Source organism: Synechocystis sp. PCC 7339, from assembly GCF_019924095.1.
GTDB lineage: Bacteria > Cyanobacteriota > Cyanobacteriia > Cyanobacteriales > Microcystaceae > Synechocystis.
Window position 1 is genome coordinate 805473 of sequence record NZ_CP063659.1, and the last position, 115343, is coordinate 920815.

The 115343-nt window shown below is 48.4% G+C and carries 121 protein-coding genes, 1 tRNA gene and 1 pseudogene (1 of these 123 only partly in view); 76 read left to right on the top strand and 47 right to left on the bottom strand.

Annotated elements, in window-relative coordinates; all coding sequences use genetic code 11:
* The 8 genes and pseudogenes from IQE94_RS03680 to IQE94_RS03715 all read left to right on the top strand — a co-directional run.
* Positions 1–431, top strand: the end of a protein-coding gene (locus tag IQE94_RS03680; protein ID WP_212716225.1) for an anthranilate phosphoribosyltransferase family protein. The gene continues 619 nt to the left of window position 1, outside the view; 431 of the gene's 1050 nt are visible here — the last part of the coding sequence; its start codon lies beyond the left edge, outside the window; its stop codon occupies positions 429–431.
* 135 nt (positions 432–566) lie between these two features.
* Positions 567–1901, top strand: a complete 1335-nt coding sequence (locus IQE94_RS03685) for a CmpA/NrtA family ABC transporter substrate-binding protein (protein ID WP_212716227.1) — start codon at positions 567–569, stop codon at positions 1899–1901.
* Positions 1902–1994: 93 nt separating this feature from the next.
* Positions 1995–2822, top strand: a complete 828-nt coding sequence (ntrB, locus tag IQE94_RS03690; protein WP_212716229.1) for a nitrate ABC transporter permease — start codon at positions 1995–1997, stop codon at positions 2820–2822.
* A 73-nt stretch (positions 2823–2895) separates the two neighbouring features.
* Complete coding sequence (locus IQE94_RS03695) at positions 2896–4908, top strand: nitrate ABC transporter ATP-binding protein (protein WP_212716232.1); 2013 nt, start codon at positions 2896–2898, stop codon at positions 4906–4908.
* A 79-nt stretch (positions 4909–4987) separates the two neighbouring features.
* Positions 4988–5815 (top strand): annotated as a pseudogene (locus IQE94_RS03700) (nitrate ABC transporter ATP-binding protein); the annotation flags it as partial.
* A 261-nt stretch (positions 5816–6076) separates the two neighbouring features.
* A complete protein-coding gene (locus tag IQE94_RS03705) occupies positions 6077–6346 on the top strand; it encodes a DUF1830 domain-containing protein (RefSeq protein ID WP_223342748.1) in 270 nt (89 codons plus the stop codon).
* 216 nt (positions 6347–6562) lie between these two features.
* A complete protein-coding gene (locus IQE94_RS03710; protein WP_212716238.1) occupies positions 6563–8707 on the top strand; it encodes a molybdopterin oxidoreductase family protein in 2145 nt (714 codons plus the stop codon).
* A gap of 12 nt (positions 8708–8719) precedes the next feature.
* Positions 8720–9187: a nitrate reductase associated protein gene (locus IQE94_RS03715; RefSeq protein ID WP_212722214.1), complete on the top strand. Its 468-nt coding sequence runs from the start codon at positions 8720–8722 to the stop codon at positions 9185–9187.
* A gap of 72 nt (positions 9188–9259) precedes the next feature.
* Here the strand turns inward: IQE94_RS03715 and IQE94_RS03720 are convergent, their stop codons facing one another.
* Complete coding sequence (locus tag IQE94_RS03720) at positions 9260–11740, bottom strand: hypothetical protein (protein ID WP_223342749.1); 2481 nt, start codon at positions 11738–11740, stop codon at positions 9260–9262.
* Between the two features lie 164 nt (positions 11741–11904).
* Here IQE94_RS03720 and IQE94_RS03725 point away from each other — a divergent pair, with 164 nt between their 5' ends.
* Both IQE94_RS03725 and IQE94_RS03730 read left to right on the top strand, forming a co-directional pair.
* A complete protein-coding gene (locus tag IQE94_RS03725) occupies positions 11905–12813 on the top strand; it encodes an FkbM family methyltransferase (protein ID WP_223342750.1) in 909 nt (302 codons plus the stop codon).
* Between the two features lie 203 nt (positions 12814–13016).
* A complete protein-coding gene (locus IQE94_RS03730; protein WP_212716244.1) occupies positions 13017–13973 on the top strand; it encodes a glycosyltransferase family 2 protein in 957 nt (318 codons plus the stop codon).
* Positions 13974–14031: 58 nt separating this feature from the next.
* Here IQE94_RS03730 and lysS read toward each other — a convergent pair whose 3' ends face one another.
* From lysS to def, 3 genes are all read right to left on the bottom strand, one after another.
* Positions 14032–15564, bottom strand: a complete 1533-nt coding sequence (gene lysS / locus IQE94_RS03735; protein WP_223342751.1) for a lysine--tRNA ligase — start codon at positions 15562–15564, stop codon at positions 14032–14034.
* Between the two features lie 53 nt (positions 15565–15617).
* Positions 15618–15815, bottom strand: coding sequence for a hypothetical protein (locus tag IQE94_RS03740; RefSeq protein WP_223342752.1), 198 nt, complete (start codon positions 15813–15815; stop codon positions 15618–15620).
* 205 nt (positions 15816–16020) lie between these two features.
* Positions 16021–16584, bottom strand: a complete 564-nt coding sequence (gene def / locus IQE94_RS03745) for a peptide deformylase (protein WP_223342753.1) — start codon at positions 16582–16584, stop codon at positions 16021–16023.
* Between the two features lie 129 nt (positions 16585–16713).
* Here def and surE point away from each other — a divergent pair, with 129 nt between their 5' ends.
* From surE to ftsH4, 4 genes are all read left to right on the top strand, one after another.
* The gene (gene surE / locus IQE94_RS03750) at positions 16714–17391 is read left to right on the top strand and encodes a 5'/3'-nucleotidase SurE (RefSeq protein WP_223342754.1); all 678 of its coding nucleotides are present in this window, start codon (positions 16714–16716) and stop codon (positions 17389–17391) included.
* A gap of 240 nt (positions 17392–17631) precedes the next feature.
* Complete coding sequence (locus IQE94_RS03755) at positions 17632–18294, top strand: Uma2 family endonuclease (RefSeq protein ID WP_194072724.1); 663 nt, start codon at positions 17632–17634, stop codon at positions 18292–18294.
* A gap of 44 nt (positions 18295–18338) precedes the next feature.
* Complete coding sequence (hypE, locus tag IQE94_RS03760; protein WP_212716254.1) at positions 18339–19376, top strand: hydrogenase expression/formation protein HypE; 1038 nt, start codon at positions 18339–18341, stop codon at positions 19374–19376.
* A 130-nt stretch (positions 19377–19506) separates the two neighbouring features.
* Positions 19507–21393: an ATP-dependent zinc metalloprotease FtsH4 gene (gene ftsH4, locus IQE94_RS03765; RefSeq protein ID WP_223342755.1), complete on the top strand. Its 1887-nt coding sequence runs from the start codon at positions 19507–19509 to the stop codon at positions 21391–21393.
* 32 nt (positions 21394–21425) lie between these two features.
* Here the strand turns inward: ftsH4 and IQE94_RS03770 are convergent, their stop codons facing one another.
* The 5 genes from IQE94_RS03770 to IQE94_RS03790 form a co-directional block, all read right to left on the bottom strand.
* Positions 21426–22406 carry an ATP-binding cassette domain-containing protein gene (locus IQE94_RS03770; RefSeq protein ID WP_212722215.1) on the bottom strand — a complete coding sequence of 327 codons (981 nt, stop codon included), beginning with the start codon at positions 22404–22406 and terminating at the stop codon, positions 21426–21428.
* A 59-nt stretch (positions 22407–22465) separates the two neighbouring features.
* A complete protein-coding gene (locus IQE94_RS03775; protein WP_212716259.1) occupies positions 22466–23107 on the bottom strand; it encodes a DUF3386 domain-containing protein in 642 nt (213 codons plus the stop codon).
* A 296-nt stretch (positions 23108–23403) separates the two neighbouring features.
* Entirely contained in the window at positions 23404–24057 is a 654-nt protein-coding gene (locus tag IQE94_RS03780; protein ID WP_212722217.1) for an urease accessory protein UreF, read from the bottom strand.
* Between the two features lie 128 nt (positions 24058–24185).
* Complete coding sequence (argB, locus tag IQE94_RS03785) at positions 24186–25079, bottom strand: acetylglutamate kinase (RefSeq protein WP_212716260.1); 894 nt, start codon at positions 25077–25079, stop codon at positions 24186–24188.
* Positions 25080–25339: 260 nt separating this feature from the next.
* Positions 25340–26641, bottom strand: a complete 1302-nt coding sequence (locus tag IQE94_RS03790) for a sugar ABC transporter substrate-binding protein (protein WP_212716262.1) — start codon at positions 26639–26641, stop codon at positions 25340–25342.
* A 180-nt stretch (positions 26642–26821) separates the two neighbouring features.
* On the opposite strand from IQE94_RS03790, the gene IQE94_RS03795 reads away from it, so the two are divergent.
* Positions 26822–27184: a c-type cytochrome gene (locus tag IQE94_RS03795; RefSeq protein ID WP_212716264.1), complete on the top strand. Its 363-nt coding sequence runs from the start codon at positions 26822–26824 to the stop codon at positions 27182–27184.
* 79 nt (positions 27185–27263) lie between these two features.
* On the opposite strand, the gene IQE94_RS03800 is transcribed toward IQE94_RS03795, so the two are convergent.
* From IQE94_RS03800 to IQE94_RS03810, 3 genes are all read right to left on the bottom strand, one after another.
* Positions 27264–27656, bottom strand: a complete 393-nt coding sequence (locus IQE94_RS03800; protein WP_212716266.1) for a DUF1823 family protein — start codon at positions 27654–27656, stop codon at positions 27264–27266.
* A 91-nt stretch (positions 27657–27747) separates the two neighbouring features.
* Positions 27748–28719 carry a metallophosphoesterase gene (locus tag IQE94_RS03805; RefSeq protein WP_223342756.1) on the bottom strand — a complete coding sequence of 324 codons (972 nt, stop codon included), beginning with the start codon at positions 28717–28719 and terminating at the stop codon, positions 27748–27750.
* Complete coding sequence (locus IQE94_RS03810) at positions 28716–28907, bottom strand: hypothetical protein (RefSeq protein WP_223342757.1); 192 nt, start codon at positions 28905–28907, stop codon at positions 28716–28718. Before IQE94_RS03810 ends, IQE94_RS03805 begins: the two co-directional genes overlap by 4 nt.
* A 12-nt stretch (positions 28908–28919) precedes the next feature.
* On the opposite strand from IQE94_RS03810, the gene IQE94_RS03815 reads away from it, so the two are divergent.
* Positions 28920–29525 carry a chorismate lyase gene (locus IQE94_RS03815; protein WP_212716271.1) on the top strand — a complete coding sequence of 202 codons (606 nt, stop codon included), beginning with the start codon at positions 28920–28922 and terminating at the stop codon, positions 29523–29525.
* A 34-nt stretch (positions 29526–29559) separates the two neighbouring features.
* Here IQE94_RS03815 and IQE94_RS03820 read toward each other — a convergent pair whose 3' ends face one another.
* Positions 29560–30030: a Dps family protein gene (locus IQE94_RS03820; protein WP_194015433.1), complete on the bottom strand. Its 471-nt coding sequence runs from the start codon at positions 30028–30030 to the stop codon at positions 29560–29562.
* 497 nt (positions 30031–30527) lie between these two features.
* On the opposite strand from IQE94_RS03820, the gene rplC reads away from it, so the two are divergent.
* The 31 genes from rplC (at position 30528) to IQE94_RS03975 (ending at position 47093) form a co-directional block, all read left to right on the top strand.
* A complete protein-coding gene (gene rplC / locus IQE94_RS03825; RefSeq protein WP_212716273.1) occupies positions 30528–31169 on the top strand; it encodes a 50S ribosomal protein L3 in 642 nt (213 codons plus the stop codon).
* Between the two features lie 39 nt (positions 31170–31208).
* Positions 31209–31841, top strand: a complete 633-nt coding sequence (rplD, locus tag IQE94_RS03830; protein ID WP_212716274.1) for a 50S ribosomal protein L4 — start codon at positions 31209–31211, stop codon at positions 31839–31841.
* Positions 31834–32139, top strand: coding sequence for a 50S ribosomal protein L23 (locus tag IQE94_RS03835; protein WP_028947551.1), 306 nt, complete (start codon positions 31834–31836; stop codon positions 32137–32139). The genes rplD and IQE94_RS03835 overlap by 8 nt, the downstream gene beginning before the upstream one ends.
* A gap of 42 nt (positions 32140–32181) precedes the next feature.
* A complete protein-coding gene (gene rplB / locus IQE94_RS03840) occupies positions 32182–33012 on the top strand; it encodes a 50S ribosomal protein L2 (protein WP_212716275.1) in 831 nt (276 codons plus the stop codon).
* Between the two features lie 32 nt (positions 33013–33044).
* The gene (gene rpsS / locus IQE94_RS03845; protein ID WP_010871975.1) at positions 33045–33323 is read left to right on the top strand and encodes a 30S ribosomal protein S19; all 279 of its coding nucleotides are present in this window, start codon (positions 33045–33047) and stop codon (positions 33321–33323) included.
* 15 nt (positions 33324–33338) lie between these two features.
* Positions 33339–33704 carry a 50S ribosomal protein L22 gene (rplV, locus tag IQE94_RS03850; protein WP_010871974.1) on the top strand — a complete coding sequence of 122 codons (366 nt, stop codon included), beginning with the start codon at positions 33339–33341 and terminating at the stop codon, positions 33702–33704.
* Between the two features lie 29 nt (positions 33705–33733).
* Complete coding sequence (rpsC, locus tag IQE94_RS03855) at positions 33734–34456, top strand: 30S ribosomal protein S3 (protein WP_028947554.1); 723 nt, start codon at positions 33734–33736, stop codon at positions 34454–34456.
* Between the two features lie 52 nt (positions 34457–34508).
* The gene (rplP, locus tag IQE94_RS03860) at positions 34509–34928 is read left to right on the top strand and encodes a 50S ribosomal protein L16 (protein WP_212716276.1); all 420 of its coding nucleotides are present in this window, start codon (positions 34509–34511) and stop codon (positions 34926–34928) included.
* Between the two features lies 1 nt (position 34929).
* Positions 34930–35151, top strand: coding sequence for a 50S ribosomal protein L29 (rpmC, locus tag IQE94_RS03865; RefSeq protein WP_194015440.1), 222 nt, complete (start codon positions 34930–34932; stop codon positions 35149–35151).
* 7 nt (positions 35152–35158) lie between these two features.
* Positions 35159–35404: a 30S ribosomal protein S17 gene (gene rpsQ / locus IQE94_RS03870; protein WP_010871970.1), complete on the top strand. Its 246-nt coding sequence runs from the start codon at positions 35159–35161 to the stop codon at positions 35402–35404.
* Between the two features lie 23 nt (positions 35405–35427).
* Positions 35428–35796, top strand: coding sequence for a 50S ribosomal protein L14 (gene rplN / locus IQE94_RS03875; RefSeq protein WP_010871969.1), 369 nt, complete (start codon positions 35428–35430; stop codon positions 35794–35796).
* Positions 35797–36144 carry a 50S ribosomal protein L24 gene (rplX, locus tag IQE94_RS03880; protein ID WP_190596115.1) on the top strand — a complete coding sequence of 116 codons (348 nt, stop codon included), beginning with the start codon at positions 35797–35799 and terminating at the stop codon, positions 36142–36144.
* Positions 36145–36240: 96 nt separating this feature from the next.
* Positions 36241–36783 (top strand): 50S ribosomal protein L5, encoded by a 543-nt coding sequence (gene rplE / locus IQE94_RS03885; RefSeq protein ID WP_212716277.1) that lies wholly within the window; start codon positions 36241–36243, stop codon positions 36781–36783.
* Positions 36784–36874: 91 nt separating this feature from the next.
* Positions 36875–37276, top strand: coding sequence for a 30S ribosomal protein S8 (rpsH, locus tag IQE94_RS03890; protein WP_194015442.1), 402 nt, complete (start codon positions 36875–36877; stop codon positions 37274–37276).
* Between the two features lie 59 nt (positions 37277–37335).
* Entirely contained in the window at positions 37336–37875 is a 540-nt protein-coding gene (gene rplF, locus IQE94_RS03895; protein WP_194015444.1) for a 50S ribosomal protein L6, read from the top strand.
* A gap of 3 nt (positions 37876–37878) precedes the next feature.
* On the top strand, positions 37879–38241 hold the full coding sequence (gene rplR / locus IQE94_RS03900) for a 50S ribosomal protein L18 (protein ID WP_212716278.1): 363 nt from the start codon (positions 37879–37881) through the stop codon (positions 38239–38241).
* A 39-nt stretch (positions 38242–38280) separates the two neighbouring features.
* Complete coding sequence (gene rpsE, locus IQE94_RS03905) at positions 38281–38802, top strand: 30S ribosomal protein S5 (RefSeq protein ID WP_190596106.1); 522 nt, start codon at positions 38281–38283, stop codon at positions 38800–38802.
* 68 nt (positions 38803–38870) lie between these two features.
* Positions 38871–39314, top strand: coding sequence for a 50S ribosomal protein L15 (gene rplO, locus IQE94_RS03910; protein WP_212716279.1), 444 nt, complete (start codon positions 38871–38873; stop codon positions 39312–39314).
* A gap of 101 nt (positions 39315–39415) precedes the next feature.
* A complete protein-coding gene (gene secY, locus IQE94_RS03915) occupies positions 39416–40744 on the top strand; it encodes a preprotein translocase subunit SecY (protein ID WP_212716280.1) in 1329 nt (442 codons plus the stop codon).
* 165 nt (positions 40745–40909) lie between these two features.
* Positions 40910–41473: an adenylate kinase gene (locus tag IQE94_RS03920; protein ID WP_370630504.1), complete on the top strand. Its 564-nt coding sequence runs from the start codon at positions 40910–40912 to the stop codon at positions 41471–41473.
* Positions 41474–41592: 119 nt separating this feature from the next.
* Entirely contained in the window at positions 41593–41820 is a 228-nt protein-coding gene (gene infA, locus IQE94_RS03925) for a translation initiation factor IF-1 (protein ID WP_010871959.1), read from the top strand.
* 138 nt (positions 41821–41958) lie between these two features.
* Complete coding sequence (gene rpmJ / locus IQE94_RS03930) at positions 41959–42075, top strand: 50S ribosomal protein L36 (RefSeq protein ID WP_010871958.1); 117 nt, start codon at positions 41959–41961, stop codon at positions 42073–42075.
* An 82-nt stretch (positions 42076–42157) separates the two neighbouring features.
* Complete coding sequence (gene rpsM, locus IQE94_RS03935; protein WP_010871957.1) at positions 42158–42541, top strand: 30S ribosomal protein S13; 384 nt, start codon at positions 42158–42160, stop codon at positions 42539–42541.
* Between the two features lie 48 nt (positions 42542–42589).
* The gene (rpsK, locus tag IQE94_RS03940; protein ID WP_010871956.1) at positions 42590–42982 is read left to right on the top strand and encodes a 30S ribosomal protein S11; all 393 of its coding nucleotides are present in this window, start codon (positions 42590–42592) and stop codon (positions 42980–42982) included.
* Positions 42983–43090: 108 nt separating this feature from the next.
* Positions 43091–44035, top strand: coding sequence for a DNA-directed RNA polymerase subunit alpha (locus tag IQE94_RS03945; RefSeq protein ID WP_190596096.1), 945 nt, complete (start codon positions 43091–43093; stop codon positions 44033–44035).
* Positions 44036–44112: 77 nt separating this feature from the next.
* Positions 44113–44463, top strand: coding sequence for a 50S ribosomal protein L17 (rplQ, locus tag IQE94_RS03950; RefSeq protein WP_010871954.1), 351 nt, complete (start codon positions 44113–44115; stop codon positions 44461–44463).
* 17 nt (positions 44464–44480) lie between these two features.
* Positions 44481–45308: a tRNA pseudouridine(38-40) synthase TruA gene (gene truA, locus IQE94_RS03955; protein WP_212716283.1), complete on the top strand. Its 828-nt coding sequence runs from the start codon at positions 44481–44483 to the stop codon at positions 45306–45308.
* A gap of 64 nt (positions 45309–45372) precedes the next feature.
* Positions 45373–45828 carry a 50S ribosomal protein L13 gene (gene rplM, locus IQE94_RS03960; protein WP_194015453.1) on the top strand — a complete coding sequence of 152 codons (456 nt, stop codon included), beginning with the start codon at positions 45373–45375 and terminating at the stop codon, positions 45826–45828.
* Positions 45828–46241: a 30S ribosomal protein S9 gene (rpsI, locus tag IQE94_RS03965; RefSeq protein ID WP_212716286.1), complete on the top strand. Its 414-nt coding sequence runs from the start codon at positions 45828–45830 to the stop codon at positions 46239–46241. Before rplM ends, rpsI begins: the two co-directional genes overlap by 1 nt.
* Positions 46242–46287: 46 nt before the next feature.
* Positions 46288–46533: a 50S ribosomal protein L31 gene (gene rpmE / locus IQE94_RS03970; protein ID WP_190596091.1), complete on the top strand. Its 246-nt coding sequence runs from the start codon at positions 46288–46290 to the stop codon at positions 46531–46533.
* A 380-nt stretch (positions 46534–46913) separates the two neighbouring features.
* Complete coding sequence (locus tag IQE94_RS03975) at positions 46914–47093, top strand: DUF2949 domain-containing protein (RefSeq protein WP_194015455.1); 180 nt, start codon at positions 46914–46916, stop codon at positions 47091–47093.
* 453 nt (positions 47094–47546) lie between these two features.
* Here the strand turns inward: IQE94_RS03975 and IQE94_RS03980 are convergent, their stop codons facing one another.
* The 4 genes from IQE94_RS03980 to IQE94_RS03995 all read right to left on the bottom strand — a co-directional run bounded on the left by IQE94_RS03980 (position 47547) and on the right by IQE94_RS03995 (position 52329).
* Entirely contained in the window at positions 47547–48284 is a 738-nt protein-coding gene (locus IQE94_RS03980) for an EAL domain-containing protein (protein WP_212722219.1), read from the bottom strand.
* Between the two features lie 6 nt (positions 48285–48290).
* Complete coding sequence (locus IQE94_RS03985) at positions 48291–48818, bottom strand: GAF domain-containing protein (protein WP_212716288.1); 528 nt, start codon at positions 48816–48818, stop codon at positions 48291–48293.
* 419 nt (positions 48819–49237) lie between these two features.
* The gene (locus IQE94_RS03990) at positions 49238–50941 is read right to left on the bottom strand and encodes an AarF/ABC1/UbiB kinase family protein (protein WP_212716290.1); all 1704 of its coding nucleotides are present in this window, start codon (positions 50939–50941) and stop codon (positions 49238–49240) included.
* 14 nt (positions 50942–50955) lie between these two features.
* Entirely contained in the window at positions 50956–52329 is a 1374-nt protein-coding gene (locus tag IQE94_RS03995; protein ID WP_223342758.1) for a sensor histidine kinase KdpD, read from the bottom strand.
* Positions 52330–52485: 156 nt separating this feature from the next.
* Between IQE94_RS03995 and IQE94_RS04000 the strand changes: the two genes are divergently transcribed.
* The 10 genes from IQE94_RS04000 to IQE94_RS04045 all read left to right on the top strand — a co-directional run bounded on the left by IQE94_RS04000 (position 52486) and on the right by IQE94_RS04045 (position 60082).
* Positions 52486–53121, top strand: a complete 636-nt coding sequence (locus tag IQE94_RS04000) for a ParA family protein (RefSeq protein WP_212716294.1) — start codon at positions 52486–52488, stop codon at positions 53119–53121.
* 99 nt (positions 53122–53220) lie between these two features.
* The gene (locus tag IQE94_RS04005) at positions 53221–53763 is read left to right on the top strand and encodes a hypothetical protein (protein ID WP_212716296.1); all 543 of its coding nucleotides are present in this window, start codon (positions 53221–53223) and stop codon (positions 53761–53763) included.
* 172 nt (positions 53764–53935) lie between these two features.
* Positions 53936–54493, top strand: a complete 558-nt coding sequence (locus tag IQE94_RS04010; protein WP_223342760.1) for a hypothetical protein — start codon at positions 53936–53938, stop codon at positions 54491–54493.
* 230 nt (positions 54494–54723) lie between these two features.
* A complete protein-coding gene (gene rpaA / locus IQE94_RS04015) occupies positions 54724–55449 on the top strand; it encodes a two component system response regulator RpaA (RefSeq protein WP_010873880.1) in 726 nt (241 codons plus the stop codon).
* Positions 55450–55510: 61 nt separating this feature from the next.
* Positions 55511–56257, top strand: a complete 747-nt coding sequence (locus IQE94_RS04020; protein ID WP_212716300.1) for a phycocyanobilin:ferredoxin oxidoreductase — start codon at positions 55511–55513, stop codon at positions 56255–56257.
* Between the two features lie 210 nt (positions 56258–56467).
* Positions 56468–56893: an EVE domain-containing protein gene (locus IQE94_RS04025; RefSeq protein ID WP_212716302.1), complete on the top strand. Its 426-nt coding sequence runs from the start codon at positions 56468–56470 to the stop codon at positions 56891–56893.
* 146 nt (positions 56894–57039) lie between these two features.
* On the top strand, positions 57040–57981 hold the full coding sequence (locus tag IQE94_RS04030) for a heme A synthase (protein WP_249213870.1): 942 nt from the start codon (positions 57040–57042) through the stop codon (positions 57979–57981).
* Positions 57982–58131: 150 nt separating this feature from the next.
* A complete protein-coding gene (locus IQE94_RS04035; RefSeq protein ID WP_212716305.1) occupies positions 58132–59082 on the top strand; it encodes a heme o synthase in 951 nt (316 codons plus the stop codon).
* An 81-nt stretch (positions 59083–59163) separates the two neighbouring features.
* The gene (locus tag IQE94_RS04040) at positions 59164–59394 is read left to right on the top strand and encodes a HypC/HybG/HupF family hydrogenase formation chaperone (RefSeq protein ID WP_194015477.1); all 231 of its coding nucleotides are present in this window, start codon (positions 59164–59166) and stop codon (positions 59392–59394) included.
* Positions 59395–59449: 55 nt separating this feature from the next.
* Entirely contained in the window at positions 59450–60082 is a 633-nt protein-coding gene (locus tag IQE94_RS04045) for a Vat family streptogramin A O-acetyltransferase (RefSeq protein WP_370630505.1), read from the top strand.
* A gap of 92 nt (positions 60083–60174) precedes the next feature.
* Here the strand turns inward: IQE94_RS04045 and IQE94_RS04050 are convergent, their stop codons facing one another.
* The 3 genes from IQE94_RS04050 to IQE94_RS04060 all read right to left on the bottom strand — a co-directional run bounded on the left by IQE94_RS04050 (position 60175) and on the right by IQE94_RS04060 (position 62393).
* Positions 60175–60777, bottom strand: coding sequence for a GUN4 domain-containing protein (locus IQE94_RS04050; protein ID WP_212716307.1), 603 nt, complete (start codon positions 60775–60777; stop codon positions 60175–60177).
* Positions 60778–60845: 68 nt separating this feature from the next.
* Positions 60846–61166 (bottom strand): hypothetical protein, encoded by a 321-nt coding sequence (locus tag IQE94_RS04055; protein ID WP_212716309.1) that lies wholly within the window; start codon positions 61164–61166, stop codon positions 60846–60848.
* A 714-nt stretch (positions 61167–61880) separates the two neighbouring features.
* Positions 61881–62393, bottom strand: a complete 513-nt coding sequence (locus IQE94_RS04060; RefSeq protein WP_212716311.1) for a tetratricopeptide repeat protein — start codon at positions 62391–62393, stop codon at positions 61881–61883.
* Positions 62394–62526: 133 nt separating this feature from the next.
* On the opposite strand from IQE94_RS04060, the gene IQE94_RS04065 reads away from it, so the two are divergent.
* Positions 62527–64128, top strand: coding sequence for a B12-binding domain-containing radical SAM protein (locus tag IQE94_RS04065; protein ID WP_223342761.1), 1602 nt, complete (start codon positions 62527–62529; stop codon positions 64126–64128).
* An 88-nt stretch (positions 64129–64216) separates the two neighbouring features.
* Here the strand turns inward: IQE94_RS04065 and IQE94_RS04070 are convergent, their stop codons facing one another.
* Entirely contained in the window at positions 64217–65098 is an 882-nt protein-coding gene (locus tag IQE94_RS04070) for a hypothetical protein (protein ID WP_212722223.1), read from the bottom strand.
* A gap of 181 nt (positions 65099–65279) precedes the next feature.
* Between IQE94_RS04070 and rplI the strand changes: the two genes are divergently transcribed.
* Both rplI and IQE94_RS04080 read left to right on the top strand, forming a co-directional pair.
* Positions 65280–65738: a 50S ribosomal protein L9 gene (gene rplI / locus IQE94_RS04075; protein WP_010872796.1), complete on the top strand. Its 459-nt coding sequence runs from the start codon at positions 65280–65282 to the stop codon at positions 65736–65738.
* A 232-nt stretch (positions 65739–65970) separates the two neighbouring features.
* Positions 65971–66357, top strand: a complete 387-nt coding sequence (locus tag IQE94_RS04080; protein WP_212716315.1) for a cytochrome c — start codon at positions 65971–65973, stop codon at positions 66355–66357.
* Positions 66358–66506: 149 nt separating this feature from the next.
* Here the strand turns inward: IQE94_RS04080 and murF are convergent, their stop codons facing one another.
* Complete coding sequence (gene murF / locus IQE94_RS04085) at positions 66507–67871, bottom strand: UDP-N-acetylmuramoyl-tripeptide--D-alanyl-D-alanine ligase (RefSeq protein ID WP_212716317.1); 1365 nt, start codon at positions 67869–67871, stop codon at positions 66507–66509.
* Positions 67872–68126: 255 nt separating this feature from the next.
* On the opposite strand from murF, the gene IQE94_RS04090 reads away from it, so the two are divergent.
* Positions 68127–69497: a hypothetical protein gene (locus IQE94_RS04090; protein ID WP_212716319.1), complete on the top strand. Its 1371-nt coding sequence runs from the start codon at positions 68127–68129 to the stop codon at positions 69495–69497.
* Between the two features lie 162 nt (positions 69498–69659).
* Here IQE94_RS04090 and IQE94_RS04095 read toward each other — a convergent pair whose 3' ends face one another.
* The 4 genes from IQE94_RS04095 to IQE94_RS04110 all read right to left on the bottom strand — a co-directional run bounded on the left by IQE94_RS04095 (position 69660) and on the right by IQE94_RS04110 (position 74362).
* Positions 69660–70715: a fatty acid desaturase gene (locus IQE94_RS04095; RefSeq protein ID WP_212716321.1), complete on the bottom strand. Its 1056-nt coding sequence runs from the start codon at positions 70713–70715 to the stop codon at positions 69660–69662.
* A 215-nt stretch (positions 70716–70930) separates the two neighbouring features.
* Entirely contained in the window at positions 70931–72526 is a 1596-nt protein-coding gene (locus IQE94_RS04100; protein ID WP_212716323.1) for a glucose-6-phosphate isomerase, read from the bottom strand.
* Positions 72527–72690: 164 nt separating this feature from the next.
* Positions 72691–73440, bottom strand: a complete 750-nt coding sequence (cysE, locus tag IQE94_RS04105; RefSeq protein ID WP_194013717.1) for a serine O-acetyltransferase — start codon at positions 73438–73440, stop codon at positions 72691–72693.
* A 97-nt stretch (positions 73441–73537) separates the two neighbouring features.
* The gene (locus IQE94_RS04110) at positions 73538–74362 is read right to left on the bottom strand and encodes a carbonic anhydrase (RefSeq protein ID WP_212722224.1); all 825 of its coding nucleotides are present in this window, start codon (positions 74360–74362) and stop codon (positions 73538–73540) included.
* A 170-nt stretch (positions 74363–74532) separates the two neighbouring features.
* On the opposite strand from IQE94_RS04110, the gene IQE94_RS04115 reads away from it, so the two are divergent.
* The 4 genes from IQE94_RS04115 (at position 74533) to IQE94_RS04130 (ending at position 79358) form a co-directional block, all read left to right on the top strand.
* The gene (locus IQE94_RS04115) at positions 74533–76068 is read left to right on the top strand and encodes a bifunctional pantoate--beta-alanine ligase/(d)CMP kinase (RefSeq protein ID WP_223342762.1); all 1536 of its coding nucleotides are present in this window, start codon (positions 74533–74535) and stop codon (positions 76066–76068) included.
* Between the two features lie 90 nt (positions 76069–76158).
* Entirely contained in the window at positions 76159–76479 is a 321-nt protein-coding gene (locus IQE94_RS18810) for a Uma2 family endonuclease (RefSeq protein ID WP_212716326.1), read from the top strand.
* Between the two features lie 415 nt (positions 76480–76894).
* Entirely contained in the window at positions 76895–77785 is an 891-nt protein-coding gene (locus tag IQE94_RS04125) for a tetratricopeptide repeat protein (RefSeq protein WP_212716327.1), read from the top strand.
* A gap of 226 nt (positions 77786–78011) precedes the next feature.
* Entirely contained in the window at positions 78012–79358 is a 1347-nt protein-coding gene (locus tag IQE94_RS04130; RefSeq protein WP_212716328.1) for a CIA30 family protein, read from the top strand.
* 58 nt (positions 79359–79416) lie between these two features.
* Here the strand turns inward: IQE94_RS04130 and IQE94_RS04135 are convergent, their stop codons facing one another.
* From IQE94_RS04135 to IQE94_RS04145, 3 genes are all read right to left on the bottom strand, one after another.
* The gene (locus IQE94_RS04135; protein WP_212716329.1) at positions 79417–80376 is read right to left on the bottom strand and encodes a mechanosensitive ion channel family protein; all 960 of its coding nucleotides are present in this window, start codon (positions 80374–80376) and stop codon (positions 79417–79419) included.
* Positions 80373–81620, bottom strand: coding sequence for an AsnC family protein (locus tag IQE94_RS04140; protein WP_212716330.1), 1248 nt, complete (start codon positions 81618–81620; stop codon positions 80373–80375). The genes IQE94_RS04135 and IQE94_RS04140 overlap by 4 nt, the downstream gene beginning before the upstream one ends.
* Before the next feature lie 39 nt (positions 81621–81659).
* A tRNA-Gly gene (locus IQE94_RS04145) sits at positions 81660–81731 on the bottom strand.
* A 125-nt stretch (positions 81732–81856) separates the two neighbouring features.
* Between IQE94_RS04145 and rlmN the strand changes: the two genes are divergently transcribed.
* From rlmN to IQE94_RS04185, 8 genes are all read left to right on the top strand, one after another.
* On the top strand, positions 81857–82909 hold the full coding sequence (gene rlmN / locus IQE94_RS04150) for a 23S rRNA (adenine(2503)-C(2))-methyltransferase RlmN (RefSeq protein ID WP_212716331.1): 1053 nt from the start codon (positions 81857–81859) through the stop codon (positions 82907–82909).
* Between the two features lie 128 nt (positions 82910–83037).
* A complete protein-coding gene (cbiE, locus tag IQE94_RS04155) occupies positions 83038–84336 on the top strand; it encodes a precorrin-6y C5,15-methyltransferase (decarboxylating) subunit CbiE (RefSeq protein WP_223342763.1) in 1299 nt (432 codons plus the stop codon).
* Between the two features lie 147 nt (positions 84337–84483).
* A complete protein-coding gene (locus IQE94_RS04160) occupies positions 84484–85668 on the top strand; it encodes a M20 family metallopeptidase (protein WP_223343193.1) in 1185 nt (394 codons plus the stop codon).
* 188 nt (positions 85669–85856) lie between these two features.
* Entirely contained in the window at positions 85857–86732 is an 876-nt protein-coding gene (locus tag IQE94_RS04165) for a hypothetical protein (RefSeq protein ID WP_223342764.1), read from the top strand.
* 63 nt (positions 86733–86795) lie between these two features.
* The gene (locus tag IQE94_RS04170; RefSeq protein ID WP_223342765.1) at positions 86796–88985 is read left to right on the top strand and encodes a hypothetical protein; all 2190 of its coding nucleotides are present in this window, start codon (positions 86796–86798) and stop codon (positions 88983–88985) included.
* Positions 88986–89089: 104 nt separating this feature from the next.
* Positions 89090–90166: a RuBisCO accumulation factor 1 gene (locus IQE94_RS04175; protein WP_223342766.1), complete on the top strand. Its 1077-nt coding sequence runs from the start codon at positions 89090–89092 to the stop codon at positions 90164–90166.
* An 82-nt stretch (positions 90167–90248) separates the two neighbouring features.
* Positions 90249–91511: a VWA domain-containing protein gene (locus tag IQE94_RS04180; protein WP_212716341.1), complete on the top strand. Its 1263-nt coding sequence runs from the start codon at positions 90249–90251 to the stop codon at positions 91509–91511.
* A 31-nt stretch (positions 91512–91542) separates the two neighbouring features.
* Complete coding sequence (locus tag IQE94_RS04185; RefSeq protein ID WP_223342767.1) at positions 91543–94311, top strand: CHAT domain-containing protein; 2769 nt, start codon at positions 91543–91545, stop codon at positions 94309–94311.
* 173 nt (positions 94312–94484) lie between these two features.
* Here the strand turns inward: IQE94_RS04185 and IQE94_RS04190 are convergent, their stop codons facing one another.
* From IQE94_RS04190 to ndhC, 7 genes are all read right to left on the bottom strand, one after another.
* Positions 94485–96116: an MFS transporter gene (locus IQE94_RS04190; RefSeq protein ID WP_223342768.1), complete on the bottom strand. Its 1632-nt coding sequence runs from the start codon at positions 96114–96116 to the stop codon at positions 94485–94487.
* 30 nt (positions 96117–96146) lie between these two features.
* Positions 96147–96287, bottom strand: coding sequence for a hypothetical protein (locus IQE94_RS04195; RefSeq protein WP_020862346.1), 141 nt, complete (start codon positions 96285–96287; stop codon positions 96147–96149).
* A 140-nt stretch (positions 96288–96427) separates the two neighbouring features.
* Positions 96428–97225, bottom strand: a complete 798-nt coding sequence (locus IQE94_RS04200; protein WP_212716347.1) for a DUF2232 domain-containing protein — start codon at positions 97223–97225, stop codon at positions 96428–96430.
* 129 nt (positions 97226–97354) lie between these two features.
* On the bottom strand, positions 97355–98053 hold the full coding sequence (locus IQE94_RS04205) for a Crp/Fnr family transcriptional regulator (RefSeq protein ID WP_212716349.1): 699 nt from the start codon (positions 98051–98053) through the stop codon (positions 97355–97357).
* Positions 98054–98381: 328 nt separating this feature from the next.
* Positions 98382–98921 carry an NAD(P)H-quinone oxidoreductase subunit J gene (locus tag IQE94_RS04210; RefSeq protein ID WP_194013691.1) on the bottom strand — a complete coding sequence of 180 codons (540 nt, stop codon included), beginning with the start codon at positions 98919–98921 and terminating at the stop codon, positions 98382–98384.
* Complete coding sequence (gene ndhK / locus IQE94_RS04215) at positions 98914–99660, bottom strand: photosynthetic/respiratory NAD(P)H-quinone oxidoreductase subunit K (RefSeq protein ID WP_223342769.1); 747 nt, start codon at positions 99658–99660, stop codon at positions 98914–98916. The genes IQE94_RS04210 and ndhK overlap by 8 nt, the downstream gene beginning before the upstream one ends.
* A gap of 71 nt (positions 99661–99731) precedes the next feature.
* A complete protein-coding gene (gene ndhC, locus IQE94_RS04220) occupies positions 99732–100094 on the bottom strand; it encodes a photosynthetic/respiratory NAD(P)H-quinone oxidoreductase subunit C (RefSeq protein ID WP_190596439.1) in 363 nt (120 codons plus the stop codon).
* Between the two features lie 284 nt (positions 100095–100378).
* On the opposite strand from ndhC, the gene thrC reads away from it, so the two are divergent.
* Positions 100379–101527, top strand: coding sequence for a threonine synthase (gene thrC / locus IQE94_RS04225; RefSeq protein WP_212716353.1), 1149 nt, complete (start codon positions 100379–100381; stop codon positions 101525–101527).
* A 32-nt stretch (positions 101528–101559) separates the two neighbouring features.
* On the opposite strand, the gene tilS is transcribed toward thrC, so the two are convergent.
* Positions 101560–102546, bottom strand: coding sequence for a tRNA lysidine(34) synthetase TilS (gene tilS / locus IQE94_RS04230; protein WP_223342770.1), 987 nt, complete (start codon positions 102544–102546; stop codon positions 101560–101562).
* Between the two features lie 34 nt (positions 102547–102580).
* Here tilS and IQE94_RS04235 point away from each other — a divergent pair, with 34 nt between their 5' ends.
* Together IQE94_RS04235 and IQE94_RS04240 are read left to right on the top strand one after the other, a co-directional pair.
* Positions 102581–103333 (top strand): FkbM family methyltransferase, encoded by a 753-nt coding sequence (locus IQE94_RS04235; protein WP_212716358.1) that lies wholly within the window; start codon positions 102581–102583, stop codon positions 103331–103333.
* A 19-nt stretch (positions 103334–103352) separates the two neighbouring features.
* Positions 103353–104177, top strand: coding sequence for an FkbM family methyltransferase (locus IQE94_RS04240; RefSeq protein ID WP_212716360.1), 825 nt, complete (start codon positions 103353–103355; stop codon positions 104175–104177).
* A 47-nt stretch (positions 104178–104224) separates the two neighbouring features.
* Here IQE94_RS04240 and IQE94_RS04245 read toward each other — a convergent pair whose 3' ends face one another.
* The 10 genes from IQE94_RS04245 to ggt form a co-directional block, all read right to left on the bottom strand.
* A complete protein-coding gene (locus IQE94_RS04245; protein ID WP_223342771.1) occupies positions 104225–106156 on the bottom strand; it encodes a type IV pilus secretin PilQ in 1932 nt (643 codons plus the stop codon).
* Positions 106090–106569 carry a hypothetical protein gene (locus tag IQE94_RS04250; protein WP_223342772.1) on the bottom strand — a complete coding sequence of 160 codons (480 nt, stop codon included), beginning with the start codon at positions 106567–106569 and terminating at the stop codon, positions 106090–106092. Before IQE94_RS04250 ends, IQE94_RS04245 begins: the two co-directional genes overlap by 67 nt.
* Before the next feature lie 95 nt (positions 106570–106664).
* A complete protein-coding gene (locus IQE94_RS04255; RefSeq protein ID WP_212716363.1) occupies positions 106665–107474 on the bottom strand; it encodes a pilus assembly protein in 810 nt (269 codons plus the stop codon).
* A 47-nt stretch (positions 107475–107521) separates the two neighbouring features.
* Entirely contained in the window at positions 107522–108370 is an 849-nt protein-coding gene (locus tag IQE94_RS04260) for a PilN domain-containing protein (RefSeq protein WP_212716365.1), read from the bottom strand.
* 83 nt (positions 108371–108453) lie between these two features.
* Positions 108454–109557: a type IV pilus biogenesis protein PilM gene (pilM, locus tag IQE94_RS04265; protein WP_194013674.1), complete on the bottom strand. Its 1104-nt coding sequence runs from the start codon at positions 109555–109557 to the stop codon at positions 108454–108456.
* A 185-nt stretch (positions 109558–109742) separates the two neighbouring features.
* Entirely contained in the window at positions 109743–110183 is a 441-nt protein-coding gene (locus IQE94_RS04270; protein WP_194013672.1) for a hypothetical protein, read from the bottom strand.
* 29 nt (positions 110184–110212) lie between these two features.
* A complete protein-coding gene (locus tag IQE94_RS04275; protein WP_212716367.1) occupies positions 110213–110977 on the bottom strand; it encodes an iron uptake porin in 765 nt (254 codons plus the stop codon).
* Positions 110978–111227: 250 nt separating this feature from the next.
* Positions 111228–111968, bottom strand: a complete 741-nt coding sequence (locus tag IQE94_RS04280; protein ID WP_223342773.1) for a WecB/TagA/CpsF family glycosyltransferase — start codon at positions 111966–111968, stop codon at positions 111228–111230.
* A gap of 131 nt (positions 111969–112099) precedes the next feature.
* Positions 112100–113689, bottom strand: coding sequence for a TolC family protein (locus tag IQE94_RS04285; RefSeq protein ID WP_194013668.1), 1590 nt, complete (start codon positions 113687–113689; stop codon positions 112100–112102).
* A gap of 96 nt (positions 113690–113785) precedes the next feature.
* The gene (gene ggt / locus IQE94_RS04290) at positions 113786–115342 is read right to left on the bottom strand and encodes a gamma-glutamyltransferase (RefSeq protein ID WP_223342774.1); all 1557 of its coding nucleotides are present in this window, start codon (positions 115340–115342) and stop codon (positions 113786–113788) included.
* Between the last annotated feature and the right edge of the window lies 1 nt (position 115343).

Genomic DNA, 115343 nt, shown 5'->3' on the forward strand with positions numbered 1-115343 from the left:
TTGTCCATCCCCCGACGGAAAACATGATTGCCGAGGCTCTCAGCCAGCGGGGCGTCCATGCGTTCACTACGGTTAAGGGGTTGGAAGGGAGTTGTGATTTGCCCCAGGAGCGCACTGCCATCATTGGTCTATACGACTTAACCAAGGCCGAAGATTCCCTCACCCGTTTGCGGCTCCACGCCGCCGACTTTGGTCTGGGGGGAAAAAATCCAGTCTGGACTGATTTGGCCGATTATCTTGAGTTGGCCCAGGCTACTTTGAACGGGGAACAAACCCCCCTCCGGTCAGCCTTAATTTGGAACAGTGCCTTTTACCTCTGGCAACATACAGATGCCCCCAATCTGGAAACGGCGATCGCCACAGCGGAAAAGCTCATTGATGATGGCCTCGTTAAACAACAATGGCATCGACTGCAGTTATATGCAAAATAAGCCAGCAAAAATGCATTAACCGCATGAAATTTAATTATTAGTTACAAACTATACAAATATTTACAAGGAAAAAATCCAGTCTAGGAATGTGATCGTCAGCAGTTGCCCTTTCTGGCTTTAGTTATTGCCTAAACTATGAGTAATTTTTCCCGAAGCACCCGCCGTAAGTTTATGTTCACCGCAGGGGCTGCCGCCATTGGAGGAGTGGTTCTCCATGGTTGTACTTCCCCCACCACCACATCCACAGGAACCGGTTCCGGCACGGATAAAGCCATTAGTCCCTTGGTTGAAGGGGAAAATGCCCCGGAAGTAACCACCGCCAAATTAGGCTTTATTGCCCTAACCGATGCGGCTCCTTTGATTATTGCCAAGGAAAAGGGCTTTTATGCCAAATATGGCATGCCTGACGTGGAAGTGTTGAAGCAAGCGTCCTGGGGCACCACCAGGGATAACCTCGTCTTGGGTTCCGCCAGTGGCGGTATTGATGGGGCCCATATCCTCACCCCCATGCCTTATCTAATTACCATGGGCACTGTGACCGACGGGAAGCCAACCCCGATGTACATTTTGGCCCGCTTAAATGTCAATGGCCAAGGCATTCAGTTGGGCAATAATTACAAAGATTTAAAAGTAGGTACTGATGCTTCTCCCCTGAAAGAAGCCTTTGCTAAAGTAACAGATCCCAAGGTAGCCATGACCTTTCCTGGCGGCACCCACGACATGTGGATTCGCTATTGGTTAGCCGCGGGAGGAATTGAGCCCGGCAAGGAAGTTTCTACCATTGTGGTTCCGCCGGCCCAGATGGTGGCCAACGTCAAAGTCAATGCGATGGAATCTTTTTGTGTGGGGGAACCATGGCCATTGCAAACTGTTAACCAAGGGGTAGGCTACCAGGCCTTGACCACAGGTCAACTTTGGAAAGATCACCCTGAAAAAGCTTTTGGTATGCGGGCAGACTGGGTGGATCAAAATCCCAAAGCCACCAAGGCTTTATTAATGGCGGTGATGGAAGCCCAGCAATGGTGTGACCAGCCGGAAAATACGGAAGAAATGTGCCAAATTCTCTCAAAACGGGAATGGTTTAAGGTTCCCTTTGATGACATCATTGACCGCTCTAAGGGGATTTACAATTTTGGCAATGGTCAGGAACCCTTTGAAGACCGAGATATTATGCAGAAATACTGGCGTGATAATGCTTCTTATCCCTATAAAAGCCATGACCAATGGTTCTTAACGGAAAATATTCGTTGGGGCTATTTGCCTGCAAGTACGGACACGAAAGCCATTGTGGATAAAGTCAATCGCGAGGATCTATGGCGAGAAGCGGCCCAGGCCATCGGGGTGCCAGCGGATCAAATTCCTAGCAGTCCCTCCCGGGGGGTGGAAACGTTTTTTGATGGAGTAACCTTCGATCCGGAAAATCCCCAGGCTTATCTAGACAGCTTGAAGATTAAGACCATCAAAAGTTAGTGCTTAGCTGTGGCGTTCTAGGTTAGCCCTCTGGGCTAATCTTTCCCTTGGTCTGATTACTCCAGTTCATTTCATCACTATCAGGTAAAAATTATGGCTAGTTCCACCGCTGGGCTCCGTCCCCGCCGTCAGAAAAATCCCCTCAGTTTCATCTACTCCCCTAAAGTTATTCGCCCCGCCGTGGCGATCGCCGTTTTGTTGGTGGTTTGGCAAATTCTGTGCTCCGGGGAGGGCTCTAACCTGCCTAGTCCTGTACAAGTGCTAGAACAGACCTATCCCTTGATTCTCAATCCCTTTTTTGACAATGGCGGCACCGATAAAGGTTTGGGCATCCAGATTTTTGCCAGTCTAACCAGGGTGGCCGTGGGCTTTAGTGCGGCGGCGGTGGTGGGCATTGCCCTGGGCATTTTAATTGGCAGCAGCAAATTTATGTACGATGCCCTAGACCCAATTTTTCAGGTTTTAAGAACTATCCCCCCCTTAGCTTGGTTGCCCATTGCCCTGGCCGCGTTGCAGGAAGCAGAGCCTTCAGCCATTTTCGTTATTTTTATTACAGCGATTTGGCCCATTGTCATCAACACGACCGTGGGAGCCCAGCAGGTTCCCCAGGATTATCGTAATGTTTCCCGGGTTCTAAAGCTTTCTAAAAGCCAGTATTTTTTCAATATTTTATTTCCGGCAGCAGTGCCCTATATCTTCACTGGCCTACGCATTGGTATTGGTCTTTCCTGGTTGGCGATCGTCGCTGCAGAAATGCTAATTGGTGGTGTGGGTATTGGCTTTTTTATCTGGGATGCCTATAACAGTTCCCTGATCAGTGAAATCATTATTGCCTTAATTTATGTGGGCATTGTCGGTTTATTGCTGGATCGTTTTATCGCTTTTCTGGAAAGTTTAGTAGTACCGGCAGAGCAAAAATAACCAACATCCATAGGCCGGCCATTTTTCCTAGTTATTAGTTCTCCATTTTTGATTTGTCACCCCCGGACTAACTATGATGCCCTTTATTGAAATTGATCATGTTGATCGTATTTTTCCCCTCCCCGACGGGGGACGTTACATCGCCCTCAAAAACATTGAGCTGAAAATTAATCAGGGGGAATTTATTTCCTTGATTGGTCACTCTGGTTGCGGTAAATCTACCCTGTTGAACATGATCTCTGGACTAGATAAGCCTACGTTTGGCGGGGTCATCATGGAGGGGAAAGAAATCATCGAGCCTGGTCCTGAACGGATGGTGGTTTTTCAAAATTATTCCCTGTTGCCCTGGTTGACGGTGCGGCAAAATATCGCCCTGGCCGTGAATCGAGTTCTACGGAATTTGCCCAAGCCAGAACAGGAAAAAATTATTGACGACAACATTGCCCTAGTGGGGTTGCAACGGGCGGCCCATAAACGACCAGGGGAATTGTCCGGGGGCATGAAACAGCGGGTGGCGATCGCCAGGGCCTTGGCTACTCGACCAAAAGTCCTACTGCTGGACGAACCCTTTGGGGCCTTGGATGCTTTGACCCGGGGGAATTTGCAGGAGCGGCTCATGGAAATTGTCCAGGAAAGTGGCGTGACCTGCATTATGGTGACCCATGACGTGGACGAAGCTCTGTTATTGTCAGACCGGGTGGTGATGTTAACCACGGGTCCCGAAGCCCACATTGGCCAAGTTTTGGAGGTGCCCATTCCTCGGCCTCGTCACCGTTTGGAAGTGGTCAACCATCCCAGTTACTACGCCCTGCGGGGGGAAATCGTCTATTTCCTCAATCAACAAAAACGGGCTAAAAAAGTTGGGGCCGTCAGTCAGTTTGCCGGAGCTATGAGTGGCAATGGCTTGGAAAAAATCAACCTCAATTTGGGTTTCATTGCCCTGAGTGATTGTGCTCCGTTGGTAATTGCCAAGGAAAAAGGTTTCTTCCAAAAGCATGGTTTAGAGCAGGTTAACCTGGTAAAAGAACCTAGTTGGCAGGCGATCGCCGATGGCATTCGGGAAAGACGCCTAGACGGTGCCCCCATGGTGGCCGGTATGCCCCTGGCCCTAACCCTGGGCATGGGCGGAAAAACTCCTCTACCAATGATCACCGCCCTAGTGATGGGCCGCAACGGCAATGCCATTACCCTAGGGAAAAAGTTTGCCGAAGCAGGGGTTAAAAACCTAGAAGATTTAAAAACTAAACTGACAGAAACCCCCGATCAAGTATCCACTTTGGGTATGGTTCATCCGGCTTCCATGCAAAATCTTTTACTGCGCTATTGGTTAGCCTCCGGAGGCATAGACCCCGACCAGGATGTTAATTTAATCCGCCTACCGCCCCCCCAAATGGTAGCCAATTTAAAAGCAGGAAATATTGATGGTTTTGCTGTGGGGGAACCGTGGAACTCCTATGCGGTTAAGGAAGATTTAGGCTATGTCATTGCCACCGATTTGGATATTTGGGATGGCCATCCTGAGAAGGTTTTAGGAGTGCGGGAAGAATGGGTCAATAAATATCCTGCAACCCATTTGGCCCTAGTTAAAGCCCTACTGGAAGCCTGTGAATATTGCGACGATCGCCGTCATCGTCGGGAAATAGTTGATTATCTGGCCCAGCCCCAATACCTGGGGGTATCAGCGGAATATATCAGCCCCGGCTTCATTGACGCCTATGAAAAAGGTAACGGGACTGAGCCGGAAATGTTACTGCAATTTAATCAATTTTATGTTCAACAATCCAACTATCCTTCCCGTAGTGAAGGACTCTGGATTCTAACCCAATTAGCCCGCTGGGGATACATTAATTTTCCGAAAAATTGGCTAGAAATTATCGAGCGGGTGCGGCGGCCTGATCTGTTTGGGGAAGCTTGCCGTCAATTGGGCTGGCCTGGCTTGGAGGGAGACCATCATAACGTTAATTTGTTTGATGGCATGGTTTTCACCCCCAATGATCCCATTGGTTACATCAAACGCTTTACTATCCACCGGGATATTCGAGTGACAGAAATAATGATCGATCCCGTGGACTCCCCTAGTAAATAGTTCGTTGACTAATTATTTTCAGTGATTTTTGTTTTAACGATTTACTGGTCTTTAACTATCCACTATTACCCCTATGACTATGCAAACGATGAATGCTAATGACTCTACCCTCACCCAAGAAAAAACTGCTTTTTTAGCCATTGAAAATGTTAGTAAAGTTTATCCCACTGCCCAGGGATCCTACACAGTGTTAGATGGGGTCAATTTAGAGGTCAAACAGGGAGAATTTATTTGTGTAATTGGCCATTCCGGCTGCGGTAAATCTACACTTTTGAATATGGTTTCTGGGTTTAATCAACCCACTGGCGGTACCGTTAAGCTGAAAAATCAGTTAATTACGGCCCCGGGCCCTGACCGGATGATGGTTTTCCAAAATTATTGTTTACTACCCTGGAAATCTGCTTATGATAATGTTTCTCTAGCGGTGGAATCAGTTTACCCGGACAAATCCAAAACAGAAAAAGAGGAATTGGTTGGCCACTACCTCGAAATGGTGGGTTTGACAGAAGCGGCCCAAAAGAAGCCTGGTCAAATTTCCGGGGGGATGAAGCAACGTGTGGCGATCGCCAGAGCTTTGGCCATTTCTCCAGAGGTTTTGATCTTAGATGAACCCTTTGGAGCGTTGGATGCTATTACCAAAGAAGAACTACAGGAAGAATTATTAAAAATTTGGCGAGAAAATAATCTGACTGTGTTGATGATTACCCACGACATTGATGAAGCCTTATTCCTAGCCGATCGCCTAGTGATGATGACCAATGGCCCCGCCGCCAAAATTGGTGAAATTCTGGATATTCCCTTTGACCGTCCCCGTAACCGCAGTCAGATTACCGATGATCCTAAATATTATCAACTACGTAATTATGCCCTGGATTTTCTTTACCATCGTTATGCCCACGATGATGACGATGACCTCAAAGAGGATAAACCCAATCCCGGTTTGTTGTTCAAAAAGGTTATGGCTGGAGCCCTAGGACTGGCGGCGATCGCCTTGGTGGGCATTGGTTTAGTACAAACCTTTGGTTCCAGGGGAAACAGTGGCCCCACTCCCGCAGTGGAATCTTCTGAAAACTAATTAACCCACCTAGATTATTTAATATTTTGACTATTGCCTAACGCTCACTACTCCTCTGCTTGGGCCGAAAATTTACAATTAGCCCCTAAGACAATGTCAATCATCAACGACTCCGATAACGCTCTCACTCCGGCCGTAAATATTTCTAAAGACGGCAATAATCAGCTTTGTTACTATCGTAATAGTGGCAATAAATTACAACAAATAATTATTGATGGCACCTGGAAAAAGGAAAAATTAATTTTTCCTGGAGAACAATTATTATTTTGGGCTCACCCCCAGGATCAATTAACCGTTAAGATTTTTCAATCTGATCGAGTGCTGGTCGATTCCATTACCTGCGACCGTCTTTTGGTGCACTGATGGAGAGCTGTTAAACTTAATTAGCTTCGGCTACTTCGGCAAGGTTATTGCTTAGGCCCAGATCTTCTCACTCAAACTCCGATCAGAGTGGGTAAGAACCGTCAATTTTTCTGACATCGGCCGTAAATCCAATAAAACAGGCCGGCAGGAAATTTTCGGAGCTTTTAAAATCTATTTTTAATCACATTTATTTTAAAATCAACCGTTGATACTTTAATGGATGCTTTAGCCATTCTTCCCCCCACCAGAACCATTTGTCCCTACTGTGGGGTTGGCTGTGGCTTGGAAGCCGTTGCTAGTCCTCAAAAATCAGCGGTTCAATCCAGCAATAGCTATAAAATAAGAGGCGATCGCCAACATCCTTCGAGCCAGGGAATGGTCTGTGTCAAAGGGGCTACGGTAATGGAGTCGATGGATAAACAGCGATTACTTTACCCCATGTTTCGGTCAAGTTTAGACCAGCCGCTGCAACGAATTAGCTGGGAAACAGCTCTGGAAATTATTGTTGATAAAGTCCAACAAGTTAAGCAGACTTTGGGCGTGAATGGTTTGTGTATGTACGCCTCTGGGCAAATGCAAACAGAGGATTACTATATAGCCCAAAAGCTATTTAAAGGTTGTTTGGGTACTAATAATTTTGACACAAACTCCCGTCTTTGTATGTCTTCAGCGGTTTCAGCTTATGGCTTGAGCTTTGGTTCCGATGGTCCTCCCTGTTGTTACGAAGATTTAGAACTAACCGATTGTGCTTTTTTAATTGGCACCAATACCGCCGACTGCCATCCCATTATTTTTAATCGTTTACGCAAACATCACAAACAAAATACCCACGTTAAATTAATTGTGGTAGATCCACGTTATACTGCCACGGCGGAGGTTGCTGATTTACATTTAGCGATTAATCCTGGCACTGATATTTCTTTGCTCCATGGTATTGCCTATTTACTAAAAAAGTGGAATTTAATTGACCAAAAATTCATTGATAACCATACCCAAGATTTTGAACATTATTGTCAAGTTATTAGCCATTATACTCCGGAAAAAGTTACCCAAATTTGCGGCATTAGTTTGGAACAATTAGAAACCGTTGCTCGCTATTGGGGCAATGCTAGAACAGTGCTTTCCCTTTGGTCTATGGGCCTTAATCAATCATCTCAAGGCACCGCTAAAAGTCGTTGTTTAATTAATCTTCATTTACTTACTGGTCAGATTGGTAAACCAGGGAGCGGTCCTTTTTCACTTACTGGTCAACCCAACGCCATGGGGGGTAGGGAAGCTGGGGGATTATCCCATCTACTGCCTGGTTATCGCTCTATTCAAAATGCCCAGCACCGCCAAGAAGTGGAACAACTTTGGCAAATTCCCCCCGGTCGCATCGATGCTCAGCCCGGTTTATCGGCGTGGGAAATGTTTATGGGACTGGAAACTCAACAAGTTGGTTTGCTATGGATTGTGGCCACCAATCCAGTGGTCAGTATGCCAGATTTAGAAAGAGTTAAAAATGCCCTGCGGCGATCGCCATTTACCATCCACCAGGATGCATATTTCCCCACCGAAACAGCGGCATATGCCCATTTAGTTCTGCCAGCAGCTCAATGGAGTGAAAAAACGGGTACGATGACCAATTCAGAACGGAGAGTTACCCTGTCTCCTGCGTTCCGTTCTCCTCCTGGGGAAAGCAGACCTGATTGGGAAATTTTTGCTGAAGTGGGACGCAGACTCGGTTTTGAAGCACAATTTAATTTTCCTGATGCGGCGGCTGTCCATTCGGAGTACGTACAATTAACCGCCGGTAGATTGTGTGACCAATCGGGTATAAGCTACGGCGCCTTGGAAAGATTTGGTCCCCTCCAATGGCCCTGCCCCAGTGCCGAACATGAAAAGGAAATTTCAAGTTCCAAAAGACTGTACACCGACCACAAATTTTGCACAACAACCGGTAAGGCAAACTTTTGCTTAGACCATAGTCAAGGATTAGCTGAACCGGTCGATCTCGACTATCCTTTTGTTCTCACCAACGGTCGTCTTTATGGTCATTGGCATACCCAAACCCGCACTGGCCACATTGAGAAAATCAAAAAAATGCATCCTAAGCCCATACTGGAAATGCATCCCAAAGACGCAGAAAAGTTGAGAATTAAAAGTCAAGATTTAGTCTCAGTTAAGTCTCGACGGGGTTCCGCTCAGCTAGAGGTTTTAGTTACTAGGGCCATTGCTCCTGGTACGGTTTTTATGCCCATGCACTGGGGCTTTTTATGGCAAGATAACGCAGAGGTTAATACCTTGACTCATCCCACCGCTTGCCCAATTTCTAAACAGCCAGAATTGAAAGCCTGTGCTGTTAATGTGAAGCCCCTTTAATACAAAGTGATGATGTTTTTTCAATTTGAAGCCGATTTTGTTGATTCCCTCCGCTGTATTCCTATGGTTGTGCGCTATAAACTAGACACCTGTGGCGTTAAATTGAAACTAAGTCATTGGCATCAACTAAGTTTTGCTCAAAGGCAGTATTTAACTGAAGCTAACTGCGAAACACTGGCAGAAGTTAGCCAATATGGTGAAAAGTTGCAAAACTGGGTTACGGAATTAACTGGTCAGCCAGCTTCTACACTGTCAGTACCTGATTTGCCCGAATGGTTAAATACTGATCAAATTCCAGCTCAGATATTAACGGAACTAGCCAATAAGTTACCCTCTGTGCAATCTCCCGGCATTACGTTGACCCAATGGCAATCCCTAACCCCTTTGCAAAGATTTGCTTTAATTAAACTAAGTCGTGCTAGCCACGAAAATCGTAACTTTCTACCAGCTATCAAGGAGTTTGGTCTTATGCCAAGCTAATAAAAAAGTTACAATTCGTTAATTTCCCTCCCATTGAGTTAGTTTAAGATCGACTGGTGTTTATCAAATTATTTATTTAAAAATTGCTGGCTCCGATTTGCGTGGATAAAATTTCAAGGTGATCGCTGTAATGATTAATGTTAACCAAGCAATAAAACTGATCAGGTTTGCCCAGGTTAGACCAGTGAACTTGACTTGGATTCGGTGTTTGCCCGGACTCAAATTAAGGCTGAGTAAATTAAAGTCTCGATAATTAGTAAAAAATCCTGCCGTCGATTGATTATCCACCACGACTTGTTGCATGTCAGGATAGTATAGGATCGGTAACTGCACTAGCCCTGCTTCCGTCGGTATTTCAACTTCGCAGTTAGTGACAATTCCCTTTTGGCTACACATTTCCTTAGTTTCATAGACAGGTAGAAGGGTATTTTGGGCTGAGAAATCGTCAAAATATAGATGATCCATTCTGATATAGAGAGGATTACCATCTGTGGTTTCCCCATCAATAATGAACTTTAACTCAAAGGCATTGCCAGCTAGTTTAATGTCCGTAAAAGGAATTTCTACTTTTAATTCTTCCTGGGTCAACGGAATGGAAGTTAAGGGTTGTTGATCAACAAAAATTATTAAATTAGCTTGGTTTTTAATTTTATCCATGGGAACCCTACCCTGTAAAATTAGGGTGGGTTTTTCGGTTTCTGGCCAGGCGGGATAGGGAATATCTACATCAATGGGCAAGGGGCCATTAATGAACACATCCCAGGAAAGGTAACCAGGAATCCAGTCGGGATGGAGCAGTTGCAACTCAGCTTTGCCATATATATTTTCCACTGCTGATTGGGACTTTGTACTCACAGGAACGGATTTGTTGGGCAAGCGATAGAGATAATCCAAAGCGCCAGAATAACGGAAGAGGGGATCTTGTAATAACTCTTCCACAGTCACTGTGCCCCGGGGAATGGGTAACCAAGGACGGCTAGCAATGACAATAATTAAAATTCCTAAGATTAAATGGCGACTGCGTAGTCTTTCTCGAAAAATTAGAATAATAGCCAACGTAGTTAACAAAGCTCCAGACCACATGACATGGGTCAAAAAACGAAAAGTAAATTGGGTTACCCATAACTGTCGGGGTAACAGATTCCAAATATTAACGGGACTCCAAGTTAGAAATATAGCTAGTATAAATATGCTCAGTAGAGGAGTCAGCCATGGTTGCGATCGCCATAACCGTCGAGGCAATGATTTACCAGCAAAAACAAAGTAAATTACTGTGCCAAAGCCGGCTAAAAGAATCCACCCCACAGCAGCATGAAAACCGTAGGTGGGAGCAATACCGAGTTCCGTTGGTTGATGGGGTAGGGAGTCGGGGGCTAATAAATTGGCGATCGGGGTGATATCGGTGGTGTTAAAGGGATTGATAGCTTCAATTTGCCGACGAATGGCTAGACTGCTAGATTCCAGAGCCACGGGAGCCAAAAAGTAGAGAGCTAACAACCAAGCCCAGATGTAACTTACACTAATATAAATAACTCCTTTTTGCCAATGTTTAGGTTTATTTTTTATTAGAAAAATTCCACCTAATAAAGCAATGAAAATAGTTGTGTAAACAAAGGTAATAATATGGGTTAACCCTAGGGCACACCAGGCCAAAGTTCCCAAAATTAAATAACGATAATGGGGATAATAAAAAGTTTGAATAACGTAAAATAAAACAATGGCCAAAATTCCCTGGGCGATCGCCTCGGTAAAAGCACCCCTAGCATGGACATTGTTAAGGAAGTAGGGGGCAGACATATAGGCAACTCCCCCCAAAATGGCAGCAATTTGAGAGCGGGTAAAGAAAAAACCCAGACGATAGATGAAAATCCCCCCCAACCAAAGAGCAGACCAAAGCAAAATTTTATAGGCAGTATAGGGATTTGTGGGAGTCAAAAACTTGTAAATTATAGCCCCCAGAAAATAGGGCAGTTGACTATAAAATTGAAACCCAGGATAGCGAAAACCAAAATTCTCTAAAGGAGCTACCCTCAGAGGAAATTGTCCTTCCTCTAGGGCCATTCTGCCCTGGACAATGTAACCAATGTGGGAAGTGTGGTCGTTGATGGAAAAAATTATCTTTGCCGATGCCATGGGGGCCATCCAAGCCAAGGCAATCAGAGCTAGTAAAACATAGGTGAGAATGGCAATGCGATTTTTATAATTAAAAGCGCCAATTTTTCGCCAAATTGCCATGGTAGTAACAGGCTTGATCCAATTAAGCAAATACTGATGAAAAGTTACTCCAAAAAGTAATAAACTAAGGATGATTAAGTTACGTCTTAAGGCTTGCAAATCGGCCGCACTAAGCTTCGGTTCTAGAATCCCCCAATAACCCACTAACCCTAAAGCTAAACCTGTGACAAGGCATAATAAAGCAAGGATAAAAAGGGGGTTATTTTTATGAATAATGAGGAATTTAAATTTTTTTAAAATGCCAGCTTCCTGATAGAGCAGAAAAAATCCAATCAATAAAATAACAGCTAAACCAAAACCGATTACAGGAATTAGCATTAGATTCAAGAATGACTCAGTTGGGGGCATTTCGGGCGACCGATAACGCCACATAATATCATAGGGGATTGCATTTTTTAGCTGGTTCTAGATGGGGTTGATTTTTGTGGGAGAATGTTAGCCAACCTAAGGATAAACCATCGGATTTTTTGGGACCCCCCCCTATGCAAAAATTTTTCAAACAATTACGTCGCAAGCTTTTTGGCCTAGATGAGCAGGAAGCGGCCATGATCAAAGCCATTGCCGACACCAACGATTTAATTGCCGGTTTGCAAAAATCCTTTGACCACCTCCATCTGGACTACAGTCGGGCTTTGGTGGAAGTTGTGGCTCAAGCCCAACCCCAGACTACCCTAAGCTGTGAAATCAATGGAGTCCCCCTCAGGGTACCGGTGGAAATTTTACGGGCCTATGCCCATTGTTTGGAAACGTCCCAGGAGTTTAGTTTCACCTATTGCATAGAAAGTCACTGCGTCCATTGGTTGGGGCAATATCTAGGGCCGGGGGATGTGTTTTTCGACGTGGGGGCAGCCTATGGGGTGATTAGTATTCCTTTAGCTGAAATTGTGGGTGGTACGGGTCATATTTACGCCTTTGAACCGGCTCGCCAAACCCGCCATAGCCTGGAGCAAATTATTAGGGGTAATCACCTGGAGCATATCACGGTACTTCCCCTGGCGATTGCCGATGAAACAGGGGAAGCGGAATTCATTGAGTACAGCACAGATAATCGTTTTTCCTGGGCGGCGGACACTTCCACTTTGGCCAAAGACGTGGAGCCGAGCTTGGATAACTATGCCACCTATACGGTGAAAATCACCACCATTGATAAATTTGCTAAGGAAAATAATCTCCGCCCCAAGGCGATCAAAATCGACATTGAAGGCTTTGAACTGTATGCCCTCCAGGGGGCCATGGAAACGTTAAAAACCTGCCGCCCCTATCTTTGTATTGATATCCATGCCGATGTAAAAACAAAAAAATTAGCCTTATTGGGAGTTCGACCGCTGTTGGAAGGCCTTGGTTACCGTTGTGACAGCGATGGCCATACCCTTTTTGCTAGTCCCATGTAATCTCTACTTAGGCAATTAATGATCACCATGCTTTTGGCTAGACAAACTTGCGGAGGGACAACGGGCCAGATAGAATTAGCCCCAGTTCTGAGAAGCGCCTGAGCAGGCCTTAATCAATACCCTAAATTGTCCGGGTTGGGAAAAATTGGGGCTCTGGGGTGTTTTCTCAGCCTATTTTTATCAAAATTTTAGCTAAATTAACGGTGTCAACCCCCTTTTCCAGTGCCTATCGTTTGGCGGTGCTAGTTCCTTGCCGTAATGAAGCGTTGACCATCGCCCAGGTTGTAACTGATTTTCGCCAGCAGTTGCCCAATGCCGCCATCTATGTTTACGACAATTGTTCCACCGATAACACCGCCACCGTCGCCCGCCAAGCAGGAGCCATCGTCCGCTATGAAAAACAACCAGGCAAAGGTAATGTGATCCGCCGCATGTTCGCTGATATTGAAGCGGATATTTACATTTTGGTGGATGGGGACAATACCTATGAAGCCGAAGCGGTGGGTAGATTAATTGATCGCCTGATTAATGAACAGTTGGATATGGTGGTGGGAGCCCGGCGATCAGAATTTAAGGATAAGGAAGCCTACCGTTTTGGTCACCGCAGTGGCAATCAGTTCCTCAAGGGCATTGTGGAATTACAATTTGGAGCCCGGCTGAACGATATGTTATCGGGCTACAGAATTTTTTCCCGCCGCTTCGTCAAGTGCTTTCCAGCCATTTCTAACGGCTTTGAAATTGAAACGGAATTGACCATTCATACCCTGGAGTTGCGCTTGCCTTTTGCAGAGGAACCGGTGTTATACCAATCCCGCCCTTCCGGTTCTGAAAGCAAGTTAAATACTATTAGTGATGGTTTTCGGGTTTTGGGCACTTCATTTTTACTGATGAAGGAAACCAGGCCGTTCTTGTTTTTTGGAGTTTTCTTTGCCCTTTTTTCTGGAGCGGCGATCGCCTTAATGGTGCCGGTGCTGTGGACTTATCTAGAAACGGGACAAGTGCCTCGATTTCCCACGGTAATCATTGCCGCTTCTTTGATGTCTTTGGGCTTCGTTTTCTTTACCTGTGGCTTGATTTTAGACTCCGTTGCCCGGGGGCGGCGGGAACTTAAGCGTATGGCCTATTTAAGGATTCCCAGGGTGGAAATTAAGGAAATCTAGGGGCCAATCAAATTGTCTCAGCCATTAGCCCCTAAGAAAAAATTGAGTTGGAAAGATCTCAACCCTCAGCACCAGCTTCCTGATTTTTCAACAACGGAAAAGCAATCACATCCCGAATACTGGGGGAATCCGTTAGTAACATGACCAGGCGATCGATGCCAATGCCCAAACCACCGGTGGGGGGCATGCCATATTCCAACGCAGTGAGGAAGTCTTCATCGACACTGTGGGCTTCTAAATCCCCCGCCGCTTTTTTGGCCGCTTGGGCTTCCAAGCGAGTTCTTTGATCAATGGGATCTGTCAACTCGGAAAAGCTATTAGCCAATTCTCGACCGTAAATAAAGAGTTCAAATCGTTCCACCAGCCCTGGTTTACTGCGATGGGGCTTGGCCAAGGGGGAAATTTCCACTGGAAAATCGGTGATGAAAGTTGGTTGCATTAACGTCCCTTCCACTTTTTGCTCAAAGGCCTGGTTTAACAAATGCCCCAGGGAAGGACAATCTTCGGCCACGCCAATGCCTGCCTCGGCAGCGGCCTTTTTCGCTGTTTCTAAGTCGGTAAATTGATTAAAATCTACCCCCGTTGCTAACTTCACTGCTTCGTGCATTGTTATGCGTTTCCAGGGAGGAGTCAGGTCAATTTCCTCCCCTTGGTAGGTAATTTTCAGTGTGCCTAGCACCGATTGGGCTGCGGTGGTAACGAGGGCTTCCGTCAAAGCCATCATCTCGTTATAGTCCACATAGGCTTGATAGACTTCAATGGAGGTAAATTCAGGATTATGCCTGGTGGAAACCCCTTCATTGCGGAAAATACGACCCAGTTCAAAAACTTTTTCAAAGCCTCCTACCACCAATCGTTTCAGGTGCAGTTCCGTGGCAATGCGGAGATACAGAGGCATATCCAGGGTGTTGTGGTGGGTGATAAAGGGTCTTGCCTCTGCACCGCCCGATTCTCCTTGTAAGACCGGAGTTTCAATTTCAATAAAGCCCTGTTCATCTAAGTAACGGCGGATGGCGGCGGTAATCTGGGCCCGGCGGCGGAACGTCTGACGCACGGTGGGGTTAACAATTAAATCCACGTAACGTTGGCGATAGCGCTTTTCCGTATCGGTTAAGCCGTGCCATTTATCCGGCAGGGGCAATAGGGATTTGGTGAGTACAGCATAGGTTTGCACATAAACCGACAATTCCCCCTTTTCCGTGCGCTTCAGGGTGCCCGTTACCCCCAAAATATCGCCCACGTCGGTGATTTTTTTCAGCAAATTAAAGGCGTTTTCCATCGCTGGCATGAGTTCCGTCAGCCGTTGCTTTTCCAAATAAAGCTGGATGGTGCCGCTCTCGTCCTGGAGGGTAAAAAATGCTAATTTTCCCATGACCCGCCGCGCTAAAATTCGACCGGCGATCGCCACTTTGAGATCTACTTCTTCACCGTTGGCTAAGTCTTGATAGGCTTCTTGAAGTTCCTTTGCTTGGTGGGTAACATCCCAGGTGTAGGCGTAGGGATTAAGGCCGAGTTGTCGCAATTGTTCCGCCTTTTCTAGGCGGGTAGCGCGGATTTCTTCGAGGCTGGAGTGGGAATGGGAGTCGGCCATGGTGACGCAAACAAGAAAAATTAGAAATTAAATGCTGTTGAATTATTTGTTGGTTATTTCATGTTGGCCCTGGTGTCCTGTACCGCAATCCAAAAGAAGATGGCCGTCAGGGGAATGCTACCCAGCAAAATCGCCGTGGTGATGGTACTGCCCAATTCCGGTTGCCCCGATGACAGTTCAAATACGCAGCCCACAGCGGCGATCGCCGACACACAGGAAAAGAGCAAAAGAATACCACTTTTGGGGGTCACAGAAAATCAGCCTCCGGGACGAACGAACAGTCAACAGTCCAGTTTACCGTTAAGGGGTTTTAAATTTCTTCCCTATGCAGCCGTCAAAGCTCCAGTAAGAGGGCCAATTTCCATGGGCTTCCCTCCCGATTCGGGGTTATGAAGGCCTGGAAAAATCGCCCCCCGAAAAAAATGGAGTCCATCAGATTATGCTTACAGAGCCAAGCTAGGCCATGGGCTTAACGGCCTGCATGGAAAAACCTTCTTTCTTCAAAGATTCTGCCAAAGCCAGAGGATTGTCCACCCGGTCGACAAACATAACACCATTGAGGTGATCCATTTCGTGTTGAATGACCCTAGCAGTTAGCTCAGCAAAAAGGCGTTTTTGGGGCCGACCATGCTCATCCCTATAAGTCACTTCGATCGCCCTGGGTCGAGTAACATCCATATAAACATTGGGCACACTCAGACAACCCTCTTCCACCACACAAAGTTCTTCGCTAGTGCGGGTAATCTGAGGATTGATCATAATTAAGGGCAGTTCATCGGGCTTATCCTGTTCACAATCCACCACCAATAATTGTTTGTTAACCCCTACTTGGGGAGCGGCTAAACCGATACCATTGGCACTGTACATGGTCTGCAACATCTCCTTGGCCAATTTGCGGATATTGTCATCTACCTTGGCAATGCGCTTGGCCGGTTGTCGGAGCACCTTATCCCCCAGGTAATGGAGTTCCAAAGGGGGACGATCAATTTTTTGCTTTTCAACGAGGAGGGTGGCAGTCATGGACGTTCTACGGGCCTATTTCAACAATGGGGTTTCAGACTACATCCTAACAAAATCACGGCCTGGACAATTTTCGCTATGGTTTAAAGGGCTTGTTTAGCTTTACCGGTTTGATTAGTGCTTTACCCTATGAATTTTTTGCTCACCAATGACGATGGCATTGATGCCCCTGGTATTGAAGCTCTCTATGAAGCTCTTGGTAAACGGGGTGTATGGGTGGCCCCAAAAAATCAACATTCCGGCTGTGGCCATAAGGTGACCACTGACCAGGCGATCGCCGTGGAGCAGAGGGGCAAAGACCGTTACGCAGTGGACGGCACTCCGGCGGACTGTACCCGTTTAGGGGTGGTTCATTTTTATCCAGAAGTGGACTGGGTCATTGCGGGCATCAATGCGGGGGGCAATATGGGCATCGACTCCTATCTCTCCGGCACAGTGGCGGCGGTACGGGAGGCCGCGATCCTTGGCCACAAGGCGATCGCCATTTCCCATTGGATCAACAAACCCCGCACCATTGATTGGGCCTGGGCTTCCCACTGGGCTAACAAGGTCTTGACCACCCTGTGGCAACAGGATTTACCTCCCCAACATTTTTGGAACGTTAACCTCCCCCATTGGCAAAGCGGCGATCCGGAACCGGAATTGATTTTTTGTGAACCCAGTCGAGATCCTCTCCCCGTAGCCTTCACCATAGAAGGGTCAAATTTCTTTTACCGGGGAGAATATAGCCAGCGACCGCGACAACCTGGATCCGACATTGACGTTTGCTTTTCCGGCAACATTGCCATCACCCAGCTCAAAATTTGATTGGGTCAGTCCCAATATCGAGAAAATGGTCAACGTATTTAGATGGGAACTGGTTTAGTAGGTTGTGCCCAGCCCCTTAAATTTTTGCCCTAAAGCTCTAGGCTACTCTGGGGTTATCCCCTTTGAATTAGGGGTCAGGGGGATTCTTGAAACACATTCTGGGTAAATCGCCAAACGCGGCTCCTAGGGATTTCTGAGTAAAATACAGGGGAAGTTGCCCGTTTTAGGAAACTTAAGCAAATGGTTATAGCTCCCCATCGCACCATTATTTATCCCGACAGCGACGGCCAACCCATGGCGGATAATACAGAACAGTTTCAATGGATTGTTTTACTCAAGGAAAATCTGGAATGTCTTTTTGCCCAAGATGCCAACATTTTTGTGGCGGGGGATTTACTCTGGTATCCGGTGGAAGGACATCCCGAAATTCGTGTGGCCCCTGATGCCATGGTGGCCTTAGGGCGACCCAAGGGAAAACGAGGCTCCTATCGGCAATGGGAGGAAGATAATACTGCTCCCCAGGTGGTCTTTGAAATCCTCTCTCCCGGTAATCGTGCCAAGGAAATGATTCGCAAATTACAATTTTATGAACGCTACGGAGTGAATGAGTATTACGTTTATGACCCTGATGACAACGAATTAACTGGACTGCAGCGGGGAGAAAACGGATTAGAGATGATTGAGACCATAGAAGATTGGACTAGCCCCCTCCTGGGCATTCGTTTTCTACTTACCCCCGATACCCTAGAAATTTATTATCCTGACGGCCGCAAGTTCCTGACTACGGTGGAGTTTAATCAAGAAATGGCCAAGGAAAAGCAACGGGCTAACGAGGAACAACAACGGGCCGATCGCCTGGCGGCCAAACTAAAGGAATTGGGCGTTGATCCTGAAGAAATTTAAGTTCTTGGCCGTGATTTTCCCTCCCATAAAGAGATTAACTTCTAGTGAACTTAGCCTGTCCCATCCCCCTTGAACGTTATCCCCAGGTGCTGTTGGCCCACGGTGGGGGCGGTAAGTTGAGCCAACAATTACTCAAGCAAATTTTTCTACCGGCCTTTGGCGCTTCCGAAACAGGCAGCCATGACGCGGCGGTGTTTACAGTTAACCCTGGATCCTGGGCCTTCACCACCGATTCCTACGTAATTAATCCCCTCTTTTTCCCTGGGGGCGATATTGGTTCTTTGGCAGTCCACGGTACTGTTAATGACCTGGCCATGGCCGGCGCTACTCCCCGTTACATTAGCGTTGGTTTTATCCTGGAAGAAGGATTGTCGATGGAAACCCTCTGGCGGATAGCCCAATCCCTGGGGCAAGCGGCGAAAAATTGTGGCGTGGAAATTATTACTGGCGATACCAAAGTGGTGGACCGGGGTAAGGGGGACGGCATTTTCATCAACACCAGTGGCATTGGTTCCCTTGACCATCAACAAACTATCCATCCTAGTCAGGTACAGGTGGGCGATCGCCTGATTCTTAGTGGGGATTTGGGTCGTCACGGCATGGCCATTATGGCGGTGCGTCAGGGGTTGGAATTTGAAACCACCATTGAGAGTGATTCAGCCCCGGTTCATCAAGAAGTGGAAGCTTTATTGTCGGCGGAGATACCGATCCATTGTCTACGGGATTTAACTAGGGGAGGGCTGGCCAGTGCGGTGAATGAAATTGCCCAAGCCGCCGGAGTAACCATGGCTTTGCGGGAAAATTTGATTCCGGTGGAGACAGAAGTGCAGGCCGCCTGCGAACTATTGGGTTTTGACCCCCTTTATGTAGCCAATGAAGGACGATTTTTAGCCATTGTGCCCCCAACAGCAGAGCAAAAAACCCTAGAAATTTTGCAAACTTTCCACCCCCAAGCCACGGCGATCGGTGAAGTTACAGGCAAAAGTGAGCAGAGTTTGGGGTTAGTCAGCCTGGAGAGTCGCATTGGTGCGTCCCGTTTGCTAGACATGATCAGTGGGGAACAATTGCCTCGTATTTGTTAGATTGCAAGTCACCAAACCCTAGGCTGAAAGCCATCGCCCAGAAATATTGCCTTAGGTTAGGGATATGATGAGGAAAGGCCGGTCAAGTAGATCGCCAGATTTCTTTGTTCAGTTACTCTCCTCCCCACCCATGGCCATCAAACCCCAACCCCAATGGCAACGTCGCCTTGCTAACGTTCTGCTATGGGGTGCCACCATTTACCTATTAGTCAACCTTCTTGCCCCGGCATTATTTGGCTCACAACCCCCCCAAGTGCCCTACAGTCTTTTCATTGACCAAGTGGAAGGGGACAAGGTTGCCAGCGTTTATGTGGGACAAAACGAGATTCGCTACCAACTCAAACCGGAAGCAGGGGATGAGGACAAAGATAAGGCCGCCGATGGACAAATTTTAAGAACTACTCCTATTTTTGATCTTGAGTTACCCAAGCGTTTGGAGGCGAAGGGCATTGAATTTGCCGCCGCTCCCCCAGCGAAAAATTCTTGGTTTGGCACCCTTTTAAGTTGGGTCATTCCGCCGCTGATTTTTGTTGGTATTTGGTCATTTTTCTTGAACCGTAATAACAACGGTGCCCCCGGCGGAGCTTTGGCCTTCACTAAAAGTAAAGCAAAAGTCTATGTGGAAGGAGACTCCACCAAAGTTACCTTTGATGATGTGGCCGGGGTAGAAGAGGCCAAAACAGAACTGAGCGAAGTGGTGGATTTTCTCAAATTTCCCCAACGTTACACTGCCCTAGGGGCAAAAATTCCTAAGGGTGTATTGCTGGTGGGCCCTCCCGGCACAGGTAAAACCCTACTCGCTAAGGCGGCGGCAGGGGAAGCAGGAGTGCCATTTTTTATCATTTCTGGTTCTGAATTTGTGGAACTCTTTGTGGGGGCTGGGGCCGCTCGAGTGCGGGATTTATTTGAGCAAGCAAAAAAACAAGCTCCTTGCATTGTCTTTATTGACGAATTGGATGCCATCGGTAAATCCCGGGCCAGCGGCGCTTTTATGGGGGGCAACGATGAGCGAGAACAGACCCTAAACCAACTGCTGACGGAAATGGATGGGTTCAGTGGGGCGGGAGCAACAGTGATTGTATTGGCAGCCACTAACCGCCCAGAAACTTTAGACCCAGCTTTATTACGTCCTGGCCGTTTTGATCGCCAGGTGTTGGTGGACCGGCCAGATTTGGCGGGCAGGCTGAAAATTTTAGAAATTTATGCCAAGAAAATTAAATTGGACAAAGAGGTGGAGTTAAAAAATATTGCCACCCGTACCCCTGGTTTTGCCGGGGCTGACTTGGCTAATTTAGTCAACGAAGCGGCATTGTTAGCCGCTAGGAATAAGCAAAATAGCGTTACCGAAGCTGATTTCCGCGAGGCGATCGAACGGGTGGTGGCTGGCTTGGAGAAGAAAAGTCGGGTGCTATCGGATAAGGAGAAAAAAATTGTTGCCTACCATGAAGTGGGCCACGCACTAGTGGGAGCACTGATGCCCGGCGGTGGTCAGGTGGCGAAAATTTCCATTGTGCCCCGGGGGATGGCCGCCTTGGGTTATACCCTACAAATGCCCACAGAGGATCGCTTTTTGTTAAACGAGTCTGAGCTACGGGACCAAATTGCCACTCTGCTGGGGGGAAGGGCCGCCGAAGAGATTGTTTTTGATAGCATCACCACTGGCGCCGCCAATGATTTGCAAAGGGCCACGGATTTAGCAGAGCAAATGGTCACCACCTACGGCATGAGCAAGGTTTTGGGGCCCCTCGCCTACGATAAGGGTCAGCAAAATAACTTTCTGGGGCAGGGCATGGGCAATCCCCGGCGCATGGTCAGTGATGACACTGCCAAGGAAATTGATCTAGAAGTCAAAGAAATCGTTGAGCAGGGCCATAACCAGGCTTTGGCAATTCTTGACCATAATCGCGATTTACTAGAGGCGATCGCCGAAAAAATTCTTGAAAAAGAGGTCATTGAAGGGGAAGAACTGCATCAGCTTTTAGGCCAGGTCGAAGCCCCTGCCACCGTAGCGGTGTGAGAAATTTCCTTACTTGCCCTCTTTAACAAAGATCAAAGTTTATTTTCCAAATTGCCTTGGGAAAATAGGCGGCCAATAATTTCTTCGATGGGAGGGTCAGACACGCTTAAATCTGATACCGGCAACTCCGCTAAAATCTTGGCGATCGCCGTGGTTAGGATTTCCCGTTTTAGCAAAAAGCGCACCAGTAAACCCTCCACACTCTCCACTTCCCCATAGAGCTGTAATTTTTCCAGAGCTATGGGATTAGATAATTCCACCGCCACTTGTCGGTAAGGGGAAAATCGCTCCACCAGGGCTTCTAGATCACCGTCATACATCAGTTGTCCCTGGTGAATCAATAGCACCCGTTCACAAAGGGTGGTGATGTCTGCCATGTAATGGCTGGTCAATAACACGGTGGCTTGGTAACGCTGGTTGTACTCTTGTAAAAACTGCCGCACTGCCACTTGGGCATTAACATCTAGCCCCAAGGTGGGTTCATCCAAAAATAAAACGGTGGGGTGGTGGAGCAGGGCCGCTAACAATTCCGCTTTCATTCTTTGCCCCAGGGAAAGCTTCCGCACTGGTTGCTTCAATTCCGTGGTTAGACCGAGCATTTCGCTCAACTCCCCTAGCCGTTGCTCAAAGATTTGGTCAGGAATTTCGTAAATTGCCCCATTGATGCGGAGGGAATCCAGGGTAGGTAAATCCCAGATTAGCTGTTGCTTTTGCCCCATTACTAAACTGGTGCGCCGTAAAAAGGCTGTTTGTCGACGGAAGGGATCAAAGCCCGCCACCCGCACTTTGCCCCCGGAGGGTTTAATCAGCCCCGTGAGCATTTTCAACGTGGTGGTTTTGCCCGCTCCATTGGCACCGAGGAAGCCCACCATTGCACCCGGGGGAATGGTAAAGGAAATATCTTGCACTGCAAGAATTTGGCGGTAACGTCTCTGCCAAAAATGTTGCAATGTTCCCTTGAGACCGGGGGATTTGAGGGCAATGGGATAAACCTTACTCAAATTTTCCACCACAATGGTGGGGGCAGACTTTGATACCAACGGAGTTGCTAACCTAGACAAAACGCTGTCACCTATGCCAAAAGTTCTAAATTGGTGAAGCTAAAATCAGTGAAGTTTTTTTCCCCTCCAGCGACGATCGCCTCTACGGTTTGCTGACTGGGCAGATAATAACCTCCTAGTTCCACATAGGTTTCGATGAAGTCCCTTTTACCTTTGAGGGTGTCAGTTTTAGGATCTTTAAAAATGGCGTTATACTTGACGGCAATGTAGCCGGAGCCGGTATCCAAACTTTCTTCGGTGTTGATGGTGAAGGCCACAGGCCCCATCACTCGACTGACCTGGCAGATTTCCGTACCCCGGATTTTATAGTTCGACCCCATGGCATCTCCCTTCACATCAATGGCGATCGCCCCAGACGTATCGGTTTCCCCAAAGCTGAACTGATTTTTGCCATGGGAATTTTCAAAGTTCCCCTGTTTTCTGTGGGTAACAATGTCCCGCATTTGGTTATAAACGCTTTCCTGTACCGTTTCGTCACTAAAACCAGTCACGGTGACGGTGTAGTCTGCCTTCACCTCCACTTCCCCTTCATAGCGTTCATCCCCCTGGGTAACGGTGAGATGGGCCCGATAACCGGGAAAATTTTCGTCCCAAGTGTAGCGGTTTTCATAGGCGGCTCGGAAAGCTTCTTGGGCAGTAACAGTAGCAGTCATAGGATGAGGTAATAGATTAATTGAGTATAACCAGCATTACATAGGAGCCGGTACTTTGTGCAAAGGGATACAAAAACAGCATACTTTTGTCTTCAACTACCGCAAGGTCTGAAATTCGACTAAATTATTGATTGCCTAAATACTTTCAATCATAGCCTCGACATTGTATTGAAATTTTTGATTAAATCCTTCTATAAGACAAAAAAATTAGTCTTTTAAACACAGTAATGTCTTCTTTAATTTGTTCTATAAACAATGGAAACTACTCAATGGTTGAGGATCATTACTAGCGAAGGCTAACTCCGGAATAATCTAGTGTATTGACTTTCATGGCCCATGCTAGCTAGGGCTAACCCCCAACTGCAACTGTACAAATCATCATCCTCTAGCAATAAAATTCTCTGCCATTGATGCAAAATGATGGGTGTTAAATGCAACAATAGTTTTTGTCCTGCCGTTTGTCCCAACGGAATCAGCCTTACCCCCGCTGAAATCAAATTATTAGCCCAACTGTGGAGATAGCCCAACCCACTCTGATGGAGATGAATGTTCCAAAAAGCCGCCCCTATGCCAAAGGCGATCGCATAGTTACAGGGTTCTGTGAAAGGAATAGGCTCAAACCAATCCTGTACGGCCGGGTATAAATCCACCAACAATTTTCGCAGGGATCCTCCCATTTGCAAACTTTGTTCTCTTAATTCCCGACTTTCCCTAGTGGCCGTTAACCATTGATTCCAATACTGTAAATGTTTAACAGTGGAGCTGGATACCATATCGGTTTTGGCAAGTTGGCCAGCAAGGCGATGGGCCCGAACCATAATGGCTGTGTCCACCGTAATGGAGCCCTGACTTAATTCCTCAGTGATCCAGGCTCCCAGGGTATCTCCATTGGTAACATCACCCCGTTCTATCAACCATTCCAAGGCTTCGGAATAGTTGTAGGCTCCCACCGGGAGGGTCGGGCTGACCAATTGCAACAGTTTTAACTGAGCAGACCCTGAGAGCAATGGTAAAAAGTTATCGTCCAAAATGATTGCTTAATCAATTGTTGAAGGAGTTGAAAAAAATTTCTTCCACCTCAAAGATCATAGCCCGAAGCCACAATCATCGAACCAATGCCTAGATCGGTGAATACTTCCAGCAACAGGGCATGGGGTAAACGACCATCCAGAATATGGGCTGCTCTCACCCCCTGGGCTAGGGAGCGCACACAACAGTTGACTTTGGGAATCATGCCTCCGGCCACTATGCCGGAGCCAATCAGTTCCCGCGCCTGTTGAATATCTAACTTATGGATTAGGGTGGAGGAGTCTTGATAATCTCGCAGAATGCCTCTGGTGTCGGTGAGGAGGATTAATTTTTCTGCCCCCAGGGCCGCCGCCAATTCCCCAGCACAGGTGTCGGCATTGATGTTGTGGGCTTGGCCGAATTCATCCGCCGCCACACTGGAAATAACGGGAATATAACCGCTTTTCACTAAAGTTTCCACCACCCGGGCATCAACGGAACTCACCTCCCCCACAAAACCAACGTCCTTATTGGTCATGGTGCGGGCAGTCATTAATTGGCCGTCTTTGCCACAAAGTCCCACCGCTTTGCCCCCGGCTTGGTTAATTAAATTGACCAATTCTTTGTTAACCCTACCCACCAGAACCATTTCCACAATATCCATGGTGGCCGCATCGGTGACCCTTAACCCATCTTTGAATTGGGGTTGAATGCCCACCTTATCTAACCAAGTGTTAATTTCTGGCCCCCCGCCATGGACCACCACTGGGCGAATGCCAACGGAGGCCATAAAGACGATGTCCCGGATCACCTTGTCTTTGAGGTTGCTGTCCTTCATGGCAGCTCCCCCATATTTGACCACCACAGTGCGGCCAGCAAAGTGTTGGATGTAGGGCAGAGCTTCACTAAGGATTTTGACTCTGGTGGCGGCTTCCTCGCCGATATAATCTTGGGTACTGTTCATGGCGATCGCTAGGTGAATGGTGGAGATGGGTTTTGACTCCAGGGAGCAAAACTGCCTGTCAGTTTAAATGCTAAAGGCAACGTGAAAACTGTTCAGAGCTAACAGTTGCCCTAGGGGGGTGAAGATTTTTAGCAATGCCTTTGGCAATGGGTCTGCTGTAAGTTGTGCTTGTTTCTGTCCATCTCCATCGACGAAAGGGTTGGATAAAGACAACGGCTGGGCTATGAGAAAAGCTTGACTGTAACTACAACTACTTTTGTTTAGCCTTTCAAATTGTCATTCCAGACTTGTTCTGCATCCTGTAGGGCCTGGTCTACGGTTTTGTTGCCCACCATGGCGGCCCCAAGATTTTCGTAGATGATGCGCTTAAGTTGATTAAGGTTGGCCATGGGAGGAATTAACACTTCTGCAGTAGGCAATTGTTCCAATGCTACCCGGCGGGCATTTTCCAAGGAACTGGCGTTACTGATTTGTGCCAACTGCTGTCGATATTTATCAACAGCACCAATGGTAGAGGGTAAGACGTTGGCTTCTTTGATGAAGGCAAATTGGTTATCAGTATTGGTCACAAATTCGGCAAATTTAATTGCTCCAGTGGGATTTTTGGTGCTCCGGGGAATGACTAGATTCATCACTGCCACATTTCTTTTCCCGGTTTCCCCGACAATTTGGGGCGCTGCGGCAGAAACTTTCGCAATGCTGGGGGCATTTTTCTCCAAACTAGCTAATAGTTCTGGCCCCGCTGATAAAAAGGCGATCGCCCCGGACTGATAAAGGTCCCCGGCCCGACGATGTCCTTCGGTTAAAACTTCCGGTGGCAGTAGTCCCTGCTGATACAAATCCACCCAATATTGAAAGGCCATTTTGCCGGCGGGACTGTTAAAGGCGGCTCGGCCGTCATCGTCCACCAGCCTGACTCCCATTTGCACTAGGCTTTCTAGGGCTTCGGCGGAATCGGAGGGGGAAAAAGTGATGAAAAAACCATACTTGCCGGTGGTTTCTCGAATTGCTTTGGCGGCCACCGCTAACTCTGCAAAGGTGGCTGGAGGAGCGGACAACCCCGCCTGTCGTAGTAGGTCCTGGTTATAGATGGTGATGCGGGTGGTGAGGTACCAGGGGAAACCAAACACCTCCCCTTCCCTAAGACTGTTGGCTTGCCAAATACTAGGCAGATAGCGGGCCTTAACTTCGGGGCTCACCTCCTGTTCCAAATTGAGCCAGGCATTTTTACTGGCTAATAAAGAAGCAAAAGTGGGGTTGAGGTTAACTACGTCGGGGGCTGTGTTAGCCGAGACAGCGGTGAGAATTTTGCTCTCCATGGCATTCCAGGGAATATCCACCCAACTTACCTGCTCCGGTGGATTTTTTCGTTCAAAGGTACCAATTAATTCGTCAAAATACTGGTTAAATTTTGGTTGTAGTTGCATGGTCCAAAAGCTGACTTCCCCCTCCATGCTCTGGGGTTGCTTACCCTGGCAACTGATTAACCCACTGAGCAACAGTCCCAGACACGCAAACAGAAACCAACGTCTTGGCGATCGCCATCGGCACCATGAAACCATCGTAAAAGCTGGGGAAATTATAAAAATCGGTGGGCTAGGAATGGGACTGCCATGGCCCCTCCATAAACCTAGTCAATTTTAGCCTGGCCGTAACTTTGACAGATTGTCTTTTGACTTTGCCATGTTCCCCTCCCATAATACCTTCGCGTCTTGAAGACTGTATCTTTGAAAGGAGAACTAATGTTTAAATTATTTAACCAAGCTAGCCGAATTTTTTTGGGCATTGCCCTCCCCTGTCTGATTTTCTTAGGGGGGATTTTTTCCCTGGGTAACACAGCCTTCGCCGCTGACCTGGCCCATGGTAAAGCTATTTTTGCCGGTAACTGTGCCGCTTGCCACAATGGGGGTCTCAATTCCATCAACCCCAGCAAAACTTTGAAAATGGCTGATTTGGAAGCCAATGGCAAGAACTCCGTGGCCGCAATTGTTGCCCAAATTACCAATGGTAATGGAGCTATGCCCGGCTTTAAGGGTCGCATCAGTGACAGCGACATGGAAGATGTGGCGACCTACGTGCTTGACCAAGCAGAAAAGGGCTGGTAGATATCCCAGTTTTCAATGGTTTGATCAGGGAGAATAGGGGGCTGGGGGGTTGAGTGAGTCTCCCTGGCCCATTTCTTTGTCAATGCAATGGGAGCTTGTGGATAGCCATGTAACTGAGCAACCAATTAACTGCTGTAGCTCTGCGGGTGTGGCGGGGGGTAAACTCGCCAATTTTATAACCAGTAAAACCCAATTGTTCCTTGAGCAATTGTTTATTTTCCGGGGGAATAGACCGGGTCAGTTTAACTGTAGGGGGGCGATTTTCGATGAAATTGGGCGGTTCGGGATACTCCTGGGCCCAGCTTGACTCCACTTCTTCTAGTTCCCACCGTTGGCGATCGCCGTCGAATCGATAACCGAGATAGTAGGCAAGTAGAGCGTTGACCACCTCATCACTGATTTCTTGGTTGATGATGGCCCAGAAGGTGTCTTTGTTGAGGGGGGGGAGATTGTTTGGGGTAACTACAGCCATGGTCTGAAAAAAAATTGGCAAGTCTGGGGACAAATCCCCATGGTAGTTTTAACTGGCCATTGATAACTAACCATCCCAACTAGTCAGTTGCTCACCTAACATTGCATAGGGCTGAGCCCAAACTTGCTCCACAGGCCTGCTGTTCCGCTGGGGTCAAATTTGCTTCCCTCAGGTCTCGACGGATTACCCGTCCATTATGGCCCAACAGAAACCGGGGTAAAGATTCCAGTCCCACAGGGCTCAAATCCTTCATATCGTAGGTGGTGTACTGCACTTGATCCAGTTGACCGAAAGTGAAATCTAAAATGGTTAACGTCTTTGGCGATCGCCGTTCTTGGCCAATTAAAGCTCTGGGGCCTGCCCCCAAAATACCAGTGTGCAGTAACTCTAAATTACCCCGCCGGCCAGGATAGTAAGCGTGTTGGTGACCGCTGATATAGGTATGGACTTGGTACTTTTCCAACAAACCCCTTAACTGCTCAGCATTGGCCATCACCTCCCCCGGCTTATTGCGACCTTCCGCCACGCCATAGAGGGGTAAATGTCCGATCGCCAGTCTTAACTTAGCTTGCCGAGCCGGGGCACTGGCCAGGGCCATTTCCACCCAAGACAATTTTTCCGGGGGAATCCGGTGGGTTGACCCATCCCACACCAGAAAAAAAACACCATTTTGACTAAAAGTGTAGTAAAAAGGAAAATCACTTTTATCCAGGAAAGTTATGCCTGGATCATGGGCTGGGTTACGCCAATAACGAGCCGCCAACTCCCGTTCATTTTGGAAACGAAAACGACGATTTTGATCCAGGGCACCGGAAGCATCGTGGTTGCCCAAGGTAAAACCAAAGGGAATTCTGGCTTGCCGCAGGGGTTGGGCCACCACCCCGTCAAAGGCGTCCCACATCGCTTGAATTTGGGCATTGGTTAATTTGGGACTCTGCCCCGCCACCATATCTCCACTACAAAGGACAAGATCTGGTTGCAAACTGGGAATGAGTTGCAACGCCTTGGGGACTTCCGGTTCATAGTTGGTGGAACCATAGACGCTGTTGAGGTCACTGATCACCGCAATGCGTAGATCCCCCTAGGTGGAAGCGCTTGTCCCAGCCCCACCGATCCCCCTGGAGATGTTAACCATGACCCGGTAATAATCCCAACAAAAACGGCGATCGCCAGAATCCAGAAAGCCCACCGCCGTAGCGTGAGTTTGTTATCATCAAAAAAGTCACGAAAATGTAAAGTTTTGTAACGCACAGGCAGTTCCCCTTGAACCTTTCTCCGGCCGTTTCCCCTTCCCTTGCTTGGCATTCACTGGACCTACTCTGGCAGGGGGATCAACACGACATTAGGCATGGTCTACCCCACAGCATCCTGCCTCCCCCATGGCAAATCCTCATCCTTGGGGACGGTTCCCCCACCAGGCACCTGCAACTACTCACTGGAGAGAAGACAGAGGTAGATGTGATTCACATGGCCCCGGTGGGTCCCAGGGATGACGGCGCCCCCCCCCAAATTAACACTGTACCCAGTCCTCATCTGCGACGCCAGGTGTGGCTGAGAACCCAATCTGGCCAAAGGCTAGCCTACGCTGTTTCCTGGTGGGATGCCAGCCATGTGGACGAATATTTGCAAAATCGCAATTTACCCATCTGGGACAGCCTTTCCCGCTTACATACCGAGTTATATCGAGACATCCAGGCAATATACTGTGGCCACAACCGTGCCTTAGCCGATGCTTTTGATCAGGAAGGGCCTTTTTGGGGTCGTCATTACCTTTTTTGGCATGACCGTAAACCCCTAACCCTAATTTATGAAATTTTTTCTCCCTACCTATCCCGCTACCTAGGAGAATTGCCCAGGGCGAAATTCTAGTAAAGTTTCAGCCAGGAATAGGTAAAACTGAAGTCTATTTGTTCATGGCCCGTAACATCCAAGCCGTCTTTTCATGGACTCGCATCCGGTCTGAAGCCAAGGCAATGGTGGATTCATCATCAGCAGGTTGGGAAAACTTGAGCACATCCCGACAGGACTGGACAATGGTTTCGTGACCCTTGGTCAAAATGTCGACCATTTCTTTGCTGGTGGGGATGCCATCCACTTCTTGAACAGAACTCAGCTTGCCAAATTCTTTATAGGTACCGGGGGCAAAAACATCCAAACTGCGGATACGCTCCGCAATGTCATCCACTGCCAGAGCCAACTCATTGTACTGTTCCTCAAACATGAGGTGTAAGTCGCGGAATTGGGGGCCAGTAACGTTCCAATGGAAGTTATGGGTCTGTAGATAAAGGGTGTAGGTATCGGCCAACAGTTTTTTCAGGGACTCGGCAATTTTGACGCGATCCGCTTCAGGAATGCCGATATTGATCGTAGCCATACAGGAATATCTCCATTTAACAAAATTTAACACAGTACCATTTTAACGAAATTTGCGCGTCAGCGAAAGAATATTTGTTCTTGCACCTCCGAGGAGATGCCCTGCCAGGAAAATTAATTTGACGGGGGTTCCCTTTATGGCTATGATGGTTAGTCGCGGTCAAAACTGGATATTAGATCGAGATAATATCAAAACGTTAAACTGCTATTTTTGAAGACCCCCTGCAGATACTGGAATGCCATAGGGTTTCTAAGTCTGACCAGGAATTAGGGTTATCCGCCTTCTGAACCCATGTAGGACTAACTCTCCCTACCGCTAGGACACAAGGTGGTCTCTCAAGCCAAGCTTGATTGAAACGCTCCATCGACGTAACTAAATCAGTTATTTATCGGGCTCAAAGCCGTTGACCAAAGGCATTCTCCTGGGGTCTGTGCTTTATGTCCGGGGTGTTTCTTGTTTGTTTATTCACATTAATTATTTAGTGCAGAGGGTTGACCGTGTCTATCGGTATTTTAGGAACCAAGCTGGGCATGACCCAGATATTTGATCAAGAAAGCGGCATTTCCATCCCCGTGACGGTAGTGCAAGCCGGGCCCTGTCCCGTTACCCAAGTTAAGACCCAAGACACCGATGGCTACAATGCCGTACAGGTGGGTTTTTTGCCGGTTAAAGAAAAAGCCTTGTCCAAGCCTGAATTGGGCCATCTGAAAAAATCCAACACTGACCCCATGCGTCACTTGAAGGAGTACCGTTTGACGGAAGCTCCCAGTTTGCAGGCCGGGGACGCGGTCACAGCGGACATTTTCCGAGCTGGGGACCTGGTAGATGTGGCTGGCCAAAGTATGGGTCGCGGTTTTGCCGGTTACCAAAAGCGCCACAATTTCCGTCGGGGTAACATGACCCACGGTTCTAAAAACCACCGCTTGCCCGGTTCTACTGGGGCTGGTACTACCCCTGGTCGGGTCTATCCCGGTAAAAGAATGGCTGGTCAGTATGGTGCTTCCCAGGTTACGGTGCGCCGTTTAACGGTGGTGCGAGTGGATGCGGAACGGAACTTGCTGATCATCAAAGGGGCTCTGCCCGGTAAGCCCGGCACTCTTTTGAACATCACCCCTGCTAAAACCGTTGGTCGGGGCTAGGTTGCCTTTTCTATCCGTCACTGCTGAAGGAACAAAACTATGGTTGATTGTATTGTAAAAAACTGGCAGGGAGAGGAGGTAGGTAATGCCTCCTTGACCCTCAAGGTTGCTAAGGAAGAAAATGCGGCCCACATTGTTCACCGGGCCCTGGTGCGACAACAAAATAATGCCCGCCAAGGCAATGCTTCTGCCAAAACCCGAGCGGAAGTTCGGGGGGGCGGCCGCAAACCCTGGAAACAGAAAGGCACTGGTCGGGCCCGGGCGGGTTCGATCCGTTCTCCCCTCTGGCGGGGTGGTGGGGTAATCTTTGGTCCCAAACCCCGGGATTATAGCCAAAAAATGAACCGCAAGGAACGGCGTTTGGCCCTGAGAACGGCGATCGCCTCCCGAGCGGAGCATATAGTGGTAGTGGAAGAATTTAGCGATCAGTTCAGCCAACCCAAGACGAAAGAGTTGGCCACGGCATTGACTCGTTGGGGTGCTAAACCAGAAAAACGGGTATTGTTAATCCTCGATGAAATTTCAGAAAATGTATTTTTTTCTGGGCGCAACATTCCCTATTTGAAAATTTTACGGGCAGATAACCTCAATATCTACGACATCCTCGTTGCAGACACCATTGTGGCCACCGCCACTGCCCTCGAGAAAATCCAGGAGGTTTACGGTGAGTAAGGTAATTGACCAGCGTCGTTTGGCGGACTTGATTATTAAGCCGATTGTGACGGAAAAGGCCACCCTACAACTCGAAGACAATAAATATGTCTTTGACGTGCGCCCCGAAGCCACCAAGCCGGAAATTAAGGCGGCGATCGAGCTACTTTTTGACGTCAAAGTAACTGGCGTTAATACGGCGCGTATGCCCCGCAAACAAAAACGGGTGGGTCGTTTCATGGGTTTTAAAGCCCAAGTAAAACGGGCCGTTGTCACCCTCAAAGAAGGCGATAGCATCCAATTGTTCCCCGACGTGTAAGCCACGTTTAGACCACCACTGCATTAACTGTTATCTAAACCCATGGGTATTCGCAATTATCGGCCAATGACACCAGGAACTCGGCAGGCAAGTGTCTCCGATTTCACTGAAATTACTAAAAGTACGCCGGAAAAGTCATTAACTACCAACCGCCACGACCATAAAGGTCGCAATAACCGCGGGGTGATCACCAGTCGTCACCGGGGGGGAGGGCACAAGCGTCTTTACCGGATTATCGACTTCAAACGCAATAAACAAAACATTCCGGCCCGGGTGGCGGCGATTGAATACGATCCCAACCGAAACGCCCGCATCGCCCTCTTGTTCTACACCGATGGGGAAAAGCGTTATATTCTTGCCCCCGCTGGACTACAGGTCGGCATGACTGTCATCGCGGGGGAAGAAGCCCCCTTTGAAGTGGGCAATACCTTACCCCTGAGTCGCATTCCCCTGGGTAGTGAAGTCCACAATGTGGAATTGGTAGCCGGTCGGGGTGGCCAAATGGTGCGCTCCGCTGGGGCTTTTGCCCAGGTGGTGGCTAAGGAAGGAGACTATGTGACCATTAAACTGCCTTCTAAGGAAGTGCGCATGGTTCGGAAGGAATGTGTGGCGACCCTTGGTAGGGTGAGCAATGCCGAATTCCGTAACCTCAAACTTGGTAAAGCCGGTCGTAAACGTCACCTTGGTCGTCGTCCCCATGTCCGGGGGAGTGTGATGAACCCCTGTGACCACCCCCATGGTGGTGGGGAAGGCCGGGCGCCCATCGGTCGTTCCGGTCCTGTATCCCCCTGGGGTAAACCGGCTCTGGGGGCTAAAACCCGCAACAAGAAGAAGCGCAGCAGCGCTCTGATTGTCCGTCGCCGCACCAAATAATTATTTTTGTTTTTATTCGTTGGAACTGAACTATGGGTCGTTCACTGAAAAAAGGTCCTTTTGTGGCTGCTTCCCTGCTCCGCAAAATTGACAAGCTCAATGACAAGGGGGATAAGCAGGTGGTTAAAACCTGGTCCCGGGCTTCGACAATTCTTCCCCAGATGGTGGGCCATACCATCGCCGTTCACAACGGTCGCCAGCATGTGCCAGTGTTTGTTTCCGAGCAAATGGTGGGCCATAAGTTGGGGGAATTTGCGCCGACTCGCACCTTCCGCAGTCATTCTAAAAGCGATAAAAAAGCGCGTAAGTAACCAGAGGTAAGCAGTATGACAAAACTTGATACGACGGCCGAGGTCAAGGCGATCGCCCGTTACGTGCGGATGTCTCCTCTAAAAGTGCGCCGGGTGCTGGATCAAATCCGGGGGCGCTCTTATCGAGAAGCTCTGATAATTCTGGAATTTATGCCCTATAAAGCCTGCGAACCAGTGCTCAAAGTACTGCGTTCCGCCGTGGCCAACGCTGAGCATAACGAAGGTTTGGAACCTGCAGATCTAGTTGTTAGCCAGGCCTTCGCCGACGGTGGCCCCAGTTTGCGACGTTTTCGTCCCCGAGCCCAGGGCCGTGCCTACCAAATTCGCAAGCCTACTTGCCACATTACCGTTGCCGTTGCCCCGGCCTTGGCAGATAACTAACATCGCTGTTCACGTCACGCATACAAAACATGGGACAAAAAATACATCCAGTTGGCTTCCGCCTCGGTATTACCAAAGACCACAAATCCTGTTGGTATGCCGATCCCAAGCGCTACCCGGAGCTTTTACAGGAAGACCATAAAATTCGCCAATATATTGAGAAGACCCTCAACAATGCCGGTATTTCCGATATCCGCATTGAGCGTAAAGCTGAACAGATTGAGTTGGGCATCCACACCGCTCGCCCTGGGGTTGTGGTGGGTCGGGGAGGCTCTGGTATCGAACAACTACGGGAAGGTTTACAAAAACTGCTGGGTTCAGCCCGCCAGATTCGAGTCAATGTTATCGAAGTACCCAATGCCGATGCTGATGCTGCTCTAATGGCTGAGTACATCGGTCAACAGTTAGAACGTCGGGTTTCCTTCCGGCGCGTCGTGCGCCAAGCCCTACAACGGGCGGAACGGGCCGAAGTTAAAGGCATCAAAATTCAGGTTAGCGGTCGTCTCAACGGGGCAGAAATTGCCCGGACGGAATGGGTGCGGGAAGGCCGGGTGCCTCTCCATACTCTGCGGGCGGATATTGATTACGCCTACCGCACTGCCCTGACCACCTACGGCATTTTAGGTATTAAAGTCTGGATTTTTAAAGGGGAAGTTATTCCTGGACAGGAAGCTACCATCGTTGCTCCCCCCAGCCAACCCCGTCGTAAATCCCGTCGGCAACAGTTCGATGACCGTTCCCAGGACGGTTAAGCGCCATCCCTTTGGCGATCGCCACTCATTAACGCCTATTCGTTAACGCACTATGTTAAGTCCTAGAAGAACAAAATTCCGTAAACAGCAACGGGGCAGGATGCGGGGTCTAGCGGAGCGGGGCAGTACCCTCAACTTCGGTGAGTTCGCCCTCCAGGCCACCGAACCCTGTTGGATCACCTCCCGGCAAATCGAAGCCGCCCGTCGAGCCATGACCCGTTACATCCGTCGGGGTGGGAAGATTTGGATCCGTATTTTTCCCGACAAACCCGTCACCATGCGTCCCGCTGAAACTCGGATGGGTTCCGGTAAAGGTTCCCCAGAATATTGGGTAGCGGTGGTTAAGCCCGGCCGCGTCATGTTTGAATTGGCTGGAGTATCAGAGGAAGTGGCTCGGGAAGCCATGCGCCTCGCCGCCCAGAAGTTGCCCATTAAGACTAAATTTATTACCCGTCAGGAGGATTACATTTAACATGGCTCTTCCCAACATTGCGGACGCAAGGAAACTCGGCGACGAAGAACTGGCTACGGAAATCCTCGCTACCAAGCAAAGATTATTCCAACTCCGGTTTCAACAGGCTACCCGTCGTCCCGAAAATCCCCATGAATTTAAACATGCCCGCCATCGCTTAGCCCAACTATTAACGGTGGAAAGGGAACGACAACTTGAGAACAGTCCTTCCGAGGAGGAATAGAAACACCATGGCGATTAAAGAACGTGTGGGTATTGTGGTCAGTAACAAAATGGATAAAACCGTGGTTGTTGCTGTGGAAAGCCGTTCTCCCCACCCCAAGTACGGCAAGATTGTCGTCAAAACCAAGAAATTTAAGGCTCACGACGAAGAAAACCAGTGCCAAGAAGGGGACAAGGTTCGCATCCAAGAAACCCGCCCCCTGAGCAAAACCAAGCGCTGGCAAGTAATCAACATTATGAGCCATTCATCCTAGTCTGATTTTTTTAGGAAAACGCCGTGATTCAACAACAAACCTATCTCAATGTCGCGGACAACAGTGGGGCTCGTAAGCTCATGTGTCTGCGGGTTCTGGGCACGGGGAACTGCACCTATGGTGGTATTGGCGACCAAATTATTGCCGTGGTGAAGGATGCCCTACCCAACATGCCGATCAAAAAGTCCGATGTGGTACGGGCGGTGATTGTCCGAACCAAGCAGCCCCTGCGCCGAGCCAGTGGCATGAGTATCCGCTTTGACGACAATGCCGCTGTGATTATCAATGCCGAAGGTAATCCCCGGGGTACCAGGGTATTTGGCCCCGTGGCCCGGGAACTGCGGGACAAAAACTTTACCAAGATTGTTTCTTTGGCTCCGGAGGTGCTCTAAATGACTAAAACCAAACAAGCTCCCCACCGGGTGAAGATGCACGTCAAAAAAGGCGACACCATCCAAGTAATTTCTGGCAAGGATAAGGGCAAAGTGGGGGAAGTCCTGCAAACCATTCCGAGCCAAAGTCAAGTGGTGGTCAAAGGGGTTAATATCCGCACCAAGCACGTCAAGCCCCGCCAGGAAGGGGAATCGGGGCAAATCAGTAGCTATGAAGCTCCCATCCATAGCTCTAAGGTGATGCTCTATTCCACGAAGGAAAAAATTGCCAGCCGCATTTGCTACACCGTCACTGACGATGGTCGTAAGGTGCGCATGCTGAAAAAGACGGGAGAAATCATCGACTAAAGGCTGGCGCCGTTGCCTCCTGGCAGACCCCAGACTTCAGCTTGATGTGCCCGGTTCATTTATTCTCTGACCAAGCCCAGAGACCCTGTAAATACCATGACTCAACGACTTAAAACCCTTTACCAAGAGACCGTTCTTCCTAAGTTACAGGAGGAGTTTGGCTATAAAAATATCCACCAAGTTCCCAAATTGATCAAGGTTACTGTCAACCGGGGATTAGGGGAAGCTTCCCAAAATGCCAAAGCTTTGGAGTCTTCCCTGGCGGAGTTGGCCACCATTACAGGGCAAAAGCCGGTAGTGACCAGGGCCCGCAAGGCGATCGCCGGTTTTAAAATCCGGGAAGGTATGCCGGTGGGGGTGATGGTTACCCTCCGTTCCGAGCGGATGTATGCCTTTTTGGATCGCTTAATTAACTTAGCTTTGCCCCGTATTCGGGACTTCCGTGGCATCAGCCCCAACAGCTTTGATGGCCGGGGTAACTACAGCTTAGGCATTCGCGAACAACTGATTTTTCCCGAAATTGATTACGACACTATCGATCAAATTCGGGGCATGGACGTTTCCATCATTACCAGCGCCCAAACCGACGAAGAAGGCCGTGCATTGCTCAAAGCTCTGGGCATGCCCTTTAGAAGTTAATTTAGTCGCGGCTCAGGGTGATTGATCAGTAACAAGTTTCCATCAATCCACCTGAATCATCATCCATTAGGAGAATCTACCAGCAGGAATAATGGCTTCAACAGACACAATTTCCGATATGCTCACCCGCATCCGCAATGCCTGTGCGGTGAGACATAGCACTACCCAGGTGCCCACCACTAAAATGACCTTGAGCATTGCCAAGGTGCTCAAAAGCGAAGGATTCATCGAAGACTATGCTGAAACCGGCGAAGGCATTAACCGGACTTTAGTACTCACTCTGAAGTATAAAGGTAAGACCCGTCAGCCCCTAATCAATACCCTCCAGCGGGTCAGTAAGCCTGGTTTAAGGGTCTATGCCCCTTCTAAAAAAATTCCTCGGGTGTTGGGCGGCATTGGCATCGCCATTGTTTCCACCTCCCACGGCATTATGACCGACAGGGAAGCCCGTCGCCAGGGCATTGGGGGCGAAATCCTTTGTTACATTTGGTAGTCCTGGTCGAAGGCTACTATTGCATTACTACTTAAACTTAACTTTACAGAATTAATCCTATGTCCCGTATCGGAAAACGCCCCATTCCCATCCCAGCGAAGGTCAGCGTAGATATTCAAGGCACCCATCTGAGTGTGAAAGGTCCCAGGGGTTCCCTGGAAAGACATTTGCCGGAAAAGGTAATTGTGGCCCTGGAGGGGGAAACCATCACCGTCACTCGTCAGGATGAGTCCCGCACTGCCCGGGAACGTCATGGCTTGGTACGTACCCTCGTTGCCAATATGGTGGATGGGGTAGCCCAAGGCTTTGAGCGTCGCCTGGAGATCCAAGGGGTGGGCTATCGAGCCCAGGCCCAGGGCAATAAGTTGACTCTGAATGTCGGCTATAGCAAGCCCGTGGAAATGACCATGCCCGAAGGCATTGAGGTCAAAGTTGAAAATAACACCCAGGTAATTGTCTCCGGTATTGACAAGGAACTCTTGGGTAATACAGCGGCCAAAATCCGGGCTGTGCGGCCACCGGAACCCTACAAGGGTAAAGGTATCCGCTACCAAGGTGAATATGTCCGTCGTAAAGCTGGTAAGACAGGGAAAAAATAAACCATGAAAAGTACTCGTAAATCTGCCACCCAACGTCGTCACCATCGTCTGCGTCGCCATCTATCTGGTACCAGCGAGCGGCCCCGTTTGGCGGTTTTTCGGTCCAATGACCACATCTACGCCCAGGTGATCGATGACGTGGCCCAACACACCCTTGCGGCGGCCTCCACCCTCGACCCCGATTTGAAAAAGTCCCTCAGTTCCAGCGCCACCCAGGATGCTTCCGCAGAGGTGGGCAAATTGGTAGCCCAACGGGCGATCGCCAAAGGCATTAACCAAGTAGTTTTTGACCGGGGTGGTAAGTTGTATCACGGACGGGTAAAAGCTCTGGCGGAGGCGGCCAGGGAAGCCGGTCTCGATTTCTAACAACGTTAACCAAACCCATTAACATCCAAGGAAATTACTATGGCAAAGCGTCGTAAAACCAGCCGAGAAAAAAAAGAAGACACCAACTGGCAGGAACGGGTTATCCAAATCCGTCGGGTCAGTAAGGTGGTCAAAGGCGGTAAAAAACTCAGCTTCCGGGCGATCGTGGTAGTCGGTAACGAAACTGGCCAGGTCGGCGTGGGAGTGGGTAAAGCTGGGGACGTAATCGGAGCCGTCCGTAAGGGGGTGGCCGATGGCAAAAAACAACTGATTGAAGTGCCCCTGACCAAGTCCAATTCCATTACCCATATCACCAATGGGGTTTCCGGGGGAGCCAAAGTAGTGGTTCGTCCTGCCGCCCCTGGTACCGGGGTAATTGCCGGTGGTGCTGTTCGTACTGTGCTAGAACTAGCCGGAGTTAAGAATATCCTGGCTAAACAACTAGGCTCCAATAATCCTCTCAACAATGCTCGGGCTGCCATCAACGCCCTGGAAACCCTGCGCACTTTCTCGGAAGTGGCGGAAGAGCGGGGAGTTGCCGTGGAGCATCTCTACACGTAAGCCCAAGGTTCTAAGCCTTTGGTAGGTGAAAATTCCATCTCCTGTGAACTTAATTTTTGATATTAGCCATGAATTTGAGCGAACTCTCTCCCAAGGACGGTGCCAAAAAACGCCGTCGCCGTGTTGGCCGGGGTATTGCGGCAGGGCAAGGCGCTAGCTGTGGTTTTGGTATGCGGGGTCAAAAATCCCGTTCCGGTACCGGTACCAAAGCTGGTTTTGAAGGGGGACAAATGCCCCTCTACCGTCGTCTGCCTAAATTAAAACACTTTCCCCTCTACAACCCTAAGCATTTTACGGTGGTTAACGTCGGTAAATTGGCCGGCCTAGCCCCCAACACCGTGGTCACCCTAGAAAGCTTAATGGAAGCGGGTATTGTCACTAGTAACGACGGCCCTTTAAAAATCCTGGGTAACGGAGAATTAGCCGTGGCTCTCACCGTCCATGCTCCCTGTAGCAAAGCGGCCCAAGCCAAAATTGAAGCGGCCGGTGGCAGTGTGGTGGCGCAGGGCTAACAATAGTAACCAAAATCCTTCCCCATTAACGGGGAGAAGGAGATAATAGGTTCATTCATTGTTTTGCTTCATCCCTCGCACTTTTACTCAGGTATAAATAAATGGTCGTAAGTCGAGACAAAGCCCCCTCTGCCCAGGAAACTTTCCTGCAGATGGCCCAAGCGGCTGGCCTTCGGGGTCGGCTGCTTATTACTATTGGGCTACTAATTTTAGTCCGGGTGGGAATTTTTATTCCGGTACCGGACATTGATCGCCAGGCCTTTAGCCAGGCCATCAACGATAACTCTGTTATTGGTTTTTTGAATATTTTTACCGGGGGCGGTTTATCCACCGTGGGGATTTTTGCCCTGGGGATTTTGCCTTACATTAACGCTTCCATCATCATGCAACTGCTAACAGCGGCCATTCCGGCCCTGGAAGATTTGCAGAAAAATGAAGGGGAAGCAGGGCGGCGGAAAATTTCCCAATACAGCCGTTATATTGCCTTTGGCTGGTGCATTATCCAAGGTTTAGGTTTAACCATTGGTTTACTACGCCCCTATGCCAACAACTATGGTCCCTTATTTATTTTTCAAACGGTTTTAGCTATCACCGCCGGCTCCATGTTTGTGATGTGGATTTCGGAGTTGATCACAGAAAGGGGTATTGGTAACGGTGCTTCCTTGTTGATTTTTGTCAACATTGTGGCTACCCTACCCCAGACCTTGGGTCAAACCATTGAGTATGCCCAGTCTGGAGGCCGGCAGTCCATCACTGCAGTGGTGCTGTTGATGCTGGTTTTCCTGGTCATGATTGTGGGAATCGTGTTTGTACAGGAAGGTACTAGGCGCATTCCGATTATTTCTGCCCGCCGTCAGGTAGGGAAAAAGCTCTATCGGGAACGCACTAGCTATTTGCCACTGCGCTTGAACCAAGGGGGGGTAATGCCAATCATTTTTGCCTCCGCTGTGCTGATTTTGCCCTCTTCCCTGGCTGGTTTTGCCACTGGTAATGAAGGCTTAGGAGGGTTTGGGGAAATTCTCATCCAAATTTCCAACGCTTTACGCCCTGGTACTTGGGTCTACACTGTGATTTATTCCGTGATGATTTTCTTCTTCAGTTATTTTTACGCCAGTCTGATTGTCAACCCAGAGGACGTGTCAAAGAATCTAAAAAAGATGGGCTCTAGTATTCCCGGTATTCGCCCTGGGAAAAAGACTGAACAATATCTGGAGGGAGTGCTTAACCGTCTCACCTTTTTAGGGGCAATTTTTCTCAGTTTTGTGGCTACTCTACCCATTTTTGTGGAGCAGGCCACCGGGGTGACGACCTTCCAGGGTTTGGGGGCCACATCCCTGTTGATTCTGGTCGGGGTAGCCATTGATACGGCAAAACAGATCCAGACCTATGTCATTTCCCAGCGTTATGAAGGGATGATCAAACAGCCCTAGGGTGTCCTTGGGTATTGATGGGAACGAATTGGTAACGATGGATCGTGCATCAATGGAGCAAATTTGTTGGTCACATTGTTAAACAAATGGTGCGGTTGGGGGAAGTTGGCGCAGACATTTCCTTGACCGCTTTTTATTAGTAATTTTTTGGAGTTTTTACGGACTATGGCCATGGCTAAAGGTTTAATTTTTCTAGGGGCCCCTGGCTCTGGTAAAGGGACCCAGGCGGTCGGTTTGGCGGACACCCTTGCGATTCCCCATATTTCCACTGGAGACATGTTGCGTCAGGCGATCGCCGATGGCACAGAGTTGGGTAACCAGGCCAAGGATTATATGGATCGGGGGGAACTGGTGCCCGACCAATTAATCCTGGGGTTAATTGAGGAGCGGTTGGGCTATAAAGATGCCAAAGCTGGCTGGATTTTGGATGGTTTTCCCCGTAACGTTAACCAAGCAATTTTTCTCGATGAGTTGTTAGTTAATATTGGTCACCGTACCCATTGGGTCATTAACCTAAAAGTTCCCGATGAAGTAATTGTGGAACGCCTGTTGGCCAGGGGGCGGGCGGACGATAACGAAGCCACCATTCGCAATCGGTTGTTGGTTTACACAGAACAAACCGCTCCCCTCATCGCCTACTACCAGGAACAGGGCAAACTTTACTCCCTCGATGGTAATCAGCCAGTGGAAGTCATCGCCGCCAGCCTAGAAAAATTGGTCAAACCCTAGGGGCAAAATGTTAAGGCAAGCATAGGTTGGCCAATGGAGCAACCTAGATTTGTTATGATTGACGATGGCGCTTTTTTCGATATTTTATTCCATTCTATTTTTAGGAGGTCATTAACCGCTTGTCTAAACAAGATTTAATTGAGATGGAAGGCACGGTGATGGAGTCATTGCCCAATGCCATGTTTAGGGTCGACCTTGACAATGGTTTCAACGTTTTGGCCCACATCTCCGGCAAAATTCGTCGTAACTACATCAAAATTCTCCCCGGCGATCGGGTCAAGGTGGAATTAACTCCCTACGACCTCACCAAAGGTCGCATAACCTATCGTCTTAAAAATAAAAAGTAATCATTAATTTGACGTTGGCAAAGGCTAAAAATTAAATGCTTCCCCTCGTTGGGGAAAGCTGATTTAAAATTTGCCATGACACGGCTACGATAACTTGTTATAATTAAGAGCTTGCAGTGTTGCCAAAGAAAATCAGGCATGAAAGTTAGAGCTTCCGTTAAGAAAATGTGTGATAAGTGCCGCGTTATTCGTCGGCGCGGTCGTGTGATGGTCATCTGTTCCGCCAACCCCAAGCATAAACAGCGTCAAGGTTAGCAGTTCCCCTAGTGATTACCATCCCGGTTTGTCTTAAACCCTACTCCATAAATTTATTGAACTTATTTAGAGGAAAATCAACGTGGCACGCATAGCTGGTGTTGACCTGCCTCGGGATAAGCGTGTGGAAATCGCCCTCACTTATCTGTACGGTATTGGTCTGTCGCGCTCCCATGAAATTCTGGACGCAACCGGGGTTAGCCCCGATGTCCGAGTTAAAGATCTCAGTGATGAAGATGCGCTGAAGTTAAGAACCTACATCGACGAAAATTATGAGATCGAAGGGGATCTCCGTCGTTGGGAGGCCATGAACATCAAACGCCTTGGAGACATCGGCACCTATCGTGGTCGTCGGCATCGCCAAGGCTTACCAGTGCGGGGACAACGTACTAGAACCAATGCCCGTACCCGTCGAGGCCGCCGCTTGACCGTTGCCGGCAAGAAAAAGACCCCTGCGAAGAAATAATCTTCCCCCCATCTCTGTCCTGTTTATTGAAGCTTTCAAGCAATCATTATGGCGCGTCCTACCAGAAAAACTGGGCCCAAAAAAGCAAAAAAGAATGTCCCTAGCGGGGTGGCCCACATTCAATCTACTTTCAACAACACCATTGTCACCATTTCCGACATTCGGGGTGATGTAATTTCCTGGGCTTCCGCTGGTTCTAGCGGTTTCAAAGGAGCCAAAAAAGGCACTCCCTATGCTGCCCAAACCGCCGCTGACTCCGCTGCCCGTCGGGCCATGGAACAGGGCATGCGGCAATTGGAAGTGATGGTGAGTGGACCTGGCGCTGGTCGGGAAACCGCTATCCGGGCTCTCCAGGGAGCTGGTTTAGAAATCACCCTGATCAGGGATGTTACCCCCATCCCCCACAATGGTTGTCGTCCCCCCAAACGCCGTCGGGTCTAGGACAGTTAGATTTTTTGCTAACAGCTTTTTTGAGCAAATCGTAATTTCCTCTGACTGAGATAGCGTCGGTCAAGCTATTTACACGGAGATATAAGGGAGGTCGCGTTAGTGGCGCAGTTTCAAATTGAGTGTGTGGAATCCAGCACCAGAAAAAATCAACAGCAGTACAGTAAGTTTTCCCTTGAACCCTTAGACCGGGGCCAGGGAACGACGGTGGGAAATGCTTTGCGACGGGTGTTGTTGTCCAACTTACCCGGGGCCGCGGTAACGGCTATCCGCATTGCCGGGGTTAACCATGAGTTCGCCACTATTCCAGGGGTCCGGGAGGATGTTCTGGAAATTATGCTGAACATGAAGGAACTTGTGCTCAAAAGTTACACTGATCAGCCCCAGATTGGCCGCCTAACGGCGATCGGTCCGGGGACGGTAACGGCGGCCCAGTTCGAGGTGCCTTCAGAAGTGGAGGTTATTGATCCCAACCAATACATTGCTACTTTGGCAGAGGGGGCCAAACTGGAAATGGAATTCCGGGTGGAGCGGGGTGTAGGTTATCGGATTATCGAGAGGGGTAAGGACGAAAATTCATCCCTGGATTTTCTCCAGATTGACTCGGTGTTTATGCCGGTGACCAAGGTCAATTACACGGTGGAAGATATTCGGGCTGATGGCATGAGTCCTAAGGATCGACTGATCTTAGACATTTGGACTAATGGCAGTATTCAACCTCGGGAAGCTTTATCTGAAGCTTCTGATATTATTGCCAATCTTTTCATCCCCCTTAAGGATCTCAATGAGCTGGAAGCAGCCCATAGCGATTACCAGGATGAGGTCAACCCAGAAAGTCAAATTCCCATTGAGGAGTTACAACTTTCTGTCCGTGCCTATAACTGCTTGAAGCGGGCCCAGATTAATTCCGTGGCGGATCTACTGGAATATAGCCAAGAAGATCTACTAGAAATTAAGAATTTTGGTCTCAAATCCGCGGAAGAGGTGATTGAGGCACTGCAAAAACGTTTGGGTATTACCCTGCCCCACGAAAAGGCTAAAGCTTAACAAGCTCAATGGGTTTGACTACTGCTTCTGGCCTTGGGGTAACCCCCTGTTGTTAATTTTTTAGGAGTTCAGTTACCATGCGACACAGATGTCGAGTGCCTCAGTTGGGGAAGCCCGCTGACCAAAGAAAGGCCCTCCTGCGGGCTTTGACCACAGAATTGATCCGCCACGGACAAATTAAAACCACTAAGGCTAGGGCTAAGGCGGTGCGTTCTGAGGTAGACCGTATGATTACCTTGGCTAAGGATGGTTCCCTAGCTGCCCGTCGTCGGGCCCTAGGTTACATGTACGACAAACCCACAGTCCATGCTCTATTTGCGGATGCTCCCAGCCGCTATAAGGATAGAGATGGGGGGTATACCCGCATTATCAGAACCCTGCGTCGCCGGGGTGACAATGCGGAAATGGCTGTGATTGAATTGGTTTAACTAGTCTTGCTGTATTGATGTCTTCTTTTCCGTCTGCTGGTAAACAAAGGGTGGCCTTGGTGATGCAATATCTGGGCACCCGTTTCCATGGCTGGCAACGTCAACCTAATTTTTCTTCTATTCAGGAGGAAGTGGAGTTGGCGATCGTCAAGGTAGTGGGTCAGCCCGTCACTCTCCATGGCGCCGGTAGAACGGACGCGGGAGTCCATGCGGCGGCCCAGGTGGCCCATTTTGACGACCCGGTAGGACAAATTCCTCCCCACCGTTGGAGTAAAGTTCTAAATGGTCATCTGCCCCGGGACATCTTAGTTAGGGGGTCAGCAGCGGTTGATAACCATTGGCACGCCCGCTTTTCTGCCCTGTGGCGACGGTATCGTTACAGCATCTATACGGATCAATGTCCTAATCTGTTCACCGATCAGTTCAGTTGGCACTACTATCGTTTTCCTCTTGAGGAGAAGACAATACAGACAGCCATGGAACCACTGCTAGGAAAACATCACCTAGCGGCTTTCCATCGAGCGGGGTCAGCGCGGACCCATTCCTGGGTGGAAGTGCAGGGGGTTGACTGTTACCGTCGAGGCCCCATGGTCTATCTAGAAATCCAAGCCAATGGTTTTCTTTACGGCATGGTGCGCTTGCTAGTGGGTCTGCTGGTGGAAGTGGGCTCTGGACAACGCAGTCTGACTGACTTCAATAATATTTGGGTTAATCAGCGGCGAGATCTGGTGAAATATGCGGCCCCCGCCAAAGGTTTATGCCTACTGCGGGTCGGTTATGAAAATTTTCCTTTGCCTGATTGTCTTTGGTTTGATAGTCAACCCCTGTGGCAATTCACCGGCTAGCCAAACCAAATTAGCAAGGCAAATAATTATGTCCCGTTATTAAGCGGGGGTATTTTTGAAAACTATGAACAAAACTGTATTACCAACCATCGACAACCTAGACCACAAATGGTACGTAATTGATGCTGAGGGTCAACGCCTTGGCCGTCTTGCGACCGAAGTGGCCACCATTTTACGGGGTAAAAATAAGCCCACCTTCACCCCCCACATGGACACCGGTGATTTTGTCATTATTATTAATGCGGAAAAAATAGAAGTTACCGGCAGAAAACGGGAGCAAAAGTTGTACCGTCGACATTCTGGCCGCCCCGGCGGGATGAAGGAGGAGACCTTTGAAAAACTCCAAGTTCGTTTGCCAGAAAGAATCGTCGAAAGTGCTATCCGGGGAATGTTGCCCAAAAATAGCCTCGGCCGTAAGTTGTTCACTAAGCTGAAAGTCTACGCTGGCCCCAGCCACCCCCACGCGGCTCAACAACCCGAAACCCTTGTTATCAACACCATTCCTGCAGGAGCTAACTAATGCAAGTCAATGATTCCAGCAATAAAGTCGTCTATTGGGGCACCGGCCGTCGTAAAGCGGCGATCGCCAGGGTGCGCCTTGTGCCCGGTCAAGGGGAAGTAATTGTTAACGGTAAGCCTGGGGAAATTTACTTCAATCGCATTGCCAACTACATCCAAAGCTTGAAAGCCCCCCTGGAAACCCTGGGACTGGAAGGGGAGTACAACATTTTGGTCAATGCTCATGGTGGCGGCCTAACCGGCCAAGCAGACGCCGTGAAACTAGGTGTGGCCAGAGCCCTATGCCAACTTTCCCCGGAAAATCGTCAACCCCTAAAAGCGGAAGGCTATCTTACCCGGGATCCCCGAGCCAAAGAACGGAAAAAATACGGTCTCCATAAAGCCCGTAAAGCCCCCCAGTACTCCAAGCGTTAATTGGAGATTTGGATTTACCCCTCTATTGGAATTATTAGGACTGACCATGCCCAAAGCTGACATTCATCCCACCTGGTATCCCGATGCCAAAGTCACCTGTAACGGAGAGGTGATTATGACCGTTGGTTCCACCAAGCCAGAAATCAACGTAGAAATTTGGTCCGGCAATCACCCCTTCTACACCGGTACCCAGAAAATTATTGACACTGAAGGCCGTGTTGACCGCTTTATGCGTAAGTATGGCATGAAGGAAAAAACCGCCGAAGACAAACAAGATAAGAAAAAGAAATAGGTAAACCAATTTTTTCTTTTCTCTAGGACTCCCCTTGGGTCTGCCTTCGGAAAAATTAGACCTTAACTTAATGACTTTTTAGAATCTTTTTCAGCCAGGCCTTTTCACAGTCTGGCTTTTTGCTGGCCAGAAAAGAGCTATCCAAGGTCGGTAAATACCCCGTTGCAGATTATGAGAGAAACCGATAGGATTGTTAACATAAGTTTACAAAGTGAATTGTATGTTAATTACCGTCTGCGCTTTCTTTGTCCTAGGTTTAGCCCTACTCCAACAACTCCAGCCCAGTTCCGCTCCCGAGGCGGTCGCCATCAGGGTAAGACACACCGACCGTCGTTACTAGAGTTATCAACAAAAATTAAATCTTTCCCCAGGAGCAGTCCATGGTAGTGTCCAAAAATCTGATTCAACTATTAACAAAAGAATTTTCACTGTCAGCGGAGCAAATTGCCTGGGGACTGAAACAAACCGAGGCCATGCCCTCCTATCTGCCAGTCATTTTTTGGCAATATGGTCTAATCGATACATCCCAGTTGGATCGTCTTTTGGATCATTGGGGTTAGTGCCCCACTGCTAAGTACAAGTCACCACGGATTTTTCGGAAGGTGCCCCAATATTTATTCGGGTATTCGGGTTAGAAGTTAGCTCGATTTTATCTATTGGAATTATTGAGGAAACGTTAGCAAGAGCAGAATAGAAGATTCCCAGAGGTTCTGTTGAAACAGGCAAGCCACTGGTACCCTCAGCAAAAAATCTAGGTTGTCGCGGATAGTAGTTTTGCCACCTTTGCTTTTCTCTACATCCCTGATCCTAATGTTCTCACCAGTGCAGGTCATTAGTCCTCTACGCCCGTACATCTGGATGCGGAATTATGGCAACCCCCACCTCTTCGCCGAATAGGTTAAATCGAGCGCCCTCCCATAATTGGGCTAGGCCACGTTTGTCCAGTCTCCGTTCTATCCGTTTGGTACTGCTCCGTGACCTCCAATTGTTGGCAGACCAACAAATTCCCCCATCTACAGAAGTTTCATTGCCGCTTCCATCTCCATAGGTCGCCCCAGGAAATAGCCTTGGGCATTGCTTACCCGCAGGCCCCGCAAAGAATCCAATTCCTCTGGAGTTTCAACCCTCTCAGCGATCACTTTGGCCCCTGTTTCCCTGGCAAAGCTAACCAGAGCTTTAGCTAAAGCCCTGAGTTCACGGTCTCTATCAATATTCCGAACCAGATGGGTATCGAGCTTGATCAAATCAGGGTGCATTTTAAGAGTGTGACGAAAACTGGCATAGCCAGAACCGGCATCATCGACGGCTAGACGTAAGCCCTTACTGCGCAATGGCTCCAGCATCGACAATACCTTCGTGTAATCAGATATGGCGGTATGCTCAGTCACTTCAAGAACAATTCGATCAAGCGGCACGTTTTCAAGGAATGGGGCGATCGCCCCATTCGCAATATTATCTGGAGATAAGTTGAGGGAAACATAGGCGTGTTGGGGTAGATGGTGGAGTGGAAGGATAGCTTTTTTGATGACTGCCATTTCAAGCTCTTCGCCTAGACCAACTTCCTCAGCCTCAGCAAACCAAACATCCGGACTGCGAGCCGGTGAATGGGAAAAGCGGGTCAAACTCTCAAACCCAACGATTCGCTCTTCCTCAAAGTTATAAATTGGTTGATAAATGATTCTATAGGCTGAAGTGTCCAGGACGAATCTAACCCTCTCGAACTTTTCTTTGCAAGCTATTTTACTGACAATCCGACGTTAAATCTGCCTTGATGCAAAATCGGCAAAGGTGCGCATCATTAACAAATCTCGTTCGCCTAGGGAATGGTCGGGCCTAGAGCTAAAGCAACAGAAAGTGCCATAGATCTGTCCACCGCTAAACCGGATGGGTACACTTATATGGGCTCTAACTGGCAGGGCTTTTGTGACTGGAAAATTCATGGCCGCTGGAATTAGCCAGGCATGCGGGATCATCTCAGGGAGACTCCCGTTAACGATCTGCTGACAATAGCTTTCTTCAAGGGGATTAGAATTTACAACCCTGATTGGTGGATTTTCTGAAATAGCATCTACGTAGCTGAAATATCTTTTGCCGAAAGCAAATTCAGAAATGAAGGCAACTTCCATCTTGAGATGGGAGCGAATAGCGCGTAACGCATCGTATACCAAATCAACATCATCGTCATTGCTAGACAATTTTCCTGAACTGATATCTATAAGAGCCTCTTGAGTAGAGGGACGCCCTGCCACGAATTCTTCAGAAGCTGAGTCTATTTGGGAACTCATTTCTCACTCCTAATAAAAGAAGCATCTTGATAGATTTTCTTGAACAGTGGTTAGCCTTCGGTTAACTGGTATGAAATGGGGAGACGCATAAGTTACTGACTCAGATGCATACTGCAGCGAAACATACTTGATATTTCTGAGCCTACCCTAACATAACTTACCTAAAATTAAATGCAGCACACGCAAACAGAATATACATAAATTGCATAATTATTTTGTCTCGCCCCGTCATTTAGTGTATAGAAACGCAAAAAAGTTTGGAAAAGCACAATTTATGTACTAAATTAGGCAATGTGATTTAACCAATAGCAAGAGGATAGTGCAAATGCTCCCAAGGCGCCCCATGGAGGAAGCACCGTGTTTATCTGGAAATACCTAATTTATCCATTTGATTCGGTTTCCAGCGTAAATTAAGTCAATTATTTTTTCTGCATCAGTCGGTCTAACTTTTCCTGCACCGCCAACTTGACCAAAGAGCGCAGTAAAAAGAGACTAAATAACCCCGCCAGGCCAAAGCCAATTACAGCAAAGCGGGCATAGATTGTGGATAGTAATACCGTCGCCGACAGCAGAGTAAACCCTGTTAAGCAGGCAAAAATGAGACTTTTCAAGGCCAGATGAATTTTTTGCAACAGGCGATCGCCTTCTGGGGAGCGGGTGGCAAACTGGAGCTCGCCCCGTTCTAATTTGGCGGTCAATTCCTGGAGAAATTGTTGGTTACGGGATGGTCTGTTCAATTGGTCGAGGGCAAATTGTTTAACCTGTTGCACCAGTGCCATGGCCAGGGAACGTTTGGGTTGGGCAACGGTGACGCTTTGGATGAAGGGCTGACTGGCGGCGATTAAATTATAGCGGGGGTCTAAGGCCCGGGCGATGCCATCTAGGGTGGAGATGGATTTTAAAATAAAGGTCATTTGGGGAGGTAAGCGGAAAGGTTGTTGTTGAAACATGGCATAGACCTCTTCCCCCACTTGGTCAAAAGCTTTAATATCAATTGGTTTGTCCCGAAAGTTATCGAGCAAAAAATTAATAATTCTTTTGACGGGACTGAGATCCCCTTTGGGCTCCACTAGACCCATATAAATTAAGGCTTCCAATACCTGGTTAGCATCCTTTCTCAGCACAGCGAAAAAGGTTTGTATCATTTGATCCTTGGCAATGATTTTTACCTCCGCCATGGTGCCAAAATCATAAAAAATCAAATCCCCTTGGCTATCCACCGCCATGTTACCCGGATGGGGATCGGACTGGAAAAAACCGTCAATGAGTAGTTGCTTTAAATAGGCACAAATGCCCGTTTGAATGACTAAATCTAAATCAATGCCAGCGGTTTCCAGAGCTTGGCGATCATCCACCTTAATGCCTGGTAAATATTCCAGGGTTAAAACCATGCGAGTAGTATATTGCCAATAAATTTCTGGCACTCTGACCCGGGGATAATCAGCAAAATTTTGGCGGAATTTCTCTGCGTTTTTTCCTTCGTGGATGTAATCAATTTCTAAAAACAGTAGGGAGAAAAATTCTTGATAAATGGCTTCAACTTCATATTTTTGGGCCAGGTTTCGGAATCCAGGCAACCATCGTTTGGCCAGCCGTAACGTTTGATGTAAAAGCTCAAAATCTAGATTTAATAAACTGTCCAACCCTGGTCTTTGTACTTTCACCACCACCGCTTCCCCCGTGGGTAATACGGCCCGATGCACCTGGCCTAAACTGGCCGATGCCAGGGGATTAACCTCAAATTGTTGAAAAATTTCGTCGATCGCCCCATGTAATTCCTGTTCAATAACGGCGATCGCCTGCCGGGAATCAAAGGGGGGTACCCGGTCTTGGAGTTGGGTAAAGGCCTGGATATATTCAGCGGGAATAATGTCGGCCCTGGTGGAAAGGGACTGACCAATTTTGATAAAAGTGGGGCCCAAATAAAGTAATTGTTGCACCAACCATTGGGCCCGACGATAGCGCCGTTGGGCAGAGTGGGGAGCCGTGAGCCGGTCCCACCACAAAAAGAACGCAAATAAAAGAAAAACTCTAGTGACCGCCAGTTGTCTGCGCCAGGGCCTACGGGACCATCCCGACCAACTGAGGGGCCGATCTGCCGCCGGTTGCGAAATGAGCATCATCAACGGAGGAAAAATTATTCAGTCGCCCCAGACTCCGGAATCATTAAGGTAAAAGTTATTACGCTCTGGCCTGGCTGGCGGGAGGGCTTTCCGACAACGCTGATCTTACCATTGAGTTGCTCAATTAAAGTGCGGACAATGGTTAACCCTAACCCCACCCCGGCGATCGCCGAATCAATGGCCCATTGCTCCCGATAAAAGGGATCAAATAAATGTTGGAGATTTTGGGCATCTATGGCCACCGTATGGTTACTAAAAGTGCATTTAACTTTTTTTTTTACTTCCACTGCAGTTTGGTCGAATTGTTCTACGGTGACAACAATAGGGCTGTCAGCCACAGAAAATTTTTGTGCATTAGTTAACAGTTCTTGGAAAATTTGCCGCAAACATTTATCGTCGGCGGCCACGGAATTAATTTCATGGTCGTAATGGAGTTCTATTTTGTGATTATCTTTATTCAAGGGGGGAGCGTTTTCAATCGTCTCCTTTAGTAAGGAAATTAGCTCCAAGTTTTGTATTTGTAGCTTGTTATCCTCTTGCTTGAGTTGTTTTAATTGTAAAATTTTGCTGTTAATATCATTAAGTTTATGCCACGCTTGATCAATGATTTCTAATCTTTGCTCTAGTTTTTCTGGAGTGGGGGGAGTAGAGCGTAAAGTGGCAACTACCATGCGAATGGTGGCCAGGGGGTTACGGGTCTGGTCACTCATGATGGTAATGATATTGTTAATTAATTTCTCATTCCATTGTTTTTGTTGTTCTAATTGCCGATGACTGGCTTCATACCAGATTTTTAAAATTGGGCTTTCTTCAAAAAAATTACGGGAGGAATGGGGGGTGCTGGTGGGATCATATTCAGCAAGATTAATAGAAGATAAATCCTGCAACAATTCATCGTTAGGTAACTCAATTCCTGATAATAATTGGTTAATCATTCCTAAGTCACCCTGAAGCTTTTGTAAAGGAAATTGCCGCTTTTTTGGCATCGATTTCCCCTTAACCGGGCAACTATGCACCGTTAAAATTAGCCCATTTTCCCGTCCTTGGAAAAACGTTTTAATACCCTCCACTCTGGGGTAAGGAAGATGAAAAAATTCTTGCCACAATGGCCATTCTTCCATCCCTAGCGTTAATCCTTCACCATTGGCGATCGCCTCCATGGTCTGGGGGGGGCAATTCTGCCAAAAATCCTCACTGGGCCAACGGCCATGCTTGCCGGCCAAGGACCAAAACCAAGGCTGTGCCTGTCCCACCACCCAAACCACCACCTCGGACTGTAGGGCCAGGGCTAATTTCTGGGCTAGCAAAACAGGCACCGGTTGGTTCCCTGGGGGAAGACAAACGAGATCAATGAGGGACTTGCCAAGGGAAGCAAAGTGGTTTGCCATTCGTACAATCAACAAATTGGATAACTTTCGCGCACCAGCTAACTCCCCAGGATATGGGTAAAAATTGGCTTCTGACCCCAGTATAATTCCCTAAATCTAAGGAGTAATTATGGTATGTTGGGGGGCAACGGCAATAGGTCAAGGCAGGGAAAACCGGTGTCCACACCAAAAATTTTGGCAGTAGTTAACGGCAAGGGCGGCGTTGGCAAAACCACAACCGCAGTTAACTTGGCCGCGATTTTAGCGGAAAAGCGATCAGTACTTTTGGTAGATGCGGATCCCCAAGGCTCTGCTAGTTGGTGGGTAGAACGCAGTGGCGACAAGATGGGTTTCCACCTCAGCCAAGAAAATAATCCCCAGGCGTTGAAGGATTTGCCCCTGGTAGGTGACTATCAAATTATCGTAGTGGATACGCCCCCGGCCCTCCGTTCTGAGGCCTTGAGAACGGTCATTGGCCTAGCTGACTATCTAGTATTGCCCACGCCCCCGGCCCCCATGGATTTGACGGCGTTGATCGACACAGTAAAAACCGCTGTTAATCCCCTAATGGTGGCCCATCGGGTGCTGTTGACCAAGGTGGACTCCCGCAGTCTGAATGAAACCTTGGAAGCCCAAAATACCCTCCTAGAACTGGGTATTCCTGCTTACCACGCTTTTGTGCGGAGCTATAAAGCCCATGAGCGGTCTGTGTTGGACGGTATGGCCATTACCCAATGGAAGGGCAAACATGCTAAGGAGGCTCAATCTGATTATCGACGGGTAGCGGATGAACTTTTGCGGGAATTACTCTAGGCTTGGAGCCGCGTTAATCAAAATTCACCCAGTTTATTTTCCTAACCTAAACCCATAGCTTGATCATTAACTCTTATATTTCTAGATTTTCCCTTTGCCATGGCCAGAAAAAGCTTATCGGATCTGCTCAAACAAGAAGTTAAAGCCCAATCCCAATCGGAGGTAAATGCTGATATTTCCCCTGCTCCAGATCTAACTTCCGAGGCATCTACGCCTGAGCCTGCAGCGGATTTAGCCCAGCTTAAAGCCCAGTTGGATACCATTAAGGCGGCACTGCAAGCAGAAAAAAGCCAGGGGGAACAACTCAAAGAACAGTTACAACAGCTAAACGATCGCCAACGGCAAGAAAAGAAGGCCCAGGAAAAGGTTAAACAACTAGAACAAAGTTTAAAACAAGAACAGGCCCGGGTGAAAAAGCTCCAGAACGAAGTGCAATTGGTGGAGAAATTGCAAACAGAATTGACGGAAGAAAAAAATTTGGTGGGCAAACTGTATAGCAAAATTCAAGATTTGGAAGAGGACTTAACCCCCCCGACCAGCGCCGCCCTCACCACCCTGCCCAGAGCTATGCCTGTCCGTTATGTGGCCCCCAAACAGCCCTCCACCCATTTGAGTGATGAAGACATTGGCTGGTTTGATTAACTGAAAACGAAATCCCTACCTACCACCACGGGCGATCGCTGAAATGGCCCTGGACAATGAAAATTTTTCTTCCCATGGGCTAGGATTGTTTGCCATGGGTTCGCTGTGATTCAGCCAACCGTCTGGGATCAATGGCAAAGACAACACACCGATTCAAGTTAAGTCAGTGGTTATGAGAAACGCTTTAACTATTTTTGCTTTACTCCTTTCGAGCACCGGCATTTTTGTTTCCTTGGCTAGGGAGGAGTTGCGCTGTCGAGTGGGGCTGAGCAGTACAGAATGTCCGCCGGCGATCGCCCAGCCGGAGAATAATGCTCCCCAGGATGGTGGTGCCCAATTGGTCAATTCCGGGTTGCATCCCATCATGCCCAGCGCAGAAAAGTCCGATAAGACCCCTGGTGCCGCCGCTGAAACTGCCAAAGTGCTAGAAACGGAAACCACTGGGGCGATCGGTGAAAATCTGCTTCCTACTGGAGAAAGTCATGGAGACCCATCTCCCGACGCTACCAAAATCCCTTCTTCGCCTTCTCTCCATAGCCCCCTTGGTAACCCCATGGAGCAAAAAGCTGTGGACACCGCCATTATCAGCAACCCCTCTCCGAAAAAGACTTTACCCAGTGAAGCCCCCATTGCTCCCCCCGCCAGCAAAAATCCGGCAGAGGATCACCTTATTCAGGTTATTCCGGTGGAAGGGGCCGCTATTCCCGTAGCTCCAGGTCCCCAGGAATAGGATCTAAAGATCTGGCAAAGGGGAAAGATCCTTGTCCTTACTCTCTTTAATTGACAAGCTTTGCAGTAATTTGGGTAATTTGCCAAGGAATATAGTTCAAACTAGTTACTTGAAACTATAAAAATCATTGGTCAAGAATAAAAAGCTAATGATTTCGGGCCTTGGCCCTTTAAAAGCTCTTATAATGGTTTGCGCCTTGAAATTATTTTGTTTTCCTTTAGTTCCCGCGCATGCCTCGAATACTGATCATCGACGACGACCCGGCAATTTCTGATTTAGTCTCCATTAACCTGGAAATGGCGGGCTACGATGTCCAACAGGCAGTGGATGGCATTAAGGGTCAAGCGTTGGCGGTGCAACTGCAACCGGATCTGATCATGTTGGACTTGATGTTGCCCAAAGTGGATGGGTTTACGGTCTGTCAACGGTTGCGCCGGGATGAACGCACGGCCGATATTCCGGTGCTGATGCTAACGGCGTTGGGTCAGATCCAGGATAAAATTCAAGGCTTTGACTCTGGGGCCGACGACTACCTCACTAAGCCTTTTGACGTGGAGGAAATGTTAGCCCGGGTGAGAGCCCTACTGCGGCGCACGGATCGCATTCCCCAGGCGGCGAAACACTCAGAAATTCTCAACCAGGGGCCGCTAACCTTGGTACCGGAAAGATTTGAGGCGATTTGGTTTGGCAAAAGTATTAAGTTGACCCATTTGGAGTTTGAGTTGCTCCATTGTTTGTTACAAAGACATGGGCAAACGGTTTCCCCCAGCGACATTTTGCGGGAAGTGTGGGGCTACGAACCAGATGATGATATTGAGACCATTCGGGTGCACATTCGCCACCTCCGCACCAAGTTGGAACCGAATCCCCGTCGACCTCGCTTTATTAAAACGGTGTATGGGGCAGGCTATTGTTTGGAACTGTCAACGGAAGAAGGGGGCGGTAGTCCAACGTAGGTTTTAGCTTAGTTTCCAACTCATTATTCCGATTGCTTTGCCCTAGATTTGAGTATTTACCATGGCCGTCACTGATTTAAGTTTGACCAATTCTTCCCTGATGCCGACGTTGAACCCGATGATTCAACAGTTGGCCCTGGCGATCGCCGCTAGTTGGGAGAGTTTATCCCTTAAGCCCTATACTTTACCGGAGGATTTGGGCTACGTAGAAGGGCGACTGGAAGGGGAAAAGTTAGTGATTGAAAATCGGTGTTACCAGACCCCCCAATTCCGTAAAATGCATTTGGAGTTGGCTAAGGTGGGCAAAGGCTTGGATATTCTCCACTGTGTGATGTTTCCCGAGCCCCTATATGGCCTGCCCCTATTTGGTTGTGACATTGTGGCGGGGCCAGCGGGGGTGAGTGCGGCAATTGCCGATCTGTCCCCCACCCAAGGCGATCGTCAATTGCCCGAAGCTTACCAAAAAGCATTGGCGAAATTAGGCCAGGCAGAATTTGAGCAACAACGGGAATTGCCCCCCTGGGGAGAAATATTTTCTGAGTATTGTTTATTTATCCGCCCCAGCAATGACACTGAAGAAGAACGATTTGTGCAACGGGTAGCGGATTTTTTGCAAATTCACTGCCACCAAGCAACGGTCGCCGAATCCTTGTCTGCAGCTCAAACATTGGAACACCGTCAGGGACAAATTCATTACTGTCAACAACAACAGAAAAATGATAAAACCCGCCGGGTACTGGAAAAAGCGTTTGGGGATGCCTGGGCGGAACGGTATATGAGCCAAGTTTTATTTGATGTTATTCATTGACACTCCCTACTTTTAGCCAACATTACCTTTTTTAGGAAGATTTAAAGTCCTTATTCTACTATTTGTATGGGGTTAAATTAATCTAAATGGGGTATAGAGTAAAGTTGATTTTTACTGTTCAGAATGACTTGTTTGTTTAATCCCAATTGATCTTGATTTTGTTACTCTGAGTCCACTTCCACCGCAGTTATTCCAATTTGCGAACCAACCATGGCCTACTGGTTATTTCAAGGCAATCCTAAGTACTATCGCATTCTTCAGGCCATTGAAGAGCAAGAGGAGCTGCCCTGGTTAGTGACCCGTTATGGCAAGGAAATTCAGGTTGGCGATCGGGTTTTGGTCTGGATGGCCGGGCCGGAAGCGGGGATTTATGCCATTGCCGAGGTAACTAAGTCACCGGAAATTCACACAGAGCTACCAGATGGGCAATATTGGCTCATGCCTGACCAGGCTAAGTTAGATAAACCGAGGGCACAACTCAGATTTCTACGCAAATTGCTGGGCCAACCCCTCCGCCGCCACGAACTTAAACAGGATCAAATTTTAAGGGATTTACTAGTTATTAGAGCGCCCAACAGCACCAACTTTCGGGTTACAGAGGAGCAATGGCAAAGGGTTTATAGTCTTAAGGGTTGAGTCGGGGAAATCTGAAGTAAATCTAAAGAATATCAATGCTGTAGCCAAGTTTTCTTTCCCCTGGGGAGAGTGTTGGTTAGAATCTGACGGTGACTGGGGTTTTTCTCCCCGCCCTTGCCCCCATTGTTGAGGTTGCAGATCAAACCATGGCTGAGTCTATTCTCCCCAATGCCATTCGCTCCCAGAGTCAACCCCATGCTTTTGTCCAGATTCAGGTCTGGATTCGTCGACTGGTATGGAAGATTGTCATTGCCACAGTGCTATTGATGGCAGTGGGCAGTGCCACCAGGGTGATGAATGCGGGGCTGGCTTGTCCTGATTGGCCTCTGTGCTATGGTCAATGGATCCCCAGTCAGCAAATGAATTTACAGGTGTTTTTAGAATGGTTCCACCGCTTGGATGCTGCTTTGATTGGTTTTAGCACCCTAATTTTGGTGGGTTTGAGCTGGTGGTTCCGTCGGGTTTTGCCCAGTTGGTTGCCCTGGGCCACCCTGGGATCCTTGGCGCTGATCCTGGTGCAGGGATTATTGGGGGGGTTAACGGTGATCGAACTGCTACGGTTTGACATTGTGACAGCCCATTTGGGGACAGCCATGGCTTTTTTAGGCTCTTTGCTGATCATTGGCCTCTGCTTGATGCCCTACCAAAGCAATCAAACAGCCGGTAAGTTAAGGCCGGTGGCCTTGGCTAGCACCACTATCATTTATCTGCAATGTTTACTAGGGGGATTGGTGGGTTCCCAGTGGGCGGCCCATCAGTGTTTGGCGATCGCCGGCACGCAATTTTGCCAAGTGTTGCACAGTCATCTGTTGGGGGTTTTGCCAACGGCTTTGGGGGTGGCCATGACCTATTGGTGTACCAGGCGCACCCCTGCCTTGAACCCATTCCTACGTCAGTTGGGCAATGGCGCCCTGGCTCTGTTGGGGGGACAGATCTTATTGGGGGTTGCTACGCTCAAACTCCATTTACAAATTGAGCCCCTAACCGTAGCCCACCATACAGTGGGAATTTGTCTCTGGGCTACCCTATTGGCGATCGCCGTTTTAGCAGTGCGCGACCATCGACCGACGACCCCCATTACAGCCTGATGGCAAAAATATTCAAATCTTTCTGGGGAGGGAAGTTCCTGCTGTTGCGGTCAATCTAACTGCTATTTTTTGTCCAGTTTGGGAAGACTCGCTTAAAATTCAAGAAAATTTTTTGCTCTTCCCCCTGCTTACCCTTTCTTTTGATTCTCTATGGTTACTTCGACAAAAATTCATCGCCAACACGATTCCATGGGGGCGGTGTGCAAAAGTTATTACCAGTTAACCAAACCGAGAATTATTCCCCTCTTGCTGATTACCACCGCCGCTTCCATGTGGATTGCCTCGGAAGGTCGGGTGGATTTACCCAAATTGTTCATCACCCTATTGGGGGGAACCCTGGCCGCCGCTTCGGCCCAAACCCTGAACTGCATTTACGACCAAGACATTGATTATGAGATGCTCCGCACCAGGGCCAGACCTATCCCGGCCGGAAAGGTTCAACCCCGCCATGCGTTGATTTTTGCCCTAGTTTTGGGGGTACTCTCATTTACTCTTTTTGCTGCCTTTATCAATGTGCTCAGCGGTTGCTTAGCGTTATCCGGCATTGTTTTTTACATGCTGATCTATACCCACTGGCTGAAACGACACACTGCCCAAAACATTGTCATTGGTGGGGCCGCGGGTTCCATTCCCCCCTTGGTGGGTTGGGCCGCCGTTACGGGGGATTTAAGCTGGACTCCCTGGGTGTTGTTTGCGCTGATTTTTCTCTGGACTCCCCCTCATTTTTGGGCCCTAGCTTTGATGATTAAAGATGATTATGCCCAGGTGAATGTGCCTATGTTGCCGGTGATTGCGGGGGAAGAAAAAACCGTCAGCCAAATTTGGTACTACTCACTGTTGGTGGTGCCCTTCAGCCTATTGCTGGTCTATCCCCTGCACCAGTTGGGCATAATTTATCTGGCGATCGCCATGGTTTTGGGCGGACAATTTCTAGTCAAAGCTTGGCAACTCAAACAGGCCCCCGGCGATCGGGACTTAGCCCGGGGATTATTCAAGTTCTCCATTTTTTACCTAATGTTGCTCTGCTTGGCCATGGTGATTGACAGTTTACCCGTCACCCATCAGTTGGTGGCCCAAATGGAAACTTTGCTATTGGGTTAAAGTTATACCATGGCGGAGGTTTTGCTCAACCCAAGGCTCCGCTGACTTAATTTGCTACCCAATTCTTCTCCCTTCCCTGCCATGTGTCTAGCCTTGCCCGGCCAGGTTATCAGTTTAATTTCTCACCCTGATCCCCTGTTGCTGGCGGGGAAAGTTAGTTTTGGCGGCATCATTAAAACCGTGAGCCTCGCCTATGTGCCTGAGGTTAAGGTGGGGGACTATGTCATTGTCCATGTGGGCTTTGCCATCAGCATTGTGGATGAAGTCGCCGCCCAGGAAACTTTGGCAGACCTGGCAGAGATGGGTCTCTAATTGCCGGAACGAACCAAACAAATACCCCGTGCCGTAGGGCGGTTGGGAGCTAAAGATGATGCATGGGCCAGATCCGAAAAATAAGCATCCCATGGTGGGATTTCCCCAGATTTGTTTCATTCAAAATACAGTTTCTAATCCCAATATCATCATTGGTGACTACACCTATTACGATGATCCCGAGGATTCAGAAAACTTTGAGCGCAATGTTCTCTACCATTTTCCCTTCGTCGGCGATCGCCTAATTATTGGCGAGTTCTGCGCCTTAGCCCGGGGCGTAAAATTTATTATGAATGGGGCAAACCATGCTATGGAAGGATTTTCCACCTATCCCTTTGCGATTTTTGCCAATGGTTGGCAAACGGTGGCACCAGAAGAAGAGCCGCCCCACAAAGGGGATACGGTCATTGGCAATGACGTCTGGATCGGTTATGAAACAGTAATCATGCCAGGGGTACAGGTGGGAGATGGAGCTATTATTGCCGCCAAGTCTGTTGTTACCAAGGACGTGTTGCCCTACACCGTTGTTGGAGGAAATCCTGCCCGCTTACTCCGACAACGCTTTGCAGATGAAGTGATTGAGGCCTTGCTAGCCATTGCGTGGTGGCATTGGGACATTGGTAAAATTACCCGCAATCTCGATAAAATTGTCGCCGCCGACATTGAAGCCCTAAGAACCTGTAGTTAGGGTCGAGAGTGGGTTTAGCCAGGCCTCTAACACTAACTAATAACCAACTTTAAAGTAACTAACTTTAAAGCGGGCGCTGGGAAATCATCAGCCTAGCCGCTACATTCAAACAAACGAATGAAGAAAAAAGTCACCATTTTTAAACCATAGGGGGACTTCCACCAAATAGCTGGGAAGGTACCCACCGGAGCATTGAGGGAAAAATCCCATTGGTCATATTCCTCAAAACGAAGCTTTCCTTCCTGCACCCAACCCACTTCCTGGGCAAAGGCCCCCATCACTTTCCGGTCTTGGGTACGGAGAGTATCAGTGTCACCGCCTACCTTTTGATAGGCTTCCAATTGACGGCTAAAACCGAAACGACCATCGCTATAGGTCTGCCACAGGCGATCAATTACCGTTAAAACCGTACAAGGCAAAGCAGACAAAGTTTCTGGGCTCAGATTATCCCGATTACGATTGAGGGTTTCAAGAATAATGCGGGTAGTTTCATGGTCAGCATGTTTGAAGTCCTTGGCCATCAAACATTCCTGCAACTTGCCATAGCGCTCAATATCGGGGATTAGGGTTAGTTTCCCTTCCAAGTTTTCCACCCGTTGGCTTAAGCTCTGGACTTGACTGGCCAAATTCTGACATTGTTGAGCCAGTTCAGCATAATTGGGGTCATTGGATTCTGGGGTGATGGAATCGGCCATAAATTTAGCTTAGTTAATCCAATAGGGTGTTTAATATTGCAGGCAATGGGTTAATTTTCTCAAATTTCTCAAATTTCTTCCATCTCCAAACGCCCGGCCGTCACAGCATCAAAGGCAAAGGCCAATACTACAGGCATGGGATTTCTGAGCAAAAAAGCAGAACCGATCGCCAAAGCAGAAACAGCCACAGCGGCGGTTAACCAAGCTTTTTCCTCTTCGCAAAGACCTTTTTCTATTTTAATTGCCCGGAGAATTTTGCCAGGAATGGGCTCCGGCATGACAGCTCCAGGAGGAAAAGCCCAATAGTAATTGAGTCGTTCCATGAACAAATCTGTCCAACCGTTGGCTTCACACCATTCTTCAATCCAAGCGTCGCAAAAATGTCTCATTTTTTAAGTATTTATGCTTACCTTATACTCAGCAGAAAAGCCACCATGGGACTAGAAACCCGGCTTTCCCGCCATCTTAGCAAGGGTATTTGGAGGGAAAGGAAAATGCCATAAAACTTAACTTTGTTTAACCCAAGTTAATGGTCTGGAAACCAAGGCAGATCTGCCGATTTATTAAAAAAGGCGCTACTCAAATCGACAGAAAGATTGCTTAAATCCTCTGAAATTGGGGATCTAGCGGGAGTAAGTTAAAAATTTATCCACGGGATTGAGAACCTCTTTGAGGAGTCGAGTTCTAGAAGTCAAACTCTCCTGATAACAGGGGTTTAATCCCCCCTAATCCTTATGTTGGCAACTCCCACGCCTTTACGGCGTGGGATTCATGCTTCACTGGGTTTGTCTAGTCTTGTGCCATCTCTGTTCCAATACCCCGTCCAGATTCCCCTCCACAAGCATCTGTTTTTACGTCCACGATGTGCCCCACCGCAGACAAAACAAACTTTTATTCATGTTTTGTTTTTCCCATTCCTAGACTATGACGCCCCTGTGTTCAGGTATTTCCTTTTGGTCATGCATTCTAGTCGGCGAAAACCACCAATCTTGCCTCTCGTGGCACACTTGGGTGCGTGGGCATCCACTGGTTAACACAAAGCCTTCCTAAAGGACAGGGTTTTAAACCCATTTTTTCGATAAGGAGGAAAATCTTGGGGTCGATTAGGGATTACCGCGCCATGTTTGTAGTTGTTCCCAGGTTTCCCTTTGGCTAACAATGTTCTCTTGGGTGGAGAAAAGTGCTAGGGCCGTTTCTAGATCGGCAATGGCTTGGCTTTGATGTCCTAATTGCCAGTAAATTTTTCCTCTGGCCTTATAGGCCTCGGCTAATTGGGGGTTTAAGGTAATGGCCTGGCTGTGGTCTTCGATCGCCCCTTGGTAATCCGCTATCCTAGCTCTGGCAATACCCCGATTAAAATAGGCGTCGGCATAGGTGGGATCCAGCAGAATTAATTCTGTAAAAATGGCGATCGCCCCCCGGTAGTTTTTTTTAATCCCTTCATCCATGCCGTCAATTAACCTTTCCTCCAGGGGATGGTCACCCATCAAGGGTAGGGAACGATCACTGTCAACCATGCCTTGGGCCGGTAAGGGCAGAGGAAAAACCAATGACAGCGCCCCCACCATAGCAATGGTAAAGAGGGAGCGGCCTAGGAAACAACCATGGTTAACCATAGGATTTATCTATGCCAACAGTCTGGCTTTCGGGTACTTCCTGGCGAGGTTGTGCTAGCTTTAGCTAAAGTTAACCCCATACCTAATCAATTTCTAGATTTTTTTAACATAAATCTTCCCTAAGCGAGAAGCCATGCGCGCCCTATTAATCTATCCGTTGTTTCCCCCTACTTTCTGGTCCTACGAAAAAATTCTGGAGCTAGTGGGTCGGAAGGTTTTATTGCCTCCCCTCGGGTTGATAACCGTGGCGGGTATTCTCCCCCAGGAATGGGAGTTTAAGCTGGTGGACCGCAATGTCCGCAATGTAAGGGAAGAAGAGTGGGACTGGGCCGACGTGGTCATCATCTCCGGCATGATCGTGCAACGGGATGACATGGTGGAAAATATTAAAGCCGCTAAGGCCCACGGTAAGTTGGTTGCGGTGGGGGGCCCCTTTGCGACGTCAGTGCCCGATGAAGTTAAAAACGCCGGGGCGGATTTTCTGATTTTGGACGAGGGGGAAATTACCCTACCCATGTTCGTAGAAGCCCTAGAGCGGGGAGAAACCCACGGCATTATCCGGGCAGAAGAAAAGCCCGATGTCACCACCACTCCCATCCCCCGTTATGACCTGCTGGAACTGGACGCTTATGATTCCATGTCTGTGCAGTTTTCCCGGGGTTGTCCTTTCCAGTGTGAATTTTGCGACATCATCGTGCTCTATGGTCGCAAGCCTCGCACTAAGGAGCCGGCCCAACTACTGAACGAATTGGACTACCTTTACGAATTAGGTTGGCGGCGATCGGTGTTTATGGTGGATGACAATTTCATCGGCAATAAGCGCAATGTAAAGCTGTTGCTTAAGGAACTTAAGGTTTGGCAAGCGGAGCATAAATACCCCTTCCGTTTCAACACCGAAGCTTCCATTGACTTGGCCGACGACCAGGAAATGATGGATTTAATGGTGGAGTGTTACTTTGATGCGGTATTCCTCGGTATTGAAACCCCCGACGAAGAAAGCTTGGAGTTCACCAAAAAATTCCAAAATACCCGTAACTCACTGGCGGATTCCGTCGATAAAATCATCAAGGCTGGTCTCCGACCCATGGCGGGCTTCATCATTGGCTTTGATGGGGAAAAACAGGGCGCTGGCGATCGCATTGTCCGGTTTGCGGAACAGACTGCTATTCCCACCACCACCTTTGCCATGCTCCAGGCTTTGCCTAATACGGCTTTGTGGCATCGGCTTAAAAAAGAAAACCGTTTACTGGACGAAAGCAAGGGCAATATTAACCAGACCACGTTGATGAATTTTGTGCCTACCCGCCCCTTGGAAGATATTGCCAATGAGTATGTGGAAGCCTTTTGGGAACTCTATGATCCCCATGGTTATATGGATCGTAATTATCGTTGTTTCCTCAAGTTGGGAGCACCTAAATGCAAGGCCCCAGCTAAGTTACCCAGCCTAGTGGATTTGAAAGCTTTGGCGATCGTGGTCTGGCGGCAGGGCTTTAAACGGGATACCAGGTGGCGTTTTTGGCACCATGCCTTTGGCATTCTTCGCCATAATCCAGCGGTGTTTGAACACTACATCACCCTCTGTGCTCACAACGAACATTTCATGCAATATCGGGAAATTGTCCGGCAAGAAATTGGCGAGCAGTTAAGAGATTATCTCCATCATCAGCAACGGGAGCAGGTCACTCCCCCAGTGATGACAACAGCGGAAAAAGGGGAAAAGGTTCTGGCAAGTTAGTTCCCCTGCTCTGTCTGAAATAAATAGTATTCAAAACCTAGTATCCAGTGGCAACCGATGGGGATATTAGGTTTTTTTCTGCTCTTTTTTATGGGGTAGGCTGTTGTTCCAAATAAGCCAAAAATTCAATCAACTGCTCATCGGACAGTAACTGGCGGGAACGTTTGCCATAGGTTTGTAACAGATAATTGCGTCCCTGTTCACTGGTCCAGCCCAATCGTTTGAGCTCTAGGTTACTGCGGGCAATAATTTCCGAAAAGTCCATGGGGCCTTCGGGTAGATCCGTTGCGCCAGCGTTGGCCATGGCCGGTTCAGATGGCTCTGGTTCGGTTTCAATGGGCAGAGGTAATTCGGGAGTCTCTGGCGATCGCCCAGTGGCAAGGTCAAGTTGAAGTTCGGGGTTGGCGAAAGGTAGCTCATCCAGTTGATCAAGGGAATTATTGGCCATTGCCTGGGTTAGAACTGGTTCCTCCAAGGGCAATACTGGGTCCGGGCTAGGGGGAAAGGAAACGCTCACACTGGTTGCAGTTTGAGCCGGAGCGGCGATCACCTCCACCACCGGAGATTTTTCAACCACAGGGGCAGGAGTTGCCTTAGTCGGAGGGGAAGAAATAACGGCTTTACCGCTCTGCTTAGAGGGTTTAGTTTCTTTTTTGCTCGGGGAAGCCTGGGAGGATTGCTTGGCTGGGCCGCTGTCAGTGACTATCTTGTCCGATTTATCTGCCTTTGGGGTAAATTCCGTCGGGGATCCATGGGGTAAATCAAGGCTGGCGATCGCCCTTTCCTTGGCCAAGTCTTCGGCGGCTTCCAGGGGACACTGGGCCGCTAGGGCCGTGGCTACCACAATGCCTTCTAGGGTGATGCTGGCTTGGACTATGTATAAACCCCGATCAATTTCGAGCAAGTCACAACAGAGACTGCCCTGGGGATAATGTTGGCGGAAAAGGGAAATCAGACTGGACATTGGCATCTGGTTGCGGAGGGCCGTCCCCCATGGTAACAGAGTAACTTTGCCTTTCTGTTCATTGCCCTGGGGAAAAACTGACCTCCGACGATGGCCAACTTTGGCGGGATTGCCCCTAAAGGTTAAGATGGAGGTTTGTGAATTGCTCCACAAGCTAAACAAACTTCATATTGGAAAAATTACAGTTATGGCAAAGCGAGTCAAGGTCGTTTTAAACGAAACTATCAATAAACTAGGCTTCACCGGCGATTTAGTGGAAGTAGCCCCCGGTTATGCCCGCAATTATCTCATTCCCAAAGGCCTAGGAGTAGTGGCCACCCCCGGTATTTTGCGCCAGGTGGAACAAAGACGCCTCAAGGAATTGGAACGGCTCAAAGCAGAAAAAGATGCCGCTGAAGCCCGCAAAGTCGCTCTGGAAACCATTGGTCGCTTTGTGATCAAAAAACAAGTAGGGGAAGCGGAAGCTATTTTTGGTACTGTTACCACCCAGGAAGTGGCCGATGCAGTGGAAGCCGCCACCAACCAAAGTCTCGATCGCCGGGGCATCAGTCTACCGGATATCCACAAAACTGGTTTCTACCAGGCCCAAATCAAATTGCACCCCGAAGTTATCGCTACGGTGGAAGTGCAAGTGGCCCCCCTTTAGATTAATCTGCCCTCGCTGATCAACTGGGGGCAAGCTGGATAGATTTTTGTCAATGCTCCCCCTTGGCCCAGGAAAATTCTGGGATCGATATTTGGGGGAGTTTTAGTTTGTCAACGGGGTTAATCCAGACCCGAGCCTAGGGCTAAGCAAACACAGGAGGCCCCAGTATCAATACAATATGTTAAGTTCCTGAGTGGCGATCCTAGCAATCTTGACTAATCTTTCCTAACCCATGGCCCCTGTAATCGAAAAAAATCCAACTGTTGCCAAGGTAAATGCTTCCCCCACCGGGATGTGGATTATGGCCGGCATTATTTCCTTGGTAATATTGACAGTGGCTTTGTTTAGCTTTATGAACTTTGATCCCTACGTGAACCAGGTGCTCGCCCTTAAAGGCGATGCGGATAGGGGCCGGGCTATTTTTCAAGCCAATTGCGTGGTTTGCCATGGCATCCAGGCTGATGGCTACATTGGCCCTAGTCTTTGGGGGGTGTCCCAACGACGATCCGAGGGCCACATCATTCATCAGGTCGTTAGTGGTCAAACGCCTCCCATGCCACAGTTTGAACCTAATCCCCAGGAAATGGCGGATTTATTGGATTACCTTAAAACTATCTGAGAGCGTGTTTGAAAATTCTAAAAATGCTCACTTTAGCTAATTTTCCCAGCCCACCTTGGGAGGGGAGAAATAGTCAAAAGTCCCCCTTTTTAAGCCGGAGCTTTAGTGAGGAGATTCCGGGGGATTCTTTTCATCCAAACCTGGCCGATCTAAGCCGAGGTGGGGTTTTCTGCTAACAATTGACTAACCACGGCCCCTAGACCGACGGAATTGGATGCTTTGAACAGGAGGCGATCGCCTGGTTGGAGGGTAGTTTTTAGGGCCTCCACTAAACTAGGTCCATCGCTGAAGGATTGGGTCTCTACACCGTTGGCCCCGGCGGCAATGGCATCGGTATTAGAGTCATTGGCTAATAGGTAAAGACCGTCTAAACCTAAGGCTTTCACCTTGGCCCCCACCCGTTGGTGGAATGTCGGGCCATAATCTCCCAGTTCTTTCATTGCTCCTAGCACCGCTAAACGTCGTTTTCCAGGGGTATTGGCCAATAAATCCAGGGATGCCAACATGGATTCCAGCCCAGCGTTATAGGTTTCATCCAACAGCACCACGTCCTGCCCCCATTGATAACGACGGGCCCGACCCTTTGGTAGCTCCACCGTCAACCCCGGCTGTAACCTTTGCCAATCCAACCCTAAACACTGGGCCACGGCGATCGCCGCTAGATAATTAGAAGCATTGTGAACACCGGCCAGAGGCAAAGGCAAACTAACCCCATCGAGGATTAAATTTTCACCATTCACCGTTCCTCGCACATCTCCCCCCTGCAGGCCATAGGTAATGGTTTTTCCTTGCCAAAATCGTTGGGCTGTTTCCATTAACAAAGCATTGTCCTGATTGAGGATGGCCGTGCTTTGGGGTGGTTGGTGGGCCAGCAATTCACACTTGGCCTCGGCGATCGCCAACTCCGATCCCAAAAGACCAATGTGGGCTGTGCCAACGTTGGTAATTAAACCGATGGTGGGCTGGGCAATGTCCGCCAATAGCGCAATTTGTCCCCGACCCCGCATGGCCATTTCCACAATGGCAAAATTATGGTCTGGGGATAGTTCTAGCAAAGTTTTCGGCACCCCAATTTCATTGTTGTAGTTAGCTCTGGTTTTATGCACACTGCCAAATTGGGATAACACCGCCGCAATTAACTCTTTGGTGGTGGTCTTACCCACAGAACCGGTCACCCCAATGATGGGAATGGTAAATCTTTGTCGCCACCCCGATGCTATGCGCTGATAGGCCACCAATGTATCTTCCACCAAAAATTTAGCCACCGTTTCCCCTATTCCCTCCACTGGTCGATCCGTCACCACGGCGATCGCCCCCGCCGCCACCGCTTGGGGAATAAAACTATGACCATCAAAACTTTCTCCCCGCAAAGCAAGAAATAAATCCCCTGGCACCAAAGCCCTTGTATCGGTGCAAATATTATTTATCCGTATATCCTCGGAAAGATGGGTAACAGACAATAAGCAATTTTCTAGGAATGTACGGATGTCAAATAGGGAAAGTTTGGAGTTCATAGAAAAGAATGAGAGTGGGAAATATGGTGGAGGAAAACTGGGTTAGAATTGACTCAGAAGGGTTAATTCATTGACATTTTTTTATCTGTGATCTAGATCACTTCCCATGGGTGCCTACATCACTTACATTGGAGGGGAAATAGAGATAAAAAAGTTGAAAACCGACAATGACCAGTAAAAGAGTTCCGATTTCATCCCAGTGGGATCAGGGTGTATCTTACCATCCCCAGCGGTGCTTGATTAAAGTCCAGAGTATTGTTGACCTTATCCGATGATTTCGTTTTCATTATTAGTTTTCCCTATCCCCAATTTGCCCCCTTTCCCCCAAGGAGGGTTACCACTGTGAACCAAAACTACCTTCAGTCCAACGACTCCTACAAAACAAACGACGAGCAGGCAATGTACGATTATCTGCTCAACTTGGTGCAGTCGGTGGAAGGGGAGCAGGTACTGGAGGTAATAGGCAATCTTTTCTTGAGTGGACAAAGTGGTTCTCAAGGACAAATTTCTACTCACCTAGAAAAGGTAATTAGGGTTAAAAATAATACTGAAGATTTCAACTACTTTTTTAACCGTTGCTGTTATATTCTGATCAATTATTGGCAACTTTCTCCCCAAACCCAACGCTCCATTCCCCAATTAGTAAATATGGTGGAAAAAGCCGTAGCTAACATCAGTCCCGGGGGCAACACCAAAGGAAACATCCGCCAACTAGTTAAAAATTTTACCCTCAGTGAACAATTTGTTCGGCTGAAAAGATTAGCCACCGTTGTCAGTGCCAAGTTTGAAACCAAATCTAGCTCCGTTGGCACCCTCATCCACCGCTATCCCTATCTTTACGATTACTGCCTCATGGGGGATGACAGTAGTCGGGAACACCGCCAAACCATCCACCGCATCAAAGCTCAAAATGAACGCAAGTTTGAAATTAACCTTTCCCATTACGTCACCTATCGGGTACGCATGGCCAGGGATAATAAGTCTGGGCTAATTTTGCCGGACAAGGAACTGATCAAACCGGTGAAAAATCCGACCCTACTCAGTGATCGGGATCTAAACAGTTCCCTTAAACATTTTGTCGGAGCTGTGGAAAACGGCCAGAGTTATCAATCCCTCTCGAAAAGTTTCCGCAACCATGTGGTCTATACCCGATCCTTTGGTACTTTTAAGGACGAACTTTACGAATATATCCGGAGCTCCCTACAGGATAAGTATAGACAAGGGAGTTTTGATAAGAAATTGTTTGACCTATTCCAAAATGCCTATCCGGAATGTAACCAACAGAAACCCACGGAATTTTTAATGATGCGAACTTCTAGTCAATTGCTCAACTTTTTGGTGGTGGAGGGCAGTAAAAATCCAGATCACTATGTCTTTATTGATCTAATTTCCAATATTGGTGTGAAGAAGACCATTGGGGTATTGCTAAAAATCGTACTTTTCTGCTCCAAGGTGAAGCCTTATTTGGAAAAACGTTTTTCAATTTTGTTTAATCACTATGAGTCAGTGGCCCGGGAAGGGGTGCCTTGGCTCGTGAAAACCCTGGAAAATATGCAGGTTGCCTTTAGTATTCATTTTGGCCGGGTGGACCTTTCTAGTCTCAACCGCTCCAATTTGTCTACTTAGAAGATTTTCCCTCACCAAAAAAAGAAGGAATCCAGCCCATTGGCCGCATTCCCAGATGTTTACTTCAGTTTTAATTAATGGTTGGGCAACTCCCCCCAGAGATCAGCTATGGTTAATTGCTAACTTGGGTCATGGCCCGAAAATGTTCCATTACCCCAACTTTTAGACTTTTTTTAGGGAGCCAAAGGTGCGGTAGCCATTCTCCGGGTCATACAAATGACATTGGCTACTGATTTGTTGCATTAACTTCAAGTTAAAGGTGCGCTCATAGAGAAAAGGTCCCCAGTTTTCTTTTAAACTTGCGTGGGCTAGACGTAGGTTATAGGAAGGAATGGCAACAGAGAGGTGGTGGGGAATGTGTACGTTGATGTCATGGCAGAGCACTTCCACCCAGCGGGGATAGTCACAATGGACAGTACCATTTAACTGGGCTTCGGCGGCGCTCCAATCGGCGATGGGACGGAAACGAATTTCGGGAATTGTGTGATGCACAATAGTAAAGGTGCTCATCCAGAAGTGGTACACCAACCAGGGCATTAACCAAAATTTGACGAACCCCCATACCCCTGTGGTGGCAATTAAGGTAGGAAAGGCAATCGCCGCAAAGAGGGAGACAACGGCAATGGATAGTTTGACTTTATTGCGGTCCCTTTCAGCAAAGTTGCTGAGTTTAAAATGCATTAAGCTCCAGTGGAAAATGGAACCAGTCCACCAAAAGGGGCCCCGGATGGCTCGGTAAAAAAGTCTGACGATCGCCGGACTGGCTTGGAAAGCTTCCACACTCCAGGGATCCCAGGCGTTGTCAACCTCAACTTTGTTGGTGTGGAGATGATGGTGGTCGTGGAGCAGACGCCAGCTATGGAAAGGATAAATTAGGGGCGCAAAGGCAACGTGTCCCACTAAGTCATTGACCCAGCGTTTTTTGGCAAAGGAGCGATGGCCACAGTCATGGCCGACAACGAAGGCCCCCGTTAGGGCTGTCCCGGTCCAGATCCAGGTGATAGGCAGGAAGTACCAGGGCAGATAGATAATACCCAAATAGCCCACGGCGATCGCCCCTAGGGTGACCAAAACAGAAGCCCAGGCTTTGCTCGCTTTTTTCTCGAAGCATTCCTTGGGCAGGGTTTTAATGATGTCTTGTAGTTTTAGATCCGCAATCGGGCGATCGGGATTGTTGGGCGTTACCGTTGGCGTCAACGGGGGAATCGTGGCAGTCATTTATAAAGGTTTATCTCCAAATGGAAGGTCGGGCAGATTTTTGTTTAAGGATTCATGGGCTATAAAGCGGCCAAGGTTTGCCGTGCCTAGGAATTAATACTCAGGTAAACAAACTTTTCTTTTTATAGCACGTTGCCATTGACCAGGAACCGAATTGCCGATGAATTAAGCTCTGATTACCTGGTCTGCAACTAACAATTGAGGATTAATCTGCCTTAACTCTGCCACTGGACTTGCAACCGTTGGGGAAATTGGCGATCGCCGTGGAGCACTACCCCTCGGTCATTGGCGGCCAGATGGCGGACGATTTTATACACCGTTTCCACCTGTTCTGGAGCCTGTACTTTAGCGGCCAAAACTTCTAGGGCAATGGGGCCGGATTCAACTTTCAAAGTGGAAAGAATCCCCTTTTGCAATTCCAAAATGGAGGCGGCCGCTTTTTTGCCCGCTTCTACCCCCGGTTGATGGTAAGCGTTGACATTCACCAAGGAACCATAGAAACTCACCGCCCGTTCATACAGAGCAATTAAAGCGCCAATACTGGTGGCATTCACCTGGGGAATGGTGACAGTAATGGAATCCCGTTGATTTTCAAACAACGCTTGTCTAGTGCCTTGCAAAAATCCCGACAAGTAATCCCCACTGGTGACTCCCGGTTCCAACTCCAACGATGGCCCTTGGTGATCGTGCAACACTTCAATGAAAGTAGCAAAAAAGTTGGGCACCCCATCCCGCAATTGCTGGACGTAGGCATGTTGATCCGTAGAACCCTTATTGCCATAGACCGCAATGCCCTGGTGGACTACATTGCCATCCAAATCCCGTTCCTTACCCAGGGATTCCATCACCAACTGCTGTAAATAACGACTAAACAACAACAGCCTGTCTTTGTAGGGCAGAATCACCATATCTTTTTTCCCTTGCCCATCCCCTGCGTAGTACCAAGCCAAAGCCATTAGGGCCGCCGGATTTTGTCTTAATTCCCTCACCCTAGTGGTTTCATCCATGGTTTTAGCTCCATTGAGCATGGCCTGAATATCAATGCCCTGGAGAGCCGCCGGTAATAGCCCCACCGCCGATAACTCCGAGGTTCTGCCTCCCACCCAATCCTGCATAGGAAAAGCTTGTAACCATTGTTCTGCCTGGGCTTGTTGGGAAAGCTTACTGCCGGGCATTGTCACCGCCACAGCATAGTTGGCAAAATGCAAACCCTGGGCTTCAAATACTGCCTTAGTTTCCGCCAAGCCATTGCGGGGTTCAGGGGTGCCACCGGATTTACTAGTGGTGATTACCAAAGTACTTTTCAGTTTGTCTTGAGCCTTTAAACCATTCAGCACTCGGTCAATGCCGTCTGGGTCGGAGTTATCAATGAAGTGAATGGCCAGGGGTGGGAAATCCGGGGCTAGGGCCTGGGCCACAAACTGGGGTCCTAGGGCAGAACCACCAATGCCGATCGCCAGCAGGTCGGTAAATTTAGGGGCTGTGGGGGGTTTTATGTTTCCTTGGTGTACGTCAGCGGCAAAGGCTTTGATTTGCTGTAGGGGTTCGGTGATTTCAGCCCGGATCGCATCATTGGGGGCCAGGGCCGGATTGCGTAGCCAGTAATGCCCCACCATGCGTTGTTCGTCCGGGTTGGCGATCGCCCCTTTTTCCAGCGCCACCATATCTTGAAATGCTTTGGCAAATTTAGGTTGCAAATCCTCTACCAAAGCATCACTAAACCCCATGCGGCTCACATCCAGGTAAAAATCGAGGCCACCATGGTAATAAAGCCAGTCTTGATAACGTTGCCAAAGTTGTTGGTTATTCATCGAAAAAATGGGTCTGAAACCCCGCCCTTGAGGACGGCCTTGCGTTCACATCTTAAGACAATTAGAAAGATTTTATTGAACAGGAAAAAACATCCGACCAAAAATCGGCGCTTTTCAAACCCTTTCCCATCCCAGTTGCAGTTACCAGGGCAAGATCAAAAAGATCAAAGGGTGCCTCCCAGAAATTCTTCAATTTCCCGATCGCCAAGGCGACAGAGCACCGGTTCCCGGTCAGTTTCAGAGCAGGAGCGATAATCCGATTCCCAATCCTGTTCTGACTGTTGTTGTTGTAGGGTAGCTACCTGTTGCTCCAGTAACTCGATCCTTTCTAGTAATAAGCGAATTACCTTGCCTTCCGAATCCGGCAACTTACCATGCTCCAAAGGATTAACCCTTTCCCCCGAAGGATGAACCATGCGCCCCGGCACCCCCACCACGGTAAAATCCGCCGGCACGTCCCGCAACACCACCGAGCCCGCCCCAATGCGGACATTATCACCGATGGCAATATTACCCAAAACCTTAGCTCCAGCCCCTACCACCACGTTTTCCCCCAGGGTAGGGTGACGCTTACCACTTTCTTTCCCTGTACCTCCCAAAGTTACCCCTTGGTAAATCAAGGAATAATCCCCCACGATCGCCGTTTCACCAATCACCACCCCCATGCCATGGTCAATGAACACCCCCTGGCCAATTTGGGCCCCTGGATGAATTTCAATACCAGTAAAAAAACGGGCAATGTGGGACATCAAGCGAGGAAAAAAAGGCAATCCCAAAGTGTGGAGCCGGTGGGAAAAGCGATGCACCATCAGAGCTTGCAAACCAGGATAACAAAACAGCACCTCTAACCAATTGCGGGCGGCGGGATCTCGCTCAAAAATAATCCGAAAGTCAGCAATCAGTGAATTCAACACCCGGTCAATTCCTACCTAAAATTTCCATTGTCTGTGTTTATTTAGCAAAGGCTGCAAGGTTGGGGGAGTTATTGATCAATGCTAATGGCCATTATATTCAACGGGAACCTCGATAAATGCGCTCTGCCTGTTCCCTGGGCAAATGGCCAAAACCAGGCAGGGGAGAAAGTTGGGGAGAGGAAGACTGTTTGCCGTTGCCATTTTGGGGGCGATTTTTGCCTGGAACTTTAAAGGAATCGTAGTTAATTAATGGAGAATTGGGATGGAGAGCATACTCATCCTCCGGCTCCAGGGAGTTAATGCGGCTTTGGGGAGGCACAAAGTCGTGGAGCACCCCATCATAGGCCAACACCTCCCCCTTTTCGATGCGATAAATCCAGCCGTGGAGGGAAAGATCGCCTCTGTGTAACCGAGAATGGACAGCGGGATAGGTCTGGAGGTTTTTGATTTGGGTGAGAATATTTTCCGCCACGGTAACTTCAATCAAATCCTCCCCCTCCAGGTGACTGTAATTATCCAACACCAAGCGGCGGGTGGCTTCCGTATGTTTGAGCCAATCGTACACCAGGGGAAGTTTTTCCTGGAGAGAATTGAGTTTGAGTAGACCTTTCATGGCCCCACAATGGGAATGGCCACAGACGATGATTTGACTGATGTCCAGGGCAACTAGGGCATATTCCATGGCGGCCCCTTCCCCACCATTGGCAGCTCCGTAGGGAGGGATAATATTGCCAGCGTTGCGAATGACAAATAGATCTCCCACCTCTGACTGGGTGATCAAATTCGGATCTACCCGGGAATCGGAACAGCAAATGAAGAGGATGCGGGGATGTTGGCCATGGGAAAGTTGCTCAAAGAGGTCACGGTGGGAAGAGAAATAACCCTCTCGAAATTTTTGTAGTCCCTCGATGAGTCTTTGCATACGATCGCCGTTGATGGAATTCCAGCCTCCCATTGTATCATTGAAGACTTGCGGCAGGGGGGTCTAGGATAGCGGGTCAATTTGCCTGGGGATTGGTCAAAGCTCTGGACACAGGCCAGTCTCAATGAGCCCCATAGTTTGCAAACAATCCAAGGGATAGCAAAGAAACAATGGTGCAAATTTTTCGGACAATCGCAGGGCTACAAACCTATCTCCGCCAAGTTGGTCGGGGTAAAACTGTGGGCTTAGTTCCCACTATGGGGGCCCTCCACGCCGGCCATGGCAGTCTACTGAAACGGGCGGTGGCGGAAATGGATTTGGTTGTGTTGTCCATTTTTGTTAATCCTCTCCAATTTGGCCTCGGCGAAGATTTGGAACAATATCCCCGGGACTTGGACGGCGATCGCCAATGGGCAGAATCTTTAGGAGTAGCGGTCATTTTTGCCCCAACAGTGGCGGATTTGGGGCTTAATTCCAGAGTTAATCAGACCACTGTACTGCCTCCCCCAGCCATGACTGAGGTTTTATGTGGGCCCCATCGTCCTGGTCATTTCCAAGGAGTGGCCACCATTGTCACTAAATTATTCACCATTGTCTGTCCTGACGTGGCCTATTTTGGTGAAAAAGATGCCCAACAACTGGCTATTATTCGTCGGCTGGTAGAGGATTTGAATTTAACTGTGACTATCCGTCGTTGCCCGACAGTGCGGGAGGCATCGGGTTTGGCCATGAGTTCCCGCAACCAGTATTTGACCGCTGGGGAAAGGGAGCAGGCCACGGTACTTTACCGCGGTTTACAAGCCGCCCAAGAACAATATCACCAAGGCGATCGCCAAGTATCTTCTCTATTGACCATTGCCCAGGACATTTTAGCGACGGAACCCGCAGTAAAACTCCAATATCTAGAATTAGTCCAGGGAGATACCCTCCAACCCATTGCGGAAAAGATCCCTGACCAAATTCCTGTTTTAATGGCGATCGCCGCCTATGTGGGTAGTACCCGTTTAATTGATAACCTTGTGCTGAATTATCGACTGCCCATTATTGCCATTGATGGCCCCGCCGGAGCCGGGAAATCCACTGTTACTAGGCAGGTGGCCGATCGTTTGGGTCTGACCTATTTGGATACCGGAGCCATGTATCGAGCTTTGGCTTGGCTGATTTTAGATCGGCATATTGCTCCCCAAGATGAACCAGCGGTGGCGGAACTTACCAGTGGTGCGGAGATTGAACTAATACCCCGTCCTGCACCCCAATTAACCGGAGTTAAGGTCAATGGGCAAGATGTCAGTGATGCCATTCGCACCCCGGCGGTGACCCATTTAGTTTCCACCATTGCCGCCCAAGGCGCTGTGCGAGCCAAGTTGCTAAAACTACAAAGGAAGTACGGCGACCAAGGAGGAATTGTGGCGGAAGGTCGGGACATTGGCACCCAGGTTTTTCCCAATGCGGAATTGAAAATTTTCCTTACCGCTTCAGTGCAGGAAAGGGCCCGCCGTCGTCTCAAGGATTTCCAAGCCCAGGGTAATCAAGCCGTAGATCTAGCCCAATTGGAAGCGGACATTGCCCAGCGGGATCACCTCGATAGCACCAGGGCGATCGCCCCTTTGCAAAAAGCTATGGATGCAGCGGAAATTGTCACCGATAACCTCACCATTGCCGAGGTGGTGGAAGGCATTATTGATCTCTACAAAAAAATGCAATGAGGGGGAATTTTGATAAATGTTTGAGCACTTAGTAAAGAGGTTAAAATGGGTTGCAATGGCGAATAGGTAAGGTATTGAGACGGATCTAGGATGCTGAAATTAGAAAATGAAAACCTGACCCTGACTGAATTTCTAGCTTTACCAGAAGAGAAGCCTCCCCTAGAGTATAGAGATGGGCAAGTTAGTGTTAAGCCGATGCAAAAAGGAAAATATAGCACTTTACAAACTGAATTATCATTTGCTATTAACGCCGCCTTAAAAAGGGAAAAAATCGCTTGGGCATTCACAGAATTGCGTTGTAGTTTTGAAAATCGATCTATTGTTCCTGATATTGCAGTTTTTACTTGGGAAAATATTCCCTGTGATCAAGATGGAGAAATTGCCGATAATTTTTATCTGCCGCCTAATTGAATAATTGAAATCTTGTCTCCTGAACAAAGCTAAACAAAAGTTGTAAAGAATATTTTATTTTGCTTGAATAATGGCACTGAAATGGGTTGGCTGATTAATCCGAAAGAGCAATCTATTTTTGTCTATCAACCCGGCCGATCACCAGAAATTTTCGACGAAATAGAATCAAAATTACTGATACCAAGCTTTGCCCAGGTCCCTGATTTAACTTTGGGAGAGGAGAAGTGTTTGGCTGGTTAATTAAGTAATGTGATCTAATCTTGACAAGGAAGAGGGATAAATCCGGCGATCGCCCCCGGAGTTTGTACAATTCTGATATGTGAATTAAACATGGCGGTAAGTCTCTTCAGTTGGCCGCCGGCCTGACGTTTTTTCCCACTGGTGTACGGTTGCCATTTCCCTTGGTCGTGTTCCCATGCCTTCCCACTCATCTCGCACTACTATTTTTAACCCCCTGGAATGCCGCCCCGATAGTTACAAAGGCTGGTACCAACAGGGCAATACCCTCTGGCAACAGGGAAAATACAACGATGCCCTCCTTAGTTACGAACGGGCCTTGGAATATTATCCGGGGGATTATTGGGCTTGGTATAAACGGGGCATTACCCTGGAACATCTGGGGCGCTACGGGGATGCAGCGGAAAGCTATGGCAACGCTTGCCAAATCCAACCGGAAAATTACTGGGCTTGGTACGACCAGGGTTGTGTGTACCTCAACGAAATTGATGACTTTACCCAGGCTATTCCTTGCTTCCAAAGGGCTTTAGCCCATTTGCCCAAAGATTATTGGGCCACCTATCGCCTCGGGGAATCCTACCGACTCTCCGGCCAGTACGATGCGGCGATCGCCAGTTTTCGCCAGACATTAACCATTCGCCAGGACGATTTTTGGTCTTGGTACCGGCAGGCGGACTGTTTTCGCCGTTGGGGTCATTATGCTGAAGCTTTGCAATGCTATAAAAAATCGGTGGAAATTCGCCCCAATGACTACTGGGCCTGGTTTCGACAAGGGGAACTGTGGCAAAAACTCTACCGTTATGCAAAGGCGATCGCCTGTTACCATCGGGCTTTGGACGTGGAAGTGGATGACGACTATAGCTGGTATGAAATTGCCCTTTGCCAAGTACTGCAAAAAAATTACGAAGATGCATTTTATGCCCTGGGGAAAGTTTTGGAATGGTACCCTGCTACCTACCTAAGCTTAATTGAAGGAGAACCAGCTTTTGTTGACCTCCATCCCCTGCCCAGTTACCAAGCCTTACTCCAGGGGGCTCGGCAAGTTGTGGCGGAATCAACTTTTGACTAAGCTCGACTTTATTCATTCAGGACGCATAGCAAAGTAGATGCGACCAGATATGGAATAACTGGGCAGTAATTTTTACCCGATGGTTCTTGTCCAAAGATGTCGGAAAAGTCTGGAATTGCCATAATCGTTGCCTGACCAAGGCTAAAGCATCCACAAAAGTAAGTTCATGCTTATGATGCAAGCCTTTTTAAATTAGAATCAATGCTGTCAACCAAGGGAAAATACTGTGATTTTAGTTGTGGGAGCCACTGGCGGCGTGGGTAAACGGGTAGTTAAGCTGCTCATCGATGGGGAGCAGCAGGTACGGGTGTTGGTGCGGGATTTACCCCGGGCCCAGCAGTTGTTTAAGGAATGGTTTGGGGGTCGATTACCCGATCGCCTGGAATTTTTTGGGGGTGATTTAACTATCGCGGGAAGTCTGACTCCAGCATTAATGACGAGGGTAACGGCGGTGATTTGTTGTAGCGGTACCAAGGTTCAGCCGGTGGAAGGGGACACTCCCCAACGGGAAAAGTATTACCAGGGGCTCAAGTTTTACCTGCCGGAAGTGGTGGATGTGCCGGAACAGGTGGAGTACGAAGGAATCAAAAATTTGCTGGCGGTGCTCCAAGACCATATACAACCCAAGGAAAGCGCCTTAATAGATTTTCGTCAGACCGATTCCCCCCGCTTGGCCTGGTATTCCGTTGATGATGGGGTGATGGGGGGAGTAAGCGCTAGCCAATGGCGACTGACCAGCGATCGGGCTTTATTTACCGGGGAAGTTTCCACTGCCAATAATGGCGGCTTTGCCTCGGTGCGATCGCCAAATTTTGAGCCCGCTTTGGATCTTTCCCACGCTGAGGGTATCCAACTCCGCATCCAAGGAGACGGCAAACGCTACAAATTTATTGTCCGCAGTCAGAATGAATGGGATGGACTGAGCTACTGTTACTCCTTCGATACGTTCAATAATCGTCCCCAAACGGTTTGCATTCCCTTCCGGCAATTAATTCCCGTCTTTCGGGCGAAAACGGTGCCAGAAAAGGGCCCATTCAATCCCTCCCAGGTGTCCGCTTTGCAGTTAATGCATAGCAAATTTGAGTACGACGGCGGACTAAATCCCAGCTTTTCCCCGGGCATATTTGGTTTGGAAATTGAGTCGATTAAAACCTATGCCAACCCCCTCACGCCCCAATTCATCCACGTCAGTTCAGCGGGGGTAACCCGTCCCGGTCGTCCAGGGTTGAATTTAGCCGAAGAACCGCCAGCAGTACGTCTCAATGAACAATTAGGGGGCATTTTGACCTGGAAGTTACAGGGGGAAGAAGCCATCCGGGGTAGTGGTTTAACCTACACCATCGTTCGGCCCTGTGCTTTAACGGAGTCGGAAAATCCGGAAATGCTGCAATTTGCCCAGGGGGATAACCTCAGGGGGCAAGTTAGTCGCTGGGCGATCGCCAAGTTATGCGTGGATAGTTTGCAATTGGCAGAAGCCGGGGGCAAAACCTTTGAAGTCAATGCCAGTGAGCCGGGCAGTAACCAGGCCGTCTGGCCATTTCTGCTCAGACAACTAAATTTTGACCAACGTTAATTTGCCAAGGAATACTTTGTCCCACTGTTGGTGCTAGTAACTGAAGCTAGAAACCCATTTATTCAGGGTCAAACTCATCCCGCCCCAGCTTTAGTTTGGGATAGGGCAAACCCTGTTGGCCAAAGGCCCGTTTAGCCCGACGGATTAAATCGGTTTGATAGGCAAATTCGTCTCGGGCATCCATGGGATAGGAACGGAGTTTAAATTCGGTGCCCCAGATATGTTCTTTCATCACCACCACAATGGGAATGCTGAGTTGGGTATAGCGACTGCTGTAGGCAGCCTGGTACAAAATGCGGATAACCTGTTCCACATCAACGCTGTGGTCAAAGTAAAAGCTAGTGGCCACCTGGGCTTCGAGGTTGCCCCCATTGGCATTGGAAATGGGTTCTGTCCAAGTTTTGTTATGGGGAATGGTGACATTGTTATCATCCGGGGTTTGTAGACAAATGCCCCGCAGTCCATAGCCCGTCACTTCGCCGTAATGATCGCCAATTTGAATCCGATCGCCTACTCGATAGGGGGCTTCAAACAGGGCCACCACCCCGGCAATAATGGAGCTAATGTAATCTTTAAAGGCAAAACCCAACGCCACCGCAATGGTGCCAGTCAAGGCCAATAAATTACCTTCAGATAAATTAAAAAATAGGTTTAATAAATAGGAAATGGTAACCAGTAAAATTAAAGCTTTGCAAAACGGCAACGATTGTTTTACCAATAGCCGAAAGCGCCGGGGAACCCGCTCCGAAATCCAGTTGGTTACCTTTTGGATCACCGCCATCATGCCGTAGGCGATCACTACAGTAATTACGGCCCGAATAATTTTTCGGATGGTAAAATCCGTTAACAGGCTTTCGGGAATTTCGTCCGGGGCAGTTATCTGGGCCAAGGGCAGGGAGGACAGATCTTGGCGCCAAAATATCCACTCATTAGTTAGATTAACTACCGGCAAATAATGGGCGATGGCATTCCCATTCAAATCAAAAAAATGTGGCAAAACTGTTACATCTAGTATCATCTTCCCCCCACAAAGAAATTATTATTGGCCAATTCACTTTGCAGTTGTTGATAGTAGGTGGGACAAATAATTAAATCTCCCCAACGACGCTCCAGAATATCTTCCCGCAGCAGCCATTGCACCCTAGCCTGGATTTGACTTTCCGGTTCCCCTAAGCTCAGGGCCAGGTGCCCAGAACTAATGCGCCCGTGGATCATCAAGGAGTGGAGCAAATATAAGTCTAGGTTGGTGAGGGACGGTAAGCTCGGCTGGGCAGGGCTAACCTGGGACAAAGGAGAAATTTGATCCTCATTTTTTTTGGCATTGAGTACCAATTGGGCCGGGTCCTCTTTTTCCATCACTTGCTTTTCTATGCGCAGACTCCGCAACCAAAGTTTAGCCGCAATGGAACTGACCCCCTGGGAGCAGTCCGCTAGACTTTGCCAATAAACTTCCACTTCTTCCTGGTCATCGGCCGACGCTGGATCAGCACTAGCTGGGTCGGCAAGGTCTTCGTTGGTGGTGATAGTGCCCCATTGCTCTGTGAGGGGGGTTAACCAACTTTGGATCATTTCCCCCGTTAAGGTTGGCAGAGGACGTACATCATCAAAATAGGCACTGATCTGGCCGACAAAATCGAGGAAGTCCCAGGCCCAGGAGTTACAGCCAATCAACCAAAAGTATTGGGGGTTATGGACAGTGATTTCCCGCAAAAAGCCAATGCCGTCCCAACCGCTAATGCAACGTAAAAAGCATTGTTCTAGGGAAGGAATCACTACCACGGTGGTGCGTTGTTCCAAACAAGCCACATCCTGGCTTAGTTCCACTCCCTGGCCGTCAAAGTCAATGTCACCCTGGGCTTCTAGGGATCGTCGCAATTGTCCCGTTATGGTCAAAGGATCGGGGGGGCGACGAAAATTCCCCAGGGGCTTAACCACCGTCACCTCTAAATCGTTTTCCCAGCTCTGGAGACTGTCCTGTAAAATTTTGGCGATCGGCTCCACTGGATTGGCCAAAATCACCAGGCTATTGGGGGCCTCTAGGTTCTTCTGCCAGGCTTTGAGCCTATCTTCTAGGGTGGAATGGATAGCGTCAGTGTAGGCGGTGGGGGTAGCGAGGGAGTTGATGGACTGAAGCAGTTCCGCTTCCAATGTGTCTGGCAGGGGCACCAAATCCTTGTGGGAATGGTCGCTCTCCTGACTCTTGTGCAACCAGAAAAATAGTTTCTGCTTGAGAAATTGCCAGACAAAACCCACCACTGCCATGTTCTCATCTGCTCCACAGCGTTGGGTGATTTTTAGCTAAGCGGGTAACGCGATTCGAACGCGCGACATCAACCTTGGCAAGGTTGCGCTCTACCACTGAGCTATACCCGCAAATTTCAGACTTTTACCAATATGCCAAAGAAAGATTTTTCTGTCAACAATCGGCCAGGATTTTTTTGTGGTGACCGGGAAATCTGGCTTACACTGGCCATGGATGCCTCTTTTTCGTTACCGCCATGGCCCCTACCCCTACCCCTCTGCTTTCCCTTTCCCTGCCGGAATTAACCGCCTGGGTGCAAACCACTGGCCAACCAGCCTATCGGGGTAAGCAAATTCACCAATGGCTTTACCAGAAAGGGGCCCGTTCCCTCAACACCATGACGGATTTACCCAAGGCTTGGCGGGAGAAAAACATCGATTACCCCATCGGGCGATCAGTCATTGACCACTGTGCAGTGGCCCCGGACCACACCAGGAAATATCTGCTCCGTTTGGTCGACGGTTTGATCATCGAAACGGTGGGCATTCCCAGTAGTAAGCGTCTGACGGTGTGTGTTTCCTCCCAGGTGGGCTGTGCCATGGATTGTAATTTCTGTGCCACGGGCAAAGGGGGTTTCATCCGCAATCTAGAAAGTCATGAAATTGTTGACCAAGTGCTGACGGTGCAGGAGGAATTCCAAGAACGGGTGAGTAATGTGGTCTTTATGGGCATGGGGGAACCGTTGTTAAATTTGCCCGAGGTGGTGAAGGCGGTGGAATGTCTTAATCAAGTAGTGGGCATTGGCCAGCGGGCGTTGACCATTTCCACTGTGGGTTTGCCAGGCAAAATTCGCCAACTAGCCGATCGCCATTTGCAGGTGACTTTTGCGGTTAGTCTCCATGCTCCTAATCAAACTCTGCGCCAATCGTTAATTCCCAGTGCAAAGCATTATCCCCTGGAGCAATTGTTGGCGGACTGTCGAGCCTATGTAGAAACTACGGGGCGGCGGGTAACGTTTGAGTACGTTTTGCTGGCAGGGGTCAATGATCAACCAGTCCATGCAGAAGAGTTAGCCCGACGATTACGGGGCTTCCAAACCCATGTCAATTTAATTCCCTACAATCCCATTTCTGAGGTGGATTACCAACGGCCCACGGAAGCCCAGATTAATCAGTTTGCCCAGGTTTTAAGTGACCATCGCATTGCGGTCAGTGTGCGCTATTCCCGGGGAGTACAGGCGGATGCAGCCTGTGGCCAGTTACGGGCTTCCCGCAAAGAAGAATTGGCGGAATTAACCCCTATGCCGTGATTAGTTTTATCCCCCCTCCCCCCCTTTGAAAGGGGGTAAATGATTATTATTTTGTTTGGAAGAGATTTACTTACAAATGCCTTCTAAAATTTAAGCTTGGCCGATTTTTAGTGAGGAAATTTAATTAAATGATCCATGTGGTGGGCATTGGCCTGGACGGCGCCGAAGGGTTAACTAGGCCAGTGCTGACATTAATTGCTGAAGCCAAAATGTTGGCCGGTGGCGATCGTCATTTGAGCTATTTCCCGGAGTATGGCGAAAAAAGTTTAGTAATCAAGGATTTTTCAGCAGATTTAAATAAAATCAAGCATTTTCATCAGACTTTAGGTTCAGGGGAAATCATTGTCGTTTTGGCTTCCGGTGACCCCCTGTACTTTGGGTTGGGACGGTTGTTACTAGAAAAATTTTCTGGGGAGCAATTAAAATTTCATCCTCATGTGAGTTCGATTCAATTAGCTTTTAACTGCTTAAAAATGCCTTGGCAAGATGCAACTATCATCAGCGCCCACGGCCGATCCAACGATTTGCTCAAACAAGCGTTGCAAAAAGGAACAGAAAAGTTGGCCATTCTCACCGACGGGCAAAATCATCCAGGGGCGATCGCCAATTTATGTTTATCCTTGGGGCTAACCAGAACTTATCAAGCTTGGGTTTGTGAAAATTTAGGGGCGGAAAATGAACGTGTTCAATCCTTTGATTTACAATCTTTATCACCATTAACTGCAACGGATTTTTCTTTCCTCAACGTGGTGGTGTTAGTTAAGCAAAAACCAGAAAATACCGCCATTGATCTCAAGCAATTACCCATTTTTGGCATTGCAGACCATTATTTTGCCAGCTTCAAAGACCGCCCTGGCATGATTACCAAACAGCAGATTCGGGTGCAAATTCTGGCCGCCTTAGCTCTGCAACCCCAACACATTATTTGGGACATTGGGGCCGGTACGGGGTCAGTGGCGATCGAGTGCGCTCGGCTTTGTCCCCAGGGAAAAGTTTTTGCCATTGAAAAAACCAGCGCGGGCCAACGGTTAATCGAACAAAATTGCCAACGATTCCAGGCGGAAAATGTAACTTTAATGGCCGGCCCAGCCCCGGAGGTTTTAGCGGATTTACCTACCCCAGACCGAATTTTCATTGGTGGCAACGGCGGGCAATTAATGCCTATTTTGCAGACCTGTGGAGAACGCCTAGGACAGGATGGTTTGGTGGTGATGGCGATCGCCAGCTTAGAACATTTGAGTTTAGCCCTGGGCTGGTTTAAGCAGGAACAGTGGGAAGTGAAACTGCAACAGGTGCAAATTAGCCAGAGCGTTAAATTTGCTGAACTAACCCGGCTCGATCCGCTCAATCCCATTTATTTGCTCAGCGCCAGTAGAATTTGTCCGAGTCTATCTCATTGGAGAAAGACCCCTCCCAGCCTCCCCTAATTAGGGGAGGTGCCTGAGCTTGCGAAGGCGGTGGGGTAAATAAAATGGTCAACTTCTCCCAATGCCGTGTTCTACACTAAAAGGCACCACTAACATTTTCCCGTTGCCACTTTGCTATCCTCTGCCCCCCAACATACTGATTCTGCACTGGCGGAGCTAAAAAATTTAGCCCAAACGCTACTGCCCCGGCTGGTGGAAATCCGTCGCCATCTCCATGCCCATCCAGAGTTAAGCGGCCAAGAATATCAAACGGCGGCCTATGTGGCGGGGGTGCTGTCCTCCTGTGGTCTCCACGTCGAAGAGGCGATCGGAAAAACTGGGGTAGTGGGACAGTTGCCAGGGCAGGGGATCGATACCCGACTGTTGGCCATTCGCACCGATATGGATGCCTTACCCATCCAGGAAATGGTGGGTCTGGCCTTTGCTTCCCGCCATCCTGGAGTGATGCACGCCTGTGGCCACGATATCCACACCACTTTGGGTTTGGGTACGGCCATGGTGTTGTCCCAAATGAGCGCTAAGTTACCGGGGGATGTGCGCTTTTTGTTTCAACCGGCAGAGGAAATTGCCCAGGGGGCCAGTTGGATGATTCAAGATGGGGCCATGAAGGGGGTGAGCCATATTTTTGGGGTCCATGTTTTTCCGTCCATTCCCGCCCAGCAGGTAGGCATTCGTTACGGTGCTTTAACAGCAGCGGCGGATGATCTGGAAATTTTCATCCAAGGGGAATCGGGGCATGGTGCTAGGCCCCACGAGGCGATCGATGCCATTTGGATTGCGGCCCAAGTAATCACAGCCTTACAACAAGCCATTAGTCGTACCCAAAATCCCCTGCGGCCCATGGTGCTTTCCCTGGGGCAAATTAGTGGTGGCCGAGCCCCCAATGTCATTGCCGACCAAGTCCGCATGGCCGGCACAGTACGGTCGCTCCACCCCGATACCCACGCCCAACTGCCCCAATGGATTGAAGGTATTGTAGGCAGTGTGTGTCAAACCTATGGTGCTAAGTACGAAGTCAATTATCGCCGAGGAGTACCTTCAGTACAGAACGATGCCCAGCTAAATAAATTGTTAGAAAATTCCGTGCGGGATGCCTGGGGAGACGAAGCCTTACAAATTATCCCCGAACCATCCCTAGGGGCAGAAGATTTTGCTTTGTACCTAGAACACGCCCCCGGAGCTATGTTTCGCCTAGGCACCGGTTTTGGCGATCGCCAGGTGAATCATCCTTTGCACCATCCCCGCTTTGAAGCAGATGAAACGGCAATTTTAACGGGGGTTGTCACCCTCAGCTACGCCGCCTGGCAATATTGGCAAAATATCGCAATTTAGTGACCTAATAGCAAGAAAATCAGAGATTTCCGACTTCTGTCTGAGCTCAATCTGAAACACAAGACCTCAAGGAGTATTTCCAAATTTTAGGAAAAGTCAAAAAATGTGAAGTTTTATAGGAAAATTGATTCACAAAATAAGGCCGTGGCTAGAATTGCTCATATGAAGGTATTTTAGTCCTGAAAGCCATGACCTATACTCTTTACATTCATGATGAATTCAAAGCCCGTCGACAATCAGCGGACATTGTCCATAGAAACGAATATATTGAGTGGGTTTTATTGCAGTTAGCCATTGAAGGTCGCACTCCACGGGTTAAGGGAACTCGACACGATCTTCCTTGGAGAAGAACTCCTATTAAAGGGTGTCACTACTACTTATGGTGGATTCCTGCTGGAGTCAAGGGAATGCAAGATTTTTCCAATGACATTGAAGAGAAGGCGATTTTTGTTAGAGATATTCGTGGGCATGATGAAACTAAACTTCCCCTAAATTTTGGAACAATTGAAGATTATGTTTTTGATGAAACTCGTATCAGTGAAATTGATCCAAGAACTGAGGAGCAGAAGGATTTAGATTCTATTAAATTTGATAATAATATTTCCATAAAGATCGTCAAAGGTATACCTGGCAGTGGAAAAACCTTGGCTATTCACTATGTTACTCGTCAAATTGTAGAGAATGGCAATCAAGTTTTATATGTAACTTATACAGAAGGATTGAAAGAAGATGCTCTAAGATTTTTTCGTGCCCATAATATTGAACAACAGGTAAAAGTTGCAACATTGGGGGAAATACAAAGTCTTATTCTTGGAAAAAATGCAAATCATACTAATAACGGCTGCCAAGATAACAAAAATGCGTTTTTATCTCTTTTAAGTCATAAAAGACCACAATTAAGACAGCATATTAAAAAATGGAAAGGATATGATCGAGCACTTTGGAATGAAGTCCGTGGGTATCTACTGGGTATGGCTTTGCCTCTAGAATGGGAAAGGAAAGGCATTGGTTTAATAACCAATAGTGGAAATATTTTAGGTGAATTAGATTATCAAAGAATTTGAAATCAAGCTGGTTTTAATGATTTAAATTGTATACGCCAAGCATTCCAACTATTATCTAGGTATATGCATGAGGAAGAAATTGAAGAAATATTCGTAGAACAATATGAAGCAAGAAAAGCCATAGAAAAAATACATGAATATCTACCCGATGAAATTAGAAATCTAACGGCAATTGTTGTAGATGAGGTTCAGGATTTTACTCTACTACAAATTTTCCTTCTAGCAAAAATAGGACAGCACAATATAATTGAAAAGCAAAAATTTAAGTTTGTGTTAGCAGGGGACGAATCCCAAACTTTATACCCTAGTGGTTTTGATTGGGGAATAACTCAAGATTTATTCTATCAGCTTTTTCTAGTTCGACCGGATCAAAAATTTCTCAATGAACAAAAAAGAAGTCCGGCAAAGCTTTTCGATTTAATTACAAGCACCAAAAATCTTTATACAGCCTACTTACCTTCTGATTTAAGGCCGCAAGGCTTAGGTAGCCAAGAACATTTATCCGATGATTATCAAGATGGTCTTTTTTTCAAGTGGATACTTAATAAAAATGATGATTTAAATAGTATATTAGAGGAGCTTGATCAACCAAACTATCATAACCTTGCAATCATTGATCTCAATGATTATACCAAGCAAGAGAAGCCTAGTCTATTTTTAGGAACTCAATTATCTGAAAATGCGATTCGAATTTTAGAGAGAGTTAGATATTCTGTTGATTCAATCAAGGGTTTAGAAAGAGAAATTATTATAATTTTTGGAATGGGAGAAATCATTGAAAAAATGTGCTCTGATTCACACATTGTAGCCTCTTTAGAAAATAGAAACTTAATAGACGAAATTAGGGTTGCTTTAACTAGGTCTACCAATATTTTAATTATTTGCGAGACCGACTTGAAGGTAATGCATTCTCAGACAATTTTGAATCTAGATAATGCCAAAGAAGTAAACTGGAGTCAGTTGCGTGAAAACCTAATTTCCGCTTATGAGGATATGACAGCTATTGAAATCATCTATGGTTATATTCAAAACGTAAAAGAATTGATTGCAAAGGGTGATTATGCGAGAGCAAATTTAGAAAACAAAAAGGCTTTAGATTATTATTCTTTGCATTCTCTGGATGATATTGACATAAAACAAAAAATAAATGGGCAAGAAGTTCTGATCAAGGAAGAGCTATTAAAAGGGCTGATCAATCAAGCTAAATATGAATTGTTGCAAGATAAAATTGATTTAGCCATTAATTCTTGTGCAAAAATAAGAAATTTTGAATCTAAAATTTTACAGTCTCTCGATTCATCATTGATTGAATTGTCAGAATCGATTAAAAAAGCTCTTGATTGTTATGAGAAATATGAAAATTTATTGATTGACTATGATAACATCCTAACCCTGGATGACGATAAAGAAAAAATTATTGAATTCGCTCAAAAATACATTTCAATATCTGAAAGGGTAGAAGAAATTTTAGAATCAATTAAAGTTGATACAATCAAATCAAAAGTCCAAAATAAAATTCAGTTAGATAAGAAGAAAACAAAATATTTCACAAGAATCCAAAATCAGGAGCGACAAGAAATTCATAAAAATGTAGTTGAGCTTGCCACCAATGGATTTTGGCGTATGGCGGTAAATTATGAAGTTGATATAAATCCATCGGATCGTTCTCAATATTTTGCCTATTGTTCTCAGCTTAGGAAAGAACTGGGTCAAAGCTATGAGAAGATACAATTATTGTCTGATAGATATAGTTCACTTCCTAGTATAAAACAAATATCAGATGTAAAAGAATTAATTTATAAATATCTAATTCCTTTTGTTGAAGATACTAACACTGGGCATAAAGCAATTAACATCATAGTTACAGAGTGGATATGTGAGATTATTGACTTAATTGGCTCCAACATTAATCAAGAAATATATCTTGAAATCTATAAATATTTAAAGCAATCTATAATACAAAACGAAAGTTTGAAGTTTATAAAAAATTATAAAGAAATCGAAAATCGTTTTATCGAATTAGCTAGTCAACAGCTAAGTTTGGAAGACTTTATTGAAATTAATCAGTTTTTTGAGACTCAAGATTTACAAAAGCTACTTAATCTTAAACAATCAATAGATAAACATGAACATAGCATAAATTCTAGTGCCCATGAAATCAGCAAATACATTTCTGAATATCAATTATCTGATGCAATGAAGGATAAAATAAAGCAGAAAATTTACGCTGTCGTAAGTGACCGATTCTCCTAAACTTATGTTTCCTCAGACTTGGCACTGTTCTCAGCCGGAATATGTGCATTAGATAATAGAATTTGAGAGTAGACTAATTCGATTGCCCAGATTTTTAGCCAACGATGACCCATTCCCCTGAATCCAATCCGACTTTGAGCTCTGCCGAAGCCGCTGAACTGATCCGTTCCCTATTGCATAAAGAGGGCACCTGGGTGGATTGGGGCAAAAAATGTCAGCAATTGCAGAAGTCTGGTTACGGTGCTGAAGAAATTTTTGAGCAGTCCGGCTTCCAAAAAGTGCAGCAAAATTTGGTCATTGTGGCCAGCCAAGTCTATGAAAGTCTGGTTAAGCAGGGCATCGATGAACCAGTCTTGGCCTATTTTCGTGGCCCCAAAAGCGATGTGCTCTACGAGCTCCGCATCCTTAACCATCAACAACGGGCGATCGCCGCAGTGGAGGCCCAACAGAAAAACTTGGCCGCCGATGAAGCAAAGGAATTGGCCAAAGCATTTCAGGAATTTGGTTACCTGTCCCAACTGCCGGAAGGTTTTACTGACCATCCCGGGGACGCATTGGCCTATCAGTGTTGGAAATTGGCCCGGCAAAAAAAGAACTTACCAGAAAGAACCCGTTTAATTGTTAAAGGATTGAAATTTGCCCATTCCCCCAGCGCCCGGCAGGCGATCGAAAAATTACTGACCGATTTAACCGCCCAGCCCAGCCGTAAAGCGCCCCTGGTGCCCGTGTTTCGCCTAGAAGAAGACCAGGAAGCAGCCCGACTCATTCCAGTGGCTGGCACTTTTCCCCTCCAGCCCCAGGCGGTGCAGGCAGTACAATCCCTAGAGCAAGTGGAACCCTTTGGTTTAGTTAATTACCAAGGCAATGGGGCGGTGGTGCCGGTGCCCCAGTGGCAAGCAATTTTAACAGCGGTGGATCCGGTGGCGATTTTCTGCCAAGCGGGGGAGGTGTCAGAATCCTTGGCCCGTAAGGACGAACAGGTTTTAGTGGTGGTGGATCGCAGCCAAACAAGCTGGAATGATGGCAGTTATTTTCTGTTCAGCCAGGGGGAAACGCTGGCAATTCAATGGTGTGAAACGGAGCCGGAAAGGGAAATTTTAGCCAAAGTGGTGTTGGTGCTACGGCCGAAGAAAATTTTTGATGCCAATAACCTGCGGGAACCCTGGCAAATGGATGATTAGCTTGACAGTTTACCGATCAGGAGAACATCCCAGGGGCAAAAATCTTGCAGTAAGCTAAAGGAAAAAGTTTGAGTTGCTCCCCATGCGTATCGATCTTTCCTTGCTGTTAAGTGACCAAAATTTAGATGCTGGGGCTCCCACCAGTCAGCGGCAGTTGCGGGTAGCAGTGGCGGCCAAAGCGGACGAGGCCGATCGCCGTTTACCGTTAAATCTCTGTTTAGTCTTAGACCACAGTGGTTCCATGGATGGTCAGCCCCTGGAAACGGTAAAAAGTGCGGCCCTGGGATTAATCGATCGCCTGGGGGAAGAGGATCGTCTTGCGGTCATTGCCTTCGACCACCGGGCCAAAATTGTCATTGAAAATCAGCAGGTACGCAACGGAGCGGCGATCGCCAAGGGCATTGAAAGGTTGAAAGCGGAAGGGGGCACTGCCATTGATGAAGGGCTGAAACTAGGCATTCAGGAAGCGGCTAAAGGTAAGGAAGACCGGGTTTCCCACATTTTTTTGCTCACCGATGGGGAAAATGAACACGGGGACAATGACCGTTGTTTGAAACTGGGCACTGTTGCGTCGGACTATCACCTCACTGTGCACACCCTTGGTTTTGGGGATCACTGGAATCAGGACGTGTTGGAGGCGATCGCCTCCTCGGCCCAGGGCAGTTTGAGCTATATCGAAAATCCCAACGAAGCGCTACATACTTTTCGGCAACTGTTTCAACGCATGAGCAGTGTGGGACTAACCAATGCCCACCTCTTGCTGGAATTAACCCCCCAAGCCCATCTGGCCAATGTTAAACCCGTGGCCCAAGTGTCACCGGAAACGATGGATTTAGCCGTGCAAAGCCAAGGACAAAACTGTGAGGTTCGTTTAGGGGATTTGATGACCGACCAGGAAAGAATTTTACTGATTAACCTTTACCTAGACCAATTACCACCAGGGCCACACGTTATCGGGCAGGTGAAAATTCGTTACGATGACCCCGCTTCCGGCCAAACTAATTTGCTTTCCGACCCATTGCCCTTGACCATTCAGGTGCAAAGCCAGTATCAACCAAGCACCGACGCCCAGGTACAGGAATCGATTCTCACCTTGGCTAAATATCGTCAGACCCAAATCGCTGAAACTAAGCTCAAAGCCGGCGATCGCCAAGGGGCCGCCACCATGCTCCAAACCGCCGCCAAAACTGCTCTGCAAATGGGGGATAAAAACGGGGCCACCGTCCTGCAAACCAATGCCACTAGGCTACAATCCGGGGAAGATTTGTCCGAAGGCGATCGGAAAAAGACCCGCATGGTCAGCAAAACCACCCTCCAGGCACCATCGTCCCCACCGTCGGAATAACAGTCTCCTCTGGGGCAATTACACTGGGGCTATGGGAAGCAAAACCTCTAGGTTCTGGCAAAGGTTGATCGCCATTGGTCTGCTGTGGAGCGGCCTATGGATGGGCCCCACGGCCAGTCAAACCATGCCCAACAGCGATGCCCGCACTCTATACAAAGCTGGTGTAGAACAATTCAACCAAGAACAACTTCCCGCCGCCATCGAATTGTGGCAGAAGGCCCTGGCAATATTTGAACAAAATGGCGATCGCCGGGGCATGGGAGACTGTCTCTATGAATTAGGCTTTGCTTACTATTGGTTGGGGGAATATGACCAAGCGATCAGCAATTACCAAAAAAGCTTACTGATCGCCGAAGAATTTGCCGATGTACAAAGACAGGGAACGCTATGGGGCTACCTTGCGGATGCCTATTTCTATGCTCCTGCCTACGCTGGACGCCAGGACTTGATTATCTCTGCGGCGGAAAAAAGTTTAACCCTGGCCGAAGCGAGCGGGGACTACCTGCGGCAGTGGTTTAGCCATCACCGTTTAGGGGAAGTACACAATGGTCTGGGAAATTATGCCCAAGCTCTGCACCATTACCAACTGGCTTTGGCAGTGGCAGAAATTCTTCAAGATCCCTCACTACAACGGTTAGCCCTTGCCAGTGTGGGTTTAATCCATATTCGCCAAGAAAATTACCGGCCAGCATTGGAAATTTGGCAAAGGGAATATGGTCTGCGCCAGCAGTTAGGGGAAACGGAAGGGGCCGCCGAAAGTCTGCAACTTTTGGGTTTTGCGGCCTACTGGCTCAATGATTATGGCCAAGCCATTCATTACTATCAAAAAAGTCTGGAATTAGCCCGGGCCACTGAACAACGGAAAACGGAGCAGTTATCCCTGGCTGGGCTGGGGGATGCCTATTATTACGTGGGGGACTATGCCCAAGCTCAACAATTTCACCGGGATAGTTTGACCATTGCCGAGGAACTGGAAGATTGGGAAGTAATGGCAACCCTCTACAACGCTTTGGGCACCGATTATTACACCTTGGAACAACCGCAAGAGGCGATCGCCTATTACGAAAAATCCTTAGATTTAGCCCAAAAGTTACAATCCCGGGGCAATACCTTTGCCAATGCTCTATCGGGGTTGGGGCAGATTTACCTTACCCAAAATCAACCTTCCCAAGCCCTGGACTATTTTCACCAAAGCCTAGAAGTTTATCGGGCCATGGGTAATCGTTATAACGAAGGGGCCGCCCTCAGTAACATTGGCCATGTTTACCTCCAACAAAAACGCTATGACCAGGCGATCGCCAACTTCCAACGACGTTTAGCCATTTCGGAGGAGATTGAAGAAATCCATGGCCAAGCCCAAGCTTTGGGGGAAATTGGTCTGACGTTAATATTGCAGAAGAAATATGCCGAGGCAGAAGCACCATTGAGGACAAGTTTGGCCCTATCGGAATCGATCCGGGACAAGTTGAAGGAAGATCAACTCAAAGTTTCCTTTTTTGATACCCAAGCCTCTGTCTATCGCCTATTGCAATTAGTACTGATTAAGCAAAACCGAGTCGAACGGGCCCTGGAAATTGCGGAACGAGGCCGGGCTCGGGCCTTTGCGGAATTATTAGCCCAGCAACTAGACCCCCAGGATCGGCGGATTAACCTAGAATCCCCTGACTTAGAAACCATACGGGCCACGGTTCAGCGGGAACAGACCACGGTGGTACAGTATTCCCTGATTGATGAAGTTAATCAACTTTATATTTGGGTCATCCAACCAGACGGCAAAATTCAATTTCGCCAGACAGATCTAGGGGGTCTAGAGCCATTGCCCCAAGTAAATATCGGCCAAACTGTCACCTTGGCCCAAAGGGCGATCGCCGGTCAACGACCCCAAGCACTATTAGCTAATCCAACCCCCCATAATCCCCTCTGGCAATTGGAGCAAATTTTGATCGAACCCATTGCGGAGCTTCTTCCCCAAGATCCCAACCAAGCGGTCATTTTTATTCCCCAAGGCCCTCTCTTTTCCGTGCCCTTTCCCGCCTTAACCAATGACAGAGGCGAAGCTTTAATAGACCGTCATATTCCCCGCACTATGCCTTCATTGCAGGTTTTGGCCCTCACCCAACAGTTGGAAACAAAAGTTCCTGGTCAAGGTGATTCTCCGAACAGTAAAGGGCGCAACTCTGACCTCATTGTCGGTAACCCCATCCTGGCGGATAGTCTGCAACAATCCCCCTATGGCCTGGGCAACCTCCCCCACGCAGAAGCGGAAGCAGTGGCGATCGGGCAACTATTGCAAACTAAACCCTGGCTGGGTAAAGAAGCTACCCTAACTGCGATTATGCCCCAGGTGCCCGAAGCTAGGGTCATCCACCTTGCCACCCATGGATTGCTGGACAATTTTCGCCAGGGAGGTCTGCCAGGGGCGATCGCCTTAACACCGGAGGGAGAAAATAACGGCTTATGGACCGCCAATGACATTGTGCAACTCGACATACAGGCAAAATTAGTAGTGTTGAGCGCCTGTGACACGGGACGGGGAAAAATTACCGGGGATGGGGTGTTAGGGCTATCCCGGGCTTGGTTAACGGCAGGAGCTAAAAGTGTACTGGTTTCCCTCTGGTCCGTGCCCGACGAACCCACAGCTCTGTTGATGACCAATTTTTACCAAAACCTAGCCAAGGGAGAAAACAGTGCCACCGCCCTTAGGGACGCCATGGTGACAGTCCGGCAAAAATATCCCAGACCAGTCAATTGGGCCGGCTTTACGGTAATGGGAGTCAGCGAAACCTTGTTCGTACCATAACCATAGGTTTTTCTTTGATTAACTTGACCAACTTTCCCGGAGGAATTGCCCCACTGTCGTGTAATATCACGGCCAGCAAAATATGGCCATTTTGGCCAAAAATGGGCACCTGCGACAAACTTTTTGGTGGCTTATGCTTCAAGACCATATGGCAAATGACCATGGAGACTGGGTTAGAGTGTCTTTTGATGGCGAGCTTGTAATTGTTGACGAATGTCGCTGTGGACAGCCCTGGTAATGGGATAAAAGATAGCTAACACCAGTCCCCCCAGTAGAAAGAAAGCTGGCAAGGGGGCGACAGCAAAACGAATGGCCCAGAGAGCACTATCAGGTTGGATGGGAATGGGTTCCCCGGGAATACGGGCAATGAAACCGGACGCTTCTAGAGTTAGCCCCACTAAAAATAGGCCAAGGGCTAAACCAACTTTCTGCAGTAGCACCATAAAAGCGTAGAAAACTCCCTCCCGCCGTTTGCCAGTGTTTAATTCGTCCAAATCCACCACATCTGGAATCATGGACCAGGGAATGAGGTAGGCAACAGATACCCCCACCCCAGCAAAAATAGCTAGGGTGTACAGTAAAGCGACCTGTCCCGGTTGCACTAACCAGAGACCCACTTCTGCTCCCATCCACACCATGGAGCCGAGGAAGTAAATAACTTTTTTATCTAAAAACTGGGCCAGGGCCTGCCAGATAAATAGCATCACCAGGGCTGTACCCTGGACGGCCAGGGCGATCGTGCCGGATTGTTGCTCGCTTAAGCCCATCCAACTGACAACAAAATAAACCAGAATTGATGCGGTGAGTTGTACTGCCAACCAGGAACAGAGATAAATACCAATGACGAATAGAAAAGCCCGGTTACTGAAAGCAATTTTGAGTTGTTTCAGCAGGGGTAAACTTTCTGTAGCTTCAGGGTTAGGGGAATTTTCAATCTTTTGTAGATGTTCTTCTACGGCGCTGTCCCGCAGGGTAAAACCAAATCCCCCCCAGATTAGTCCCAGTAGAATCAGAAAAAAGCTGATATAGTCAAAGCCGCTTCCCCCCAGTAAGTTAAGGCTTCTGGCGATCGCCAAGGCAATTAAAGTCATGCCAGCAGTCATTAATAGGGGCGCTAAACGCCGACGCAGGCCCGGGGAAAGAATGGGGTCTTTGCCCTTTTCTTGCAGTCTTAAAGCACTCCAAAGTAAAGCAGAGAGGGAAAGCACGGAAACCATCACCCCCAACTGGGCAAATTGCGCCTGGGGGCGATCAGGTAAACCAGCGGCGATGAGAATGTAAAGAATTAGAGAGAGAATACTGCCACCAATGGAAAAGAAAAACCGAAAACTATTTAATCTGGTGCGCTCGTTATAGTTTTGGGTCAATTCCGGTGTTAGGGCAGTGTAAGGCAAATTAACCGTGGTGTAACACAGATTAAATGCCATGGCGATCGCCACGTAGTAGGCAAACAAACCCCATTGATTAGTCAGGCGATCGTCGCTGAAATCTGGAATTAACCACTGGGCAGAATTCAATAGGGCAAAGGGAATCATCCCCGCCAACATCCAAGGTAAACGTCGCCCCCAACGACTGCGGGTACGGTCACTCAACAAGCCAATAATTGGGTCATTGATGGCATCAAAAATTTTGCCAATCATCAGCACACTACCCGCCAGGGCCGCCGGCACTCCCGCCACATCCGTGAGGAAAAACAGCAGGTAAAACACCAAAATGTTGGCCGTAATGGCTGGGCCAAAATCCCCTGCTCCGTAGGCCAGCTTGGTGGTGAAGTGAAGTTTTTCGGCGGAAAGGGATTGGGTCATTAAATTTTGCTGTGGTGGACGGGATGGCCCTTAGCCCACGGCATAGGCTACCCTTAGGGCCCAGATAATTAGGGCGCCAATGCCCCCAAGAATCAACATTGCCGAAACAGCGACGAGGAAGGGCTTATCGGCCCCATCGAACTTCATGATGCCACGGTTCAGGTCTGACATAAAAACCGACTCTCCAAAAGACTACACTGCAAAGGTTAGGCGGACTTCCATGGTCTTAGTTTACTGTCTTGTCTGGGGCTTAACCTGTTCCCACGGACACTTTTTGTGAATGTTTTGTGGATGTTTAAAATCATTGTGGGCTAATAATCATAATCCAAAATCACCTTTAACCATTGGGGCGGGCGGGGAATGGGATTACCCAGACGATCCAAAATTAAGAGAGCGGTTAAATGCACTGCCACCATATAAATCAGACTGTTGAGGAAAACCATCGCCACCGCTAAGATTTGTACCAACAACACGTCTGGTTGGGCCAAAATATTGAACTGCAAAAATAGCCAATCAACTAGGTTGGTGATCTGTCCCATGACGTACTGCCAAAGATTTTCCCCCAGCAAAAAGGAAAATAGCCAAAAGCGGAAGAAGAAGCCGAAGGTGCCAATGAGTGCGCCGGTAAAAATGGAAAAGCCCCAGGATGCATTCCTCACCCAGCAGAATCCCAACTGCAAACTCATCAGCCCATAGGGAATGACAAAGACCACACTCCGGGTGGGGCCCATCAACACCGAAAGCAATAATCCCGCCGCAATCATGCCCTTAATGGCCGCCGGCGATCGCCAACGCAGATAAACTAATGCCAGGGGGAGGGGAAACAGAATCCGTAACAGGGGGCCAATGGGAAAATAATAATTAATCAGCCAAATAATGCTGACCATGCTGGCCAGAAAAGCACTTTCCACCATGGCAAGGGTTGCCGGCGATTTCAACACTGGCTGTTGGCGGCTCAGGGGTAATTCTTGGGGGGTAGTTACCGCCTCCATCTCCCTGTCCCCCGCATCAACCCAGTTATCTTTGTCTACGGTTTCCGCCACTTCTCCGGAGTCATTCACAACCTTGTTAATCTCAGTATTTGGCGATCGATCAGCAGGAAAAGCCATGGAAAAAGTTTTTCAGTATAACTTTGGGCCCACTCAATACGGGGTTTTACAGCAACAAGCCCAACCCACCCAGTGTGACATAATCTGTTTCGACGATCAGTAATGTCACCGGAGCTAAATTTCCTCTGCTCAAGAAATTAGATCCTCCAAATCATTGAGATTGGCGACACTAATAAAATCCTGCTCTCGATGGATTAAGCCGCGTTTTTCCAGCTTGGTTAGGCAACGGGTCACCGTTTCCCTTGCTAACCCACTAATACTACTCAATTCTCGGTGAGGTAAATTGGGAATAATTACCCCTTTGTCCGTATCCCTCCCTCGACCTTCCGCCAAAAATAGAAGGGTATCCGCCACCCTGGTTAAACTTTCCGCCTCCCTCAGCCGCAAACGACGGTTAAGTTGCCGCAAACGACGGGCAATAATCTGAGCTAAACGAATGCCCGCCATGGGTTCTGTTTTGAGAAAATTGTAAAACTCCAATGCCGGCACACTGCATACTTCCGCCGGGGTGAGGGTAATGACATCAGTGGAACGGGGCGCTTCTTCGATCGCCGCCATTTCCCCCACAATCTCTCCCCGGCCGACAATGTTGAGGGTTACCTCCCTACCATCCACATTATGGGTACGGATTTTAACCCAGCCATCCATGATGAAATATACCGAGCCGCCCCAGTCATGCTCGAGGAGAATAACTTGGTTTGCCGGGTGACTGCGAATGGAAACATGGACAATGGCTTGTTGCAATATTTCCTGCCCAAATCCTTCAAAAAAGGGGACTTCCTGCCTTAAACGTTCAGTAAACTCCGAATCCTGGGGACTATTGCCCATAAACATTTTTTCCTAATATTGATGACCTTCAACCAGTCGGCTCCGTCCTTCAATTCTGCCAAACAATGGTTGAAATCACCGCATCTCCTGGTTTCAAAATACACAGAACCGATAACAGCATCAAGTTGACCAGAGGCAAACACAAAAAATTGGCTGGCGATCGCCGAGGTAGTTTCAGATCAATGCAAAAATCCCCCTAGGTTTGTAGCCAATGGCTAGAGGGAGTAAAGATAACAACAAATTATTTTTTTGTTACTTTCGTGACGCACCCACGCTGAATCAAAGATTACAGCTTGGGCTTCCCGTCGGGAGAGCTAAATGGGATTGCTTAATAAGCATCCTGGAGTTCGTAAAAGTCGGGGGAAATATAATCCTTGCGTAGGGGCCAGCCTACCCAATCCTCCGGCATTAAAATCCGTTTTAAATTGGGGTGACCTTCATAGACAATGCCGAACATGTCGTAGCATTCCCGTTCTTGCCAGTCCGCCGCCTTCCAAATCCAGTACACAGAAGGCACGACGGGATTTTCCCTGGGTAAAAATACTTTCAGCCGTACCTCTTCCGGGTTACGGGTATCTTCAGCCAACTTCACCAGATGGTAAAAACTCACCAAGGATTTACCCGGCCCTTCATCGTAGGCTCCCTGGCACTGCAAATAGTTAAACCCATAGGCATACAAAGCCGTACAAAGGGGCAGAAGCAAATCCGCTTCCACTTGCACCATTTCCACCCCCAGGTGATCCGCCGTTAAGCTCTGGTGCTCAAAACCATTGGTGGTCAACCAGGTGGATACAGGCCCCACTGGGGCGATCGCCGTCTCCTCTTGGGGATTAACAGCTTCATTGGGGGAGTTCACTTCCTCAGCCACGGTTTAATTGCTCCTTTTGTTGAGAGGTGGTCAAAGCGGGGGGCACAGGCATTCCCATGGCCTCCTGCAACTCCCGGGGGGGAGCGGAACGGGTACCCTGTTGTAAATACTTGCCGTCCAAAATCGGTGCCACCATCTTCATTTGGTGGGAAGTGCTGTAGTAACGATGGGTTTGCTGGGTGATGGCCCGTTCTTGGATAGATTCATTGGCCACCTTTTTACGCAGTTTAATAATCGCATCAAAAATGGCCTCTGGGCGGGGAGGGCAGCCGGGAATATATACATCTACGGGAATTAGCTTATCTACCCCCCGCACCGCTGTGGTGGAATCACTGCTAAACATGCCGCCGGTAATGGTGCAGGCCCCCATGGCAATGACGTATTTTGGTTCTGGCATCTCTTCATAGAGACGCACCAGGGCGGGGGCCATTTTCATGGTGATGGTCCCGGCAGTAATGATCAAGTCCGCTTGCCGGGGGCTAGAACGGGGCACCAAACCAAAGCGATCAAAATCGAAGCGGGAACCGATCAGGGCCGCAAATTCAATGAAGCAACAGGCAGTGCCATACAACAAAGGCCAGAGACTAGAGAGTTTGGCCCAATTATAGAGATCATCCACCGTGGTCAAAATGACATTTTCCGAGAGGTCTTGGGTGACCTGACTACGGCTAGCAGGGTTAAGAATCTTGGCCGTGGCGACCCGTTCCAGGTCAGTGAGGTTAGCAGGGTTGGGACTCATAGGAAATGGGAGAAGACAATAGGGCGGTCAGGCGAGGCAAGGACGATGGATTGGTGGCAACTACTAAACTTTTAGGACCACTCCAGAGCCCCTTTGCGCCAAGCGTAGACCAGGGCAACCACCAAAATGGCAATGAAGATCAATGCTTCTACAAAGGCTAACAGGCCCAATTGATTAAAAGCAACGGCCCAGGGATAAAGAAACACCGTCTCCACATCGAAGACCACAAACACCAGGGCGAACATGTAGTAGCGGATGTTGAATTGAATCCAGGCTCCCCCAATGGGTTCCATGCCGGATTCGTAGGTGGTTTGCCGCTCCGGGCCACCACTCCTGGGTCGAAGGAGTTTGGATGCAGTTAGGGCCAACACTGGCACCAGGGAACAAATAAAGAGAAAGCCAAGAAAATATTCGTAACCGGTTAAAACAAACACAGGGCCAATGGTCTCCTCACGGCTAATGGTGGTCAGGGGGGTGTTCCAGCGGTGTTGCACCAGAAAGGGTTATACCTGGGTCAAGCTTACCGGACTTGTGGGCGATCGCCTGGGGGCATTTTGCCAATTTTCCTGATTATAGGATCCCAACCAGGACAGACCAAGGCCTGGACTATACGTTTAATCTATGTTTATTAATCGTTTGGGCAATAATCCAATTCTGAGGTGATCGATATTTCAGTGCCCGCTGTTTTGTAGAATGGAACCTTGGGCCATTGCCCCCCATGATTTTTTGTCATTCTTTCACTATGCCTCCATCCGCCCCAAATTCGACAGTGTTGCCCAGTGCTACCCCCGCCTGTCCCCAGAGTTCGGCCTGTCGTTGGCGTGGATTGATTGAAACCTATCGTCCCTATTTGCCGGTGTCCGACCAAACTCCGGTGGTGACCCTGTTGGAGGGCAATACTCCTCTCATTCCTGCCCCGGCGATCGCCAAACGCATTGGCAAGGACGTGCGGGTATTTGTCAAGTACGACGGTCTGAACCCCACTGGCAGTTTCAAAGACCGGGGCATGACCATGGCCATTTCCAAGGCCAAAGAAGCAGGGGCCAAAGCAGTAATTTGTGCTAGCACGGGCAACACCTCAGCGGCGGCGGCGGCCTATGCCAGAAGGGCTGGGTTGCGGGCTTTTGTAATTATTCCCGATGGCTATGTTGCCCTAGGAAAACTAGGTCAGGCTTTAATTTACGGGGCGGAAGTAATTGCCATTGACGGCAATTTTGATGATGCTTTGACTACAGTACGTAAATTGTCGGAACATTACCCCGTTACCCTGGTGAATTCCGTTAATCCCTACCGCTTGGAGGGTCAAAAAACTGCCGCTTTTGAAATTGTCGATGTCCTCGGCCAAGCCCCCGATTGGCTTTGTATCCCCGTGGGCAATGCGGGTAACATCACTGCTTACTGGATGGGTTTCTGTCAATACAAAGAATTGGGCAAAGGCGATCGCCTCCCCCGTATGATGGGCTTCCAAGCCGCCCGTTCCGCCCCCTTTATTGAAGGTCACCCTATCAGTCACCCTGAAACCCTGGCCACCGCCATTCGCATTGGCAATCCTGCTAACTGGGAAAAAGCCTGGGCCGCCTCCAAAGCCAGTAATGGGGAATTTCACCCCGTCACCGACGCCGAAATCTTAGAAGCCTATCGCATCCTAGCCGCTGAAGAAGGGGTCTTTTGTGAACCCGCCAGTGCTGCTTCCGTGGCCGGTTTGTTGAAACGGAAAGATGAAGTCCCCGCCGGAGCCACGGTGGTTTGTGTGCTCACTGGCAACGGTTTGAAAGATCCAGATTGTGCGGTCAATAACAGCGGCAATGAAGTTAAGGCTGGGTTAAAACCAGATTTAGATGTGGTTGCTAAGGCCATGGGCTTTTGAAAGACAGACTCTAGGGTGGATTAATCAATTAATCAATAGTTTAGATACCTTAAAAAATCCCCTTCCACCCTCACTATTCCTTGCTTTGGTAGAGAGGAAGTTTGGGAACGGTTAGGGGCATTAATTAAATTCACAATCTGTTCGATCTGCTCAAAATTCACTGCACTAGATTGACAAGATTGTAAAAACTGGCGAATAATGCGCCGTTGCAAAGCTAACGGTTGTTGACTGAGCAGACGACGGTCTAGGCTTTTTTGATCCGATTGGACAAGGGTTTGATAAATTTCTTCACTAATTTGTTCTAAATAAGTTACTTCTGCTGTTAATAATTCCACAGTTTGGGCTAAGTTTTTTTCCACTTGGTGATTGAAGTTTTTTTGCAAGTAAGGAATCAATTCTTGCCGAATACGATTACGACTATAGGTTAATTTGTTATTAAGCATATCTTCCCACACTGGTAACTTTTGTTCCTGGCAAAAATCCCCCGTTTCTTGACGACTAATTTCCAAGAGAGGTCGAATTAACTTAATCTTTGGGTTATCTGTTTTACACACATCTAAATTCCTAACCCAATCTAGAGACTGCAAACCGTCACTGCCACTACCCCGCACTAGATTAAAAAGTAGTGTTTCTGCCCGATCGCTCTGGGTATGCCCCGTCATTACCACTGGAAAATTTTCTGCTTTGGCGATCGCCGTTAGGGCCTGGTAACGCCAATGGCGGGCCGCCGCTTCCGTTTGGGGTAAATCTTGGGCATCCCGTTGGAAATAGGTTAATTTATAACCTTGGGCTAGGCGCTTTACGTGATCCGCAATACCTTCATCGGTGGGCCAATGGTGGTCACAGTGGGCTACAGCCAAATGCCACTGCCATTGCTTGGTTAAATCGTTAAGGATATGCAGTAAACAGAGTGAGTCTTGTCCCCCCGATACAGCTACGAGGATGCGACTTGCTTTTAATTCGGAAAATCGCTTTTGCAAGCATTGATGGAGCCGACTATGCAGTAATGTCCAAACCATCTATTTTGTCTTTTATTTCAACTTTTCCAGGGTAATGCCAAATAACAACCCCAGAGCCAATACGCTACTGAGTAGTCCTTTTTTTCGCCGTTGTAGTGATAATTTTTTTAACTTGGTGGGCAATTTACTGACCCCGAGTTGGGACAGTCGACTGTTGGGAATCAGGCAGTTAGATATCCAAACTATTATCGACATTGGGGCCAACAAGGGACAATTTGCCGAGAAAATGCGCCGTTATTTTCCCCAAGCCCAAATTTTTGCTTTTGAACCTTTGCCCCTCCCCTACCAACAACTCCAGCAATGGGGCGATCGCCAGCAAAGCCGGGTTCGTACTTTCAATTTGGCCCTCGGTGATCGGGTGAATGAGTTGGAAATTAATAGCCATGTGCTGTTTACCGCTTCTTCATCCCTCTTGCCAACCACGGCGCTTTGCGAAAGTTTGTATCCTATGGTGCGGGAGCAGGAAAAAATTATCGTCCACCAATCAACCCTTGATAGGGAAATGGCACAATTTGAAAGAAAATTACTGCCGGAATTATTGGTAAAAATCGATGTACAGGGTTATGAAGACCGAGTAATTCAGGGCGGAAAAAAAACTTTGGGTCAAGCCAAGGCCTGTATTTTAGAAATTTCCCTAGATGGCCTGTATGAGGGACAATGCCAATTTCGAGATATTTTCCCACTGTTGGACAATCTCGGACTACGCTATGCTGGCAACTTGGATCAAGTGGTCGCTGCCGATGGCCATGTTCGCTATCTCAATGCCCTCTTTTTACGTCCTGATTAATAACTTTTAAACCCCACTTATGCGTGTTGAACCCTGTTGCCAAGCCCTATTAACCCAACTTTTACCGGAAGTTGATCCCCAGCGCCAGGGAGTTTGCATTGATGTCGGGGTAGGAACCTTTGCCTTCTATTGTCAGATTTTTGCTGAGTTGAATTTCACCAGTTTGGCGATCGAGCCTTTACCAGTGAAGGCGTTAAAAAAGTTAGCAGAACATCCCAAGTTAACTCTCTTGCCAGTTTGTTTGTCCGATCAAAATGGGGAACAAACTCTTTATGTAGGCAAATTTGCTGGAATTTTTAACAGTAATTTCAGTTCCCTTTCCCCCCAATGGTTTGGTGCTTCTGGGCAGGCTCGTCAGGTAAAAACTATCACCCTGCAAACATTAATAGATCAACAACAAATTAAGCAAATAACTTGTCTTAAATTAGATATTGAAGGTTGGGAATGGGCTGTAATTAAACAGCTAGAAAATATAGAAGAAAAGCTTCTACCCGCTGTGGTGATGTTTGAGTACGGCGGTGGAGTAAACCGTGGGCAAAATCAAAAAGGCTGGGCTCCAGAATTTTTTCAAAATACATTAAATATTCTGAAATTGTTAAAAACTCTGGGTTACGGCCAAGGAATTTTGTTGGATTTCGCTCCAAACTGCCAAGAAATAATTTTTGATCTTAATCAACTGGAAATATCCGAGTTGGATAAACTTTTCCCCCCCGAAAGTGTTTACGGCAACATTATTGTTTTCAAAAATCATCAAGCAAAAGAAAACCAGCTATCCCAGATTTGCAAACTCTATTATCGAGTTAACATTCTGGAACGGCTGGTCAACACCTTAGTCTCCCGTTGATGTATATCCCCCAGTCCCCCCTTAATAAGGGGGGACTGGGGGATTGATTACGGTTGAGCTTGAACCGGGAATCCTTTCTGTCGCAAAAATTCCGCTGTCGCCGCATCGGGATTATAGCGGAAACCAAATTGAGCTTCCGTACTGTCATGAATAATTTTGGGAGTCATGAGAATAATAACCTCCGAACGGTCCGTGGTGTCTGTGGACTGCCGAAACAATGCCCCAATCACCGGTAAATCTCCCAGAATTGGAACTTTACTTGTGGTAGAACGTTGAAGTTCCGAAATAATGCCAGATAGAATGAATGTCTGATCATCCCTCAGCCGAACTACACCGGAAGTAAGTTCCCTTTTGTTTATTAGTGTGATTTCGTTGATGGCGCCAGCACCACTATCAAATCTTTCTGTGCCAGCCGGAGATGCAACTATTGGATTAACCCGCAACGTAATAAAGCCATTGTCATCAATTCGGTCAACGATGACATTTAGCGTTAGCCCAACATCTTCCAAAACTGGCGTAATGGTCCTGACGGCGGTGTTTCCTTGGGTATCAACCTGGGTATCGACACTAGCAATGACGGATTCCGTTAGTTTAACTTGGGCCGCTTCCCCTTCCTGAACAATCAGAGTTGGATCAGTGAGGATCTTGGCATTACCACTGCGTATCTGGGCATCAATTTGTGCCTGGAATTTCTTCGGATACTGATAGAAAGATGGCAGACCAAACTCGGGATAAGTAACTGTTAAAATGCCATCTTGATCAACCTCCGCAATTGGAAAGTCGGTAACCCCAGTGAATAGTGGATTATTGGAAATAGCTCCCGATCCTGATGTGAAGAAATTAAGGGGAATTGTCCCTGTACCAAGGGGAGTTTCAATATTGGTTAGTCTACTAAGGTCAAAGAAAACATCTTCACCGGGACCATTAAAAAATGGATTGACGATGGCAGGGGGATTAGTAACTCGCCCTAACGGATTGTTAATGTCAATTTCCTGAACCGGAGCAGTATCACCAAAACGCATTATCCCCCTACCGCTGTCTTGAACAAAGAAACTATCCCCTATACCAAAGGAAAAGCTACTGTCATAATCCTGAATATTATTAAGGTTGATGTCAATAATCTTGACGTTAACTGCTACTTGACGACGGCGAGCATCCATCTGCGTGATCATGGAGCTAGCCAATTCCACATTACGGGGTTCACCCACCAAAGTTACTGTATTTAAACGGGGGTCTGTACTAACTACTAATCCTTCCAGAATTAAAACTGAAGAATCGTTGGCTGGTTTTTGAACAGTTAAAGGGACTAGGGTGGGGGGCTGTTTGATTACTCTTGGTGGAGCGTTCTCCGCGAGTTGAACATCTTCTTGGCCTTCAAAGAGAATATTTACTTCAGCCCCTTGGGAAGCTAAAGTACTAGCTACGGATTCAGCGCTAGCCTGGTTCAATCGGATGGTGCGGGTGATAATATTCCGGGCAGAAGGCAGTAGACTAGCACCCGCGAAAATGGTATTACCCCGACGACTGGCCTTTAGCCCCGATGCCATCAGAACATAGTTAAAGACATCCTGAACGCTCTCATTTTGAATATCTAAGGTGATAGTTGACTGATTGGGCGGGGGAGCATCCTGTCCACCGGGAGGAGTGCCGGGAGTGGGAGTCCCTTCATTGCTTTGATTATCAGTGAAAATCAAGTTCATGCCGGCATAACGAGTCAACACTGCCAGCACTTCCCTGGCGGGGGCTTCCCTTAGCACTAAACTTGGCACGTTAACCTGGCCCCTTTGACCAAGATCAATCATGTCGAAGGAAGCGTTGATATTGGAAATAGCCAAATCCCCCACCGGTGGTGGCACTGCCCTGGAACGGACGGGAGCCACTGGCACAGCGGGGGACAAAATATTGGGATTACCTACCCTCGCTCCTCCCTGGGGAGCACCACCCTGTTGTTGAATAATAATTTCCGGGTTGGGAAACATGACTTGTCCACTGCCCGCTGGAGGGGGGGCATAGGACGGCTGGAGGGAGCCATTTGAGCAACACTGGTCTGGTTAGGTTCTGGAAAGTTCAAGGCTAAAGGATCGGATAGAGCTTCCAATTCCTGTATTAGCAGCTCAATATTCGTTAACTTTTGCTCTGGCTTGACAAGAGATTTGGTCTGGGTCAACTCCAATGATGGTGACCAAGAATCAATATCCTCTTTTTGCTTGAGGGATTGCTCCAGAATTTTGTCAAATTTTAGCCAATCTCGACTCAAGTCACTGGCGATCGCCGTTTCTAGATTTGCGCCAAATGTGTCCGACTGGGGCAGAGTTTCCGCCTGGGCAGGGGCCATAGCCAGTAAACAGCAGGCTACCATTTCCGTCGTTAACCAAAACCGAAAATTTTTCACAGAATTGCTCCTCACACACCAATTAAAATCAATTATTGAATAATTATTCAAAAACCGTAAGACCGTTAGCGATAATTTATCAGTAAAATCGCCTACTAGGGAGCCGGAGGCGTTTCTCCTTCCGCTGGGGGTTGTCCCTCCTGGCCCGGTGGCGGCGGCGGGGGAGTCAGGGCGGCAATCTCCTCAGGGGTTAATGGCATAAACACCTCCAAAGTTAAATCTGTAGTCAGAGTATCCGACGCATCGGTCTGTACTTGCACAGTGTCCCCATCCCTAACCACATTGACTGGAAATTCTGGGTTGACCAAGCTAGTCCGCAAATTTTTCATTAAAATCAGCGGCTGTAGCCTTTCAATGTCCCTAATTAAAGCTAAAGTTTGGCTAAAGCCACCGGCCATGGAAATGGTGTAGGTTTGCCGCTTTAGCCGATTATTAACGTTTGCCCCCAGGCTATCATCAGCAATTACCACCGGCTCTCCCTGGGGCAAAAAACTCAATAACCTCATGTCCCTATTGACAAATAAAGTGTTGAAGTTATACAAGATTGTGTTCAAATCTTCGCTATTGGCATAGAGTTCTAGCACTGTTGCCTTTCTTTGCTGCGCTTCTTGTAACTGCACCTCCGCATTGGCCAAAAGGCGCATCAACACTTCCGGGGATTGCTGATCAACCTGGGCCTGCTTCGCTTGTTCATCCTGCTTGAGTTGTTGATATTCCCCCAAAGCTGGCATGAAAAAATTGAGCAGCACATAGCCCATGGCCAGTAAGCCAAGAACCCCTAGACTAATGCCACTTACCTGGGGGGTAAAGGTTATCCCAAATGCCGTCGGATAATTGCCCCCGGCGTCAAACTCCTCATCAATAATTGTCGTTGTTGACGAATACTCTTCACTGTAGCTAGTCATAACACCCCTCTAAAAACAAAGTTCAGTCGCAATTGGTAATAAGGTTGCTAGTTTGAGGTCTCTGGTGGAGGAGCATCCCCTGTTGGTTCCACAATCGGGGGAGGGGGAACATCCGGTACATCCGCTGGCCGATCCAATACCCCCTTGAGTTCTAAAAATTTAAATCGGGCCACTAAACCCGCCGCCCCATTTTTAATTAATGCTGTCATCAGATCCTTATCTGGGGTATTAGTGATCTCAGTCTGGATGGTGTAGCTCACCCCCGCTGGAATTAAAACCGTAGAAGTGCCCTGATCCGCTTCTAGTTCCTCTGTTCCACCAGTTTGGGCTGTTGTGCCTTCCCCAGTAATGGGTAAAGCTGCCGCATTGGCCGTCATTAACTGAGTTTTATTAGCCTGTAAAAACTTTGAACTCTGCAAAGTGAGGAGGAAATCATTTAGAGCACCGTAGTTCCCGGCAAATCCGGACAGGGTAACCAAGTTTCCTTCCTGTTGGATACTTTGTAACTGTACTTCCTGGGGTAACTGATTAGTAATTTCCTGCAATAAAGCCGACCAAGGCTTAATTTGATTAAACACAGCGATTAAGCCGTCCGCATCCTGGTGAGCCGCCGCTGTTTTTGCTTGCACTTCCTGGATTTTTTGCTGTTCCCCCTGTAGTTGGGTCAACTCCGTTTCTAACTGTTGAATATTGGTCTGGGCAACGCCCTTTTGCCAATTGATCAGCAGCACCCCCAACCCAGCCAAAGCAGGCAAGAGTACCATCACCCCCGCCCCAATGTAAAGCGGCATTTGTTTCTGTAGATCGTCTCCCGCTAGGGTAATGCTGGTGGTTTGGGTGGACCGAACAACGTCAGAGTTGCGGTCCTTGAGAAAGTTGACGTCTAGGCTATACATGGGAGGGTTTCAATGGAGTATGGCATCGGACAAGGGAGAGGAGTGAAGTAACAAGTGTGGGCACGGCGAACAAATTTAAGGAGCTAGGCTTCCCGGATACCCAAACCCAAAACCGTGGCCAGACTGGGACGCTCTACGTCGGAAAAGTTCTGATCAGTGTCGATCGCCAGAGCTTCAAAGGGGTCGACCCTGACGGTGGGAATACTTAAGCGTTGGGTGAAATATTCATCCAATTGGATCAGACCACCACCGGGGCCGGCCAAGAGTAACTGCACCAATTCCAATTCTTCACTCTGGTTGAGGTAGAAATTGATAGACCGCCGCAGCTCGTCGGTTAGTTCACCCATGACCCGCATTAGGGCATTCATGCCGGGATTAACCGCTGTGCCCTGGGTGCTCATGGTGTCGAACTGGGTGACGGGAATGGTCATGCCCTGCAAAATTTCTGGGTTGCGGGAAGGAGGCAAATTCATCGCCCGGGAAAGGGCATTCTGCATCTGGTAAGTGCCAATGGGGACTGTGCGAGAAAACTGGGGCACTCCGTCCACAATGATGGCAATTTCCGTGCTGTCGAACTCAATATCCACCAAAACCGCCGCCTCCCGAGAACCAAACTGCCGCAACTGTTCCCGAATGGTTCTAATTAGGGCAAAACTATTGATTTCCAGCACGTCCACCTGGAGCCCCGCCTGCTGAAAAGTATCTAGATAGGAATCGGTCACCTCCCGACGGGTGGCCACCAACAACACCTGCACCTTTTCGATGCCGTCTTCATCCTCGAACAAGCCTAGTTTTTGGTAATCCAAATCCACTTCTTCCCGGGGGTAGGGCAAATACAGGGCCGCTTCGTGGTTCAGCACCATGTCCCGCAACTCGTTTTCGTCCAACTCCGCCGGCACCGGCAGCATACGAATGATAGCCTCCCGCATGGGCACCGCCGTGGCCACCTGCTTGGTGTTAATACTATGCTCGCTCAGCAGTTCCTGAATAATTTCCGCCAAGGCTGGAGAATCAACGATCTTCCCTTCCTCAAAAATCCCCTCCGGAATGGAAGCGTGACCAAACTTCCTCAGTTTATAGCTCTGACCCTGGGAAGTAAGTTGGGCAACATTAACCCTTTCGGGGGTGATTTCTAGCCCTACCCCGGAGGATTTACGGCTAAATAAGCTAGTGAGACGGCTAAACATGGGGGTTGCGGTAACCGCTGGCGATGATAAAACAAAATTGTTAAGGAGTAAGGGTGGGAGGTGGAAAAAATCTATCAGTCCATGGTACTGTCCTGGCCAACACTGTCAATAACAAGCAACAAAGTGTTAACTTCAGTGTCAACCAAAATCCGGCTGAGACTCGAATGGAGGCAAGTCAACAAAGTTTACAGCGCCTGGCCACGGATTTTAGCGGAAAAACCCGAGGCTTTGAACTGTTCTAACTGCAAAGGGAGGGGTTGTTGGGCAGGCACGTTGATACGCACCTCAAAATTGCTTTTTCCCGGGGGAATTTCAGCAATGTTACCCAAGCGGGTGCGATTTTGCATGGCCGGTTCATGGTTGGCATCGTAGATGCGGCCAAAAACATCGGCATCATACACTGTTTTCCCGGTCCGATTATTGGCAATGCCCGTTACCAAAAAGCAGTTAGCTGGATTGCTCGAACCACTGCCTACATTGCCTTCTGCTAGGTCTGCTGGACAGGCCTTGTAGTCAATCTCCGTCAGCGGCACTTCCGTCAAAGCCCAAGCGGGCATGGCGATCGCCAAGGAGAAACAGGTTATGGCCAGGATGACAATGAAAGACCGCAGAGCAGTTAGAAACATAAATTCAGAGGAAAACGAGCGTTAATACCTTAAAAGCCGGGGGCGGTGGGAGGCAGTGTGGGATTGCCAAAGCGGGTGTATTGAGACCAATCTTCCAGCAGGGACTGGTTGAAAGGGTCTGGTAAATCCCTGGTATGGATCACAGTGCCTCGGGTTTGCTGTTCGAGGGCATCATGATAAACAGCTTCCACCACTGCCGCATCTTCGGCAATCATGTTGTCGAAGTAGGAACCGGGCCAACTGCGCCAACCGAAAATTTTATTAGCCTGGCCAGAAATACTGGTGAGGTCGTAAAAGCGCCCGGTGGCATTGTAGGAAGCCCGGGTGAAAACATTCTCCAGGGTATCCCCAGCGGCGAGGGACGTTTCTTTTTCTTCCATAAACTGCCCCAACTGTTGCCGGGAGTTCAACATCCTTGCCTCCAACTGAGTTAGGCAGGCGCTCAAACCGGCGGCAAATTCGTTGCGGGTCAAAGCTCTGTCGCCCCGGAAAGTTCGATCAGGGTAACCAACAATACAGCCATAGTTATCGACTAAATTGCGCAGTGCTTCGTAGGCCCAATTGTTGGGGGATACATCCCGAAACTGATTAATGCTGGTGACCTGCCCCAAAAGGTCTGTATAGGCTTGGTAACTCTGGTCATAGTTGGCCTGGGCCGTTTCTTTGTCCAGGGCCGGGGTTGGCATAACAGGGACAATACTAACGGGGTTGGCGATCGCCGGAGCGGCCATTCCCCCCACTAGCAATCCCCCTAGGGCCGCTAATAAACAAGATTTCATTGATCGGTTAATCATCACAGAACACTCCTCAACCAAAATGACCAACGGACTGGAAAATAAGCCGCAAAAGTTAATAAAATTTAATATTTCGTCAGCGTAACCCGAGGTGTGGAAGATCGCCTGGCAGTCAACACCAATCTAGATGGCGATACCTACTAAATGTAACCCAATTTCCTCCAGGCGTAACCTTTATCCACAATTTCTCCTCCTTTTCGTCCTCGGAGCAATATTTATCAAAAAACAGCCTCATTGCCCCGGAAAACCATCACCGACGGATGAGGGTGCGGAAGAAAAATTTGGGCAAGGCCAACATCCGCCGCCAGCGCCAGGGTTCTTGGTATAGTCGATAAAACCACTCCAGGTTATGGCGACAGAAAAATTCCGGTGCCCTTTCCTTGGTGCCCGACCACACATCAAAACTGCCTCCCACCCCGATCCAGATGCCCTGGGGACAAAGGTGGCGATAGTCCCGAATCCAATATTCCTGCCGAGGAACTCCCAAACCGACCAAAATTAGGCGGGGCTGTTCCCGGGCTAGGGTTTGTTGCCAAGCTTGCCGCTCCGCTTCAGTTAAAAAACCATGGTTTGCCAAAATTTTTAACCCTGGATATTTCCCTTGCCAACGTTGGGCCGCTAGCTCAGCTATGCCCGGTGCCCCTCCATAAAAGGCGATCGCCTGATTAGCCTTGCTTTGGCCCATGTGGCGCACCATAGCTTCCGCCAGTTCAATGCCAGGGCAACGGTTTTGCTCAATGCCTTCCAATTTTAAATAAATGGTCACTCCAGCACCGTCGGGAATCACCAATTCCGCTTGCTGGATAACTCGTTGTACCGCCACTTCTTTTTCAGCCAGCATCACCATTTCCGAGTTCAGCGTGACCACGTGGACTCCCTGACCTAGGGCAAGGCAACTTTTCAGCCAGCGGCCATAGTCGTCGCACAGGTGTACCGGCACCCCAAAAACAAACGCTTGTTGCAATGTTAGCTCAGCAAAGTCGGTGGCCATAGGGAAAATGGATTCGGAAAAAGGGCAGGTTCACATTATGCCCCTGGGCTGCCCCATGGGAAAAATCTGCCACCATGGAGGAGCTTGGCGGAGCAGAATTAGGGAGCAAATTGCGATCTCGCAGATACCCTCTAGGGTTGAACATCAAAGAGGTGGTTGTTAGGCAAATTACTAATGGAGCGCTGGAGTTGGTTTAAGGACTGGTTATAGCCAATAATTGCCTGCAGGAACCGCCCCCGGGCGTTGGCTAAATCCCGTTGGGCATTAATAACATCGGTTTGAGTCCCCACCCCAGCCTGGAAACGCAATCGGGCTAAACGGAGAGCTTCTTCAAAACGAATGACGTTGGTGCGGGTACTGCCAATATTTTCTTTGTTAGAAATTAGGGTGTAGTAGGATTCCTCCACCTCCAAGCGAATTTGATTTCTTTGTTCGGAAAAGGCGGTTTTGGCAATGTCCATTTGGCGATCGGCCCGGCGGGCTTCAGCCAATGCCCTTCCCCCGTCAAAAAAGTTCCAGCGTACCCGGGCGGCAAAGGAATAACCATCCACTAGCCCGGCACTGCTATCGAAATTGTTTTGATAAGTGTAATTGGCCAGAAAATCCACCCGGGGTTTCATGGCCGCCAGGGCAATATAGCGATCCTGTTCACTCACCTCAATTTGCACTAATTGTTGTTCTAGCTCAGCCCGATTTTTATAGGCTTTGACAATACTTTCATCCAGGGGTAAGTTCCAATCTCCCGCTTCCACAATTTCATCAGCGGCGGTTAATTCCACCCGTTGCCCCACACTCAGCAGTTGGGCCAGGCGGCGGCGGGCATTGCGTTGATCGGCGATCGCCCTAGTTAAAGCTTCATTGGCAGTGGCCAAATCCCCTTCCGCCCGTAACACATCAAAACGAGTCCCTAAACCGGCCTGTTCCAGAAGGCGGGCATCCCGTAAACTCTGGGAAGCATCCTCCACGGAAGCCTGGGCGATCGCCACCTGGGCGTCAGCCCCCTGGAGAGCATAGTAACGATCCGTAGCTTCAAAGCGGGTTTGTTCCGCCACCACTTCCACTTGAAGACGACTGTTTTGCACCAACTGCTCCGCCTTAGCAATTTGGGCGCTCCTTTCCCCACCAGCATAGATGCTATAGGTCAAGTTAATATTGCCCACCGCATTAGTGCTGGTTTCCGGGCGTAATTCTGGGGTGACGGTGGTGGTTTGATCCTGGTTAGCAATGAGGGCATTGTTGGCTTCGGCTGCTGCACTACTATCCCGGCTAAAGGTGAAATCTGTATCTAAATTGGGGTAGAGGGCCGCCCGGGCAGCCATTAAACCAGCCTCTTGTTGCTCCAGGGATAGCTTGGCCTCCTGTAGCTGTTCATTGTTCCTTAGAGCCAAAGCAATGGCTTCGTCCAAGGTAATGGCCTGCCGTACCGTGGTATCCACCTCATCGGGTTTGGTGGGAAACATGAGGGGATTACCGGAAGGATTCAAACGCTCATCGGGCATGGCGAGCGGCAACTCAGGCAAAGCAAATTCACTGGCGCTACCCCCCGTTCCTGTCTCCACCGATGGGAGAGGGTTCTCAGCGGGAGTGGTGGCGGGACTTTGGGCCACGGCGATCGCCCCCTGGCCGCCACTGAAGCCGGGCAAAAAGACACCGACGCTGGTGCTGAGTAGCAACAACAGAGTGGAAGAAGACCAAAATTTGAGCGGATGGATTGATTTCATTGGGAATGTGACCAGACAACTCAGCCGTAATCGCAAAAAGGGGAAACGCTGTTCGCTAAATAACTTACCGCATTGCCCTAAGAATTGTAACCAATGTTATTCGACACTGTAGGCTACGGCCCCCGATCGCCGGGGATCTCCAACCCCTTCCAGGTCTCCAGCGTCGGTGGCGGCAACCCCATGAACTCCCCCAAAAAACATATTTTGTTCTGTCCAGAGGGTACTCTGGGTGCCATCGTCAAATTGCAGTTGGGCCAGAATGTCAGCCACAGGGGTTGGCTCCAAATCCAATTTGTGGGCCTCCCAATGGATACGTCCCTGCCCCACTGCTTCGGTTAACGGTAATTGGTAATCGAGGTGATGGCAGACCACCTGCAAAATGGCACTGCGAATGCGATTTGATCCTCCTGACCCCAAAACCAACTGAGGTTGTTCCTGGTTCAAAAGGATAGTGGGGGCCATCATCGATGATAAACGTTGCCCCAGTTGCCATTGGTAAAAGCCCTGGGGACTGAGGTCTTCTTCCCCCAACATGTTGTTCAGCATAATGCCTGTGCCGGGAATAAAATGCCCCGCCCCCTCCCCATTGGAACTGGTTAAACTGGCGGCATTGCCCTCCCCATCCAAAACACTAATGTGGGTGGTGCTACCCAATTTGTTGGTAAAGTTCGATTGTTCTAATTTATAAACTAGGTGATCGCCGCCCAGAAATTTGGACTCAATGTCCTGGCAGTGGAGATTGCCATCTAGATATTGCCGGCGGGCCCGGTTGCTCAGGGCCATTACCTGGCTAAAAAGCTGGATTTGTGCCGCACTACCCAGAGGATATTGGCTGAGGTCGTACTTTTCTAGCAACTGCAGAGCAAAGGCAATGAGAATGCCTCCAGCACTGGGGGGAGGATTGGTTAACAGTTGCCGTTGGCGATATTGGGCCCGCAGAGGGGTACGAATTGCCACTTGATAGTCGGCCCAGTCCTTGGCAGTTAAGGCACTGGCTTCCCCCAAAGATGCCAGCACCCACTCAGTTAACTCTCCCCGGTAAAACCAATCCGGGCCGTAACGGGCCAATTTTTCCAACACGTCCGCAAACTGGGGCAGATAGGCCTTTTCTCCTTGGCGGAGAATTTTTCCTTGGGGGGCGTAAAATTGTCTGCCTTCCTCCTGTTGGGTCAGAATCGGCTCCAACAGATGATTGGTAAAATCATTGAAACGGTTGAGGGTAAACCCCTGGCGAGCATATGCCACCGCTGGTTCAATCAAGGCGTTGAAAGGTAAGCGCCCCAGTCTCCTGTGTACTGCAAACAACCCCGCCACCATCCCCGGCACGGCGATCGCCCCTTTTCCAATGTGAAAAGTTTGCCAAGCTCCCCCAAAGTTGAGGGCCACAGGGTAGAAGTCCACTGCTTTTTCCCCTGGATTGACTAGGGGCGTTTGGCAGAAAAAATCGAACAGGTAACTTTTCCTGGCCGCGGTCTGGGCCAACAGAAAACCCCCTCCCCCCAGGGAAGTTAAACCCGACTCCACCACGCAGGCCGCCAACACCGAGGCGATCGCCGCATCGAAGGCATTGCCCCCCTCTTCCAGCATCAGTTTGCCCGCTTCCGCCGTTTGGGCATGGCCCGCCGCCACTACCCCAATGGTTTTACCCGCCATA

What these genes read in the sequence shown, in the direction of transcription:
- rplE (WP_212716277.1), top strand. Translation starts at nt 36,241, where the DNA reads ATGACTCAACGACTTAAAACCCTTTACCAAGAGACCGTTCTTCCTAAG.
- IQE94_RS03990 (WP_212716290.1), bottom strand. Translation starts at nt 50,941, where the DNA reads ATGATGCTCATTTCGCAACCGGCGGCAGATCGGCCCCTCAGTTGGTCG.
- rplD (WP_212716274.1), top strand. Translation starts at nt 31,209, where the DNA reads ATGGTTGATTGTATTGTAAAAAACTGGCAGGGAGAGGAGGTAGGTAAT.
- def (WP_223342753.1), bottom strand. Translation starts at nt 16,584, where the DNA reads ATGACTGCCACCCTCCTCGTTGAAAAGCAAAAAATTGATCGTCCCCCT.
- rpmJ (WP_010871958.1), top strand. Translation starts at nt 41,959, where the DNA reads ATGAAAGTTAGAGCTTCCGTTAAGAAAATGTGTGATAAGTGCCGCGTT.
- ndhK (WP_223342769.1), bottom strand. Translation starts at nt 99,660, where the DNA reads ATGAGTCCCAACCCTGCTAACCTCACTGACCTGGAACGGGTCGCCACG.
- IQE94_RS03790 (WP_212716262.1), bottom strand. Translation starts at nt 26,641, where the DNA reads ATGGTTTCATGGTGCCGATGGCGATCGCCAAGACGTTGGTTTCTGTTT.
- argB (WP_212716260.1), bottom strand. Translation starts at nt 25,079, where the DNA reads ATGAACAGTACCCAAGATTATATCGGCGAGGAAGCCGCCACCAGAGTC.
- rplR (WP_212716278.1), top strand. Translation starts at nt 37,879, where the DNA reads ATGAAAAGTACTCGTAAATCTGCCACCCAACGTCGTCACCATCGTCTG.
- IQE94_RS04020 (WP_212716300.1), top strand. Translation starts at nt 55,511, where the DNA reads ATGGCCGTCACTGATTTAAGTTTGACCAATTCTTCCCTGATGCCGACG.
- IQE94_RS04010 (WP_223342760.1), top strand. Translation starts at nt 53,936, where the DNA reads ATGAGAAACGCTTTAACTATTTTTGCTTTACTCCTTTCGAGCACCGGC.
- rpsK (WP_010871956.1), top strand. Translation starts at nt 42,590, where the DNA reads ATGGCGCGTCCTACCAGAAAAACTGGGCCCAAAAAAGCAAAAAAGAAT.
- IQE94_RS04125 (WP_212716327.1), top strand. Translation starts at nt 76,895, where the DNA reads ATGCCTTCCCACTCATCTCGCACTACTATTTTTAACCCCCTGGAATGC.
- surE (WP_223342754.1), top strand. Translation starts at nt 16,714, where the DNA reads ATGAATTTTTTGCTCACCAATGACGATGGCATTGATGCCCCTGGTATT.
- IQE94_RS04070 (WP_212722223.1), bottom strand. Translation starts at nt 65,098, where the DNA reads ATGCCAATGTCCAGTCTGATTTCCCTTTTCCGCCAACATTATCCCCAG.
- IQE94_RS04115 (WP_223342762.1), top strand. Translation starts at nt 74,533, where the DNA reads ATGGTGCAAATTTTTCGGACAATCGCAGGGCTACAAACCTATCTCCGC.
- rplI (WP_010872796.1), top strand. Translation starts at nt 65,280, where the DNA reads ATGGCAAAGCGAGTCAAGGTCGTTTTAAACGAAACTATCAATAAACTA.
- IQE94_RS04025 (WP_212716302.1), top strand. Translation starts at nt 56,468, where the DNA reads ATGGCCTACTGGTTATTTCAAGGCAATCCTAAGTACTATCGCATTCTT.
- truA (WP_212716283.1), top strand. Translation starts at nt 44,481, where the DNA reads ATGTCTTCTTTTCCGTCTGCTGGTAAACAAAGGGTGGCCTTGGTGATG.
- IQE94_RS04200 (WP_212716347.1), bottom strand. Translation starts at nt 97,225, where the DNA reads ATGGCTTTTCCTGCTGATCGATCGCCAAATACTGAGATTAACAAGGTT.
- IQE94_RS04060 (WP_212716311.1), bottom strand. Translation starts at nt 62,393, where the DNA reads ATGGTTAACCATGGTTGTTTCCTAGGCCGCTCCCTCTTTACCATTGCT.
- rpsQ (WP_010871970.1), top strand. Translation starts at nt 35,159, where the DNA reads ATGGCGATTAAAGAACGTGTGGGTATTGTGGTCAGTAACAAAATGGAT.
- IQE94_RS03720 (WP_223342749.1), bottom strand. Translation starts at nt 11,740, where the DNA reads ATGCTAATTCCTGTAATCGGTTTTGGTTTAGCTGTTATTTTATTGATT.
- IQE94_RS18810 (WP_212716326.1), top strand. Translation starts at nt 76,159, where the DNA reads ATGCTGAAATTAGAAAATGAAAACCTGACCCTGACTGAATTTCTAGCT.
- IQE94_RS04270 (WP_194013672.1), bottom strand. Translation starts at nt 110,183, where the DNA reads ATGTTTCTAACTGCTCTGCGGTCTTTCATTGTCATCCTGGCCATAACC.
- ggt (WP_223342774.1), bottom strand. Translation starts at nt 115,342, where the DNA reads ATGGCGGGTAAAACCATTGGGGTAGTGGCGGCGGGCCATGCCCAAACG.
- IQE94_RS04005 (WP_212716296.1), top strand. Translation starts at nt 53,221, where the DNA reads ATGGCCAGAAAAAGCTTATCGGATCTGCTCAAACAAGAAGTTAAAGCC.
- lysS (WP_223342751.1), bottom strand. Translation starts at nt 15,564, where the DNA reads ATGGCCGACTCCCATTCCCACTCCAGCCTCGAAGAAATCCGCGCTACC.
- rpsS (WP_010871975.1), top strand. Translation starts at nt 33,045, where the DNA reads ATGGGTCGTTCACTGAAAAAAGGTCCTTTTGTGGCTGCTTCCCTGCTC.
- IQE94_RS04110 (WP_212722224.1), bottom strand. Translation starts at nt 74,362, where the DNA reads ATGCAAAGACTCATCGAGGGACTACAAAAATTTCGAGAGGGTTATTTC.
- rpsH (WP_194015442.1), top strand. Translation starts at nt 36,875, where the DNA reads ATGGCTTCAACAGACACAATTTCCGATATGCTCACCCGCATCCGCAAT.
- IQE94_RS04195 (WP_020862346.1), bottom strand. Translation starts at nt 96,287, where the DNA reads ATGTCAGACCTGAACCGTGGCATCATGAAGTTCGATGGGGCCGATAAG.
- IQE94_RS03820 (WP_194015433.1), bottom strand. Translation starts at nt 30,030, where the DNA reads ATGGCTACGATCAATATCGGCATTCCTGAAGCGGATCGCGTCAAAATT.
- ftsH4 (WP_223342755.1), top strand. Translation starts at nt 19,507, where the DNA reads ATGGCCATCAAACCCCAACCCCAATGGCAACGTCGCCTTGCTAACGTT.
- rpsC (WP_028947554.1), top strand. Translation starts at nt 33,734, where the DNA reads ATGGGACAAAAAATACATCCAGTTGGCTTCCGCCTCGGTATTACCAAA.
- rlmN (WP_212716331.1), top strand. Translation starts at nt 81,857, where the DNA reads ATGGCCCCTACCCCTACCCCTCTGCTTTCCCTTTCCCTGCCGGAATTA.
- IQE94_RS04245 (WP_223342771.1), bottom strand. Translation starts at nt 106,156, where the DNA reads ATGTTTCCCAACCCGGAAATTATTATTCAACAACAGGGTGGTGCTCCC.
- rplX (WP_190596115.1), top strand. Translation starts at nt 35,797, where the DNA reads ATGACTAAAACCAAACAAGCTCCCCACCGGGTGAAGATGCACGTCAAA.
- IQE94_RS04205 (WP_212716349.1), bottom strand. Translation starts at nt 98,053, where the DNA reads ATGGGCAATAGTCCCCAGGATTCGGAGTTTACTGAACGTTTAAGGCAG.
- IQE94_RS04185 (WP_223342767.1), top strand. Translation starts at nt 91,543, where the DNA reads ATGGGAAGCAAAACCTCTAGGTTCTGGCAAAGGTTGATCGCCATTGGT.
- IQE94_RS04055 (WP_212716309.1), bottom strand. Translation starts at nt 61,166, where the DNA reads ATGAGACATTTTTGCGACGCTTGGATTGAAGAATGGTGTGAAGCCAAC.
- IQE94_RS04175 (WP_223342766.1), top strand. Translation starts at nt 89,090, where the DNA reads ATGACCCATTCCCCTGAATCCAATCCGACTTTGAGCTCTGCCGAAGCC.
- IQE94_RS03995 (WP_223342758.1), bottom strand. Translation starts at nt 52,329, where the DNA reads ATGGCAAACCACTTTGCTTCCCTTGGCAAGTCCCTCATTGATCTCGTT.
- IQE94_RS04235 (WP_212716358.1), top strand. Translation starts at nt 102,581, where the DNA reads ATGCCAAATAACAACCCCAGAGCCAATACGCTACTGAGTAGTCCTTTT.
- rpaA (WP_010873880.1), top strand. Translation starts at nt 54,724, where the DNA reads ATGCCTCGAATACTGATCATCGACGACGACCCGGCAATTTCTGATTTA.
- IQE94_RS04170 (WP_223342765.1), top strand. Translation starts at nt 86,796, where the DNA reads ATGCATGAGGAAGAAATTGAAGAAATATTCGTAGAACAATATGAAGCA.
- IQE94_RS04100 (WP_212716323.1), bottom strand. Translation starts at nt 72,526, where the DNA reads ATGAATAACCAACAACTTTGGCAACGTTATCAAGACTGGCTTTATTAC.
- IQE94_RS03800 (WP_212716266.1), bottom strand. Translation starts at nt 27,656, where the DNA reads ATGGCTGTAGTTACCCCAAACAATCTCCCCCCCCTCAACAAAGACACC.
- IQE94_RS04280 (WP_223342773.1), bottom strand. Translation starts at nt 111,968, where the DNA reads ATGGCCACCGACTTTGCTGAGCTAACATTGCAACAAGCGTTTGTTTTT.
- IQE94_RS03695 (WP_212716232.1), top strand. Translation starts at nt 2,896, where the DNA reads ATGATGCCCTTTATTGAAATTGATCATGTTGATCGTATTTTTCCCCTC.
- IQE94_RS04045 (WP_370630505.1), top strand. Translation starts at nt 59,450, where the DNA reads ATGATGCATGGGCCAGATCCGAAAAATAAGCATCCCATGGTGGGATTT.
- IQE94_RS04040 (WP_194015477.1), top strand. Translation starts at nt 59,164, where the DNA reads ATGTGTCTAGCCTTGCCCGGCCAGGTTATCAGTTTAATTTCTCACCCT.
- thrC (WP_212716353.1), top strand. Translation starts at nt 100,379, where the DNA reads ATGATTTTTTGTCATTCTTTCACTATGCCTCCATCCGCCCCAAATTCG.
- ntrB (WP_212716229.1), top strand. Translation starts at nt 1,995, where the DNA reads ATGGCTAGTTCCACCGCTGGGCTCCGTCCCCGCCGTCAGAAAAATCCC.
- IQE94_RS03710 (WP_212716238.1), top strand. Translation starts at nt 6,563, where the DNA reads ATGGATGCTTTAGCCATTCTTCCCCCCACCAGAACCATTTGTCCCTAC.
- IQE94_RS04285 (WP_194013668.1), bottom strand. Translation starts at nt 113,689, where the DNA reads ATGAAATCAATCCATCCGCTCAAATTTTGGTCTTCTTCCACTCTGTTG.
- rpsI (WP_212716286.1), top strand. Translation starts at nt 45,828, where the DNA reads ATGCAAGTCAATGATTCCAGCAATAAAGTCGTCTATTGGGGCACCGGC.
- rplF (WP_194015444.1), top strand. Translation starts at nt 37,336, where the DNA reads ATGTCCCGTATCGGAAAACGCCCCATTCCCATCCCAGCGAAGGTCAGC.
- IQE94_RS04050 (WP_212716307.1), bottom strand. Translation starts at nt 60,777, where the DNA reads ATGGCCGATTCCATCACCCCAGAATCCAATGACCCCAATTATGCTGAA.
- rplV (WP_010871974.1), top strand. Translation starts at nt 33,339, where the DNA reads ATGACAAAACTTGATACGACGGCCGAGGTCAAGGCGATCGCCCGTTAC.
- IQE94_RS04180 (WP_212716341.1), top strand. Translation starts at nt 90,249, where the DNA reads ATGCGTATCGATCTTTCCTTGCTGTTAAGTGACCAAAATTTAGATGCT.
- IQE94_RS04190 (WP_223342768.1), bottom strand. Translation starts at nt 96,116, where the DNA reads ATGACCCAATCCCTTTCCGCCGAAAAACTTCACTTCACCACCAAGCTG.
- IQE94_RS03755 (WP_194072724.1), top strand. Translation starts at nt 17,632, where the DNA reads ATGGTTATAGCTCCCCATCGCACCATTATTTATCCCGACAGCGACGGC.
- secY (WP_212716280.1), top strand. Translation starts at nt 39,416, where the DNA reads ATGGTCGTAAGTCGAGACAAAGCCCCCTCTGCCCAGGAAACTTTCCTG.
- IQE94_RS03715 (WP_212722214.1), top strand. Translation starts at nt 8,720, where the DNA reads ATGTTTTTTCAATTTGAAGCCGATTTTGTTGATTCCCTCCGCTGTATT.
- IQE94_RS03725 (WP_223342750.1), top strand. Translation starts at nt 11,905, where the DNA reads ATGCAAAAATTTTTCAAACAATTACGTCGCAAGCTTTTTGGCCTAGAT.
- rpsE (WP_190596106.1), top strand. Translation starts at nt 38,281, where the DNA reads ATGGCAAAGCGTCGTAAAACCAGCCGAGAAAAAAAAGAAGACACCAAC.
- IQE94_RS03795 (WP_212716264.1), top strand. Translation starts at nt 26,822, where the DNA reads ATGTTTAAATTATTTAACCAAGCTAGCCGAATTTTTTTGGGCATTGCC.
- rplM (WP_194015453.1), top strand. Translation starts at nt 45,373, where the DNA reads ATGAACAAAACTGTATTACCAACCATCGACAACCTAGACCACAAATGG.
- IQE94_RS04255 (WP_212716363.1), bottom strand. Translation starts at nt 107,474, where the DNA reads ATGACTAGCTACAGTGAAGAGTATTCGTCAACAACGACAATTATTGAT.
- IQE94_RS03705 (WP_223342748.1), top strand. Translation starts at nt 6,077, where the DNA reads ATGTCAATCATCAACGACTCCGATAACGCTCTCACTCCGGCCGTAAAT.
- murF (WP_212716317.1), bottom strand. Translation starts at nt 67,871, where the DNA reads ATGAACTCCAAACTTTCCCTATTTGACATCCGTACATTCCTAGAAAAT.
- IQE94_RS04065 (WP_223342761.1), top strand. Translation starts at nt 62,527, where the DNA reads ATGCGCGCCCTATTAATCTATCCGTTGTTTCCCCCTACTTTCTGGTCC.
- IQE94_RS03975 (WP_194015455.1), top strand. Translation starts at nt 46,914, where the DNA reads ATGGTAGTGTCCAAAAATCTGATTCAACTATTAACAAAAGAATTTTCA.
- IQE94_RS04240 (WP_212716360.1), top strand. Translation starts at nt 103,353, where the DNA reads ATGCGTGTTGAACCCTGTTGCCAAGCCCTATTAACCCAACTTTTACCG.
- tilS (WP_223342770.1), bottom strand. Translation starts at nt 102,546, where the DNA reads ATGGTTTGGACATTACTGCATAGTCGGCTCCATCAATGCTTGCAAAAG.
- rplQ (WP_010871954.1), top strand. Translation starts at nt 44,113, where the DNA reads ATGCGACACAGATGTCGAGTGCCTCAGTTGGGGAAGCCCGCTGACCAA.
- IQE94_RS04035 (WP_212716305.1), top strand. Translation starts at nt 58,132, where the DNA reads ATGGTTACTTCGACAAAAATTCATCGCCAACACGATTCCATGGGGGCG.
- IQE94_RS04030 (WP_249213870.1), top strand. Translation starts at nt 57,040, where the DNA reads ATGGCTGAGTCTATTCTCCCCAATGCCATTCGCTCCCAGAGTCAACCC.
- IQE94_RS03775 (WP_212716259.1), bottom strand. Translation starts at nt 23,107, where the DNA reads ATGACTGCTACTGTTACTGCCCAAGAAGCTTTCCGAGCCGCCTATGAA.
- cbiE (WP_223342763.1), top strand. Translation starts at nt 83,038, where the DNA reads ATGATCCATGTGGTGGGCATTGGCCTGGACGGCGCCGAAGGGTTAACT.
- IQE94_RS04165 (WP_223342764.1), top strand. Translation starts at nt 85,857, where the DNA reads ATGACCTATACTCTTTACATTCATGATGAATTCAAAGCCCGTCGACAA.
- IQE94_RS04260 (WP_212716365.1), bottom strand. Translation starts at nt 108,370, where the DNA reads ATGTATAGCCTAGACGTCAACTTTCTCAAGGACCGCAACTCTGACGTT.
- IQE94_RS04095 (WP_212716321.1), bottom strand. Translation starts at nt 70,715, where the DNA reads ATGACTGCCACGATTCCCCCGTTGACGCCAACGGTAACGCCCAACAAT.
- rplP (WP_212716276.1), top strand. Translation starts at nt 34,509, where the DNA reads ATGTTAAGTCCTAGAAGAACAAAATTCCGTAAACAGCAACGGGGCAGG.
- rplB (WP_212716275.1), top strand. Translation starts at nt 32,182, where the DNA reads ATGGGTATTCGCAATTATCGGCCAATGACACCAGGAACTCGGCAGGCA.
- IQE94_RS03920 (WP_370630504.1), top strand. Translation starts at nt 40,910, where the DNA reads ATGGCCATGGCTAAAGGTTTAATTTTTCTAGGGGCCCCTGGCTCTGGT.
- rpmE (WP_190596091.1), top strand. Translation starts at nt 46,288, where the DNA reads ATGCCCAAAGCTGACATTCATCCCACCTGGTATCCCGATGCCAAAGTC.
- IQE94_RS04080 (WP_212716315.1), top strand. Translation starts at nt 65,971, where the DNA reads ATGGCCCCTGTAATCGAAAAAAATCCAACTGTTGCCAAGGTAAATGCT.
- IQE94_RS04135 (WP_212716329.1), bottom strand. Translation starts at nt 80,376, where the DNA reads ATGATACTAGATGTAACAGTTTTGCCACATTTTTTTGATTTGAATGGG.
- IQE94_RS03685 (WP_212716227.1), top strand. Translation starts at nt 567, where the DNA reads ATGAGTAATTTTTCCCGAAGCACCCGCCGTAAGTTTATGTTCACCGCA.
- IQE94_RS04140 (WP_212716330.1), bottom strand. Translation starts at nt 81,620, where the DNA reads ATGGCAGTGGTGGGTTTTGTCTGGCAATTTCTCAAGCAGAAACTATTT.
- pilM (WP_194013674.1), bottom strand. Translation starts at nt 109,557, where the DNA reads ATGTTTAGCCGTCTCACTAGCTTATTTAGCCGTAAATCCTCCGGGGTA.
- rpmC (WP_194015440.1), top strand. Translation starts at nt 34,930, where the DNA reads ATGGCTCTTCCCAACATTGCGGACGCAAGGAAACTCGGCGACGAAGAA.
- IQE94_RS04275 (WP_212716367.1), bottom strand. Translation starts at nt 110,977, where the DNA reads ATGATTAACCGATCAATGAAATCTTGTTTATTAGCGGCCCTAGGGGGA.
- IQE94_RS03985 (WP_212716288.1), bottom strand. Translation starts at nt 48,818, where the DNA reads ATGAGTTCCCAAATAGACTCAGCTTCTGAAGAATTCGTGGCAGGGCGT.
- rplO (WP_212716279.1), top strand. Translation starts at nt 38,871, where the DNA reads ATGAATTTGAGCGAACTCTCTCCCAAGGACGGTGCCAAAAAACGCCGT.